Genomic DNA, 115,343 nt, shown 5'->3' with positions numbered 1-115,343 from the left:
GGAATTTTCATCGTGGCCGCAAGCCTTTCCTGCTGGTCGACGTATATAAAGACTTCTACTTCGTCTCTGTCCTCGATATCCTCAGTCATTTCACTGTTATGTAAGAGAATCGTATCTTCCCCATCGGTTAAAAAGTAACCGAAGTCGGTTTGGTGATCTATACTCAAGGTTAATTGCTGCCCTGGTCTCATGCTATCGTCCTTCCTGTTCCGCTTATTCCTCTGCGGATTTTGTTAACATTTTTTCCAATCATCACAAATTGATTCTTTGTTCTGTTGGAAGTTTCTCTTTATTCTACTATAATCAACACATAAGTTAAATGTTATGGAGGTTTTCATATGGCTAAAGAAAGCTCATTTGATATTGTATCCAAGGTGGAATTGCCTGAAGTGCAAAACGCAATCCAAATTGCACTGAAGGAAATCAGTACCCGATATGACTTTAAAGGCAGCAAAAGCGACATTTCTTTAGATAAAGAGGAGCTCGTCCTCGTTTCCGATGACGAATTCAAATTAAGCCAGCTGAAAGATGTGCTGGTCAGCAAATTGATTAAACGAAACGTACCGACAAAAAACATTGAGTACGGCAAGGTTGAAAACGCGTCAGGCGGAACGGTACGCCAGCGTGCAAAGCTTGTTCAAGGCATTGACAAGGACAACGCAAAAAAAATCAATACGATCATCAAAAACTCCGGACTGAAAGTAAAGTCTCAGGTGCAGGATGATCAAGTGCGTGTCACCGGAAAAAACAAAGATGACCTGCAGCAGATTATCTCAGCTGTGCGGGGAGCAGATCTGCCAATTGACGTTCAATTTATAAATTTCAGATAAATTTTCTGATTCCTATTGATTATTGTCTTTATTTTCGGTAAATTTGGAGAAAGGGAAAAACGCCAGGTATCTTTTGGCACTTCCTGACACGAAAATTTCATATCCGTTCTTATCAAGAGAAGCAGAGGGACTGGCCCGACGAAGCTTCAGCAACCGGTGTAATGGCGATCAGCCATGACCAAGGTGCTAAATCCAGCAAGCTCGAACAGCTTGGAAGATAAGAAGAGACAAAATCACTGACAAAGTCTTCTTCTTAAGAGGACTTTTTTTATTTCTCTTTTTTCCTTGCTGATGTGAATAAAGGAGGCAGACAATGGGACTTTTAGAAGATTTGCAAAGACAGGTGTTAATCGGTGACGGCGCCATGGGGACGCTCCTCTACTCCTATGGCATTGACAGGTGTTTTGAGGAGCTCAATATTTCAAAGCCGGAGGAAATTCAGCGCATACATAAAGCGTACGTTGAAGCGGGAGCCAACATTATTCAAACGAATACGTACGGGGCCAACTATATTAAATTATCCAGACACGGGCTTGAGGATGACATCAAAAAAATGAATCAGGAGGCCGTAAAGATCGCGCGGGCTTCAGCAGGCGATGCATACGTGCTTGGAACGATGGGCGGCATACGCACATTTAATAAAAACGCATACAGTCTTGACGAAATTAAGCGCAGCTTCCGCGAGCAGCTGTATCTGCTGCTGCATGAAGAGCCGGATGGCTTGCTGTTAGAAACATATTATGATTTGGAAGAAGCCCGTGAAGTGCTGAAAATCGCGCGCAAAGAGACTGATCTTCCGATTATGCTCAATGTCTCCATGCACGAGCAAGGCGTATTGCAGGACGGAACGCCGCTTTCTGACGCATTGCGCTCGATTGCGGATCTCGGAGCTGATATTGTCGGCATTAACTGCCGCCTCGGCCCTTATCACATGATTGAAGCGCTAAGCGAAGTGCCGATTTTTGATGACGTATTCTTATCCGTTTATCCGAACAGCAGTCTTCCTTCGCTTGAAGAGGGACGGCTCGTCTATGAAACAGACGACACGTATTTTCAAAACAGCGCGTCAGAATTCCGTAAGCAAGGTGCGCGGATTATCGGCGGCTGCTGCGGCACAACGCCGAATCACATCAGGGCGATGGCGGAAGCGGTTGGCGGGCTGGCTCCGATTACGGAAAAAGAAGTCAAAACCCGGGCGAAAGAATTCATTTCTGTTCATCACGAGCGAACCGAGCCCGGCCTGGATGAGATCGCAGCGAAAAAACGCTCTATTATCGTAGAGCTGGACCCGCCGAAAAAACTAAGCTTTGACAAATTTCTGTCCGCTGCTGCTGAATTAAAAGAAGCGGGAATCGATGCCCTGACACTCGCCGACAATTCTTTGGCGACCCCGCGGATCAGCAATGTTGCCTGCGGCGCCCTTGTCAAGCAGCAGCTCGATATGCGTTCCCTTGTCCATATTACGTGCCGTGACCGTAACATTATCGGCTTACAGTCACATTTAATGGGCCTTGATACGTTAGGGCTGAATGACGTGCTTGCTATTACAGGTGACCCTTCTAAAATCGGGGATTTTCCTGGTGCGACGTCTGTATATGATTTAACATCTTTTGATTTAATCAGGCTGATCAAACAATTCAATGAAGGTCTGTCTCTGTCTGGAAAACCGCTCGGCAAGAAAACGAATTTCTCAGTTGCCGCCGCATTTAATCCTAACGTCCGCCATCTGGATAAAGCGGTAAAACGGCTTGAGAAAAAAATAGATTGCGGCGCAGATTATTTTGTTTCTCAGCCTGTCTATTCCGAGCAGCAGCTTGTCGATATCCATAACGAAACAAAACATCTGAAGACGCCGATCTATATCGGCATCATGCCGCTGACAAGCAGCCGGAATGCCGAATTCATCCATAATGAAATTCCCGGCATTAAGCTGTCTGATACGATTCGCGAAAAAATGGCCCATGCCGGTGAAGATAAAGAAAAGCAAAAGGCGGAAGGCCTTGCAATTGCACGCTCCCTGCTGGATACGGCATGCGAGCTGTTTAACGGCATCTACTTGATAACGCCTTTCCTCAGATCTGACTTAACCGCTGAGCTCACTTCATATATTCAGCAAAAAGATGAGCAGCGCCAAAATATCTTTTTGCATTAATCCCTTAAAAGACTGTCTGATCCAATCGGGCGGTCTTTTTCAACGGGATTCGTGTTACGATATAGAAAAACAGTCATGAGGAGGAACATTATGCTCGAAGTCAAAACCATTTCCGCGGAAGATACATATGAAATTCGGCACCGCATTCTGCGTCCCCATCAATCCATTGAACAATGCAAATATGAAGAGGATCATGCAAAAGGCTCCTTTCATCTCGGCGCGTTTTTTGAAGGAAAGCTGATCAGCATCGCTTCTTTTTCCCCGCAAATTCAGCCATTAATAACAGAATCCCCAGCATATCGGCTGAGAGGCATGGCAACGCTTGAAGGATATCGTGATCAAAAAGGCGGGAGCACGCTGATCAAACACGCGGAGCAGAAACTGGCAAAGAACGGCGTTCAGGCAGTCTGGTGCAATGCCAGAAGCCATGTGAAAGGCTACTATTCAAAGCTTGGCTGGGAAGAACTCGGTGAACCGTTTGAGATTCCCGGCATAGGCACACATATCATCATGTATAAAAAACTCGAAACAAGCAGGTGATCTGTATGAGGGTAATCGATGAGCTGATTAAGCTTCATGAAGAACATATCCCTAGTCTATTGCGGCTTTGCAGGCAAGCCGGGTGGCCGGATTACGGCGAACAAGAGCTGGCACTGCTTGTCCAGCAAGGACGCTTTTTCGGCTATCAAAATGTCAGCGGTGAGATTATTTCCTGCATCGGCTTGTTTTTGTTTGGCCGTCTTGCTTCTATCGGCCTCGTGATCGTGGACAAAGAATATCAACGGCTCGGTCTCGGCCGGCATATGGTAAACGCCTGTATCCCCCAAGCGGGTGAAAACACCGCCATCAGGCTTTGCGCCACAAAAGAAGGTTTGCCGCTTTATGAAAAAGCAGGTTTTCATACGGCAGGTTCAGTGCGAAAGTACAGCTGTCACAGTTTTCAACCTTATACAAAAAAGCTTGATGCTGAACTGACATCCTTTAGAGAACAAGACTTTCACGACTTAACCGCGGCGGATCTGGCTGCCTTTGGCGGAGATCGATCAAACCTTTTGCAGCAGCTTATTTCTGCTTCATGCGAATGTATCATCGCCCGAAATCAGGACGGACAGCTAATTGGCTACGGACTTTCTGTACAGACACCGGCCAATTTGAAATTCGGCCCTATCATCGCTCCATCATCAGATGTTGCAGCACAAATAATTAACAGGCTGGCGGCCGGCAAACAAGGGCCGATGCGAATCGATATACCGAGTGAACATACGTCTCTGCATAACAGCCTGATAGAAATGGGATTTCTTAAAGATGATGAACCTCCGCTTTTGTTCTATCAGAAAAAAGCGCCTATTCAAAATGGACACATATATGCTTTGATTTCACAGGCTCTCGGTTAACCCTCTTTTTTCCCGAACAGGTATCTTCTGTTCGGTTTTTTGCTGTCTGATCGCTGAATAAACGAAGCCATCAGGGACATTCTAAGCAGAAGAAAAGGAGTGTGCTCTGAGATGGAATCATCAAAACAAAATAACGGAATGACGATTGTAGCGATCGGTTCAATCCCTTTAATATTAACCCTAGGAAACTCGATGCTTATTCCGATTTTGCCAAAAATGAAATCTGAACTTCATTTATCACAATTTCAAGTCAGTCTCGTGATCACAGTATTTTCCTTGATTGCAGCATTTGCGATTCCGATTGTCGGTTATCTCGCAGACCGATTCTCAAGGAAAGTCATCATTATTCCCTGCTTAATTTTGTATGGTGCCGGCGGTTTGTTAGCCGGGTTTGCGGCAGGTTTTTTTGACAATGCCTATCCTTGGGTCATGGCAGGACGAGCGTTACAGGGAATCGGGGCAGCCGGAACCGGCCCAATTGCCATGGCACTGACGGGAGATCTGTTTAAAGGCGCCCAGGAGAGCAAGGTGCTCGGCCTTGTTGAAGCTTCAAACGGCATGGGGAAAGTGCTGTCGCCGATCATTGGCTCGCTGATCGCCCTGCTTGTCTGGTATGGTGCGTTTTTTGCCTTTCCTGTGTTTTGTATCATTTCGATCGTACTGACTTGGATTTTTATTAAAGAAAAGAAAAAGGAAAAAGAACCGCCACCAATCGGAAAATATGCAAAAGGGCTGTTAAGTGTCTTTAAACATGAAGGCAGATGGCTGTTTACCGCTTATTTAGCCGGTGCGACCTGTTTGTTTACTTTATTCGGCATCCTGTTTTATCTCTCAGATGTTCTTGAAAAAACATACGACACTGACGGCGTGAAAAAAGGCTTAATTTTAGCGATCCCGCTTTTGGTTATGTGTGTGACGTCCTATACAACAGGAAGCAAAATCGGGCAAAAGCAATCGTTAATGAAAAAGCTGATTGTACTTGGATTGGCGTTCATGACCGTATCCTACGCGGCACTGTCATTCATTGAAAATCTTGTCCTTTTTATCAGTGTTCTTGTACTGAGCAGTATAGGCTCAGGTCTTGTCCTTCCTTGTGTGAACAGTTTCATTACCGGGGCTGTCGGTAAAGAAAGACGGGGATTTGTCACCTCGCTGTACGGCTCTGTACGTTTCTTAGGGGTAGCGATCGGTCCTCCGATTTTCGGCCGCCTGATGCAATGGTCCAGACCCGGCATGTTTTTAAGCATCGCGGGATTGACTCTCGTTGTCGGGATTCTTGTGATGATGCTCATCCATGTGAAGCAAAACAATGAAGAAACAAAAGAAAAAGAAGACCCTAAAATGGCTGGCAATCGGCTCCAGCCCGCTGAGGAAAGGTAGCACCCAGTGTGAAAATTGTACGGATTGAAACCTTTCCGCTATTGCACCGATTAGAAAAGCCATACGGAGACGCCAACGGGTTTAAACGATATCGGACTTGTTATCTCATCAGGATTATCACCGAAAGCGGGATAGACGGCTGGGGAGAATGCGTTGATTGGCTCCCTGCTCTCCATGTCGGTTTTACGAAGCGGATCATCCCATTTCTATTAGGAAAACAGGCTGGCAGCCGCCTGTCATTAGTGCGCACGATTCAAAAATGGCACCAGCGGGCGGCCTCCGCTGTAAGCATGGCGCTGACAGAGATTGCAGCCAAAGCTGCGGATTGTTCGGTTTGCGAATTATGGGGCGGGCGATACAGAGAGGAGATTCCTGTGTACGCGTCTTTTCAATCGTACTCAGACTCCCCGCAATGGATCAGCCGCTCAGTCTCCAATGTTGAAGCCCAGTTGAAAAAAGGGTTTGAGCAAATCAAAGTCAAAATTGGCGGGACTTCATTCAAGGAGGATGTCCGGCACATCAATGCGCTGCAGCATACAGCAGGCAGCTCCATTACGATGATTCTGGACGCAAACCAAAGCTACGATGCCGCTGCGGCTTTTAAATGGGAGCGCTATTTCTCCGAATGGACGAACATTGGCTGGCTTGAGGAGCCTTTGCCCTTTGATCAGCCGCAGGATTACGCTATGATTCGAAGCCGTTTGTCTGTTCCTGTTGCCGGCGGAGAAAACATGAAAGGCCCGGCGCAATATGTGCCTCTCCTTTCACAGCGCTGTTTGGATATCATTCAGCCCGATGTCATGCATGTCAACGGAATTGATGAGTTTCGGGACTGCCTCCAGCTCGCGCGTTATTTCGGCGTCAGAGCATCCGCCCATGCATATGACGGATCGCTCTCACGGCTCTATGCTTTATTTGCACAAGCCTGTCTGCCCCCATGGTCTAAAATGAAGAACGATCACATTGAACCGATCGAGTGGGACGTCATGGAGAATCCTTTTACAGATCTCGTCAGCCTGCAGCCTTCAAAAGGAATGGCCCACATCCCGAAAGGAAAAGGCATTGGAACAGAGATCAATATGGAGATCGTCAATCGCTACAAGTGGGATGGCTCAGCATATTAAGCTGGGCCATTTCTTTATTTTGAGACATAAATCATGGACAGCCTCATAAAATGAAAACAGCGGACAAGTCTTTTCATAAAGGAGCAAATGACTTAATGGCTGAACTGCTGATGAAAGCAAAACTTACGTTTATGATTGTCGTAGGCGGCGTACTACAGGGACTCGGCATGTCCTTGTTTTTATTTCCGCATGATATTCCAACAGGCGGTGCAGCAGGTATTGCGGTGCTATTGCATTATCTGTTTCAAATCCCCCACGGATTTTCAGTGTGGGCTGTGAATGTATCAATGCTTTTTACCGCTTTAAAATGGCTGGAGATGAGAACATTCACCGGCACCCTCGCTTCTATCACCGTCACCTCTGTCTCGGTATTGATCTTTGATGCGGTTTTTCCGGATATCACATCTAATCTGTGGCTTGATCTGGCAAGCGGCGCAGTGTTATTGGGACTCGGCATCGGACTTTTATACAAATATAAAATTTCGAACGGAGGATTCGGAGCCCTTGCTCTGATGATTTCTATCTACCGCGGCGGGAATCCTGGAACGATCCTGCTCATCATGAATTGCATCATTTTTATGGTCACCGCGTCTATTATTGACTGGGGCATCGTCATTCAAGCCCTCATATGCCAGGTGATATCGACAAGAGTCATCGACTTCATCTACAACATCCGCCTGACCTCTCTTCCCTATCTCACGCCTATGTACCGCCATAAAAAATAATAGGCAGAGGCTCTCTTCACGACGAGAGCCCCGCAGCCGCTGTTTTACAGAAAAAAGGTATCGGATCTTAGCCCTAAACGCAGCGTTTCCAACGCGATGGCATCATGAAATGGAATATTGGCCAGATTCACATTCGGCCCGATTTTTTGAATAAACCCTTGCTGAAGCATTTTGTTAGGCGCTTCAAAAATCAGCCTGTTGATATCAATATCCGAGGAAATGATGTCGTCAACAATTTGAAACCTGACATCGCCGCTGCTGGAACAGATCCCTCCCGTTCCGCTTTCTCTGGCTTCTGTAATCACTTTTTCCGCGCCCGCTTCCATATCCTCAACGATATATTCAAGCCATTCCTCAGAGCTTTGCCGGCTTGCTAATTCCGCATCCTTGCTGCCCACCTCACTGAGCACAAGAAATTCATCAGAAAAATCAGCAATGTAAGCCGCTTTCTCTTTATTTGTCATCGGGAGCGTACCGTTTGAAATCTCAATATATTCACAGCCGAAATAGGTGCAGTACCGATGAAATTCATTCACTTTTTTCTGGCTTACGTACTTCTCAAACAGTGTGCCGCCAAAGAAAAATGTAATGTCATGTTCTTTCAGTGTGCTGATTTTTTCTTCAAGATCTTTCGTAAGTAATGAGGTGCCCCAGCCGAATTTCACAAAATCAATATAGTCGGACGCTCCAGCTATGACATCTTTGAAAAATTGCAAGGGATAGCCGTTATCAATTAAAATGGACTGCCCGGTTTCTCTCGGCTTGTTTGTTCTCACTGGCAATTCTAGTGAAAAATCATTCATATTATGACCCTCTCTATCGTTGGAACTTCTCCATCTTGTTTCACTTTCATCACAAAATCGCCCGTCAGTTCTTTTGTACAGTAAACGATGTCTTCCGAATCAAACAATGGCTGGCGGCTGTCAAAAAACTTCTCCGCAACAGAAGAGCCTTTTATTCTTTGAATCGCCTCCGCAGCCGTTACCGCATTTGTCCCTTCAATGATGCCTTTGATATACTCCGCACATGCCATATCGTCATCACCGGATGGATGGGAAGCCACTATGTTTATGACACAATCGTTTGCGGCGAGCTTTTTCACATGCTGTGCCGTTGTTTTGGCATTGGAAAATCCAGTTACGAACAGATGCTTTGCGTTCAGCGCCCCCAATGCTGCTGTGACGCCGTTTGTTGTTTTCTGGATCAGGCTTTTATCCGTCATATTCTGCCCAGCCATACGTTTTGGAGAATTATCTAAATCAAATCCGCTGATACCGACCCCCTTTTCCTCTCCCGTCAAAACATAATCCGGATAGGTGTCTTTCAGCGCAAAGGCTTCATCAGCTGTCCGGACCAACAAAATCTCTTTCGCCCCGCCGATAAACGCATAATGGGCGACCGTAAAGGCTCTGATGACATCAATGACGATGTTAATGTCCGCCGGGGCAAGCGAATGATGATGCCCCTGATAAATGGCAATCGGCATACTACCTCTCCTTGGGCATAAAACCATTTTGCTAAAAAGCATATTCAGCCGGGCTCTTAATGGTTCCGCACCTCATTTTAGGCGGGCGCGGCACCTAAAACCTGAACCTTTATGCAAAAAATGAATAGTCTGCCTATAACTCGATCAATAGATAAAAAAAGCAGATGCAAACGGGGGGAAAACATTGAACGAAACCATCACATATGACACTTGGAACGACATGCTGTCCAAACGGATAACGGATCAATTGATCGATGAGCTCGATGTGTTGAAATGGGCTTACCGAACGTACGGAGAAAAGATTGTGTACGCCTGCAGCTTTGGCGCAGAAGGAATGGTGCTTCTCGACTTAATATCAAAAATCAACAAAAATGCACACATCATCTTTTTGGATACCGGGCTTCATTTTCAGGAAACATATGAGCTGATCGAGACCGTCAAAGAGCGATATCCGGGATTTGCAATCCAGATGCTCGAACCCGAGCTGAGCTTAACAGAACAGGGGACGAAGTACGGCGGAGAGCTGTGGAAGCATAACCCGAACCTCTGCTGCCAATTGCGGAAAATCGAACCGCTCAAAAAGCACCTGTCCGGCATGACAGCTTGGATTTCAGGACTGCGCCGGGAGCAGTCACCAACGAGAAAGCATATTCAATACGTAAACCTGGACCAGAAGTTTGAGCTCATCAAAATTTGCCCGCTTATCCACTGGACATGGGATGACGTTTGGACGTACATCCGCCTGCACAATTTGCCTTATAACAAACTGCACGATCAACATTATCCGAGCATAGGCTGTGAAATGTGTACACTGCCTTCCCCGGACCCGAACGATGAGAGGGCTGGAAGATGGGCCGGACGGGAGAAAACAGAATGCGGCCTGCATCAAGAATAGCGGATGGCAGGTTCTTGATGTGAGAATCGAAATGATGTTAAGGCGCTGATGTCAAACTTTCATTAAGTGCAGAAAAGAAAACAAGGAAACGTATAAATGGAGGTTGAACACGTTGAATGGAAACGAACCCCACGGAGGGGTATTAATCAACCGCTGTGATCCCGCATGCCATTTTGAAGGGTGCGCGTGCCAAGCAGAGCTGGATCAGCTTGCACTGAGTGATCTGGAGCTTATTGCGATCGGCGGCTACAGCCCGTTAACAGGTTTTTTGGGAGAAAAAGATTATCATTCCGTTGTGAAAGAGATGAGGCTGGCAAACGGCTTGCCGTGGAGCCTGCCGATTACGCTGCCTGTCGGAGAAAAAACAGCAAGACAGCTGTCTGCCGGAGATCACGTCAAGCTTGTGAAAGACGGTGTTACCTACGGCATGATCACAGTCACCGATATATACCAGCCTGATAAAACACAAGAAGCACTGTCTGTTTTTAAAACAAACGATCCTGCCCACCCAGGCGTAAAAAAATTGCTGGCGCGCCCGGATTACTATATCGGAGGGCCTATCACGGTCAGCCGCCTGCCTGACAAATCTTTCAAACAGTTTTATGCAACGCCCGCAGAAACAAGAGCGGCCTTTCAAAAACTCGGCTGGAAAACGATTGTCGGCTTTCAAACCAGGAACCCTGTTCACAGAGCGCATGAATACATTCAAAAAACAGCGTTAGAAACGGTCGACGGTCTGCTGCTTCACCCACTTGTCGGAGAAACAAAGTCAGACGATATCCCCAGCGATATCAGAATGGAGAGCTACCAGGCTTTGCTTAATCACTATTATCCAAAGGATCGTGTCATGTTATCGGTTTTCCCTGCCGCCATGCGTTATGCAGGTCCGCGGGAAGCGATTTTCCATGCGCTCGTCCGAAAAAATTACGGCTGCACCCATTTTATTGTAGGCCGTGATCACGCGGGTGTCGGCAGCTACTATGGAACATACGACGCCCAAAATATTTTTCAATCATTCACAGAGGAAGAGCTGGGCATCAAGCCGCTGTTTTTTGAGCACAGCTTTTATTGCCGAAAATGCGGAAACATGGGCACCTCCAAAACATGTCCGCACAGCCCGAGAGACCACATCCACTTATCAGGCACAAAAGTGAGAGAGCTTCTCCGCCAAGGCAAAAAGCCGCCTAAAGAATTCAGCCGGCCTGAGGTCGCAGCCGTGCTGATCAAGGGACTTCACCAACAGCCTGTTGCCATCAAGCAAAACAGCGGGGAATTGCAATGACAAACAATCCGAACATCATTTGGCATCCCGCTGCCATCTCAAAGTCTGACAGACAGTCCTTAAACGGACACAAAAGCTGCGTCCTCTGGTTTACAGGTTTGTCCGGCTCCGGAAAATCGGTGCTGGCCAATGCAGTCGATGAAAAGCTTTACCGCAAGGGCATTCAGAGCTACGTGCTTGACGGTGATAATATCCGCCACGGCTTAAACAAAGATCTTGGATTTCAGACTGGTGACAGGATTGAAAACATCCGCCGGATCGGGGAAGTGGCGAAGCTGTTTGTCGACAGCGGGCAAATGATTTTAACGGCTTTTATTTCTCCATTCAGAGAGGATCGGGACATGGTTAGAGCGCTCTTTCCTAAAGGTGAGTTCTTCGAAATTTATGTGAAGTGCCCGCTGCATGTTTGTGAACAGCGCGATCCAAAAGGGCTTTATAAAAAAGCGCGAAACGGAGAGATCAAACATTTCACCGGGATCGATTCTCCGTATGAAGCGCCGCTTTCACCCGATTTCATCATTGAGTCTGACCAGACCTCTATTTCCGATGGAGCTGATTTCATCATTAACGCACTGCAAAACAGAGGAATTATATAAAAAACCCGATCAATGTCGGGTTTTTTCTTATGAGTTGGAGAACTGCGCAATCAAACTGTTGATCTTCTCTTTTTCCTCATAAAATGCTCCGTGCCCGCTGTTTGCAAACGGAACCAATTCCGACTGTTTGATGCCGCGCTTCAATTCTTTCGCAAAATCAAACGGCGCAATTCTATCCTTTCTCCCGTGCAGAATCAGCGTCGGCACCTTGATTGCAGCAAGTTCCTTTCTGAGATCTTCGTCTCTTAATGCGATGCCCGAGTGGATCGTCCCGTAGGAGGAGGCCTCCAGCATCAGATTGAGAAACCACTGTCTAAGCTCTGGAGACACTTTTTTCTCAAAAAACTGTTTCCCTAAATCAGCCAGTGTTTTGGGCCGATCAGCTTTGAACAATTCAATCATATCGTCAATATCCTGCTTCCTCATCCCGTACGGATAACCCGGGCGTTTTGTAAACGCGGGGGCCGCCGCAGACAGTAAAATCAGCTTATCAACATCGGCTCCTTCATGCCTTGCCATATAACGGATTGCAATGGCGCCGCCCATTGAAAAACCGGCAAGAATCGCATTCTCAAGCTGCAGCGTATAAATGACTGCTTTCACATCATCGGCCATCGTGTCATAATCGTAGCCTTCCCAAGGGCGGTCAGATTGCCCATATCCCCGTAAATCAACGCCGATAAAACGAAATCCCCTTTTCGGAAGCTCATTCATTTGATATTCAAACATCTTATGATTCAACGGCCACCCGTGCAAAAAGATGATCGGCCTTCCATGTCCGATATCCTCTACAAACAGTGTCACATGCTCCTCGGTTTTGATGTAATGCCCCATTCCGCATTCCTCCTGTTCCCTTTGGCTTTCCCGGCCTGTAAACGCCTTGACGTATAGGAAGCTTTCCATTTATGCTTACAAAACAAGCGGGCTGCTGTACCAAGAAAAGGCTCTTCACGATTTACTATATGTATCAATTTCCTTAACGATCTATTAAATTGAACCCGGAAGCCTCTGTTTTTCGGGCAGCAAAGGATGTCATCACATGAATAAAATCGCAATTCAAAAACCGAACATACCGGAAAACCTGCAAACCGCAGATTTTCATGATGCCGTGACGCAGGATGATGTAATCAGCATGCATTTGTTTGAAGATTGTACAATCTGCGGCGAAGATATCGAAAGACTCTGTGTGGAAAAAACGGTATTCAGAAATGTCGTCTTTATCGATGTGTCTTTTCGGCATATTGAACTGACCGATGTGATCTTTGAAAAATGTGATTTATCAAACGCCGATTTCAGCGGGGCTGTCATTCACAGAACTTCAGTTAAGCAGTCAAAAATGGTTGGAATGAATGTGGCGGAAGCAACGCTGCGAAATGTTTCATTCGAGGAATGCCACGGACATTTCAGCTCATTTTCGTACTCAAATATGAAACAAGTTCGATTTGACCACTGTGCTCTTATGCAAAGTGAATGCAGCAATACAATGCTCCAGCAGACACACTTTGACGGATGCGAATTGGAAGGCGCCAGCTTTACCGGCACGTCCCTTCAAAACATGGACATCAGCACGTGCCGTTTTGAACAGCTTCATGTCTCCCTCGACAAATTGAAAGGCTGCAAAATCGCACCTGAGCATGCGATTGCCTTCGCCAGGGCACTGGGAGCTGTCATCGTATAACCAAAGCCTAGGACATCATCAGGCGGCGTGCTGTTTCAGCTGCCGCTTTAATGCCAGTTTCCAAATCTCCAAGAGATGCATAGGAATATGACAGCCTGATGCTGTTTCGGTCTTCACCGTCATAAATGTAGCCGGGATTCACAAGCACCTGCCGTTTCAGCAATCCATAAAAGAAACGGCTGACAGGCAGGTTTTTGTGAAATGTCACCCAAATATAAAAGCCGCCTGCGGGAATCCGCCACGTGGCAATGTCCCCGGCATACCGCTCGAGAAAATGAACGGCGGCGTCTCTCCTTTCTTTAAGCTTCCTGCGTACCCAAGTCAGATGCTCTTCATAATACCCCTGTGACAGCCACTCGGCAGCCGCCCACTGGGACAGGCCGCTTGATCCGTAGTCTGTCTGCATTTTAATGTCCGCCAGCCTTTCAATAACCGGCTCCGGACCGGCAAGCCAGCCGATTCGCAGACCGGGGCTAACCGTTTTTGAAAACGTGCCCAGATACAGAATATTGCCCTCATGATCCATTGCTTTCAACGGCTGCGGAGGTTTTTCTTCAAACCATAAATCACCGTACGCATCATCCTCAATGATGGGCAGCTGCTCTTTTTTTGACAGGCTGATGATCTCTTTCCTTCGCTGCTCTGACATGACTGTGCCTGTCGGATTATGAAACGACGGAATCGTGTAAAGCAGCTGTCCTCCATATTGTTTTCGATTAGAAGAAACAAGCCCCGCTTTGACCCCTTCATCATCCATCGGCAAGCCGCGAAGCCGCATCCCCGCTGATTGAAACACATGCAAGGATTGAAGGTAGGACGGCTTCTCCGTCAAAATGACAGAATCTCGTTTTAAAAGTCCAATTGAGATGAGCTGAAGTGCCTGAAGTGCACCGGACACAATTAAAATTGCAGACGGTGACACATGAATCTTCTTTCCTTTTAAATGGTCGGCCACTGCCTCCCTCAGCTGACGGTTTCCTTTCGGCTGCTCGTATCCTAAAGACAGGGCACGCGAATTGATTTGCTGAAACATCCGGCCCATTGTGTCAACAGGCAGCAGATCCGGTGAAAGTTCTCCTGTGCCTAATCTGATGATATCCGCTCTTGGTTCGTTCTGATTAATAGCCTGAATGATGGCAGAGTTAGGGCGATGAATGCCCGAACGGACGTAATCGCTCCAATCAAGCGGAGGCTCAGCCGCCAGCACGCTCCAAGTACTGTTTACAACCTTTGTACCGCCGCCTCTTCTTCCCTCTAACAAGCCTTGAGACGTGAGTTCATCTATGGCTGCTGTGACTGTGCTGCGGTTGACCTGAAACATGCCGGCCAGCGTTCTCTGTGAAGGGATTTTCGTCCCTACAGCCCACTCTCCGTGAAGAATCTTGTCTTTCATATATTGTTCGATCTGCCGATGCAGCGGAACATCTGACTTTCGGCTTGGCTTCCATTGCGACAAGGTCATGCCCCCCTTTTTTCACATTATACATTTGGCTGGCTCCATACCCAACCAAATGGCTGGAGACTTTGGTAAACTTCTCTTTTATGATTGAAAAAAAGATGTGAAAGGAGCTTTTTTCAGCATGAATGCAATCATTCACGGAATTGTGCTCGCGTTTGGCTTAATTTTGCCGCTGGGTGTGCAGAATGTGTTTATTTTTCAGCAAGGCGCGTGGCAAAAGCAAGTTTGGCGAGCACTCCCCGCCGTCATCAGTGCTTCAGTCTGCGACACCCTGCTCATTGTATTAGCCATTGCAGGCGTATCTGTCATTGTGCAGCAGCTGCCCATGTTTAAGGCAGCAATGATGGCTGGCGGATTTTTATTTTTGCTTTATATGGGATGGGTGACTTGGAACAGCCGTCCAAAGACAAGCCAAGATGAGAAACATGCGTTTACAGCAAAAAAGCAAGCCGTGTTTGCGGCCGCTGTTTCTCTTTTAAACCCGCATGCCATTCTGGACACGATCGGCGTCATTGGCACGAGCTCTCTTCAATATTCGGGGCTTGAGAAATGGCTCTTTATGGCCGCCTGCATCGCTGTGTCTTGGATTTGGTTTATCAGCCTTGCGATAGCGGGCCGGCTGTTTCAGACGATAGATACGAGCGGCAGGCTAATGGTGATCGTAAACAAATGCTCTGCAGCGGTAATGTGGGCAGCGGCAGGATATTTTGGGGTGTCACTCTTTTGCAATTGAAGGAGAAACAAATGAAAAAAACGAATTTCTTAGAAAAGGGGGCATACTGATGACTGATGCAAAACAGTTTTATGACTATCATTCTTGGGCAAACAAGAAAATATTTACCCATATCGAAAACCTGCCGGAGGAAACTGCCTATCAAGAAGTAAAGAGCGTATTTCCTTCTGTCAGCGACGTGCTGCTTCATATGTGCAGGGCTGACTACATTTGGCTGAATGTTCTTTCGGGAGTGGCCTACCAAGAGATTATAGACAGCGCAGGCAAATTAGAGTCCGCGCAAGGTAATATGGCAGCGATTAAACAGCACGCTGCCGAGCTGGAGTCACAGTATCATGATTTCTTCAGCCGCCAGACGGACTTAGAACAGACCTTCACAATGCAGCATCCGAAACTAGGTACACTGGAATCAACCTATGCAGACACCATCCTGCATGTCGTCAATCACGGCACTTACCACAGAGGAAACGTAACCGCCATGCTGAGACAGCTGGGCCATTCTGGCGCACCTACTGATTATATGTACTATTTATATGAGAAAAGAGAAAGCAAGGGCTAAAAATGTCCTTGCTTTTTTTTGCGGAAAGCCTAAAATGCAACATATTAGCTTTTACATACCTGTATAAGCGCGCTTCACATCTAGCTGTACCGGCCTGCCGCTTCGAAAGGAATTGGTTGCGGCGATACCCACTTCTAAATTGATCGTCGCATCAATATCTGTCACAATCGGTGTTTTTCCATTCCGGACACACTCGGCGAAATGCTGAAGCTCCAAGCAGTAGGCTTCATGAAAACGAGTTTGAAAGTCTGGAATGATATCAAAACTGCTCCCTTTAGCCGATAGGATGGTCACATGTTGATGTCTCAATGTCCCTATGAAAATACTGCCCTCTGTCCCGATAACCTCCGCCCGGATGTCATGTCCGTATGGAGAGGTTCTGCTTGCCTCGACGTCCCCCGCTGCGCCGGAGTCAAATTCAATATACGTCAGCGCCTGATCCACATCGCCATACTGCTCCATAAACGGATTGTTCAGAATCCTGCCGTGTCCTGAAACAGAAGTGATTTCCGCCCCTAGCAAATAACGGGCAATATCATAGTCATGGATGGAACAGTCGATAAAAATCCCACCGCTGTGTTTGATAAACTCTGCGGGAGGTGCGCCTTGGTCACGCGTAAAGCCTTTATAATAGATAGGTTTGCCGATTTCACCCGCGTCAATCCGCCGTTTGGCATCTGCGTATGCTGGATCGAACCGTCTCATAAAGCCGACTTGGCAGATGACACCTGTCTCTTTCACTTTTTCAGAAACTGCTCTTGATTCCTCAAGGCTTAATGTCAGCGGTTTTTCAACGAAGATCTGTTTGCCGTTCTCGGCTGCTTTGATGATCATATCACCATGTGTGCTTGTCGGCGTTACGATAATGACAGCGTCAATGCCGGGATCTTCTAACACTTCATACGGGTCCTCTGACCATTTTTCGATACCGAGTTCTCTGGCAACCTGCTCCGCTCTCCCTTTTAACGGATCACCGACACAAACCAGCTTTGCCCCCGGCACACTGGTGACGAGATTTTTCGCATGATAATAACCGAGCCTTCCTAATCCCAATACTGCACATCTTACTTGATGTTCCACGTCCCATCCTCTCCTTTATCTCATTTCAGGCTCGCTTTGAGAAAGCGCTTTCTCTTAACAGTTAAAAAAACAGCGGTTCTATCCGCTCTGCCATTTTGCGCAAGCGCTTTCTCAAAAGATGGTTTCATTTTACACCGCCTTTGGTTTACACGCAATATGTTTTTTTGGCTTCAACTGTCATAATGAAAAAACCCGCTCATTAGCGGGCTCATGTGTTGAGCGGTGATGTAGAATGTCTGACTACAAGCTCAGGCGGGAGCACTATTTTTTGTTTCGCCTTTCGTTTTCCCTCTATTGCTTCTGCCAGCAGTTCGATGACGCTCCGCCCCATCTCTTTTATCGGCTGGGCTACGGTTGTCAGGGGCGGAGCCGCCATTTCTGCGAGTATCGTATTATCAAAACCAATGATAGAAAGATCATCCGGCACTTTTATGCCTCTTATTCTCGCAGCTTGTATGGCGGCACAAGCCAATACGTCGTTGAAGGCAAAAATAGCAGTCGGAGCGTTTCTGTCGAGCAATTTTCCCGCTTCTTCCTTGCCGCTTTCCAAGGAAAACCGCGTCTGGATGATAAGTGATTCATCAATGGGCACGCCCGCTTCCTCCATCGCCTGACGGAAGCCTTTGATTCTATTTTTTTCGCCTGTCGTTGACCCGTCTCCGATAATGCAGGCGATGTTCGTGTGGCCGAGTGACAGAAGATGCTTGGCAGCCTCATATCCGCCACGAACGTCGTCTATCACAACAATATCCATCGGAAGAAGCAGCTTATCCTGAGAAATCATGGCAATCGGAATTTGTTCACTGGCGATTTCCTCCAAAGCAGACATACTGTCATGGCTTTCAATCCCTGTTGCAAAAATAATGCCATCCACCTTTTTCTGTTTCAGCACAGAAAAATACTTTGTTTCTTTTTTCGGATCGTAATCGGTGCTGCAAATCAACATTTGAAAACCGAGCTCATCCGCTCTTTCCTCAATGCTTTTGGCCAGTTCTCCGTAAAACGGATTTGAAATATCAGGCGCCACGAGAGCAATCATATTCGTTCGTTTTCCCGTTAACGCCGCGGCGTGGACATTGGGCGTGTATGCCATTTCATTCATGACATTCATGACCTTCTGCCGTGTTTTATCGCTGATTCTCCCCGTATTGTTTATCACACGGGACACAGTTGTGATCGAGACACCCGCCGCCTTTGCCACATCGTAAATTGTTGTTTTCATGTTCATCCCTCGTCTGGTTATTGAACTTTCCGGCTGACAATTTTCCGGTATTCAATTGGTGAAATGCCTTCTATCTGCTTAAAGAGTTTTGAAAAGTATGTCGGATCTTCCATTCCGACCGTTTCCGCAATAACGCCCATTTTATCATTTGTAGAGGATAAAAGACGCTTCGCTTCCGTCATTCTCACCCGGTTCGTGTATTGTGCCGGAGTTACGCCGAGCACCTGCTGCATGCAGCGGCTCACATAATCCTGATGATAGTGAAGGGCGAGCGACAGATCCTTGATTGTCGTCTTTTCCTTATAGTGCTCCTGTAAGTACCGGGCCGCCTCCCAGGCTACTCGCTCTTTCGCAGACGGTATTTGGAACGCTTCTTTTTGAAGATGCAGCATCAGCTCCTCAAATAAGATTTGCTTTCTGAGCGGCAAATCAGAGTTTTCCGCGGAGTAATCGATCAGCTTTTCAAACTGCTGCGCCATAAACTGCGGGCGCTGCACCTTGCCTTTTCTCGGCAAGGCCAATCCGTAGCGGGCCGGCTCTTCGAAGCTCCCTTTTTCCTGCTGAAGCTCAGACCAGTTGCTGCCTCCCTTTGCCGTAAATTCATATCGATGTTCATCGAAGTGAAGCCAATAGTAGGAGGTTGCTTCATCACTGCCCTTCGTCCCGTAGTGTTCAAGACCGGGAGAAAGCAAGATGTACTCGCCGCCTTCAACAGAAAACGATGTTTCATTTTCCGTTATATATAACGTTCCCTGTTTGACATATATCAGATCAAACACGGAGAATACACGTTTCACATGGGTTTCTCCTTTTTTAAAAACCCCTTCCCCAGCTGCAATAAATACCGGAAAAGGCGGGACTGTAAACAGGATGCGAGGCATTTGAATCATCCTCCTTTTTAAGTCGGATTTTTACAAGAAGTATCGTTTCTATCCCTTTTTATTATAAGGAAATGGAGGTACACTTTAAAACGTTGATTTTATTTACGAAAGGGGTTAGACACTATGAAACAAGCTGTCTTCAAATCAACTGCTTTGAAAAAACCCGCTGACAAAACGTTCTCATTATTTTCGCTTACTTGGCCGATCTTCATTGAGGTCTCATTATATATGTTTATGGGTAATGCCGATACACTGATGCTCAGCCAATACTCGGATAACAGCGTGGCAGCAGTCGGCGTCAGCAACCAGATTTTAAATTTAATTATCGTGATGTTCAGCTTTATCGCAACAGGAACGACCGTTATCATTTCGCAATTTCTAGGCTCACGGCAAAAGAAAGAAGCCATGGAAGTCGCTTATGTGTCAATCGGCGCCAACTTCTTCATCAGCCTGGCCATCAGCGCCGTCGTCTTTTTCGCGGCTGTCCCTCTGCTTCATATGATGGGATTATCAAACGCACTGATGCCTGATGCGAAAGTCTTTTTACAAGTTGTCGGAGGTCTGTCCTTTATTCAGGCTTTAATCATGACATTCAGCGCGATCTTAAAAAGCTACGGCTACACAAAAGATACAATGTTTGTCACTATCGGCATGAACATTTTAAACATTGCCGGAAACTTTGTTGTGATTTTTGGTTTGTTCGGCTTTCCTGTTCTCGGCGTTGCCGGTGTGGCGATGTCTACATCTATCGCCCGCGTCATCGGATTAATCGCGATGATTGTGATTGTCAACAAACGCATTCAGCTGAAGATGTCGCTGAAAAAAGTCTTTCATATGCATAAAGAGCATTTGTGCAAGCTGCTGAAAATCGGCATACCTTCTGCGGGAGAGCAGCTTTCATACAACCTTTCGCAAATGATTGTCACGTATTTTATCGCCATCATGGGCGCGCAGGCGTTGACAACAAAAGTGTATACGCAAAATATTACGATGTTTATTTTGCTGTTCGGCACTGCGATCAGCCAGGGTACACAAATCTTAATCGGCCGTTATATCGGCGGCAAACAGTTTGATGCCGCTTATGAGCGCTGCATGAAGAGCTTATATTGGGCACTCGGAATTGCTGCGGCTACCTCTGTTTTGATGACGATCTTTTCAAAAGACCTGATCGGACTCTTCACACAAAGCCCTGACATTATAGCAACTGCAAGCCTATTGATTGCCATGACCATTATTCTTGAACCAGGCCGCTCGTTTAATGTCATTATCATTAACTCTCTGCGGGCTGCGGGGGATGCGAAATTCCCGGTTTACATGGCAATGATTTCAATGTGGGGCATCGGCCTCCCGCTTGCTTATCTTTTCGGCATCCACCTCGGTTTCGGTCTTGCCGGCATTTGGATTTCTTTTATCGCGGATGAATGGGTCCGGGGAATCTTAATGTACAGAAGATGGCGCTCACGTATCTGGATTCAAAAAGGTATGGCGTAACACCCGGCTCAATCAAGGCCGGGTGTTTTTTAGATATCAGACAGAATCTGCTTCACTTCGGTCTCTGTGAGAGCGAAGTGATATTGAAATACATCGTGCTGCTTCGCCCGGATTTTTTCTAAAACAGCCCGGTGCAAATGAAGAGCGGCTTTCACCGTTTTTTGAGAATACTGCGGAAATAGCGGCAAGGCATCCTGACACTCTTCAAGGTAGGCTTCTGCTTCAAAAGCGATATACTCCCACGTCATTGTGAACGCTTTATTTACGGTGCCTTTTTGGAGATCAGCCTCTGTATAGCCGAATTGCTGCATTACCTGACGGGGAATGCGGTTTTTTTGCTGATCTGTGCCAAGATCACTTAAGAAGCGAACCAGCTGTATGGCCAAGCCGAGAGAGACGGCTGCTTGTTTGAGCTGATCTTGTTTTCGGCGTGTCAGTATCGGCAGCAGCATCAATCCGGCAGCACCGCCCGTCCGATATGCGTACATGAGCAGTTCATCAAGGTCATCATACGGCTTGGCGTCTTCTTTTTGTGCGGCAATAAACTCCCGAAAAGGTTCGCTTTCCAATGTAAAGGTCCGATACGCATGATCAAAAGCCTTCCATAGATGTTGTTTACCGTTATTTGTCCTTTGGTAAACATGATCAGCTTTAGCTTCAAATGCGGGCAATACCTTTTCGTCTGCACTGGCCGCCGTGTGGCAAAACGACAATACTGCCCAAGAGGCTTGTCTTTGCTTTAGCGGGAGATATGATAATGCTTTGAAACAGGCTGGCGCGTATTCGCCAACAATCTGTCCGCATTGCTGGTAAGCTTCTTTTATCTCTTTCATTTTCTCACTCCTATGTATCACTGCTTCTTCAAGTCTAGTATGTTTTTTCCTAATTGTATATGAAGAAAATGCCGATTCTTACTTTGTAAAAGTAACAAGACGCACAGCATCATCGACGAGATATGCATTATTATTTTTAATGCCATACAACAGGTAGAATGTAAACATTTCTCAATCATCACTTCAATAATAGAGGAATCACGGAAAAAAGGGCTAATTGTTATGATACATGATAGTATTGGAGTGAGTTCAGTGATAAAATTTTTTGAATATAACTGGCAGGTTAGAGATCAATGGTTTACTTGGTGTCATCAACTAACCACTGAAGAATTACTTAAAAACCGTCTTGGCGGAGTAGAGAATATTTTATATACCCTTTTTCATATTATTGATGTGGAATATAGTTGGATTCGTGCTATCCAAGGAAAAGAAGATATCGCTGTTCAGTTCGCTGATTATCAAACACTCAATAAAGTGAAATCTCTCTCAAATACATTCCGAACTGAAATAATTGATGTTTTACAAACACATTCAGATCAAATAAAAGATGAACTTGTAAGCGTTCCTTGGGAGACAAGTGTTTTATATACGCGAGATGAAATATTACACCATATCATCGCTCACGAAATTCACCATATTGGTCAACTTTCTGTATGGGCTAGGGAATTAAAGTTAAGCCCGGTATCAGCTAGTTTTATCGGCAGAACATTAAAACCTATTCATTCTTATTGAAGGAATGCGGGGGCAATTCGATAGTGCTGTTGTACAAAAAAGGATAGATAGAGCATATATTTCCCTGCTCATCTATCCTTCTTATTTAAATCTATACATCTCTGGCTTTTAATCACATTTGCATTGAACCTACCTCTCGTCAATATCAATGCGATACGCTTCAAACCATGTATGAATTTGAGCAAGATGGGCGATCAGCTGAGGCCCCTTCATGAGCTGCCCGAACCACGGCACCTTGAAGGAGGAGCCTTCCGTTTCTAAAAGCTGATCTAATTGTTTTCTGTCCAGCAAGGTATGGAGCACGGAGTCCTTTTGGCTTCTGATCGTTTTCAGCCATTCGCTGACGCCTTTTGTATATTCCGGATGATGTGTTTTCGGATACGGGCTTTTTTTGCGATACAGAATGTCATCAGGCAAAATACCTTCAAGCGCTTTGCGTAAAATGCCTTTTTCCCGATTATCATGCATTTTCATTTCCCACGGAATATTCCAAACATATTCCACAAGCCGGTGATCGGCGAACGGCACCCGCACTTCCAGGCTCGCCCCCATGCTCATGCGATCCTTCCGATCCAAAAGGTTCGTCATAAACCAAAGCATATTTAAATAGAACAGCTGTCTTCTTGCTTTATCCACACCCGTTTCTCCGTCTAATAATGGCGTTTCTGCCAAGGTTTCTTCATATTTGGCATTTACGTATTCTTTCAGATTCAATTTTTTCTGCCATGAGTCAGAAAGCAGCTTGATCCGCTCCTCCGTTGATCTCATCCATGGAAAGCCAGACTCAACATCTGCCGTATGGAACCACGGGTACCCGCCGAAAATCTCATCCGCGCACTCTCCCGATAGGCTGACGACAAAGTCCTTTTTGATTTCCCGGCAAAACCACAGCAGGGATGAGTCGACATCCGCCATTCCCGGCAAATCTTTGACCAGAACAGCTTCCTCCAAATGATCAACGAGATCTTTTTGGCTGATGACGCATTTGTGGTGCGTTGTGCCGAAAGCCTCTGTCATTTTTTCAATCCATGGTCCGTCATCATTCGGCTGAAAAGCGCTTGCTTGAAAAAATTTATCGTTCTCTTCGTAATCAATCGAATAAGTATGAAGCGGTGCTTTTCCTTCCTTTTCAAAATGGCCCGCCGCAATCGCTGTAATTGCGCTTGAGTCCAGACCGCCTGATAGGAATGTGCAAACAGGCACATCCGACACAAGCTGCCGCGTCACCGCGTCCTGAAATAACGATCTGACATTGGCAACCGTGTCATCAAAACTGTCCGTATGTTTTTCGCTTTCAACATTCCAATAACGCCAAATATTAAGTCCGTCTTTGGAAAATGTCAGCGCATGAGCCGGGCGGATTTCTTTTATACCTTTAAATATGCCAGTGCCCGGGGTTCTGGACGGTCCAAGACCGAAAATTTCAGAAAGTCCCGTTCTGTCCACTCGCGCTTTTATATCAGGGTGCGCGAGGATTGCTTTGATTTCCGACCCGAAGAGAAATGAAGAGCCTTCCTTCGTGTAAAAAAACGGCTTTACACCGAGACGGTCTCTCGCGGCAAACAGCAGATTACGCTTTTCATCCCACACAGCGAAAGCGAATATGCCATTGAGATGGTCGACACAGTCTTCCTGCCACTCGATGTAGCTGTGCAGAAGCACCTCGGTATCTGACGTACGCTCGAATTGATGGCCCCGCGCCCGCAATTCTTTGCGTAAATCTTCCGTGTTATACAGCTCGCCATTGTAAATAATGGTGTACGTATCCCCTTTATAGGTACACGCCATCGGCTGGCGTCCTCCTTCAATATCAACAACTGCAAGTCTTTTATGTCCGAATAAAACATGGTGCTCCCCCCAAACGTTTGAATCATCAGGCCCTCGTTTGGAAAGAGTGTCTGTCATTCTGTCCATCGTTTGTTTTTCCTGGACGAGCTGCTTTTTAAAATCGACCCAACCCGTAATTCCACACATGTGACATCAGCTCCAATCCCGTTTCTTTCGTAACAATTTCGTTTCTTTCAGCACCTTAGTAAGTTTATGCATCTATAGGCAGATAGTTGATTTGTCCATAAAAGAGTTGTATGGGACAGGCTTGAATTGGAAAGAAAAGAGAGGAATGAAGAAAAAGGAGACAGCATGGATGAAACGGAAACAATTGTTATATACAGAGGAACGAAAGTGGGAATACGGCACCATCCTCATTGAAGACGGCATCTGCTTAATCGAAAACGGTGAAGGCGATATACTGCTGGCGGACAGTCTCCAACACAGCCCAATCTGGATACATCATAAAGGAAAGTGGGAGCAAGCCGGCTTTCAGGACAAGTTGGTTTTGGCATGCGGTGCAGAAAACATCTCCCTTTCCGGCGGAGAACGCATCCGCTATGAGAAATCAGTCAAGCGGCCTCTCATGGCGCTTTTGGATTCGCTTGACGACGAAACCTTTCTCGCATTTCTGCAGCACTTGCACAGCTTCGGCTTATCGGTATTCGATTGCGTCTTTTCTTATAATAAAGGAGTCTTTTCGAATTCTTCGGCGGAGCAGGGTGTGTCCTTTTATCACTTTTCAAATGACACCGCCCAATGCGCGATGCAGCATCACTACAGCAGCGAAGGGACAGGAGACCGTTTTGAATGGACGGCTTCAAACGGAAAGCGATCCATTATGTATTCAGCAGTCCAACGGGGGGGCAAATAAAAAAGCGGTGCATCGAGCACCGCTTTTTGGTTACTTTTCAACAACCACTTTTGCTTCCTTGCTTTCTTTTTTATCTGTATCCGCAGCCGTGACGTACAGCACCGTTCCGGCTTTTTGTTTTTTGATTTTCACCGAAAACGTTCCTTTTGCGTCAGCTTTGGCAGAAGCAATGACTTTCTTTGATTTGTTTTTCACTCTGATCATCGCTTTGCTGTTTGCCTTCCCTTTTACTGCCGTATCCTTCGTTTTCACCGCGTTTACTTTCGGTGTGCCGGAAGGTTTTCCTTTGACGACAACAACTTTATACGATGTTTTCGCATCGCCTTTTGTTGCTTTCACATACAGTACTTGATCCTGTTTTTGAGTCGCGATATTAACCTTGAACGCATTGTCTTTTCCGGCTTTGGCGCTGCCGAGTTTCTTTTTGCCGTTCATCACCTCGATAAGTGTGCCTTCCTTCGCGCTTCCTCTGACAGCTGTTTGAGTGCTTTCCAGCTTGTTGACCTTAAGCTGTAAATCAGCTGCGCTGACAGCCTTCATGACATTCAGCCGCCCGTAGCCTGAATGCCAGTCTACACCAGGTGTCTTCGGAATTTCAATCGGATCGCCATAATCGTCATACAACTCTTCTTCTCCGCCATCGACACTTTCAAAGGAAATATCATCTGCCGTCTTTTTCAACATATCCTCAACTTCTGTTCTTTTCAGCTTAGGATTTTGAGCAAACAGCAATCCTGCAGCAGCGGCAGCATACGGCGTCGCCATAGACGTTCCGCTCATGTACGTGACGTTTCCGTTCGGCACTAAGCTCGGGATATCAGACCCTGGAGCAGATATGTCCAGACCTTTTCCATAGTTAGAGAAATCAGCGGTCATATCCATGCGGTTCGTTGCGCCGACTGACATCACATATTTAGAAGATGCAGGATAAGATAAGGCATTTTCTCCATCATTCCCGCTGGCTGCGGCAATCAAGACATTTTTGTCAGCTGCGTACTTCAAAGCAAATTCAAGCACGCGGCTGTAGCCTCCGCCTAAACTTAAATTAATCACCTTTGCTCCTTTGTCAGCAGCATATTTGATGCCGAGAGCAATTTGTTCAGTATCTCCGGAACCTGCGGAATCAAGCACTTTGACAGGGATGATTTTTGCTTTGGCATTCAATCCAGTCATTGAATAGCCGTTATCGCTTTGGGCCGCAATAATGCCTGCGACATGCGTCCCATGCCCCTGATCATCCATTGCATTGTTATTCCGTCCGACAAAGTTGTGTCCGAGATCTGTTCTTACTTTTCCTTTTAAATCAGCAAGCGTGCTGTCTACGCCTGTGTCTACTACTGCAATGAGTGTATCGTTAAGCTTGCGTTTGGACAGCAATGTGTTGGCAGGCTCATATTTCACATCCGCATTTTTGACACCGCCGTTTTCACCGTTGTTTTTAAGCGGCCATTGATAAGGGTACTGAATATCGTTTGCCAGGCTTTTGTATTCCTGTACGGGTTCCGCAAACTCTACATTGGACATCTTGGATAGTGTCGCAGCAGCGCTTTTGACCCTTTTGGCGCTTGCCGTATATGCGCCGTTCTGTTTCTCGTCTTTCGGAAGTTCAAATGAATACAGATTGTCAAACAGTTTCTTTGCCTTTTTCACATTGGATATGTCTTTTTTCGATTGCGCGCTTGCAGAAAAGCCCTTCATTTCATTATGTACGGATGAGAGGCTTTTATTGTCCTTCACCTTGAAAATAACCTTTGTTGTCTGAACTTCACTTTTTGCTGCAATATTGTTTTCTGTTAAAATGGCTCCGGCTGTTTTGCCTTGCAGCTGCTTCATATTTAGTCGGTCCGCTTGTTTCTTTATCTCCTCTTTAAGGAATGACGGGACTGATTGTAAAGCTTTATCATATAGCCGGTTGATCGCTTTTTGATCCTTTTCAGTGATCTTATACGAAGATGATGCTCCGTTTTCTGACACATCGTCAAATAACGGCTTTAATGTCACAAGATCCTGATAGATTTCATTTCTTGCTGTTTTATTGAGTGCGAGCTTTGCAACGATAAACGGTGCTGCTTTGTAATAAAGGCTTGTCAGTTCTTTGCCTTCTGCTGTTTGGCTCAGCTGCTCATCACGAATCGCTCTCAGCTTATCCAGGATGCCTTTTCCTGATTTCTTCTGATCGACACTCATTTCAACCGGACAAGCTTCTTCCTCTTCTAAATCTGACGGCTGTTTTTTGGTGCCTTTATACCCAATCGTATACTTGGCTTCTGCAGCTGCTTCTGTTGTTCCGCCGTCCTCTGGTTCTTCTTCTCCGAGGTATTCAACTTTTACATAGTAAGGGCCGCTCCACGCGTATGGAAAAATGACTTCGCTTTTTCCATCCTCCGCTGTGAAAGAACGGTACATCTCAAACGTCTCATCTTTAAGCGCTTTTTCCTTACTTGGATATACAGATACATTCAGTACTGAATCACTCTTTACGGTCAGTGCCATATGTGAGTTTTTCTGAATATCCGTTGCTCCCGGGGTCACTTTGTACCATTTCACCTGTTCCGGCTCCTTCATGGCGCCTGTCTGCTCTTTGCCGTTTTCCAGAGCAGCCGCCTGATCGATCGCGCCGGCCGCTGCAGCTTTGGTTCCCGGAGAAAAAAGGCTGAAAATCAGTGCAAAAATAAGCACTGCCGCCACAACCGAGCTGAATTTTCTGCGTTTCATGTTATCCCTCCTGCAAAATAATGAATCTCCTTGAAGGTATCATAATTTCATAGGACGAGATACCGCTTACAGGGAATTTTAAGGTTATTTTAAATGATTTGGAATATGAGGGGATAAATATAAAAAAACCCAACTCTATCAAAGAGCCGGGTTCATAGGTTTTTCTATTAAAACAATTGAAAACCAATTGGCAAATGCAGACCGAGCAGCACTGTCAGCAAAAGGACAATGACGAAGCCGACCCACAGGCCTCCTGTTGATTTTTCTTTTTTCTTGCGGATGAGGAGCATTTCCATCAGGCCGATGGTGATAATGCCCAGAATCATTTTGCCAGCGTATTCTCCGTTCCAGTTGGCGAAACGGACAAACAGCTCAGCTCCTGTCAAAATAATAAGGATATAGAATAACCGCAGAATCATATGAGTGATTTTTGCGCCCTTTGCACTTCCTGACGAATACAGCGAGTAGCTGACGAAAAGCAGAATCAGCGCTACCACCCATGTCGTAATATGTAGGTGTGTCATATATGTTCCCCCTATCAGATAAATTACCCCACTTATAGTACCATGAACTTGTCCTCTGCCACAAAGATGATTATCAGAAAAAACGGGCGGGTCCGGGTCCGCCCTCCAGTTTTATTCAGCCAATTTGGTTTGACAGCGTTCCGATCGGGTCAATTGTAATATCAATTTTGTCACCTGACCGCAAGAATTTTGGAGGCGTAAACCCCTTGCCGACACCAGACGGCGTACCGGTGGCAATGATGTCGCCCGCTTCAAGCGTCATCCCCTTTGAGAGGGTTTCAATTATTTCCGGAATGGAAAAGATCATCTCGCTTGCTGAACCGGATTGGCGCAGCTCGCCGTTGACTCTTGTTTCAACCTTGAGGCGCTCTGGCTCCTGAATCGATGATTTATGTACAAGCACGGGCCCCATCGGACATGTCGTATCCAAGCTTTTTCCAATAAAAAACTGCTTATGCCTTTTTTGCAGATCACGCGCCGTGATATCATTCACAATCGTATATCCGAAAACATGGTCATATGCATCTTCTTTTGAAATGCGGGTCCCGCTTTTTCCGATCACGACAGCAAGTTCTCCCTCATAATCAAGCTGAGAGGTAACCTCTTCATGGCTCTTTACGATATCACCATGCCCCGTAACCGTTACCGGCGATTTTGTAAATACCATCGGATGCTCCGGAATATCAGCCTCGCTTCCCATTTCAATCGCGTGATCCCGGTAGTTTTTGCCGATGCAGATGATATTTTTTGATGGCTTCGGAATGGGTGCATGAAGCTTCACCTCAGATAATGAATACATAAATGATCCCAGCTCATCATTCGGTTTCTTTGCCCACTCGGCCAGCTGCCTTGCATGCGCAACGAATTTATCCCCTTCTGCGATACATTCAATCAGCGATCCCGGAATCGTCTCAAGTTCAAACAGTTTTTTTTCAGCCTTTTGCAAATCCATAATTTTCTCATCGTCAATGATCAGGCCGACAAACATTCGGTTGTAAAGTTCCCCTGTCGCAAATTTCATGTTATTCCTCCATCATCTTTTAAATCAGAATGCTCCTTCATGTATTCTCTGTCGAATGCTGAAATCCCTTTTTCTCAATTCCGTTTTCATTTCGTTTCAGGACGGGCTTGCTCTACATATCATACAAATGTCGTTTTGAGAAGGAGGAAAGAATATGGAGCGCGTGCATTTATTTTTTCATCGGGAGCAGCTGAAAAGGAAAGGTACAGCCAAGGGGCTTTTCGTAACAGATCGATCTGTTTCTCCCATTCTTCTCACACAGCGTGACAGAGCGGAAAAGGCATCCTATGAAATCAGCTGGGAAAAGTCTCTGCTTGGTGAAAGGACACTTTTTTTGAATGCAGAACAGGATGATCCATCCCTGATGCGGCGCAGACTCGCCTATTGTTTTTTTGACCAGATCGGCGTACCTGCTCCCGTTGCCTCGTACAGCTTTCTGACCATCAATGGCCAGCCTGAAGGCATTTATTTGAACATCAAGAACCATCAGCCAGCCGGTAAAAGGAGTTACGGAGTGAAGACGGCCGATCCAAGGGTTCCGTTGTCCCTTTTTAACAGTGATTCCTCGGCATTCTTACATGAATTTTTCATACTGATCCGCACAGCCGGAGATGACGAATTGGCTGAAAGGATTAAATTGTATCTGGATGTCAAGCTGTTTTTTTTGTGGCTGATCGGCAACGCCTGCACCAATCAAGGCTTTTACTACACATTTTGTTTAAACGAATCCGGCCGGCTTTACGTTTCCCCGATAGAGACAAGATCGCTTGCCGTACAAGAATGGTATGACGAAGACCCGCTTCTGACAAAAGGAAAGACGCTTTCGTCAAGGCTTCTATCCATTCCCGCCTTCCGGTCGCAATATCACACATTAATGAAAAACGTGCTGAAGCGGTCGTTTACTATTGAACGATTATCTCCTCTCATCAACGAATGGCACCTTGACATTTGTCAAAGTGCTGCTGATGATCCTTTTATCAAAAAAAGCCCCTTTCAGATCGAAAAGGAGCAGACAAACATACTTAGAGAAATTGAGGAACGGCAGGACTTTTTGCAAGCACACTTAGCAAGACTTTAGTCCTTTCTCCATTAAAAAGGCTGCAGCAAAAATTGTCGCTTTTTTAGTCAAATTGACGAAAGGCAACCTTTTGAGCCAAAATAGGTTATACTAACGATATCCTGTATTTATATCAAAATAAAATCTAGAATTGGAGATAGCGTAATGAACAGTAAAATTGAAGAAATGAGGATCACACTAATTGAAACCGCACAAAAATACGGCATGAATTCAAAAGAAACGATTCAATGCAGCCAAGAGCTGGATATCCTGCTGAATACCCGGATTAAAGAAGAAATGATTTTTGGGAGATATCTTGAAAACTCCCGTATGTAAATCATTTTCTATAACAATTAGAATACACCACATGTAACTCCGCTTTTTGCTCAGCACTTCTGGGATATACCTCAGGGCGAGAATGTGCCCGCCCAAAAATCGAATACCGCAGCACGACATACTCCAAAAAGCATTCTACACGCAAAAACATCAAAGAAATAAACAAAAATCACCATAGGCGGATAGCGGCATCCTTCGCCGCATTTCCGCTCAATTTATACCCAACATCCTCTTTTTCCATGTTTAAACATAACGGCCCGAAAAAATAAAACGCTTTCATCAAGAGCCGATATGTCCCCTTTAAATTTCTCTCACACATATGTGCGTTTGTCATAAGCTATCGTGAATAGCCCAATTGAAATCAGAATTGTCATTTCACTTTACCTGTCTTTTTTTAATTTTTCAACAAAGGATGTGCTCGTATGCCGGCCATTGTCGGAGCGTTTAAAATTAATGCGATTGGTACGAGCGGAGTCGTTCACATCGGGGACTGCATTACGATTTCTCCTCAGGCTCAGGTCAGAACGTTTGCCGGTGCTGGCAGCTTTAATACCGGCGACAGCCTCAAGGTGATGAATTATCAAAACGCGACGAATGTGTATGACAATGATGCGGTTGATCAGCCGATCGTGGCCAATGCGTAAAAGGAGTGAGGCTCATGAACTTCTATATTAATCAAACCATTCAAATCAACTATCTCCGGCTGGAATCAATCAGCAACTCCTCCATTCTGCAAATCGGGAGCGCCGGATCAATCAAGTCACTGTCAAATTTGTATAATACAGGAAGCTATGTAGAACCGGCACCAGAAGTTTCTGGCTCAGGGCAACCGCTCCAGCTGCAGGAGCCCGACACAGGTTCATTGGTCCCGCTCCAGCCTCCTGGCCGTTAATCATATGAAAGAGGTGAAGAACATGTATGATCAATCTGTTTCCTCTTACCTGCAAAACTTGAATTCCTTCGTTCAGCAGCAGGCGATTCACATTCAGCAGCTCGAACGTCAGCTGAAAGAGATTCAAACTGAAATGAATACGATGAAACAGCGGCCGGCCACTACCATTGAGCGTGTGGAGTATAAATTTGATCAGCTGAAAATCGAAAGGCTCGACGGGACTTTGAACATCGGTTTAAATCCGACTGACCCGAACAGCGTCCAAAACTTTGACGTCAGCCAGTCGACACCGCAAATCGGGATGATGCAGCAGGAAGAGAGCGCTCAGCTCATGCAGCAGATCCGCCAGAATGTCGACATGTACTTAACCGAGGAAATCCCAGATATTTTGGAACAGCTTGAAAACCAATATGACAGCAGACTTGACGATACAAACAGACATCATGTTATTGAAGACATCAGAAAACAAATGGACAGCCGAATCCATTATTATATGTCCCATATCAAAAAAGAAGAACATACACCGCCTGCACAATATGCAGAACATATCGCTGAGCATGTGAAGCGTGATGTCATCCGCGCTGTAGAACACTTTCTGGAGCATATTCCATCAGAAATGAAAGGAGATGAGCAAGCATGATCTTTACAGTCATCAACCGCAGCTTGGAAGTCGGGGACATCCGGATGAACGGTGTGTCCAGTTCCTCCGTTTTCCACATCGGAGACACTGAATCCATCTACCTGTCTTCTATTTTTGATACACCGCCTGAATCTCTTATTATTGGGCCGTTTGCTCCGCTTGCGCCAGAATAATGCTTAAACGCATATCACGCATCAGACTAGTTAAGTTTAATTCCCTCGGGATCGCAAGTGTGTTTCAAGTTGGCGACACAAATGAAATCGATATGAGTGTAAAAGTATTTGCTGTGCAGCGTTCTCTGTCCACGTTTTACCATAATGAAGGCTCATTTAACAAAAAGGAGTATCAGATCTTTCAGCAGCAGGCCGTGAAGCCGCTCCCCGAAACAGGTGTACAAAGCGCTTTTTGCCACGAGGTGCCGGCTATTTATGTTCGCAGCATCAAAATTCAAGGGGTCTCAGCCTCTTCTGTTTTACATGCCGGATCAGCTTCGCTTATTCGCGGTGATGCGAGACTCAAACATATCAGACAGATTCAGTCTCCGCGCTCACAATCGCCCGCCAAGAACATATAATAAACAGAGACTTCGATAAAGGGTGTCGTTTATGCCAGCAATTGTCGGGCCTATAGCTATCAATTCCATATCGGGCGGAGTCGTAAACTTTGGTGATTCCTTTTACCTTTCTCCGAAAAGCTCTTCAAAATCTGCGCTCGGTTCGGGAGCAGGAAACACGGGAGATTTCCTTCTATTAAATAACGCAGTCAACGCGACAAATTATATAGACCCCGATGTCAACGATCAGGATATGGTTGGAAACGGATAAAAGCAGCCGCTCTGCAAAGAGAGGGCTGCTTTTTAGTCATTTTTTCTTTTTTCGTTCATTTGATTTCTTTGTTTTGATCAGCTTCTCAGGCGGCTGTTTTCTGATCCATTTGACAAACCGGGCAAGCTCTGGATCGCTTCTGAGTTCAGCCATTCCGTTTAAACGTACGGCGAGCTCTTGATTGGTATATAAGGCATGAATCTGTTTATGGCAAGGAATACAGAGCATCGCTGTCGGCAAAAACGTTCCGCCTTCCTCTTTCGGTGTGAGATGATGCTCTGTCAGCTGGACATTGCTCCGGCCACACAGCTCACATATTCCGGCAGTCTGCTTTGCCATATCCGCTCCTCCCTTACATCAACTCAAGTGATACCCGCGTACCGCGGCCGCTCGGTTCAGCCGGATGGACGATCAGCTTTTTCGGAAGCCGTGCACGCAGTTCCTGCACATGGCTGATGACACCGACAGCCAGATTGTCTGACTGAAGTTTTTCCAAGGCCGTTACAACCGTATCAAGCAGATCTTGATCCAGTGTGCCGAAGCCTTCATCTAAGAAAAAGAACTGAAGCGGGTATTCCCCGCGAAGCTGAATCTGCGCAGACAGCGCAAGAGCAAGTGAAAGCGAGGTGAGGAAGGTCTCTCCTCCAGACAAACTGGAAACCGGGCGTCTTACGCCTCCATTCGCATCATCCCGCATCACGAAGCCGCCTTCTGAATCTACTTCGATGGCATAGCGCTGTCTTGTCAGCATACTGAGTCTTGCTGAAGCGTCCCTCGCAACGCTTTCAAGCTGCTCCTCAGCTAAAAATTCGACGAAGGTATTGCCTTTAAACACAGCTTGCAGCTTGTCCAGCCTGTCGATATGCGTCTGCCATTTTTTCAGTTCAGCTTCAATTTCATTAAACCGTTTATGATGGTCGCGAATGACAGCCAGTGCTTTTGCTGCCGCGCCTTTTTCCTCTATAGCAGCGCCAAATGCGTCCTCAGCTTTTTGTAATGCTGCAACGGTTTCGGTCCATTCGCTCTCTGATAATGCTCTGCCGGCAAGTATCTCTGCTACTCGTTTTAAGTTTGCAGCATTTTGCTTCAGTTTATCCATAAACTGGTCTATGCCGGTTTTCATCTTTTCAAGTTCATCAGCTGGGATGAGACTTTGTTCAACCTCCTCAGTCCGGGTAATGGAGGTGTTTTTTGTATGCTCAAGCCAAGCAGCTTTTGCTTTTTCCAATCTGCCCTTCGCCTCTTGAAGAGTGAGCTCGCTTGCCGAAGCGCGGCTTTTCGCCTGGTTGAGCTTCATTTGGGCGCTTTGCAGTTCTTCATATAAAGATTGTTCTTTTTCCTTTAACAGCTTTAGATCCTGCTGGACAGAGCGGAGTTTGATTTGAATCGAATCTCCTTTTGCATAATCTCCGAGTTCGTGCTCATAATCAGCTATCACGCTCTTGATGCGTTCAGCCGCATAATGAAGCTCCAGCTTTTCCCGCTCAAGCCGGTGTCCCGATTCCCGCAGTTTTTCCTTTTGTGCTTCATGCTCAGCAAGAAACGTGATACTCTTCTCAATTCGTTTTTCACATTCTTCTGCAGCCCGGTCCTTTTCTTCAATGGCTTGCTGCCATTTTTCTGCTTCGTCCACAGATTGATTCTGAAATGCTTCTTTAAACATGTTCAGACTGCCGTCCATTGAGGATTGAAGCTCGCTGATGATGCTTTCAATACGGTCAGCTTCTCTTTTTTCAAAACCGATTTTTTCATTAAGCTGCTCGGCCTTTTTTAAAGATTCCTGATAGGCGCCGATCATTTGTGCCATTCGTGTCTTAACAGAAAGAATGTCCTGCTTGATTCGTTTCCATTCGAATTTGGCAGTTTCAAATGCTTCATACACCGGCTGATGTTCGAAGGAAGCTGCCGCTTCAAGGTTCTGTGCTTGAATTGTCTGCAAAAACGGACACTGTTCAATAAAGCGCGCGGACTGTTCTTCAAGCGTAATTTTGGCTGAAAGAATCTCCTGGCTGAGAGCTGCAGCTTCCGTCAATAACACATCTGTCCGTTTGATGTCCTCTTCAAGATGGCTGTCGGCTTCATACGTTTCATGTACTGAGGCAGATGGATCATGATCGGTTGAACCGCATACCGGGCAAGGCTTTCCGGCAGTCAGCTTTTGGGCTAACTCTTTTGTCAGCAGTGCCACCCTTGCTTTTTCACGCTGTAAGTGAAGCGTGTGTTGACTCTTTCTAGCCTCTTCCGTCATATGTGTTAATGAGCGTTCCGTTTCGCACACCAAATGGTACACAGTTTGTACAGCCTCATATGCCTGAATGATGTTGTTTTCTTCCGCTTCCGTCTTTTGAACGAGTGTATTCTTCTCTTCATTCATCTTCTGCAGCACGAGGTTCAATTCTTCACTTCGTTTTTTCTCTTTTTTGATTTGCTCCTCGGTTTGTCTGATGCGCAATGCCATTTCTGCAGCCTGATGGCAGCTTTTTCGCTCATTGGATGTCACCTGCAGGGATTTGAGCTGCTGTTTCAATTCTGTCTGTCTGTTTTGCCCTCGTGTCAGGCGGTCTGTTACGGTCTCCAATTCATTCATGACAGATTGAAGAGCCTCTTCTTTCTGCCGGAGGTCAGCCTTTTTGCGCTCTTCCTCTTGCTTGGCCTCACTCAGTTTGATTTCGATTTCCTGCAAGCGTGAAAGCTGTTCCTGTTTGGCTAAAAGCTCAGGCTCTTTCTCGCTTTTATGCTGGCGCCACGCTTCATACTCTTCATGTTTTTGCTGAAAGAAAGCTGTCCGGTCTGCTAAATCCTTTTGGGCTAGCGTTTGTTCCTTTTCAGCTTGCTCCTCATGCTGGATCGCTTCTGCGTACCGGTCCGCATAGGGCTTAAGGGCTGCTGCTGTTTCTGCTTCCAGCAGGCGTTTTTGCATGCTGTCTATATGCGACTGTTCTTCTGCGAGACGTTTTTCCTCTTCTTCATAAGCGGATTTTTCCTTTTGGACATTCCATATCTCCTGATGCTCTGTAAACCGCTCCTTCGCCTGATCACGGTTCTTCCTCATCGCTTCCAGCCGGGCTTCAGCTTGTTCGAGAGCCTTTTCAGCCTGCTCCACTGCCTCTGAGCTCGCCTCACCGAGACCGGACTGTTCAGCAAGCATTTCATTTTTTCTCGCATTGGCTTCCTGCGCCTGCCGTCTCAGCTTTTTCACAAGCCTGTCTCCATATTGCTCCAAATTAAATAAACGCTGAAGCATATGCCTGCGCTCTGCCCCTTTTAAAGACAGAAATTCAGCAAATTTCCCTTGGGGCAGCACCACCGCTCTCGTAAAATCGTCGATCGTCAGCCCTAAGAGCTCCTCAACTCTTTTATTCACTTCGCTGGCTTTATCAGCCAGCACCGTATGCTCGTCCTTGATTTCGATGAAGCGGCAAAGTGCCGTTTTTACCTTCATTTCATCCGTTCTCTTAAACACACGCTCGACTTTGTATGAGATTTGGTGATTCGTCTGAAGCGCAAAGGTAAAGGAAACAGACAGCGTATCTTCCGCCTGGTTTAAGATACCGTGCGTATTATTCGCCGCCCGTTCCACCTTTCCGTATAAAGCAAGCGTCATTGCGTCGAGAATAGAGGATTTACCGCTTCCTGTCGGGCCGAAAATGCCGAAAACACCGGCACCGGAAAGGCCTTCAAAATCTATCGTCTGCTCCTCTCTAAAGCTGTGGAGCCCCTTAATGCTTAAGGCGATCGGCTTCATTTCGCATCCTCCTCTTCAACGCCTGATGCAAGCTCTAAAAACAGCTTCACCATTTCTTCATCCGGCACCGCACCGCCAGTTTGTTTTTCATAAAATTTCTTAAAGCGGTCCTCGATTGAGACATGTTTAACCTCGATCCGTTTCCGGTCTTTGTTCTGTTCTTCAAAAACCGGCCTGATATGGATAAAGCCCGGGTGCGCCTTCCGCAGCCTGTGAATCTCTTCAAGTGACAGCTGGTCCGCGACACGGATTTCCAAGTCAATCCAAGCATTCTGATCTCTGCCTTCATCCAGCCAGCTGTACACCTCACTTAATCCATTTGCCGCTTTCCACTTCACAAGTGGCTTGCCGCTTGATAATAACACCTCTTGCCAACTGGCCTCTTCCCCAGGCTTTGCGTCCACAATCGTCACTGATTTAGCGTAGCCCGCTTCAGAAAAGCTGTAGGCGAGCGGAGATCCTGAATAACGCGCAAGCGTCCGCGCCCGCTTGATCGTTTGCGGGCGATGCAAATGGCCGAGCGCAACGTAAGCGGCATCTGCCGGCAGGCTTTCAGCAGCCACCGTGTATGCACCGCCGACTTCAATCGGCCGCTCTGAATCGGTTTGGTTTCCGCCTGCCACATAAATATGGCTGGCGGCAATCTTCACTGCATCGGTCCGGAACCGGCTTGTCATATGCTCAAACGCCTGCCTGATTTTCACATCATAGTGATCACGGAGCAGCTTTTCATCAAACGTATCGGATAGCACTTCATTTAACCGCGCTTCAGATGGGTACGCCAGTGCTCCAACCGCCAAAAGCTCTCCTGCTGAAGGCACTTCAATATGAATCGGCTCTGTTGTCGGATAACCGATTAAATGAATGCCGTTTTCATGTGTCAGCGGTGAAGCGGCGGACAAACGGTCAGGATTATCGTGGTTTCCGGCAATGACGACGATCGGGCGCTTTCCTCTGTCGCTAAGCGCAGACAGGCTTTCATAAAACAGCTGCTCGGCTAAAGCTGGCGGGTTTACGGTGTCAAATGCATCCCCCGCCATTACAATGGCATCGATCTGCTCATCCTTTACAATCGTATTCAATTCATCCAGCACATCGGCCTGCTCACTCAGCCTGCTTCTTCCTTCAAGCGTTTTTCCAAGATGCCAGTCAGCTGTATGTAAAATCCGCAAATGCTTTCACCTCTCTTTTATATAGAAAACGAGATCCGCTCCGCCACAAATCCCGGAGCTTATGGATCTCGCTATAATGTGAGAATGTGCCCCCCGTCAAAGAAATAAAGCGCACATCCCTTTACCTTTGTTTTTGCAATTTGCTCCACTGCCTTCGTGTACAGCTGAATTTGCGTTTCATATCGTTTCTTCAAGATCGGGGCCGCTCCTTCAAATCCATGCTGGAATTTGCCCTCAATCCGGTCCGACTTATAATCCAATAGATATAATCCGTCCTCAGTTTCATAGAGACAGTCAATGATACCCTGCACTAAAAGCGGCTCATCTGCCTCCTGTGCATCAGGATAGATCTCCTTGGCCGGAAGCGCTAAGCTGAATGGTATTTCCCGGTCCTTCCACTTTGCGCCGATCAGCTGTCCGCCGATTTCTGTATGGAAAAATTGCACGATTTCTTCTATATCAATAGCGTCTTTTTGTTCTTCAGTGAGAAGCTCTTTTTCATAAAGCCTGTGAACCGTCTGCTCAGCTTCTTCTATCGACGGCACATGTGACAGCGGGATATGCTGCATAACCGTATGCATGGCAGTCCCTTTCTCTGCCGCTGTCAGGCCTTTTTTCATCATAAAAGCGGGACGTCTGTACAGAATGCTTCCATCAGCCGGCTTTACAGGGGCCCTGCCGCTGTATTCATCCTCGTACTCTCTTTTTCTTTTGATCTCAGAAACCGATTGCTTTGTCCGAATTTGCGTCACCTCGTGATGCGGGTATGTCCAGCTCAGCTGCTCGCGGGCTTTTTCATCAAACGCAAACGAGCCGGGAACTGGTTCACCTCGGCGGATCGCTTCTAGGCGCTCGCTTTTTTCTTCCATTCTTTCTTCCAGATCATCATCAAGCAAATCATAGGAATGGATCATTTGAACGGCAAAACGAGCCGGGTGATCTGAGATGTCAGCGTGTGCTGGCACACCACCCAAATCCTCCAAGTCTCTGTGCCTGGCAAGAGCCGGCCCGATGAAATCTAGATACGTTTTCGCCTGATAGCGGTCAAATTCTGGCAGAAGCCAATCAGTTTGGGACGCGGATGCCTGCCATTTTGCAAGCTGTTTCTGATGATCCTTACATGAGCCAATCAGAAACAGCTTTTCCTTCGCTCTCGTTAATGCAACATAAAGAACACGCAATTCCTCTGACAGCAGCTCCCTGCGCATTTTTTTCTTCATCGCAATGAGCGGAAGTGTCGGATAGCTGATGCGTAATTGCGGATGAATATACTTCGTGCCAAATCCGAGCTCCTTATCCAGCAGGTACGATTTGTTCAAATCCATCATGTTGAAATTCCGGCCGAGACCTGCTGCAAACACGACTGGAAATTCGAGCCCTTTGCTGCTGTGGATCGTCATTAAGCGGACAACATCCTCCTGCTCGCTGAGCGCTCTCGCCGTACCAAGATCATCGCCCCGCTCCTGCATGCGTTCGATAAACCGCAGGAAACGGAACAAGCCGCGAAATGCCGTTGATTCATATTGACGCGCCCTGTCATAAAGAACACGCAAATTGGCCTGGCGCTGTTTTCCGCCCGGCATGCCGCCGACATAATCCATATATTTGGTGTCGCGGTACACTTCCCAAATCAGCTCAGATACTGAGTGGTTTTTCGAAAACGCGCGCCATTTTTGCAGATGTCCGTAAAACGTATTTAGCTTTTGATAAAGCTCATCGTTCCGGTCACCAGCAGCCAGGTAGTCTTTCATCGCCTCATAGTACGGCGCTTTTTTATTTTCAAGCCGGATCAAAGACAGCTCGTTTTCATCTGCTCCGACAATCGGTGAGCGCAGCACAGAGGCAAGCGGTATATCCTGATACGGATTATCGATCACTTTCAGCACAGAAAGCGCGACGGCGACTTCGACCGCTTCAAAATAGCCTGACGTTAAATTGGCGTAAACCGGTATGCCCTGTGCTCTCAGCTCCTCCATGATTTGCGGAGCCCAAGGCATGGAGCGGAGCAAAATCACGATATCCCGGTATTGAATATTGCGATGTGTTTTCGTTTTTCCGTCATACACCTTAAATGGCGATGAAATCAGCTTGCGAATTTCCTTAGCGATGGCTTTGGCCTCGAACTGCACCGTTTCAAGCTCTTCTGCTTCCTCGCTTGCATCCGTATCTTCTGCGTTGTCGATCAGCAGCAGCTCTGTTTCCGTCTCGTCATTGTCCGGATACGCTGCACCAAGCTTCAGCTCGGCCTGCTCGTCATAATCGACCTCACCGATTTTGCCGCCCATCAGCTGTTTAAATAAAAAGTTTGTGCTGTCTAAAATATCAGCCCGGCTTCGGAAATTTTTATTTAAATCGATTTTCCGCCCCGTGCCTTCTCCGCTCTCTGTAAACCGTTTGTATTTAGAAAGGAAAAGAAGCGGCTCCGCAAGCCTGAATCGATAAATCGACTGTTTGACATCTCCTACCATAAACAGGTTGCCAGTCTCCTCCGGCCCGCTTGTGACGAGCTGCAGAATCGATTCCTGCACGAGGTTGGTATCCTGATATTCGTCAACGAGCACCTCATGAAACTGTTCCTGATAAAACCTTGCAGCCTCGCTCGGCTCACATTCACCTTTGTCATTCTCAGCTGTCAAAATCGCTAAACAGTAATGCTCCAAATCAGAAAAATCGATGATTGATTTTTCCTGTTTCGCAGCTTCGAATCGTTTTCCATAGCTGATGACAAGCTGTACGAGCGTTTCAATGACAGGCTTCATCTCGGCTAGGCTTTTCAAGTGCTGTTCAGGACTTCGCGTGAAGTAGTCGGTTTTGAGCTTTTCAAGCAGTTTTTTTGCGCCGTTTCTCAAATCTGTCGCCTCATCAAGGAGCGCTGGATCGAACTCATCCCCTTTTACTGCTTTGGCACGCTTAAAAGAGACGGCGGGCACCCGCTTATATAGTTCACTGAAATCGTCCTGATGCTGAATCAGTTCATCAATCTGCGCAAGATCATCAAGAAAATTGTCAGCACGCGGCGCCGGGCCGCCCGGCGCTTTCGTCAGCTCAAGCGCGCGCAAGAGCTTTTCCTTCGCCCCGTTAAGCACCATTGCAATATCTTCTTTGACATATTGATAAAACGGCAGCTCCTCGATGGCGCTCTTTTCTGATACATCATACAAATGAACAAAACTTTCCAGCCACGCCTCGGGGTTGGGATGGGATCGGGAATACTCGTACACCTGTTTAACGAGAAATTGCAGATCCAGATCATGCCGGTCTGTCGTATAGCGATCAACAAGCTCAAAAAACGCCTTTTCACCCTTTGCGTATTCGTCTTCAAACAGCTCGTCAAGCACTTCATCCCCGAGCAGCTCGCCTTCCGTCTGATCAGCTATCCGAAAGCCCGGATCAAGATCGATCAAGTAGTAATATTTCTTCAGCACTTGCAGGCAAAAGGAATGGAGCGTCGAAATGCTGGCCCGGTTTAAAAGAGACAGCTGGCGTCTAATATGCAGCGAGCCGGGGCGCTGTACAAGCTCTTTTTCCAAGGCTTCTGCGATTCGGTGCTTCATCTCTGCCGCTGAGGCGTTTGTAAATGTCACAACGAGAAGACGGTCTACATCTATTGGGTTTTCCTCCGCGGTGATTTTCCGAATCATTCGTTCAACGAGCACAGCGGTTTTACCAGAGCCCGCAGCCGCTGCCACAAGAATATCCTGGCCGGTTGAAACAATGGCATTCCATTGGTCATCTGTCCATGTGCTGTCTGCCGGTTTAGGAATGTTCATTGCCATCCGCCTCCTTTTTTATCCACTCAAGTATTGTCTTGTCCTTTTCAGCCTTTAATGGGCGATACTCGTTTTCTTCCAGTGATTCATCAAATTGGCATACTGATTTGAACGCACAGTATGTGCACGGCGTCTTGTTCTTCATTTTGTACGGCTCAATGGATACGCGCCCGTCGGTGATTTGTTCGCCCGCTTCCTGGAAGGTGCGGCGCACATGCTTTGTCAAAAGATCAAATTCCTTTTCACCGACTGCTGCCGAGTCTGATCTAAGAGATCCGTCTTTTTTCAAGCCGGCGTTTATGATATTTGACCGTCCCTCTTGAAGGGTTGTATCCATGAGGCGAACCACTTCCTGATCACCGAGGAGCAAGCCCTTCATTTTAAATTTCTTAAAGATCTCCTGTTCAATCTCGTCAAGCCCAAGCGGGAGATTAGATTGAATCATCGGGTCATGAATATGGAAATACAGCACTCCGGCAGGCGTCGCCCTCATCCCGAGCCAGTCAGCTGAATGTGTAATCGATAAATCAAGGTACGTCAGCATTTGCAGTGCCAATCCGTAATATACTTCCGCTAAGTCAAGGCCTTTGTCGCTTGATTTATAATCGACAACCCTGAGGAACAGGCCTTTTGAGCTTTCAGCCTTATCAACACGGTCAATTCGCCCGACGAGTTCCATCGTACAGCCGTTTTTCAGTTGAAAGGTCAGCGGCGGAAGCGGCCCTTTTCCTCCAAAGCCTAGTTCAAGCCCGATCGGTACGAATCCGCTCGCTTTCGCATGCTCGCTTAAAATGCCGGACACACGTGTCACAATTTTTTGCAGTTTTTCCTTCACATAATAATGCCGGTTTGAGCTGAGCAGAATTTCCTTTTGCAGTTTCGGTGCCAGCCGCTCTACCGCATCATAGGAAAACAGCTCGCACTGCTCCTTCGTTAAATCGCGCCAATCCAGCTTTTGCTCACGCAGCCTGTCAGAAATCAGCTTTAAGCTGGAATGAAACAGCTGGCCGATATCCGGTGCTTCAAGCTTGAAGAATTGCCGTTCCTTCAGATGCAGCCCGTGTGACGCAAAATGGGAAAACGGACACGCGTTAAAGGTTTCCATTCTCGATACACTGCCCTGAATGCGTTCACCATAGAGCTGTCTCGACACGCTGCGTTCAAGCTGCTTCACTTCATTCCGGAAAAACAGGCTTGAGAACAGCTTTTTCGATTGCAGCCTGTCCTGCTCACTCATCAGCACATTGTACGTGCTCCACCAGACGTCGCTGATGTCGTATTCCCGAGTCCATAACCTGAGCTGGCTCGCGGTAAAGGACTGTGCCACGCTTTTATTCACAACATACATCAGCTGTTCCTCATCGCTGACCTGTTCAGGTTCATTTGTTAACAGGCGCTCCATATGATGCGGAAACAGTTCTTCCAGCCGCTTAACGATCATCGACGGCAAAAGCGTTTTTCCTTCCGCATCAGCAATCGGATACGATACGTAAAGCCGGTCAGACGGACTTGAAAACGCCATGTAGATGAGGAAGTGCTCATCAAGCAAACGCTCCCGTCCGCCTGAGGATAGCTCAACCCCAATCGTTTTCAGCCATTCCCGGTCATCATCCGACAGGACCCCGTTTTCATCAGGGCGCGCAGGCAGAACGCCGTCATTTGCCCCCAGCACAAAGGTGCAAGAGGTGCCATATATTCTGGATAAATCCATATTGCCGACAAACACCTGGTCAAGCGCAGGCGGAATGAGAGAAAACGTAAGCGACTCCGCGCCGGCTTCTATCATTTGCTGAAACAAATCAAGAGAAATCTCATCATCTCCCATCATTTCAACAAACTCCTCAAGCAGCTGAATGACTGCGTCCCACGCCTGCTGATGCTGCTGCGCTTCAATGATTCTGCCGTCATCCTCAGCACGCTGCCTTTCCTGATCCAGCTTCAGCGGCACATCCGTCTCTTCTAAATAACGATAGAGCGCCTCCGCCTTCTCTTGAACCGTCTTCGCTTTTTTCATGCGTTTTTGAAGCTGAAAAAGCGGCGGAACAATCCAATCGCGGGTGTCATTCAACATGTTTTCCATTTCGATTTCCTGATCAGTCTGCGCAAAATCATCATCCAATGACACAAAACGCCTGTATTGGAACCGATCGCCCTTTGTCCAGCGGTCGCCTTTAATACCATAGGCGATACAGTAATTTTCGAGCTGATCGACCTGTTCTCTCACTTTGGCCTTCGGTTCATTGAGCGGGAATAGCAGTTCGGTTTTCACGCAACGAAACACCGCTTCATAACGCCAATTCCCTTTCAGAACATCAAGGCTTGACCGGATAAATTCAATTAACGGATGGTTCAGCATAGATGCTTTTCCGTCAATGAAATAAGGAATCTCGTAATCTGCGAAAACTTCCTTCACCATATCCTTGTAGTCTTCCGGCTGGCGCACAAGAATGGCTACATCCTTATAGCGATATCCCTTCTCTCTGACTAGGGCGTGAATTTCCCGGGCAATTCCTTCCAGCTCAGCTCGTCTGTTTGCGGCCTGCATCACAGTAAGGGCTTCTTGTTTTTCTACGTATGGAACGGCCGGACGCGCTTCATACTGTGTCTCTAGATGCGCCAATTCCGGCGTCTTTGTATGCCGCTCAGTCCCGCTCAGCTCTTTATACGTAATGTCCAAATTCAGTTCCTTCGCCTTCTGATGCAGGCGGTAATAGGTTTTCCCCGTCATTCTGAACAATTCCAGTTCATGCGGCTCCCGCTCATATGACGGCTTGTCCGCTGTGAGCGAAAACGTGATATGCTCCGCATGAACCATAAGCTGCTCCAACACCCTGAATTCCTGCGGGGTAAACTGATAAAAGCCATCCACATAGATATGGGCGCCTTTTATATCTTCCGCAAGCGGGATATGCTCTGCCAGCAATGTCAAATAATCCTCAGAGTGAAGATATTGATCTGCGAGGCTTTTTTCCATTTGCTGATACAGAATTGATAAGTCATGGAGCTTTTCAGATAAAACACGTTCTCCGCGATACTCGGAAGCCGTTCCGCTTTCCGCCATCCGGCGGATATCCTCCGGTTCCAGACAATAGCGCTTAAACTCTGTCAGCATCCGCTCAACCTGTGCGGTAAACCCGCTTTTGTCACTCGCTTTTTGATAGACTTTGAACTCCTGTTTATGCTCCTCTATGAGCTTCCGCAGGAGCATTTGTACGCCGGTGCTCGTCAGAAACGGCCTGCTCATTCCTCCCGTATGCTGGAGGATGCGCCAGGCCAATCGTGAAAAACTGAACACTTGAGCGCGTATCATCCCGCCCATATCTGGCGTTTTAGCAAGCTCGTATTCCATTAAAAACGTCATTTGATCCGGGACTAGAAAAATGATCGGCTTCCCGAATGGAGCCCGGCGCAATTCATCCTGAATGCTGTCGATGATCAGCTTCGTTTTTCCACTCCCGGACCTGCCTACTAAAAACTCTGCTCCCAAATTAGAAGACCCCTCTCTTTTTATCTCTATATATTTTATCGAATGTTGACGAAAATGACCAATCTGATCTATTGGTAAAAACGGCCTTTTCACATATAAAAAGCTGATTATCTCCGCACATCTCTCCCTGCCCAACATATACTTTTACAGAAGCCCAATTCCTAAGAATGGAGTTGAATCCCCTTGCATTACAGCTACTATCCCTATCCGGTGCCATACCGGGAAGATCCTGTTTTGATTCGGAATTTGCAGAAGGCCATCAACGGAGAATTCAGTGCAATTCAATGCTACCGCAAGCTTGCCGAACTCGCCCACAGCGATGAGGTCAGAAAACAGATTGAAGAAATCAGGCGTGACGAGATTCGCCACCTCCGTGAATTTTCCACACTGTATGGTTCAATTACCGGCAAACACATCATGCCGAAACAAACGGAAGAATGCCCGGACAATTTCACAAGAGGACTGGACGCCGCTTTTAAAGATGAACAAGAAACCGTCGACTTTTACTTGCGTGCGGCCGAGGAAACGTCAAACTTAAAAGCGAAAGGCGTCTTTACACGCGCAGCACGTGATGAACAAAATCACGCTGTCTGGTTCCTATACTATCTGATGGAACGTTAGATATACCCGTTCAGGGTATATGTACATATCACCTCAGCTAAAAACACACTCCCCTGTTTTTTTCAAATGCAGCCGGGAAACATAAAACCATATACTGTCATACAGGGGGAATCAACCATGGAGCAATATTCTGAAGCTTGTATTGAGGCTTGCATCGATTGTATGAAGGCTTGCAATCATTGTTTCACTAAATGCTTGGAAGAAAGCGTGCAGCATCATCTCAGCGGATGCATCCGGCTTGACAGGGAATGCGCGGATATTTGCGCGCTGGCGGTCAAAGCCATGCAAACGGACAGCCCGTTTATGAAAGAAATTTGTGCACTTTGCGCCGATATTTGTGAAGCATGCGGCACTGAATGCGGAAAGCACGATCATGATCATTGCCAAGCATGTGCGAAAGCCTGCTTCGCCTGTGCTGAACAATGCCGCAGCATGGCAGTTTAAAAAAGAGGGTTCAAAAAAGAACCCTCTTTTTATTTGGACAGCCATACGGAGTACAAATCAATCCATCCCTCTTCATCAAGCACCAGGCCTTTTACATTTTTACTTGATGTCACCTGGAGCACATTTTGATACAGCGGAATCGCATTCAGCTCCTGTATCATCTGCCGGTCAATGTCACGCAGGATGTTGATTCTTGAACAGCGGTCAGGCATGGAAAACATCTGCTCTGTCATTCCTGAGCATATCTGTGTCAGCTTTTCAGATAGATGCTGATACAAGAAACTGTTCTCCGACAGCAGCAAATGCAGAAAACCAAACTCGCTGTCTTGATAAAACGTCGCACTGTCATGAATGATATCCGCCATGCACGATTTCCGGCCGTCGCAGATCAGCAGCATCACAGAATTGAAGTGTAAGCCTGATACCGTGCTGGGCGCAAATATTTTGAATCCATTCGGCGTCCTCACGATGATCCGTTTCCGAAAAGGTATAAAGCACGATTGTTTCGCCCTCGTATCCGCTTTTCTTCAACAATTCAGATGGCGAAACGCCCTCCCACTCAAAAGGACTCGGATGCAAAAAGGACGTAACCGGGATTCTTCGGTGCCCTCCCGCTTCACGAACGAGCCGTTCAGAGGAAATCAGCAGCCGGAGCGCTTTTCTAAAGCTTCGGTGCTGCAGAGGCCCCTTCTTTTTCAGATTGAGCGACAAATACTGAACATGCCGCTCATCAAAAACAGTTTGCTGCTCAGGGCATGTTTGTTTTTCTTGAATGGTAAAACCGTTCATCTCTCCGGCTTGCTCAGAAAAAACAAACTCAACGCGATCCAAATAGGGGCGTCCCTTGAAGTAGCGCTCATTGGCTTCAAGCACAAGCATCCCGCTGTGTTGCTGATTCACCTGAAAAGGCCCTGTTCCATCTTTCCCGCCGCCCTGTTCTGCCGGAAGTATGGACAGCCGTTCATCACAAAGAGCATACGGCAAAAGCGCATTCGGCTTATCGAGTATGAGCTCCACACAATAAGGGCCCTTTTCTAAGACTTGTTTCACTCCGTGCAGAAGCCATTTATACGGGTTGTCACCCAGTTCCAAAAAGCGTTGAAACGTAAACGCAACGTCCCGCGATGTCAGCGGCTGTCCATTATGAAATGACACACCTTTTCGAAGAAAAAATCTCCATTTTTTTCCGACCTCTTCCCATCCATGAACCAAATGAGGCTTCGGCTCCTGTATATCCGAATCAAACGTCAAGAGTGTATCAAATATCTGTTTGACGAAATGGCCCTCAGACCGCAAAAATATTTGGCATGGATCCAAACTGCTGACAGATTCAGGCGCGATGAACAGCCGCAGAACATCCTTCGTCCCATTCTCGCCCGTCTCCGTCACAAATCCGAACACCTCTGAAAGCCACATGTTATATTCGTTTTGAAGCCCTGGAAACACGGACTGATACTGCTGAAGCAGCTCCTTTGCCTTTTTAAGCTTTCCTGACATGGTATATTCCTTTGCAGTTTGAAGAAGCAGTTCCTCAGGCATCCGAAGAAACGCGATTTTAGATTTGCGGCCGCGCCCCGCCCCGCTTTCCCGGATAATCCAATTGCTGTTCTCCAGCTTATGTAAAATGAGCTTTGCATTTCTTTCTGTACAAAATAAACAGTCGGCAATCTCAGTAAGCGTCATTTCGTTCATTTGCCCATACTCGGCGCAGCCTGTTTTTACAAGCGCCACGTAGTGCTCTATCAGCTTCAATCCCCGCACCTCCCGACAAAAGGGGAACTTTTATCTCTTCTTTTCTTCACTTTTTGGGCCGCCGCCCCTTCTATACACTACTACTATATCAAACAGCGAAAGGCGGCGATCACATGTTGACCAGTTTTCACTCTATAAAATCGAGATATACCGCTCCCGTTCGGCTCCGCTTTTTCGGCGAATTGCTGACAAGCCTGACAGGTGCAATGATGGGACCTTTTATGGTGCTGTATCTGCATGAACAATTAAACGGCAGTATCATGATACCAATGCTGATCATCAGCCTTCAGCCATTTGCTGATATTTTCCTGACGCTCGCTGCAGGAAAGGCGGCGGACCGGATTGGGCGGCGCACAGCGATTTTGACCGCATTGCTTCTTCAATCAGCGGCAATGACAGGGTTTGTATTTGCTGAGCATGCGTATGTTTTCGCTATTCTCTATGTCATGAATGGCATTGGAAGATCGTTGTACATTCCCGCTTCCCGCGCCCAAATCGCTGAAAGCACGCCGGAAAGCAGACGTTCGGAAGTGTTTGCGATCATCAATGCGATCTATTCGGCGGGTCTGACGGCAGGGCCGCTAGTGGGGATGCTTCTGTACAATCATAACCCCGTGTGGATATTCGCATTAGATGCTGCGGCATTGTTTATCTACTTTCTGATCGCTGCACTGAAACTGCCTGAGACAAAGCCGCTGCACCCAGCTGTTACCCCGAAAATATCCGCGAGCTTTATGATATACAGGCCTGTCCTGCTTCTTTTGCTGCTTTCTCTCCCCATCAGCATGTTATATGCACAAACAGAAACAACATACAGGCTGTTCAGCAAAAACATGTTTTCTGATTATCTGTCCATGCTGACCATCTATTCAGCAGCAAAAGCTTTATTCAGCTGTGTTCTCCAAGTACCTCTTGTCAAAGGGACCGAAAAGCTTTCAATGAAAACGATCCTCTTCATTACTTATATTTGCTACTCCCTTGCGGCAGCCGGCTTTGCATGCTCAACCTCTCTGACAATGCTTTTAGTGACGGCAGCGGTGATGACGGTTGGCGAAAGCATCGGGCTAACCCACATCCAGACCTTCATATCGAAATTGGCGCCGCCTCATTTGCTGGGCCGGTTTTATGCTGTCTATGGTCTGCATTGGGATATATCCCGCTCAATCGGACCGCTGGCAGGCGGGCTGATCCTGACATCATTTGGCGGAGAAGTGATTTTTTACGCTCTTGCCGTGTGTCTGCTGACAGCGGGTTTATCTCTGACTTACACAATAGAAAAGCTCGAACACAAGGTCATAAGAAAAGTGAATCGCTTATAGAAAATAATTCATAATTTCTTTATCAACAAAAATATACTATAGTAATAAATACATTCACTACGTGAACAATTGGAGTGTTACGTGAAAAAGGAAGAAGGGTTTTACATTGAAGAAAGACGAAAATCTCCTCAAAGATCTATGGTTTATCGCAATCAGTGCAGCCGGGGGGTTTATTCTTTCATTAACCGGAATATCAATTGGATGGATGATCGGAACACTGATTGTCGCCTGCTGCCTCGCCATGATACGGCCGGCATGGCTGATGATGGCACCAGACCAAAAAGGAATTAACCGACGATGGCTCGCCCTCGGGCAGATGATCCTCGGCATCGAATTGGGCCAAAAGCTGAATTTATCCGTTCTTTCTGTTCTCAAAGACCATTGGTTTTCAGTCGGCGTTATGCTGATATTGTCTATCCTGCTGGCCATGCTGTCAGGATATGTGCTTTGGCGTTTCAGCAAAACGGATATGATGACTAGCTTTGTCGGCACCGCTCCCGGCGGGCTTTCCGCCATGCCGAGCATCGCACAGGAAGTAGGCGCCAATACCGCTATAGTCAGCCTCGTTCAAATGATGCGTGTGCTGCTCGTGGTGCTTTCCATTCCGTTTTTAGTCATTCTGATCTATACAAAACAAGATCGTACCGCAAGTGCCGCAGCAGAGACAATTTCTTCTGCAACGACAGATTTTAGGCTCGCTCCCGTTTTGTGGACCGTCATTCTTATTCTCGCTGCCTGGGGAGCTTGCAAAGCTGCGAAATTTTTAAAATTTCCAGCTCCATGGCTGCTCGGCAGCATGCTCGGTGTAGCAATTGTACATGTTGGCGGAGCTGCGGTGACAGGGCACGACATGACGGCATGGTGGCCGTCACAAGCTAACCATGTATCACAAGTATTTCTCGGGGCAACGATCGGCTCTAAGATGTACAAAAGCATGTTTGCCGGCGTCACCCGTATTATCATCGTCGGGTTTGTCTCGTCCGTCGGTTTAATCGCAGCAATGTTTTTGAGCGCCGTGATCGTTTCCGAGCTCACAGGAATTTCGCTCATCACTTCTGTTCTGGCATTTGCGCCCGGCGGGATCGCAGAGATGGCGACGACGTCAGTTACCTTACATGCTGATTCCACCTTTGTCGTTGCGGTTCAGGTCATTCGCGTCATTCTGGTTATTGCCCTGCTGCCGCCGTTTTATCGCCTGCTTCACCATCTTCATGGTGAAAAAAAAGACAAAAAGAGCTCAATCAGCGGCAGTAATGCCTAGTTGAAAAAAGGGTTCAAGAACTTTTAATTCGCAAACCATCGAGATGGGGAAATATAAGCGGATATTTCGTTGTTAATGGATCAGATTTGAAGTGAGTGCTGCCAGAGGGTGAAATGAAAGAAATAATTGACGACTTACGATTGAAAAAGAGGTTAAAATGAATAACCTCTTTTTCTTATATAAAGATATAAAATGTTAAAGGGAAATCTATCGTTACGTTGATTCTCTTATAATAAGCTTTGTTGGCAGTTTAATAATTCTTCTGTTTAAAGAGGCATTACCCGAAATGGACTCGATGATTTTCAACACAGCCTGTTGGCCTAATTCTATTACGGGAATATCAATTGTTGTTATGGTCGGAGTAACGACTTGGCAAATCAATTGGTTGTCAAAACCAATTACAGCTAAGTCTTCTGGAACTTTAAAGCCATTTTTCATCGCCTGTTTAATAATACCTGCGGCGACTTGATCATTTCCTGTAAATATTGCTGAGGGTCTGTCCTTTAGATCCTTTATCTTATGAAAAACACGAAAGCCATCCTCGATATTAAACATTTCGCCGAATATCCATTCGCTTCTATGATGTAAATTGTAATCTTGTAAAGCTTTCAAGTAACCCTCTTTCCTCTGACATTGAGCTTCGCTATATGGAGTATCAAAACAAAACCCAATTTTTTCATGCCCTCTTTCAATTAAATGTACTACCCCCATGTATGTAGCTTCAAATTCATCATACCCAATTATCGTGATGTCCGCTGAGTGATGATATTCATTACATAATAAGATAGGACCATACTTTAAGAAAGGGGATATCTGATCCCATTCATTTTCTAAAGTTCCAAGAATAATACCATCCACTTCTTTATGTTTCAATAACTCTAATAATTCTAGCTCTGTCTGTTTGTCATAAAAGGTCTGAAATACAATTACCTTGTAATTCTTAAACAGTGCTTCATGTGAGACCCCTTTTATTAATTGAGCAAAAAATGGATGGTCGATACTCGGAACTGATAAAGCTATCGTTTGTGTCTTATTTCTCCTAAAATTCCGAGCTAAATAATTGGGAGTGTAGTCAAGTTCGTTAATAGCCTTTAAGATCATATCTCTTTTTTCTTTCGACACATAAGGATGATTATTCAATACTCTTGACACTGTGGTTTTAGACACATTGCATAATTTTGCTATTTCATCAATTGTAGGCATATTTTCCCTTCCTTAAAAAAGTTGTTGACATGTTACCGATTTCAGAAATTAGGATAAATTTGTAATAAATTTTTAGATTATAAAATCATTGGAGGTACTGTTCATGCAAAAACAGGTTAAGATTTCAGGTAAAAGCAAAGAAAACATGTCACTATTAAAACACTTAAAAGGTGACGTACAAGGAAAAGAACTTGTTATTGAAGACAGTATTGTAAACGAGCGGTGGAAACAAGTATTAAAGGAAAAGATAGATATTGAACATGATCTTTTCAACTATCAAAAAAATCGTGAAATCAGTAAAGTCCCTTTTTTGCCTGTAGACAGATTAATACCCAATGATGAAGTGGAAGATATCTTAAATACATTAACTGAAGTTTTGCCAACTGGAAAATTTACGAGTGGTCCCTATTTAGAGCAATTCGAAAACGTTTTATCTACATATTTACATAAAAGGTATGTAATTGCAACCAGCAGTGGAACCGATGCTATTATGATAGGTTTATTGGCTTTAGGGTTAAACCCAGGGGATGAAGTTATCATGCCGGCCAATAGCTTTTCAGCTACTGAAAATGCTGTGTTAGCTTTGGGAGGCGTTCCTATCTATGTAGATATTAACCCACAAACATTCTGCATCGATCCTGACAAAATTGAAGAAGCAATAACTCCTTATACAAAGTTTATTCTACCTGTGCATTTATACGGAAAACATTCAGACATGCAGCATATCCGTCAAATCGCAAATCGTTATGAATTAAAAGTAATTGAAGATGCCTGCCAAGGAATTGGACTGACAGACTTAGGAAAGTATGCAGACATCACTACATTAAGTTTTAATCCCTATAAGAATTTGGGTGTATGTGGCAAGGCTGGGGCAATAGCAACTGATAATGAAGAACTCGCTAAAAAATGCATTCAATTTAGTTATCACGGTTTTGAAGTAAATGTAAAAAATAAGAAAGTCATCAATTTTGGATTTAATTCAAAAATGGACAATTTACAGGCAGCAATTGGTTTAGAGAGAATGAAGTACCTTTCATTAAACAACTTCAAAAGACTGTTCTTGGCGGATAGATACATTACCCAATTAGCAGAGTTGCAGAATAAAGGCTATATTGAATTACCAGAATTAAGTGAAGATCATGTATGGCATCTGTTTCCTATTAAGGTAAGAACAGAAGATAGGGCAGATATCATGACTAAATTAAATGAAGATTTTGGTGTTCAAACAGATGTATATTATCCAATACTGTCTCATATGCAAAAAACTCCTTTAGTACAGGACAAGTATGCAGGACTCCAATTGGTTCATACGGAAAAGGCTCATAGTCAGGTACTGCATTTGCCTTTATATCCGTCATTTACTTTAGAAGAACAAGACAGAGTAATGGAGGGACTGTTTCATGTTATTAAGCAAGAAATCGGAGTATAAAACGTTATCCACGGTTGAACATCCTCAATATATTGTTTTTTGTGATTTTGATGAAACGTATTTTCCGCATACAATCGACGAACAAAAGCAACAAGACATCTATGAACTCGAAGACTATCTAGTACAAAAAAGTAAAGATGGGGAGCTAATAATCGGATGGGTTACTGGAAGCAGTATAGAATCTATTCTCGATAAAATGGGACGAGGAAAATTTAGATATTTTCCGCATTTTATAGCTAGTGATCTTGGAACTGAAATTACGTACTTTTCTGAGCATAACTTCGGACAGCAAGATAATAAGTGGAACAGTCGCATAAATGAAGGGTTTAGTAAAGAAAAGGTTGAAAAACTTGTGAAACAGCTGCATGAAAATCATAACATTCTTTTGAATCCTCAAACTCAATTAGGAAAGTCACGGTATAAGCATAACTTCTACTATCAGGAACAAGATGAAATAAACGACAAGAAAAACCTATTAGCAATTGAAAAAATCTGCGAGGAATACGGCGTTTCAGTAAATATAAATCGGTGTAATCCCTTAGCAGGCGATCCAGAAGACAGCTATGATGTAGATTTTATCCCCGTAGGGACAGGAAAGAATGAAATTGTAACGTTTATGTTAGAGAAATACAACCTAAATAACGAAAGAGCTATCGCATTTGGGGATAGTGGAAATGATGTTCGTATGTTACAGACAGTAGGGAATGGATATCTGCTAAAAAATGCAACACAAGAAGCCAAAAACTTGCACCACCTTATAACTGATAGTGAGTACTCAAAAGGAATTACTAATACCTTAAAAAAATTAATTGGATCATAAGGAGGAAATAAAAATGAAGAAGATAGGCATCATAGGTGCAGGTGGTATTGCAAGAGCGCATGCAACTGCTTTATCTACAATAAAAAATGCAGAGTTAGTAGGGGTATATGACATAAATCAACAAAATGCGGAAAGCTTTGTGAAAACTTTCGGCGGGAAGTCATTTGAAAACGTAGATGAACTAATTGATGCCTCAGAAGGTTTAATTGTAGCATCACCAAACTTTTGCCATAAAGAACATGCTTTGCAAGCATTAGGAAAACATAAGCATGTTTTGTGTGAAAAGCCTATGGCTATTTCTCTTGAAGAAGCAAGCATAATGAAAGATACTGCTGAAAGGTTGAGCGTAAGAGCCAGTATGGGATTTAATTATAGATATTTATCTTACGTAAATATCTTAAAAAGCTTAATTATCAATAATGAACTAGGTAACATACTGTCCATAAAAGTACACTTCAAGAAAAATAGTGCACTTAGACGTAAGAAATTTACTTGGAGAGATGACGCTAACAGTAAGAAGACGAGTGGATCATTGGGGGATCTGGGTATTCACCTTATTGACATGGTATGGTATTTGTTCGAGAGTGATTTCATCACAGAATCAGTAAGGGCAAAAATGAACACAAATGTAAAAACAAAAGAGGATAAACAGGTACTCGTAGATGACTATGCAGAAATTTATGGCCAGCTGAAGAACAAGGTATTTGTAAATATCATCACATCAAAATGTTCTGTACCTGAAGACTGTGGTTTTAGCATTGAGGTAGTTGGACACAAAAAAGAGTTTAAATACCACACAGGTAATCCTCACGTTTACAAGCTCATAGATGGCTTGAACGTGGTAGACTGCCCAGTACCGCAAAGCCTATTAAACGATCCGCCAAACGAGTTTTATGGATGGGCTGATTCTTTTAGAAGCGAGTTAATCAATTGGATTGCATCAACTCAGAATGATTGGGTTGAGATCCCTTCTTTTAGTGATGGTTTTAGATCTCAGGAAGTGTTAGAAATGTTCTTTGAGAAAGACAGCAACTCTCAACCAATGTCTGTTTCAGCAGTCAACTAGTATTTCGAAGAGAGAAGTTACTAAAAAAGCAGGAATTTATTTTCCTGCTTTTTCATATAGGGGTGTAATGAATGTTAAGAGGGACATATTTATTTGGATATGCTTTCTTTTTTACAGTAGGTATTATCCATATATCAACAGGGAGTTTGACACCATTTCTATTAGAGGCTTTTAACAAGACAACAGATGATATTTCAGTCATAATCTTTTTTCAGTTTACCGGATTTCTAAGCGGAGTATTAATCGCACCGTTAATGATTAAGAAATACAGTCATTTTAGAACACTTACTTTAGCTTTGACAATAATGCTTGTAGCGTTAAGTATCTTTTTTCTAACCAAGGATTGGTATTATATTATTGTAATGGCTTTTCTCTTAGGATATGGGGCAGGCACATTAGAAACGACAGTTGGTTCGTTTGTTATTGCTAATTTCGAAAGTAATGCAGAAAAAATGAGTAAGCTGGAAGTTCTCTTTGGATTAGGCGCTTTATCTTTCCCATTATTAATTAATTCCTTCATAGATATCAATAACTGGTTTTTACCGTATTACTGTATATTCACCTTTTTATTGGTCCTATTCGTAGGGTGGTTAATTTTCTTGTCCAAGAACCGAAAGTACGCTAAGAATGCTAACCAACAAGTGACCTTTCCAGATGGAGGAGCATTTCAATACTTTATAGGAGATAGAAAAAAATCAAAGCAATTAGGCTTTTTTGTATTTTTTGCTTTCCTATATGCTGGAATTGAAACAAATTTTGCCAACTTTTTACCTTCAATCATGATAAACCAAGACAATGAACAAATTAGTCTTATAAGTGTCTCCTTTTTCTGGGTAGGGATCATCATAGGAAGAATATTGATTGGTTTCGTAAGTAGAAGGCTTGATTTTTCTAAATACCTCCTTTTTAGCTGTAGTTGTTTAATTGTTTTGTTGATTGCTTTCTCTTATATAAGTAACCCAATACTTCAATTGGGCGGTACATTTTTGATTGGCCTAAGTATAGCGGGCATATTTCCCATTGCTTTAACACTAGCATCAATCATTATTCAGAAGTACGTTGACGAAGTTACAAGTTTATTTATTGCTTCGGCAAGTTTCGGAGGAGCGATCATCTCTTTCTTAATTGGATGGAGTTTAAACCAGGATACGATCTTATTAACCATGGGAATATTTACAACTATGGCGGTCATTCTAGTAGGTATTTCTGTAAAGATTAGGAGAACTAAAACAGAAGACCCTATTTCACTTGAAAACAAAGCATCAAAAACACAGTAAAAAACGTATAAAATAAAGATACTAATAGACATATCGTATAAGCAGTGCAAATTCCTGAACATCTTGAATTTCATTCTTCAAGAGGAAATCTGATTTACGTTACAGCCTTGAAAAAGATAGAAAAAAAGCGAAAAACACGCACCGCAGTGCGTGTTTTTTATTTAAAAATGCTCGGAAGACCCCCTTCAATTTCTTCTGACGACGGATACCATTTTGTCACCAGATCCCGAAACAGCCGTTCCGCAAAAAGAATCTCTTCCTCAGTGTAGCGGTCAAAAAATGACAGAAAACGCTGTTCAGCCTTCTGATGATAATATTTGTGCAAACTGTGCAGCTTTTTTCCAGCAGGCGTCAATCGGAAGTAGACCTCCTTTTTATTATCGCTGAGCTGTGTTCTGTGAAGGAAGCCTGCGCCGAGCAATTTTGTGCTGATGCGTGATACAGTCGCTTTTGTCGTATTCATTTTTTCTGCTATCGACGTGACATTAATTGGTTCATTGTCCCCGACACAGGATAGAACATGAATTTCTGTCATCGTCAATTGAGATTTACTCCCGTGCTCTACATCCAGCTTCCTCAATTCGTCAGATAAAAAGGCTTTAATAAGCCCCTCCCATTTCTCCTGCTGATGTATGAGCTCCGCATACAATTCAAAAAGATTGCGTTTCGTATGATCTGTGTTCATCGAGTCTTCCATCCTTTTTCATTCGATTGTTTCTTCTATCATACCGTTTTGTTACAGATGAAACAATCGAATTGAATTATACTCGGCTGGTGACGGAAAACCAGCGGCTGATCCCTTTTTGAATCACCTCGGCACAATCGGGCGCTGCTGATGCATCCACCGCCCAGGCTACATGTCCATCGGGACGAATCAATATGGTATGCACATCCCGCAACTTTTCATTCGGTTCTGCAAGCGAGGCGGTTACCGAACGTAAGCCATTCACTTCGATATGATCATCAGCTTCCTGCCTCAATGACAGCAAAACGAATGTCCCGTTTTGGAGAAAACTGTACAGCCATTCCGAACTGCCGTCGGAAAGAATCAGCTCCATGTCAGGGAGCCTTGCCCCGTTCAAACGATTCGGCGGCATGGTACGATCAGCTTCATATCTGACATCGAGTGCAGAAATTTGCCCTGCTACATATCGATTCACATCAGGGAAGGCCAGCAGCTCCGACATCATGCTTCGCAAATGGAGACCTGCTTGAGTGAAATCGATCAGCTTTGTCTGCGCCTCCGTGTTTCTGAGGAGCCCTTCCGCTGCCGGATGCCGCTCGTCATGGTAGCTGTCCAAAAGCCACGAAGGCGCAGAGCCTTTGATGGCCGCCGCCAGTTTCCACCCGAGGTTCATTGCATCCTGAAGGCCGACATTCAGTCCTTGCCCGCCCGCTGGAAAATGAATATGCGCGGCATCACCCGCAAGAAAGATTCTGCCGTCCCGATACCGTTTCGCTTGGCGCGCGGCATTCCCGAACCGCGACATCCACGAAGGGTCGGTTAAACCAAAGTCAGTTCCGCAAATTCGCAGGAGATCAGCTCTCAGCTCTTCCTCAGTCACAGGCACATCTTTCGGCATTTGTGTGCGATAAGGACTGATCACAACGACACGGTATCGGTCTGAAGATAACGGAACAATCATAACACCGCCCTCTTTTGTGCAAAGGGACAGCACGCCTGACGGCGGCGGAGAAAGGAGCGCCACATCCCCAAGCGCAGCGGTGACAGTGCTGTCTGTTCCCGGAAACTCAATTTTTGCCTGTTTCCGGACGGTACTCCCGGCGCCATCTGCCCCAACGGCAAACTTGCTTGTGATCGTCCGTACACTGCCATCCCGATCCTTAAAAATCGTTTGGACCGCTTCCCCGTTTTGCGTAACCGCCAGCGCCTCTGCACCCCGAAACACCTCTGTTCCCAGGCTTCGTGCATGATCTTCAAGCAGCTTTTCTGTTTTTGACTGCGGGAGCAAAAGCGTGTAAGGACAGCTCGTATCCAAGCCTGAAAAATCCAGACGGGTATCCAGCATTGAAAAATGTCCGGAAGGTATCTTGCTTCCCTTGGATACAAACCGCTCTAAAATCCCTCTCATCTCAAGGAGCTCCAGCGTTCGGGGATGCAGCGTCAACGCCTTGGAATGCGGAACAGGTTTTTCAAGCCGTTCAATCACACATGTTCCCACTCCGGCCATCGCAAGCTCAGAAGCCAGCATAAATCCAACCGGTCCTCCTCCTATAATCACTGCTTCGTATTTCATCATCATTCACCACTCCTTTTGTTTCATGAAAAACGAACAAAAACCAATAAAAACGGCCCTCCAATCAAAAAATATATAAATTTTGTTACTCAGGTAACAATATTGATTATAGCTCCTTACAAATTTTTCTTCAACACATTTTTCCAAACGGCATACAAAAAGACGCCTCTTCCATTAGCGTCTTTTTATTCGGCATCAGAAATCACACCGACAATATTTTTTTCTCTTATCGGACCAAAATGCCGGCTATCGAAGCTGTATATGCGATTATCTCCAACGACAAAATATTTTCCTTTCGGCACCTTGCTTGTTCCCGTCACATCTTTCAAAGAAAAATCACCCGTTACATGGCTGCCGGCAGAAACAGATTTCAAATGCTTCAAAAATGGCTCAGCAACCTGCTTTCCGTTCACATACAGCTGATCATCTTTATATTTGATCGTTTCACCGGGCAAGCCGATTACCCGTTTAATCAGCACTTTATGATCAGGGCCTTTAAAAAGGACGATGTCAAAACGATGGATGGTTTTAAATCGATGCGAAAATTTATTGACCAACAATTCGTTTCCTTCCTGGAAGGTCGGGTTCATACTGACGCCTTCTACCTTGTAATCAATAAAGACAGCATTTTTAACCTGAATGGCGAGAACAACGGACACTACACCGGCAAGAAACCAAAACCGTTTTTTCATGTTACTGTCTCCCTCCATCATGCTCACGCTGACTGGCTCTTACATGCAGATACCGCTCCACCTTTTTGCCGACATACCATAAGACAGTGATCACCAATACGGCGATGACCGTTCGAATCGGCTGTGTAATCAGCGCGTGCAGATCATATCCGATGAAGCTGATCATAAAAATCATGACAAGCTTCCCCGAGGCTGCCGCCAAAATAAACGGCCGCGTTCCGATTCTTGACAAACCGGCAACAACATTCACCGCGGCTGACGGTGTAAATGGAAAACAAAGCAGAAGAAACATGGGACCGAAGCCATGTCTTTCCACCCATAACATCAGCTTTCTGACAGACGGATGACTGCGGATAAATCCAAGCAATTTTCTCTGTCCGTATTGACGGACAATCAAAAATACGAGAATGGAACCAGCAGTTGATCCCGCCCAGGACAGGATGAATCCTTCCCACAAGCCAAACGAGTTCGTATTCGCCACCACAAACACGATCAGCGGCAAAAACGGGAGAAATGCTTCAATTAAAGGCAGCAGCACAGCAATGAGCGGACCGAAAGCCCTATAGCTTTGAAATAATTCAGTTAAATGTTCTTGTGTCAAATAGGATAAAAAATGCTCCAACATTTATACTCCTTACCGGGTTTGTCTATCCTTATTCTACACATTATCAGCAGAAAACTAAAAAGTTTTGGTGATTTTTTCTGTCTTGAAACATTTCACCAGCCGATATAGAATACAAATAGAACAAACGTTCCCTTAGAAAGAAGGAGTCAACATGCCAAATCTGCAGGAGGAAATATACGATTTAATTGAACGGGCTCTCTTTTTGCCCATGGCCATTACGATTTTTAACCGTGATCTCGCCGGAATTGAAGAAAGCACATTAAAATTGAAGCATCCTTATAAACAGCTTATCAGCGAATCATTAAAAATAGCACAAAAGGATTTGATGGAGGTCAGAAAAGAACTGAGGAAAAGAAAAATTGCAATCCGCGAGACGGAACGCGATGAGGCCTTTACACTCTATACATTTGTCATCGACGGTTATGAAGAAAACCACCGCTATTTTAATCCGCGAATCCGTGAGCAGGTCAGCGAATTATTAACATACTATCTATTTGCCCCAAACAGACTCTGAGCCTTTTGAATCATACTGCCCGTTCCCTCTTCGGGCGATTCAGAGCATTAATTTCAGACAATTCACACTATACAAACAAAATAAATTTATTTATAATTCGAACCACAGCCTTTCACCCTAAAAAGTGACATGTTCTGCCATATCTGCGACATCATTTTCATTACGCTTGGGCTTGTACACCCCAATCCTAAATAGAAGGAGGATTCTATGAAACTGATTCACGTTCTTGCCGCTTTGCCCTTTATCGGAATCTTACTCGGCATCCCTTTTGCAAATAAGGTGACCCCCTATGTGCTCGGCATGCCGTTTATTCTTGCCTATATTGTGATGTGGGCTCTTTTGACCTCTGCGCTGATGGCGATTGTGTATGTCCTCGACAAGGAAAATAAAAAGGAGGAAGCAGAATGAACACAGCTCTCATCATCATTTTCGGTGTCCTGCTCTTGAGTATTTTTCTCGGTATACGCGCCCAAAAAGGAAAAGACATGAACCTGGAGCAGTGGACGGTCGGAGGGCGCGGCTTCGGAACTGTTTTCGTCTTCCTTTTGATGGCAGGCGAAATTTATACTACTTTTACGTTTCTCGGCGGCAGCGGCTGGGCCTACGGAAAAGGCGGTCCAGCCTTTTATATCATCGCCTACGGATGTCTGGCCTACATCCTTTCTTACTGGCTTCTTCCAGCAGTTTGGACGTACGCGAAACAGCATAAACTGATGTCGCAGTCTGATTTTTTCACAAAAAAATACAACAGTCCGCTGCTTGGCATTCTCGTTTCACTGGTCGGCATCGCCGCACTCATTCCCTATCTTGTACTGCAGCTGAAAGGCCTCGGGCTGATTGTATCGGAAACCTCGTACGGCAAAATCACCCCGACCGCCGCCATCTGGATCGGCGCCGTTTCCATCACGGTTTATGTTATGGTTTCAGGCATTCACGGGTCTGCCTGGATATCGGTTGTGAAGGACATCATGATTCTGGTAGTCGTTCTGTTTTTAGGTGTGTATTTGCCAATTCATTACTACGGCGGATTTCAAGACATGTTTCAGCAGATTGAAACGGCAAAGCCTGGCTTTCTTACGCTCCCCGAATCGGGACAAAGTGTGGCCTGGTTCAGTTCAACCGTACTCTTGACAGCGCTCGGGTTTTACATGTGGCCTCACACGTTTTCCGCTTCGTATTCAGCCGAAAACCCAAAAGTGTTTCGTAAAAACGCCATCATCATGCCTTTGTACCAGCTGGTCCTGCTCTTCGTCCTTTTCGTTGGCTTTGCGGCTATCCTGCAAGTTCCAGATCTGAATGGCGCAGACGGGGATTTGTCGCTTTTGAGACTGTCTCTGCAAGCATTTGACCCTTGGTTTGTCGGAATTATCGGTGCTGCCGGACTGCTGACAGCACTTGTGCCAGGGTCTATGATCTTAATGTCCGCCTCCACGCTGTTTGCAAAAAATGTGTACAAGGTAATCGCGCCCCGCACGACAGAACAACAGGTATCGGCTCTTGCTAAGTTTTTAGTGCCGGTGATTGCGCTGATTTCGGTGTATTTTACCTTCAAAGGCGGGAATACCATCGTTACGCTGCTTTTGATGGGCTACAGCCTTGTCACACAGCTATTCCCCGCCCTTTTGTTCAGCCTGTTCAAGCATAATATGGTAACAAAGCAAGGAGCCTTCGCCGGCATTATTGCAGGTGTCGGAGCAGTTACTTATATTACAATGACGGAAACGACGATCGGCACTTTATTTCCGGCTCTGCCGCAAGCCGCAAAAGACTTGAATGTAGGAATCGTCGCCCTGCTTTTGAATATCACGGTCATGATGGCAGTCAGCCTTATGACAAGGAAGGCGAAAAGTGCTGCGGCCGATCAGGCGGCCTAAGCATAAAAAAAGCAATCTGGACACCAGATTGCTTTTTCTTATTTACCGTTCACAGGCGATAAGATCTTTATCGCGGTCTTTGTTTTTATTGGCATCATAAAGGTCCTTAGAGACGTAAGGCTTGTACTTTGTTTTTCCGCCTTTGTTTTTCGCCTTCGAAGTGCGGGCCACTCCGCCTTTGTATACTTTGTTTAACTCCTTGCAGTTCTTATAGACCTTCACCTTTGTTTTGGCTTCCGCCACATGATCAGCTCCGTATGAAAAACCGAAAACGAGACCGAGTGACAGCAAAACCGCCGCCGCTTTTTTCATGACGATTCACTCCCCCAACACCCAATATTTAGTTGATTTATAGCTCGAATTTATCATAATTCATATAGTCTTATTTGACAAGATAAATATGGAAGAAGGCTTTGTTTTTTCTTGTTTTCTTTTTCCTTCACTATTCAAACTGCCAAAACATGTTTTTCTGCTTATGCTCAGGGGTACACATACGAATGTACACCAAACAGAAAAGGAGCGTTGCTGATGTCTGATTCAAATCTTACGAATCCTATAAAAGCATTTTTTCATGATGAATTTCCCGAACAATATCAAGAACCGCCAGGCCTGCAAAAGAACATGAAGCCTGTCCCTGATTGCGGAGAAAAAAGCTACAAAGGATCAGGTAAACTAACGGGTCGAAAAGCGCTTGTCACGGGCGGCGATTCCGGTATCGGCCGCGCTGCCGCAATTGCTTACGCCAGAGAAGGTGCCGATGTGGCCATTAACTACTTGCCCGAGGAACAGCCAGATGCTGAAGAGGTAAAAGAACTAATTGAAGCAGAAGGCCGAAAAGCAGTGCTGATCCCCGGAGATTTGAGCGACGAATCCTTTTGCCAAGATCTAGTCAAACAGTCGCATCACAAACTCGGCGGACTTGATGTGCTAGCGCTCGTTGCAGGTAAACAGCAAGCGGTCGAAAACATCGAAGATCTGCCTACTGAACAAATCTATAAAACATTTGAAGTGAACGTCTTTTCCCTTTACTGGGTTGTAAAAGCGGCGCTTCCGTATTTGCCGGAGGGAGCTTCAATTATCACAACTACCTCAGTTGAAGGCTATAATCCAAGCCCGATGCTGTTAGATTACGCAGCAACGAAAAACGCCATTATCGGCTTTACCGTCGGACTGGGAAAACAGCTTGCTTCCAAAGGCATCAGAGTAAATTCAGTTGCGCCCGGACCAATTTGGACACCGCTGCAAATTTCCGGCGGACAGCCGACGGAAAACATCCCGAAATTCGGACAAGGCACGCCGCCAGCTCCATTAAATCGCGCTGGGCAGCCAGTGGAATTGGCCGATGTTTATGTATTTCTAGCTTCAGAGAATTCAAGCTATGTGACATCTCAGGTATATGGCATCACCGGAGGAATTCCGACGGCATAGCTTTATGAAAGGAGCTGCCCTGTTCGGTCAGCTCCTTCCTATTTTTCTAATACCGTTCCCCGAGCTCACGCAAAATAAAATCATAAATCATCTTCGTCCGCTCTTCTTTCGGGTACAGCATAAATTCCTGTCTTTTCGGCACGCGGTGGTCGATTCTGTCTTGGAATTTGGTTCTGAGCCACGCTGTTCGGTATACCTGGTTCTCGAACGAATTATAAGAGATCGGCAGCTCCATCGTTTTCCCATTGGAAAACGTCACTTCCGTATCGTCGAATTCAGTCGCTTTGAATTCTTTTACATGCACATGGGAAATCCAGCCGCATTGGGGTCTTGTCGAAGAAAGTGTAGGGAATAAAAAGATTTGGTTCGAAGGGTCCACCATGATCGGCGGCTTGTGTGAAATTTTTGTCACTTCATAAGTTCCTGCTTTTCTTCCCGCATAGCTTGATCCAAAAAATCGGCAGCTTCTGTCGACAATTTGCAGCGGCTTCATGTTGACATAAAACACGCAATCTTTTTCAATAATTTTGGAACAGATTTTGCCGTCTATTTCTTCTGGCAGCACGGCAATTGTTGCGCCGTTCACTTCATACGATTCTAAAGGTGCGTCTGTTTTCTGACTCATATTATGGCCTCCATCCTTTTTCTGCAAAATTTATACTAATAATCTATCATCTGTTTTTGTAAAACGACAGGTTTTTTTAACATTTAAGATAAAATCATCTTTTAATGATATTTAATGGTACTAAATGACTAGTAATAAACCGATTTTACTTTCATAAGACTTGCCGGTTTACGGCATTTTGCAGGATATGTCGATAGATTGCCAAGTATTAGTTGTCTAAAAATTATAAAAATTTATTGATTTTTTCGACCGTTATCCATATACTATAAAAAAGGCATTGGGGGGATTCTTTATGAAAGAGAAAAAATCGTACACTGAGCTCATGAAGTCCCGCAACACGCAAAAAACAAAAGAATTCGATGTCACAATGACGGATATTTACATTCAAATGGTGCTCGATGAATCCTTGTATAACCGTCGGCTTGCCATGCTGACGGACCAAATTAACAAAGCCTTGGACGAAAAAGATAAAGATGCGTTTCTTACGCTCTCTAAAGAATATGCAGCGCTCAAGCAGAGCGAATAAGCCAATCCTTCAAGGATTGGCTTTTTATTATCCGTTCACAATGGTTCCGCCATTGACGTGAATCGTCTGCCCTGTGACGTATGTGGAATCGTCGCTGGCAAGGTATAGATAGCTTGGCGCCACTTCGACCGGCTGCCCCGGGCGTTCCATCGGCACGTCTGAACCAAACACTTCCACGTCTTTTGCGGCAAAGCTGGCCGGGATAAGCGGTGTCCAAATGGGACCCGGTGCCACTGCATTGACCCGTATGCCCTGCTGAACAAGCGACTGGGAAAGGGACCTTGTAAACGTAACGATCGCGCCTTTTGTCGCTGAATAATCGATCAGCGTTTTATTGCCTTTATAGGCGGTAATTGAAGCGGTATTAATAATAGAGCTCCCTTTTTTTAAATGAGGCAGCACTGCCTTTGTTAAGTAAAACATGGAAAAAATGTTTGTTTGGAAGGTTCTGATCAGCTGGTGGCTGGTGATTTTTTCAATGCTGGGCTGGACATGCTGCTCAGCTGCATTGTTAACCAATATATCAATGGATGGAAACACTTGGCTTGCCTGCCCGACCACATCATTGCAAAACGCTTCATCCCCGACATCTCCTGCAATCAGCAGGCATTTTACCCCTTCCTTTTCTACATACTGCTTTGTTTCCTCGGCGTCCTGATGTTCATTCAAATACACAATGACCACATTAGCCCCTTCTTTTGCGAATAACACCGAGACAGCGCGTCCAATCCCGCTGTCTCCTCCAGTAATAATAGCGGTTTTGCCCTCTAATTTTTTCGCTTTCTTCGGCTTATCAAAAACCGGACGCGGGTCCATCAGATATTCAAAACCAGGCTGCTGGTTCTGGTGCTGAGGCGGTAATGTTTTCTTTTTTTGATTCGCCAATGAAATCACTCCTTTTCAACCTTATTATGTTATGAACAATGCCTGCTTCCTATGTATGAAAAGATAGAATATGGAAAAATTAAGAATAAATCTGATTGGAGGTATAACGGCTTGGCTAATCAACATTTTGCAAAGGAAGCACCTGAAACATACTGGAAAACATCAACTGACCTGCCTTCTTTTCCTGCGCTTCAAGAGGACACTGAATGTGACGTCACCATTATCGGAGGCGGGATTACGGGAATCACAACGGCATATGAACTTACGAAGAGAGGCTTCCGTGTCGTTTTGATTGAAGCAAATCAGGTTCTTAACGGAACCACTGCGCATACAACTGCTAAAGTTACCGCACAGCATGACATGATATACGACGAATTTATCCGCCATTTCGGATTAAACCATGCGAGGCTTTATTATGAAGCAAACCAAAACGCAATTGATTACATAAAAGGCATTGTGGATGAACATCAAATTGATTGTGAATGGATCGAGCAAGACGCATATCTTTATACGGCAAATGAAAACGCTGTTCAAAAAATCCGCACCGAGCATGAGGCATACACAAAGCTCGGAATTGAAAGAGACCTTATCAAGGATCTTCCAATTCCCTTAGGTTCTAAGCTGGCGCTTGTCATGAAGAATCAAGCTCAATTTCATCCGCTTCAATACTTAAAAGCGCTTCTGGAGCAAATTGTTCAAAAAGGCGGCCGAATTTATGAAGAGACCGTTGCGCTTGATATCAAAAAAGGCGAAAGGCCCGAAGTGGTAACAAAAAGCCGGCACGCCATTAAGAGCCGCTTTATCATATGCTGTTCCCACTTCCCTTTTTATGACGGAGGCGGATTATATGCTGCGAGAATGTACTCCGACAGATCTTATGTCCTTGCCATCAAGCCGAAGATCGAGTATCCCGAGGGCATGTATTTGAGTATCGATCAGCCGTCAGTGGCGCTCCGCTATACGGTTGTAAACGGTGAAAAGCTGATTCTCTTCAGCGGAGTAAGCCATAAAACAGGCCAGGGAAAAGCCATGTCTACATATTATGAAACACTGAGACAACTGGCCGAAAGCACAATCGGCATCGAAAGCATTCCATATTATTGGTCCACACAAGATCTAGTGACGATCGACAAAATCCCGTTTATCGGGCCGATGTCGGAAAATGAGGACAATATTCTAGTAGCGACCGGGTTCAAAAAATGGGGCATGACGTCCTCAGCAGTCGCAGCCACTCTATTGTCAGACCTTGTGGAGAAAAAAGACAATCCATACGAAAGCATTTTCACGCCGTCCCGTTTCCATCTGAATCCCGGGTTGCAGAAAGTGATTTCCTACAATGCCGATGTCGCCAAACATTTGATTAAAGGAAAGCTTGAAAAGCCTGATGTCCAATTTGAAGACATTTCGCCAGGAGAAGGGAAAGCCGTCACCATAAACGGCAGGCGAGCGGGAGCATTTCGTGATGAGACAGGCTGCCTCCATCTCGTTGATACGACTTGTACCCATTTAGGCTGCGAGGTCGAGTGGAACGACAGTGAGCATACGTGGGATTGTCCGTGCCACGGATCACGCTTTAAGCCATCTGGCGAAGTTGTAGAGGGTCCGGCCATTAAACCATTAAAACAAATAGATCTCGATTAAACCGTTCATTTTAATGAACGGTTTTTCAAATATTTTTCATCTGCAGCTTCATTCATGTTTCCCTTGGCCGATAAAAAAGAAAAAGGCTTAAAAAGCCAAAAAGTAAAAATTATATTTTTCCCAAGGGGGATCATTGTATTGTTATTTAAAAAAGACAGAAAACAAGAAACAGCTTACTTTTCAGATTCAAACGGACAGCAAAAAAACCGCATTCAGCTCACAAACAAACATGCAGATGTCAAAAAACAGCTCAAAATGGTCAGGTTGGGAGATGCTGAGCTTTACGTGTTAGAGCAGCTTCAGCCACTCATTCAAGAAAATATCGTAAATATCGTTGATGCGTTTTATAAAAACCTTGACCATGAAAGCTCATTGATGGATATCATTAATGATCACAGCTCAGTTGACCGCTTAAAACAAACGTTAAAACGGCATATTCAGGAAATGTTTGCAGGCGTTATCGATGATGAATTTATTGAAAAGCGTAACCGAATCGCCTCCATCCATTTAAGAATCGGCCTTTTGCCAAAATGGTATATGGGTGCGTTTCAAGAGCTTCTTTTGTCAATTATTGACATTTATGAAGCGTCAATTACAAATCAGCAAGAACTGCTAAAAGCCATTAAAGCAACAACAAAAATCTTGAACTTAGAACAGCAGCTTGTCCTTGAAGCGTTTCAAAGCGAGTACAACCAGACCCGTGATGAACAAGAAGAAAAGAAAAACCTTCTTCATCAGAAAATTCAAGAAACCTCTGGATCGATTGCCAATCTGTTTTCAGAAACAAGCAGATCAGTTCAAGAGCTTGTGGACAAATCTGAAGGCATTTCTCAAGCATCCAAAGCCGGCACTGTAACATCCAGCACTGTTGAAGAAAAGTCGATCGGCGGAAAAAAAGAGCTAGAAGTCCAGCAAAAACAGATGAACAAAATTGACACAAGCCTTGTCCAAATCGAAAAAGAAATGGTCAAGCTGGATGAAATCGCGCAGCAAATTGAAAAAATCTTCGGCATCGTCACAGGCATAGCTGAACAAACAAACCTTCTCTCGCTCAATGCATCTATTGAATCCGCCCGCGCCGGAGAACACGGCAAAGGCTTTGCTGTCGTGGCAAATGAAGTGCGGAAGCTTTCTGAGGACACGAAAAAAACCGTCTCTACTGTTTCTGAGCTTGTGAACAATACGAATACACAAATCAACATTGTATCCAAGCATATCAAAGACGTGAATGAGCTAGTCAGCGAAAGTAAAGAAAAAATGACGCAAATTAACCGCTTATTCGATGAAATCGTCCACAGCATGAAAATCAGCAAAGAGCAATCAGGCAAAATCGACGTCGATCTGCAAGCCTTTCTTGGAGGGCTTCAGGAAGTAAGCCGCGCCGTTTCCCATGTGGCCGCTTCCGTTGATTCGCTTGTCATCCTGACAGAAGAATAACCATCAAAAACCGGTCTGCCATACGGCCGGTTTTTTTGCGTTCATTATGTAAACTTAAATTAAAAATAAGTTGACATAATAATTGCCTGCATTTATTGTATAACCATATTTGATTACTGTTTGGAGGATTTCACATGCTGAAATTAATCGACATGATGCATATTGCGATTTTCACCGCACTGATGGCAGTGCTCGGCTTTATGCCCCCTCTCTTCTTATCCTTTACACCTGTTCCGATTACATTGCAAACGCTTGGTGTCATGTTGGCAGGCAGCATCCTCAGGCCAAAGTCTGCTTTCTTAAGCCAGCTTGTCTTTTTGCTGCTCGTCGCCTTCGGAGCGCCGCTGTTGCCCGGCGGACGCGGCGGTTTTGGTGTGTTTTTCGGACCGAGCGCAGGCTTTTTGATTGCTTATCCCCTCGCTTCATGGCTGATCAGTTTAGCCGCTAACAGGCTGCGGAAGGTGACAGTATTGCGTCTCTTTTTCACTCATATCGTATTCGGCATCATCTTTATTTATCTGCTCGGTATACCGGTACAAGCTTTTATCATGCATATTGATTTGTCACAGGCCGCCTTCATGAGCCTTGCATATGTGCCTGGTGATTTGATAAAAGCGGCTGTATCTGCATTTCTGGCGATAAAAATCACTCAAGCCTTGTCTCTTTCTGATACGATGTTTACAAAAGGAGGATGACACTACATGACAATTACTCATACCTATTCATCTACTGCCGAAACATCGCCCGGCCGTGTAGCGATCCAGACTGAATCGGAGCAAATCACGTACCATGATTGGGATCGGCTTGTCTCTCAAACCGCAAATTGGCTGCAGTCACAGCCGAGCATGCCGAATCGTGTGGCGATCCTGCTCCCAAATAGTCTGGCGTTTTTACAGCTGTTTGCCGGAGCCGCAGCGGCTGGATGCACAGCCATTCCCATCGACACACGCTGGAGCCCGGCTGAATGTAAGGAGCGGCTGTCCATAAGCAATGCGGATCTTGTGGTTACTTTAGCCTTTTTCAAAAACAAACTGACAGATAGCCAGACACCTGTTGTTTTGCTGGATAACTGTATGGCAGATATTTCTGAAGCAACCGCTGATCCCTTGCCTACCATTGATCCGGAGCACCCTTTTTATATGGGATTTACGTCGGGCTCAACAGGAAAACCGAAGGCCTTTACGCGATCTCACCGCTCATGGATAGAGAGCTTTACCTGTACAGAAACAGATTTTTCGATTTCATCAAATGACACGGTATTGATTCCCGGGACGTTAATGTCCTCTCACTTCTTATACGGGGCAGTCAGCACTTTGTTTCTTGGAGGAACCGTTTGTTTGCTGAAAAAGTTTTCTCCTGCCAAAGCGAAGGAATGGCTGTGCCGTGAATCCATCAGTGTTCTCTATACCGTACCGACGATGACAGACGCCCTCACAAGGATTGAGGGTTTTCCCGACAGTCCCGTCAAAATCATTTCATCCGGCGCAGACTGGCCGGCAGAATCCAAGGAGAAGCTTGCCGCTGCATGGCCTCATCTCAAGCTGTACGATTTTTACGGCACATCAGAGCTTAGTTTTGTGACGTTTTCTTCACCGGAAGACAGCAAACGGAAACCGCATTCAGCGGGCCGCCCTTTTCATAATGTCCGGATCGAAATCCGCAACGCTGAAGGAGAACGCTGTCAGCCAGGCGAAGTCGGAAAAATATTTGTCAACAGCCCGATGCGGTTTTCCGGCTATGTGAACGGCAGCACACCAGATGAATGGATGACAGTGGATGATATGGGCTATGTTGATGAAGAGGGCTTTCTATACATATCAGGAAGAGAAAACGGGATGATCGTGTACGGAGGATTAAATATTTTCCCAGAAGAAATTGAACGTGTGCTTCTCGCCTGCCCAGAGGTTGAAAGCGCGGCTGTCGTTGGCATTCCCGACGAGTATTGGGGAGAAATCGCTGTAGCTGTCATTCATGGAAACGCTAATGCCAGAACACTGAAAGCCTTGTGTAAACAGAAATTAGCCTCCTATAAAATTCCGAAAAAATGGGTGTTTGCAGACAGCTTGCCGGAAACGAGCAGCGGAAAAATTGCCCGTTCCAGCGTGAAAAAATGGCTGGAAGAGAGTATACAGTATAAATGAATGCGGTTATTGTTGATGCAAAACGAACGATCTTTGGAAATCAAAACGGACTGCTGAAGCCCTTCCTGCCGGAGGATTTGTCAGCTCCCATCATCCGCTGTCTCAGCCGAAAGCTAGAGGATCAAATTGACGAGGTCATTCTCGGAAACGCTACCGGCAGAGGCGGCAACCTCGCCAGACTGTCAGCCCTTCAAGCCGGACTGCCTTTATCGGTTCCCGGAATGACAATTGACAGACAGTGCGGCTCCGGCCTTGAAGCTGTGCGCTATGCCTGCAGCCTTATTCAAGCGGGAGCCGGCACGATGTATATCGCGGGCGGCTCAGAAAGCAGCAGCCAATCCCCTTTTTCAGAACGGGCCCGCTTTTCTCCAGATGCCATCGGCGATCCAGACATGGGCATTGCGGCAGAATATACGGCTGCACGCTATTCCATCAGCAGAAGCATGCAGGATGAGTACGCGCTTCTCAGCCATCAACGCAGCAGGAACGCGCATGATGAAGGATTTTACCGTGAAGAAATTGTTGCTCTCGGGGAATTGGAGACGGACGAAGCATTTTTGAAAACGCGGCCGATAGAAGCGATTATTCCCCGTGCAAAGCCGGTTTTCGACACCAACTCCGGAACAGTCACAGCAGCCAACAGCAGCGGCATAGCAGACGGAGCAGCCGCTCTTTTGGTAATGGAAGAAGAAAAAGCGGCAGCCCTCGGACTTAAGCCTGTGCTTCGGTTTATCGGCAGCGCTGTCAGCGGCATTCACCCCAACTATCCGCCCGCGGCACCGGTTGATGCGATCCGTAACCTCTTACATACACACGATGTAACACCTGAGGATATCGGTTTATTTGAAATCAATGAAGCCTTTGCCGTCAAAATTTGTGTCTGCTCGCAAGAACTCGGCATTCCCTTTTCAAAAATCAATGTGCGCGGCGGCGCCTTAGCTCTTGGCCATCCGTACGGTGCATCAGGTGCAGCTCTGGTAACCAGATTGTTTTATGAAGCGAAAAGACGGACAGACTGTCAATATGTGGTTGCAGCCATCGGAAGCGGCGGCGGAATTGGACTTGCTTTATTATTTGAAGTTCTTGCATAGGCTTTTTCATAGGACACACGCTTTCGATTTAGTATAATAGCGATATGAATAAAGTCAGGAAGGGGATTTTATGACAGCCGTTTGTTTAGTAAGACATGGAGAAACCGATTGGAACCTGCAGCAAAAATGCCAAGGCAAAACCGATATCCCGCTAAACGCAACAGGTGAACGCCAAGCAAGAGAAACCGGAGAATATGTAAAGGACTTTTCTTGGGATATTATTGTGACGAGCCCGCTGAAAAGAGCGAAAAGAACCGCGGAAATTATTAATGAATATCTGCATCTTCCGATAGTCGAGATGGATGATTTTAAGGAACGCGATTACGGCGATGCGGAGGGCATGCCGCTGGAGGAACGGACAAAGCGCTATCCAGATAACATCTATCCGAATATGGAAACGTTAGAAGAACTCACTGACAGGCTGATGGGCGGTTTGGCAAAAGTGAACCAGGCGTATCCAAACAAGAAGGTGCTGATCGTGGCGCACGGTGCGGCAATTCACGCCCTGCTGACGGAAATATCCGGCGGTGACCCGGAGCTTCAAAGCACCCGCCTCGTCAACGCCTGCCTCAGCAACATTGAATTTGCAGAAGAAAAATGGCGGATAAAAGACTATAATATCAACTGCCACTTATCCGGCTTTATCAAATAAGAAAAAGACAGGCGTTTGCCTGTCTTTTCTTTTATTTCTTAGCAGCCGTCATCTCTTTTTGAAGCTCGTCCAAAATGGCATTCGCCCCGTCTACACTGCGGCGCAGAGACCACACCGCACGATCCACGTGGTATACATGCCCGTTTTTCACTGCCTTCAGTTTTTTCCAAAGGACATTCTTTTCGATCGGGCGTTTACCGTCGGCGTCGAGGTCATCTGTTTTTCCTGTCATCAGGATGATCACATCCGGATCTGTTTTCAGCAGCTGCTCCAGTGTCATTTTCATATTCACAGAGTCGCCGCCATTGCTTGAATCGCTATTGCCTGACGTACTGATTGCATATCGATAGCCGACCTGTGTTAAAAGTCTCGATGTAAAGAAGTTTTCATCCCTGGCCATAATCGTATCATTTGTATTTCCGATCAAAAGCACGGACTGGCTGTTCGCGCTGATTTTCTGCTTTGTCTCGCTAAGCTTTTCTTCATGCGCCGTCAGCTTTTTCTCCATTTCCTTCTCCTTGCCGACTGCTTTTGCAATCGTAAGCGAAGCGTCAATTGTATCCTGATAATCAGCATTTAAATTATTAAGCGCAATCGTCGGCGCTATTTTTTTCAGCTGATCGTACACCTTCTTATGCCGGGTCGTGTCAGCAATAATTAAATCGGGTTTTAATGAAGCAATCTTTTCCATGCTTGGCTGTGAGCGAGTGCCGACAGATGTGTAGCCGTCAATTTTCTTCAGCACATCCTTGTTGATCAGCTGCTTCGCTTTGTTGTCATCGGCAACCCCGACAGGCGTAATGCCGAGATCAAGCAGTGTATCAATAAAACCAAGCTCAAGAACAACAACCCGCTTCGGATGCTCAGGCACATTTGTCTTCCCTAAATCATGTGTTACCGCCACTTTATGTTCTTTACTGTTTTGATTGCCGCTTGAAGACGAGCAAGCAGCCGTTAAGACAGAAAGAAGTAAAACTGTAAGAATAATCAGTGTTTTTTTCATATGTTCCAGTCTCTCCTGTTGGTAGTTTCTATGGTTAAGATGTCCAAGAGTAGTATAACACGGAATGAGAATCATTATCACCAATTATTTTTAAAATGAGAAGAGAAAGTTCGGCTTACAGGAAAATCTTGTTTCGCGACACAGCAGTTCAGCAGCTGATCATCCTGTCCACAAAAAAGCTTGCAGAAAAATAACATTCTCTGCAAGCTGATCCTGTTAAAGCTTCACAATCACTCTTCCTTGAATGCGATTTTGCAAAATATCTTTTAACGCACCCGGCGTTTCTTCCAATGATACTTCCCTGTCCACGATGGTCAGCAGCTGATCAGGCTTGAGATCAGAAGACATGCGCTCCCAAACAGCGGCTCTGACGTCCATCGGACAATATACTGAATCGATTCCGAGCAGGCTTACTCCGCGAAGAATAAAAGGATACACGGTTGCCGGAACTTCTCCTCCGCCGGTTAAGCCGCTCACTGCGACAGATCCGCCGTATTGAATTTTGCTTAAAAGCGAGGCAAGCTGTTTTCCGCCGACTGGATCAACCGCTCCCTGCCATTGCTGCTTGGACAGCGCCTTAAGCGTTCCGTCATAGACATCTTCCCTGCTGATTACTTCGCTTGCACCAAGCTGTTTCAAATAATCAGCCGCCTCCCGGTTTCCGGTACTTGCCACCACATCATAGCCCCGCTTGTTCAGCATCGATACCGCAATTCCGCCGACACCGCCAGTTGCTCCTGTGACTAGCACGCTGCCTTTTTCCGGAGACAGACCGTTCTGTTCAAGCCGATGCACTGATAACGCCGCAGTAAATCCCGCCGTTCCGTACACCATCGCTTCTTTTAACGAAAGATTCTGTGGCAAAGGCACCAGCCAGTCACCAGGCACCGAAGCGTATTCACTTAATCCGCCATCACGGGAGACACCGAGCTCATAGCTTGTCGCGATCACCTCATCCCCCTCCGCAAAACGCGGATCATTGGAAGAGACGACCGTACCCGCAGCATCAATGCCTAAAATAAGCGGATACTCTCTGACGATATTGCCTCCTGCTTTTCCGGCCAGACCATCTTTGTAATTGATGCCGGAATAAGCAACTTTAATCAGGACACCATCCTTCGGCAAATCCTCTGTTGATATGGTTTTCACATGGACTGAAACATCATAGGCATTTTTTTCTGCCTGCAATGCTTGAAATAACGTTGACATTCGGCACACTCCTTTTCATTTATATCGTAACCGAAGAACGTTCAAAAAACCAAATCATCAAGCCGCCATTTTCACTTCGCCGGCACATTGAGACGATAATGGACAAATCCGGTATCCTCTTCATAGCCGTTTTGCTCATACAAGCTTCTTGCCTTCCGGTTGTGGTGCTCAGTCTGAAGTGTTAAACATTTTGCCCCGTTTTCCTCTGCATAATCCTTTGCGGCAGAAAGAAGCCGGCCGCCGGCTCCCTTTGTACGCGCATGAGGAACGACAAATAAGTCATTTAATATGTAGATCCTTTTCATTGACACAGAAGAAAACGTTGGATAGAGCTGGGTAAAGCCTATGAATTCTCCATTTTCTTCTGCTATCAAAATAACAGACTCGTGATTTTCCAAACGAGCTTTCAAAAAAGCCTCTGCCCCTTGCAAATCGGATGCCTGTCTATAAAATTCCCGATATTGGTTAAACAGCGGCGCAATGGCGGCCGCATCTGATGTCTTTGCTTGGCGAATGTTCATCTTATTTCTTCCTCCCTCTCAATAATTTTTTCATTCTATCCCTTTTCTGTAAAGTTTATTTTTCAGAATACTTTTATCATCATGCTTTGAAAAAATATCACGATAATATCCATTGTTCTCACGGAAGCACACGCAGGTCATTTGAACGAATTTTTTCGACAGGAATTTGCCGGGACTCAGGAGCATTTAACCTAAAAAAGCATGACATTTCAGCATAATGAACATTTACTCATGTCTATTTTCGTTCTTTTCTGTATGAAAATAGTTATTTCGAGTCTCTACGGAAATAGCGAGAGATGATATACCTAAATAGAGATAAAATCATCTCAAAAAAATGGGTCTACTAAAATATTATTCCATCTATTACAATAAATTCACAGAATAGTCTTTTAAGTAAGTCTACTCTGAATTTTTTTAAAAGGAGAGGGTAAAGAGTGAGAAGCAAAAAATTGTGGATCAGCTTGTTGTTTGCGTTAACGTTAATCTTTACGATGGCGTTCAGCAACATGTCTGCGCAGGCTGCCGGAAAAAGCAGTACAGAAAAGAAATACATTGTCGGATTTAAACAGACAATGAGTGCCATGAGTTCCGCCAAGAAAAAGGATGTTATTTCTGAAAAAGGCGGAAAGGTTCAAAAGCAATTTAAGTATGTTAACGCGGCCGCAGCAACATTGGATGAAAAAGCTGTAAAAGAATTGAAAAAAGATCCGAGCGTTGCATATGTGGAAGAAGATCATATTGCACATGAATATGCGCAATCTGTTCCTTATGGCATTTCTCAAATTAAAGCGCCGGCTCTTCACTCTCAAGGCTACACAGGCTCTAACGTAAAAGTAGCTGTTATCGACAGCGGAATTGACTCTTCTCATCCTGACTTAAACGTCAGAGGCGGAGCAAGCTTCGTACCTTCTGAAACAAACCCATACCAGGACGGCAGTTCTCACGGTACGCATGTAGCCGGTACGATTGCCGCTCTTAATAACTCAATCGGTGTTCTGGGCGTAGCGCCAAGCGCATCATTATATGCAGTAAAAGTGCTTGATTCAACAGGAAGCGGCCAATATAGCTGGATTATTAACGGCATTGAATGGGCCATTTCCAACAATATGGATGTTATTAACATGAGCCTTGGCGGACCTTCTGGTTCTACAGCGCTGAAAACAGTCGTTGATAAAGCCGTTTCCAGCGGTATCGTCGTTGCTGCCGCTGCCGGAAACGAAGGTTCGTCCGGAAGCTCAAGCACAGTCGGCTACCCTGCAAAATATCCTTCTACTATTGCGGTAGGTGCGGTAAACAGCAGCAACCAAAGAGCTTCATTCTCAAGCGCAGGTTCTGAGCTTGATGTGATGGCTCCTGGCGTATCCATCCAAAGCACACTTCCTGGAGGCACTTACGGTGCTTACAACGGCACGTCCATGGCGACTCCTCACGTTGCCGGAGCAGCAGCGCTAATTCTTTCTAAGCACCCGACTTGGACAAACGCGCAAGTCCGTGATCGTTTAGAAAGCACTGCAACATATCTTGGAAACTCTTTCTACTATGGAAAAGGGTTAATCAACGTACAAGCAGCTGCACAATAATAGTAAAAAGAAGCAGGTTCCTCCATACCTGCTTCTTTTTATTTGTCAGCATCCTGATGTTCCGGCGCATTCTCTTCTTTCTCCGCATGTTGAATCCGTTCCATGATCGACGGATGGCTGCCTCTGAAAATCTTCACAAGCACCGGAGGATCAACCTGGCTCAGCCCCGTCACGGCCAAATCCTGAAACGTTTTAACAGCGGCTTCTCTGTTCTCTGTCAACTCGATCCCATACTGGTCAGCCTTATTCTCCTGATAACGCGAGACAGCATTAGAAAAAGGCGTCACCGCAAAGCTCAAAACAGAAAACAAAAGCAATAACAGCGGAAGTGCCGCAAGATCATGCCGCCCTTCTAAATGAAACATGCTGCGGGTTAGGCGAACCGTCCGCTTGTAAAGCTTATCAATGACATAAAATCCGGCGAGCGACACGAGCAAATAACCAGCCAGACCGATGTAAACGTGCTTCATGACATAATGGCCCATTTCATGGCCCATAATAAACAGGATTTCTGAATCGTCAAGTTTGTTCAGCGTCGTATCCCACAATACAATCCGTTTATTGGCCCCAATTCCTGTAACATAGGCATTCAGCGCATTTGTTTTTTCTGACATGTTCACTTCATATACATGGTCAGCCGGAATATTGGCTTCATCTGCCAGCTCTAAAATTTTGCTTTCAAGCTCTTTGTTTTTCAGCGGATAAAAATCATTGTATAAAGGATCGATAATGACCGGCTGAATAAAAAACAGAAACAGCGAAAACGGCACTGTTAACAGCCAGGCGTATAACCACCATTTTTTTTCATGCCTTTTGATCAGCCAATAAAAAACGAGAACGCAAAGCGTAAAGATTGGAAAGCTGATCCAAAAGCTGATAACCTGATCCTTAGCCCAGCTGGCCGTTGTCTGTGTGGAAATGTTATAGTCAAGCGATACTTGATAGCCTATCCAATCTAAAGGCAGCGTCACCAATGTTGTAATCAGCGAAAGCACAAACACAAAACCAACGGTCTGCAAAAACCGAAAAGGCACGGCCGCTTCGATCCATTTCTTGATTTTCTTTGAAACACCGCTGACAAGCAGAACAAAAAACAGAAACCAATCAAGTGGTACCCCGATAAAAAATAAAAAATTCTTGACATTCGAATACTGCTCGGCCACTGCCAACTCAGACGGCTTCATGAAAGAAGCCGGATCAGCCTGCGTCCCTTTCACGGCTTCCGGTATTGCGGAATCACCCGACAGGAAAAAATACCAATAAAAAAACAGCCCGTACAGCACGTAAGCAAGTCCTGCTGCCGCAATCCACTTGCGCATAACGCCTCACTCCTCACATCAACCCGTTACTTCTATTGTAATCATAAATTCAAATTCTTAGAACCAAGCTGTGTTCCGCACTTTTCCACCCTTTTAAGCATGGAAAGCCCGATCGCTGGGAAAACTAACAATGTTTGGAGTGATGCAAATGAAAAAAATAGTGGCAGCCATCGTGGTAATCGGTCTTGTGTTTATCGCATTTTTTTATCTTTACAGCCGATCAGGCGATGTGTATCAATCGGTAGACGCGGATTTGATCACACTGTCTTCAAGCGGCCAGGAAGATATCGAGATTGAAAAAAGACAGCACGTCAAAGATATGCTGGATATTATGAATCAGGGAAAACAGGTGAAGACAGAAAAAACATCAGCCCCTGATTACGAAGGGACAATCAAGTTTCATAAAGACCGGTATGACTCATTCAGACTATGGATTGACGGCAGCCAGCAAGCCGTTTTTTTGAAGGATGGCACATACTACAAATTAAGCAAAAATGATACAAAGGCGCTGCTAAATATTATTAAAAAAGAAGCAAAGGATTGAAAATGAAAAAGCGAAGCTAACCGCTTCGCTTTTTCATTTTATTGGGGCAAAATATCTCTCAGTGCCCGTCTGAGCATTTTCCCCGTCGCATTTTTCGGAATATCGTCAAGAAACGTAATGGCGGCAGGCCGCTTGTATTTTGCCAGATGCTTTTCACAGTGCTGCATGATGTCCTCCTCTGTTACCCCAGAGCGTTTCGGCACCACATATCCCTTTACCGCTTCCCCGCTTTGGGGGTCCGGCACGCCGATGACAACCGCCTCCTTGACGTCCGGATGGCTGTACAGCACCTCTTCCACCTCCCGCGGATACACATTGTATCCTCCTACAATGATCATGTCTTTTTTCCGGTCAACAATGTAAAAATAGCCGTCCTCATCCCGTCTTGCCAAGTCCCCCGTATAAAGCCACCCGTCTTTTAATGCATGCTCTGTTTCCATCGGCATTTTATAATAGCCCTTCATCACATTGGGGCCTTTCACGATCAATTCGCCGACCTGGTGAGCGGGCAGCTCGCGTCCGAGCGGATCTACGACCTTGTTTTCGACATGTAAGATACTTGTCCCGATGGAGCCCGGCTTCCTGCCCCTGTCAAACGGGTTAAAGCACGTAACGGGTGATGCTTCCGAGAGCCCGTAGCCTTCCAAAATGGTAACACCGAATTTTTCTTCAAACGCCGTCAGCAACGCGACTGGCATTGCCGCGCCTCCCGAAATACACAGCCGGATGGAAGAAAAATCATCTTTCTTTCCGTTTTCATGCTGAAACAAGTAATTATACATCGTAGGTACACCGGCAAAAATGGTCGCCTGCTGCTGCTTAACAATCTTAAAAACAGATGCCGGACTGAATTGAGGCTCAATCAAGACAGTTGCGCCGCTCATCAGCGGTGCATTCATGCAGACGGTTAAACAAAACACGTGAAACATGGGAAGAGCGCAGACCACATTGTCCCTCTCATCCATTCCCAAATAGCCTGCGACATCGTTGGCATTGCTGTACAAATTCTGATGAGTCAGCATCGCGCCTTTCGGTTTTCCAGTCGTTCCTGACGTATATAGAATAACCGCGGTATCATCAGGGACAAGTTCTTGGTTTTGTTTAGCGGCAGATGTCGGCCGCAATATTTTTGCAAACGTTGTCATTTTCATCCTGACCTCTGGGTCCGCAGCTTCCGGCTCGGCCTCCCCCGTCTGGCATAAAATGACGAGCTCAACCTTTGGCAGCGATTCATGCATGCTCTCATAAAGCGGCAAAAGCTGGCTAACGCCCACGATCGCCTTTACATCGCCATTTGTCAGCATATAACCAATTTCTGTCGGCGTGTACAACGGATTGATGGGAACAACCACGATCCCAGCTTTTAAAGCGCCAAAAAACGCGATGATAAAATCAGGCGAATTGCCAAGCAGCAAAGCTAGATGGTCCCCTTTCTCCATACCGGCTTCCTGAAGGCCGTCCGCAAATCGCTGAATATGTTCATTCAGCTCTTGATACGTGATCATGTGATCTTTAAACCTGCATGCGATGCTGTCGGGCTTCTCAGATGCTGTTTCTTCCAATTTTGAAACAAGATTCATTCTCCCACCCCTTAAAGTGAATGAATAGTCATTCATTATTGAAGCCAAGCTTTCTCCTCCATTATAGAGAAACAGAAAAAAACACTCAAGAGCAAAAAGCCCTGAGTGTCAGTACTGTCATAGTTTCTTCAATGCTTCGGCAATCGGCGTATCTCCTTCTGTCAGATCAAAGGCCCGATTTTCCGTATTCTTCTCATCTAAAGAGGCAATGACCGTTTTTGCAACGTCATCACGGGAAATAAATCCCCGCTCCAGATCCTTCGCTGCTGAAACAGTTCCCGTTCCAGGCTCATTGCGAAGGCCTCCCGGACGGATAATCGTATAGGTTAAACCGCTCGCTTCCAGAATTTTATCAGCATAATGCTTGGCCACATAATAAGGCTTGAGTGCCTCATTCCAATTTTCACGGTTATGGGCTTGCAGGGCGCTGACCATAATAAACCGTTTGATTCCGGCAATGTCCGCAGCTTCAATGGCTTTCGCCGCTCCATCGAGATCCACCAACAGTGTTTTATCATAGCCTGTGCTGCCACCGGAACCGGCTGTGAAAATGATCGCGTCACAGCCTTTTGCCGCAGCGGCGATTTCTTCCGGGCTGCCCTCCAGATTCGCAAGCACAGCTTCTGCACCGGCAGCTTCAAGAGACGCTTTCTGTTCTTCTTTTCTGACCATCGCTCTGATGGAATGATCAGGATTATCTTGGAATAAAGAGACGAGTCTTTGCCCGATTTGTCCGTTCGCTCCGATTAAAAACACTTTCATGTGAATCCCTCCTGCCTCCATTATTTCAAAAACACAACCGCTCTTTCAAACGATGTGTTTTGCCTTAATAAATCAGATCAAGGAAATCCTCTTTCGTAATGTTCCCAAAGTAATGCTTGAGATTCACACCTTCGAGCACATCAGCGATGACGCTGCGTTCGTATTGTTTTCCGACCAGCAGGTTTTCAATTTCAGATACATCACCGACACCGAAGAAATCTCCGAAGATTTTGCAGTCCTCGATTTTGCCTTTCTTGACCTCTAGGCGCAAATCGATCGATCCAACCGGATAACGTTTCGAATGATTAAGGTTAAATTTCGGCGAGCGGCCGTAGTTCCAATCCCAATTCTGATAGCGCTCTTTCGAAATTTGATGAATGGTCTCCCAATCTTTTTCCGTCAGCTTATACTCCGGCACGTTTCCAATGTCGTTTGTGTTAAAAATATGGCGAAGCAAATGGCTGCGGAATTCTTCGGTGGTCATTTTATCATCGAGAAACTCACTGATGTTTGCTACTCGGCTTCTGATCGATTTGATGCCTTTTGATTCAATTTTATCCTTTTTCACCTTTAATGCTGATACAACATGATCAATGGCTGAATCAAACATGAGGGTGCCGTGGCTGAAAATACGGCCTTTCGTTGCAAACTGAGCGTTTCCGGATATTTTCCGGCCATCCACTACAATGTCGTTCCGGCCGCTTAATTCGGCTTCAACTCCAAGCTGATGTAACGCCTGAATCACCGGCTCAGTGAATTTTTTAAAGTTATGAAAGCTGTCCCCGTCATCCTTGGTAATAAAGCTGAAGTTCAAGTTCCCCAGATCATGGTACACAGCGCCCCCGCCTGATAAACGGCGGACGACGATAATCCCGTTTTCCTCAACATATTTTGTATTGATTTCTTCTATTGTATTTTGGTTTTTCCCAATGATAATAGACGGTTGATTCACATAAAAGAGCAAATATTGCTGTTCAGGGTCTAAATGCTTGACACAGTACTCCTCGATAGCAAGATTGATCCGCGGATCATTGATATTTTGATTGTCTATAAATAACATGGTGCTCCTCCTTTATCCTTCCCACACAAAACCTGATTTCGCAATATTCACTTCTCCGTTAAAAACGGTTTTCGCTTCTTTGCGAAGATTGTCATGCACGCCAAAATGCGGCAAATGTGTCAGCAGCAGTTCTCCCGCTCCCGCTTCTTTTGCAATGCGCCCGGCTTCCAGGCTGTTCATATGGCCTGCACTTGTTCCGTCTTGATCGGCATAAAAATTGCATTCCGAGATCAATAAATCAGCATCTTTCGAAAACGGTATAAATGAATCCTGATAGCTGGAATCAGCAGTATAAACGACAGTGTGGCTGCCGTCAGTAATCCGCATGGCATAGCACGTCACCGGATGAATCGTTTTTAAAAAGGTGATCGTAAACGGACCGGCAGTCAGCGGCTGATCCGGCTGATAGGCGATCCCTTTTGTATGTGTTTTATATGTAAGCTTTTGAAACTGTTCTATATCAGCATCATGTCCGTAAATCGGAAGCGTATGCTCTCCTTTGCCGAGAAACGAACCGACTTGCTTGGCAAATTGCAGCGGCCCGATATCAGCGATATGGTCATGGTGATAATGAGACAGAACGACCGCATCCAGCTTTTCCGCCGGCACATATCCGAACAGCTTAGACAATACGGCACTGCCGCAATCAACAAGCAGAGAGTAATCACCTGACTGAAACAAATAGCCTGACGTCGCTTCATTTGCGGCCGGAAAACCGCCATAGCATCCGATAACTGTAACTTTCATAATGTCCTCCTATCTTTTCAAAAAAAATTGATCCTCCTTCAATATACCCATTTTTCTTGAAAAAAGCATGTTTTAAACATTGTATCAAAACAGTTATTGATTTTTGTGATCTGTTATATTACAATGAAATCACTACAAAGGGGAAAGAGGGATTGGTTATGCTGGGGAAAATCACAGAATTTTTTAGAAACCTGCCTTCGAAAAAGTGTGCGGAATGCGGAAAAAAGATAGAAGAGCAGCATGAGTGCTATGGTAATATCTGCAATGACTGTATAAAAGTAAACGATTTGTAATGAGCGAAAATCCCGCGCCTTACGCGTGGGATTTTCTTATTTTTTCACATATCTCTTAATTTTGAAATAATAGTCAGGTTAGGTCAAAGCTCACCTGTTTTTAGATAATTCTGGTGATTATCATAATGTCATTGAATATTCTTTATTTTCGAAATATAATTTACTATAGACGAATTGATTTCTTATCTATTATAATTTGATCTAATAGTGAGATTAAATATATGTCTATTCATGATATATGTTGATACTTTGTTTTTTGGGAGGTAATCTATGAAAAGAATTAAGTTTGGATTAGCCACACAAATATTCGTTGGACTTATTCTAGGTGTCATTGTTGGCGTCATTTGGTATGGCAACCCAGCATTGCCTACTTACCTGCAGCCAATCGGGGATCTCTTTTTACGCTTAATCAAAATGATAGTGATTCCTATTGTTGTCTCCAGCTTAATCATCGGTGTAGCCGGTGCAGGAAATGGAAAGCAAGTCGGTAAATTAGGCTTCAGAACGATTCTGTACTTCGAGATCATCACGACTTTTGCCATTATTCTCGGACTAGCCCTTGCAAACATCTTCCATCCGGGTACAGGAGTTAATATACACGAAGCTCAAAAATCGGACATCAGTCAATATGTTGAAACTGAAAAAGAACAAAGTAATAAATCAGTGGCGGAAACGTTCCTCCATATTGTGCCGACAAACTTCTTCCAGTCATTGGTCGAAGGGGATCTTCTAGCCATCATCTGCTTTACAGTACTATTTGCATTGGGTATTTCCGCGATCGGTGAAAGAGGCAAGCCTGTATTAGCCTTTTTTGAAGGTGTATCCCATGCCATGTTCCACGTTGTAAACCTTGTGATGAAAGTGGCGCCATTCGGCGTTTTCGCTCTTATCGGAGTGACTGTGTCTAAATTCGGACTCGGTTCTCTTATCTCTCTCGGAAAGCTCGTCGGATTGGTTTATGTCGCGCTTGCTTTCTTCTTAATTGTTATTTTCGGGATTGTCGCAAAAATTGCCGGCATCAGCATCTTCAAGTTCCTTGCTTACATGAAGGACGAAATCTTACTGGCGTTCAGTACGTCCAGCTCTGAAACGGTTCTTCCGCGCATCATGGAAAAAATGGAGAAAATCGGATGTCCGAAAGGCATTGTTTCATTTGTCATTCCGATCGGTTACACGTTTAACTTAGACGGTTCCGTTCTCTATCAATCTATTGCCGCACTCTTTTTAGCACAGGTATATGGCATTGATTTGACGATTTGGCACCAAATTACGCTTGTGCTCGTCTTAATGGTGACATCCAAAGGGATGGCTGCCGTGCCTGGTACTTCTTTTGTTGTCTTGCTTGCAACGCTTGGCACCATCGGCGTTCCGGCTGAAGGACTTGCCTTTATTGCCGGCGTAGACCGCATCATGGATATGGCACGTACAGTTGTCAACCTGACTGGTAACGCGCTTGCTGCCGTTGTGATGTCTAAATGGGAAGGCATGTTTAATCCTGCGAAAGCAGAAACTGTTATGTCCCAATCGAAAACAGAACAAAACGCAACCATTTCTGGTTAATGAAAAGCCTGCGGGGTTCTTGCCCCGCAGGCTTTTTTAATCTTTAACAAGCACAAACAGCTCTGTAATCAAAACAGTATCCTCATTCAGCTCCAGTTCACCGCTTTTGATCAGTTCCGCCCATGCCATCCGATGATCCTCTTGAAACTCCTCAATTCGGTCTCCATTGCCCTCTCCTTTGACTAACCTCATATCAGGCGCACCAAAGGTGGTTTCAAAGACATCTGTTACTTTTATATTGCATCTTGGATTGTCATGTTTATCATAAACGGTAACAAGCTGACCCGCTGTTTGATAAACGTCCCTCAATTCATCTTTTGAATACAATGATTTCGGCGCGCACGTGGCGGTTTTTTCTCCGGCAAGGATCTGCTGAATCAGCTGTTCTCCCAACCCGTCATCACCTTCCCAGCCGAATGTGCTTTTCAGCTTATAAATCTTCATTGGTCCTCCCCCTTATACCATTGGTGACTGTACATAGTAATACAGAAGCTTAGCGGTATGGCGAAGAGATGATTTATGGGTGCGTTCAAATGCATGGGAAGCGTCAATTCCCGGCCCTATGAGGCCATGCACAATATCATGCCCGGATTTGATCGCTGCTGACGCATCAGACCCGTAGTACGGATATATATCAAGCTTATAGTCAATATGATGCTTCTCGGCTAATTGAACTAAATGCTTTCTGAGCTGATAATGATACGGCCCGCTCGCATCCTTCACACAGATTGATACTGAATATTCATCTGTCGCCTGCCCGTCACCGATAGCGCCCATATCAACCGCCAAATATTCAACTGTTTCAGGAGGAATATTCGAATTCCCGCCGTAACCGATTTCTTCATTATTGGAAATAAGAAAATGGGTTGTATACGGCAGCTCAATGTCTTCTGTTTGAATTTCATGAATTAAGCGGAGCAATAAGGCGACGCTTGCTTTGTCATCCAAATGGCGCGATTTAATAAATCCGCTTGATGTGATCTCGACACGTGGATCAAACGACACAAAATCTCCGACACCAATGCCAAGCTCCTCCGTATCTTTCCGGCAGTGAACAGGTTCATCTAGGCGGATCTCCATATTCTCTTGATTCCGCTCAGCCTTTCCCGCGTCTTTGTATACGTGCACAGACGTTTGATGCATTAAAATGGTGCCTGTGTACGTTTTTCCCGAGGCGGTTTCAATTTGGCAATACTCTCCCTCAATCGAGTTGTAGCGAAACCCGCCGATTAAGTCGATTTTCAGCCGGCCGTCCGCTTTAATCTCCTTCACCATAGCGCCGAGGGTGTCAACGTGCGCTGTCAGCATGCGATGCCGGGATGTGTCGCGTCCTGGAAGCGTTGCAATTAAGCCGCCCTTGTGGTTCCGAACCGTTTCTACCTTCCATTCTTTTAAAAGGCTTTCAATATAATTGATCACCTCATATGTATTTCCGGTCGGGCTTGGGATCGATACAAGTTCTTTAATGAGCTCCATCGTTTTACGTACGGACGTCATAGGGCATTCCTCCTTTTATATTCTACTTAAAATATACTCTTTTCCCGAGGGACCCGTCCAATCTTTTCCTATCAATCTCTCATATGCTGTAGAGAGCATGGGAAGAGGAGGGATTTCTATGTGCTGTCGTCATTCACATGAACAGAAATGTCGTTGTCACGATTGGTTCGATGATTTTTGGTTCTTTGACGAGTGGTTCGATAAAGATTTCCACGACCATTGCAAGAAAAAGAAAGAATGCCATGACCCTTGCGAGAAGAAGAAAAAGAAACACCATTGTTTCTCTTGTAAAAAACACAGACATTCTTGCTGTCATTGTAAAGACTGAATCAGAAATATTCTGATGACCCATGCTTAATGAATATTTCCATTCACATTTTTTCCAAGCGGGCATTGCTGCTGCTTGGACCTTTTATTGAAACACCCTTTTTGCTTTTACAATCCAATAAACTGATAAAGCCGCTATAAGAGCAATAATGATTTCAACAGCTGCAGCATGCTCTATGATTCCTCTCTGATATAAAACCGCCGGTACATTAAACAGTGCATGTAAAAGAATAGAATACAACAAAAACAGCGGCCGGCGGCTTTTAACCGCGTACAAAACAAGCAGAGACAGACCAATCTGGACGGCAATGGCACTGATTCTTTCTATTCCGCCCAGCATCCATTCATACGAAGGAGTATGCAGCAGCTGCTCCTGTATCGGCAAAAGCGCCTGTTTGACGTCGCCATTGACCAAAAGCTGTTCAAACGTCCCGCTATTGATTGCAAATGCGTATACAATAAGTGAGATAGAGGACAAGCCTGTAATCAGGATGGCTTCAAGCCCGCCATGGCCTGCCCCGAAAGCCAGACCATCCGCCCAGGTATGATGGCGCTTCATAAAAAATCGCATCATCATATACCTTCCGCACTCCTCAAAAATTCCGGCCATCAAGCAGCCGTAAATGCCATACCATAATGGATGTTGCATCGCTTCTTTCGTCATTTCATTCACTTGCAGTACATAAACATGAACGCCGCCTTCCAGCAGCTGAGCGAAGACAAAAAACGTGAGAGCGCCAATAAAAAACACTTTAAGCGAGGCGCCATACTTTCGCTTAAACCATACAATCAGCCCGATTGGCAACAGAAACGCAATAGCCCCGGATAATGCCAAAAAGACTACTGCTTCTTGACTGACCATTTTTCAGCCTCCTTTTTCTTTTTCATAGATTCCCTATTCTACACTTCTCTTTTTTTGTAAAAAAACCTCCTTTTTAGTACCAGATACTAATATCTAGTGTTATAATCTGACCATAAGGAGTGATTCATATGTCAAAAGCAAAAATTACAGCTATCGGCACCTATGCGCCGAGCAGACGTTTAACCAATGCAGATTTAGAAAAGATCGTTGATACCTCTGATGAATGGATCGTTCAGCGCACAGGAATGAGAGAACGCCGGATTGCAGATGAACATCAATTTACCTCTGATTTATGCATAGAAGCGGTGAAGAATCTCAAGAGCCGTTATAAAGGAACACTTGATGATGTCGATATGATCCTCGTTGCCACAACCACATCCGATTACGCCTTTCCGAGTACGGCATGCCGCGTACAGGAATATTTCGGCTGGGAAAGCACCGGCGCGCTGGATATTAATGCGACATGCGCCGGGCTGACTTACGGCCTCCATTTGGCAAATGGATTGATCACATCTGGCCTTCATCAAAAAATTCTCGTCATCGCCGGAGAGACGTTATCAAAGGTAACGGATTATACCGATCGAACGACATGCGTTCTGTTCGGCGATGCCGCGGGTGCGCTGTTAGTGGAACGAGATGAAGAGACGCCGGGATTTCTTGCATCTGTACAAGGAACAAGCGGGAACGGCGGCGATATTTTGTATCGTGCCGGACTGCGAAATGAAATAAACGGTGTGCAGCTTGTCGGTTCTGGAAAAATGGTGCAAAACGGACGCGAGGTATATAAATGGGCCGCAAGAACCGTCCCTGGCGAATTTGAACGGCTTTTACATAAAGCAGGACTCAGCTCTGATGATCTCGATTGGTTTGTTCCTCACAGCGCCAACTTGCGCATGATCGAGTCAATTTGTGAAAAAACACCGTTCCCGATTGAAAAAACGCTCACTAGTGTTGAGCATTATGGAAACACGTCCTCGGTTTCAATTGTTTTGGCGCTCGATCTCGCAGTGAAAGCCGGGAAGCTGAAAAAAGATCAAATCGTTTTGCTTTTCGGGTTTGGCGGCGGATTAACCTATACAGGATTGCTTATTAAATGGGGAATGTAACAAAAAAAGAACTTGTTTCCAAGGAAACAAGTTCTTTTTCTTTATGAAGCCGGCTGTTCTTCTGATGTTTCTTCCTTCCGGCTTAACATTGTAAAGTAAGTAATGCTTAGTGCAATCATGACGAGGGCGATGCCGATTAAGACGCCGGCCATCTGCCACATGTAGCCAAAGTCACCGTTTGAAATGACTGCTCTGAATCCGTTAATGCTGTAGGTCATCGGCAATGCGCCGTGGATGACCTGATAGAAATTCGGAAGCAATTCAAGCGGGAAGGTTCCTCCGCTCGCTCCCAGCTGCAGCACTAAAATAATGACTGCGATAAAACGTCCAGGGTTGCCCATCGTGGTAGCCAAAAATTGAATCATCGCCAGGAAAGCGAGACTCGTAATGATCGTAAACACGTAAAATCTCCACGTGCTCTCTACCTCGAGACCAATTCCCAATAGAAGAACCGTCGCCACAATCAATGATTGAATGATTCCTACAAGCATCATGACATTGAATTTGCTGAAGAACCACTCAAAACCGTTTCTCGGACGTCCTGACGCTTCCTTCAGCGGGAAGACAACCGTCAGCATGATGCCGCCGACATATAAGCCCATTGACAGGATATAAGGTGTCAGCCCTGTACCGTAGTTAGGAACGGAATGAATGGCATCATCTTTGGTTTTAACCGGATCCGCAAACATGCCATATGTTTGATCATTAGCATCGATATCTCCTGTTTGGTCTGCCGCATCCTTCAGCTTACTAGACAGCTCTCCTGTGCCGTCCAATAGCTTGCCTAAACCTGTATCAAGTGATGCAGATCCGTCTGCAAGTTTTGATGATCCGCTTTGGACCTGTTTAGACCCGTCTAACAGCTTAAACAATCCGCCGGATACTTGGCTGCTTCCTGTCACCAATTGCTCTGAGCCCGCTTTTGCTTTTGCGAACTGCTTATTATATTCACCGATACCCGCTGTCAGTTTAGTTTGGCCATCTGTCAGCTTCTGTGAACCATTGTATATCTTATCAGCTCCCTCAGTTAATCTGTCAATTGCATCTTGGATTGTTTTTGCGCCGTTATAAAGCTTAGATGTAGCTTCCGGCATGGCTTTCACCTGCGCCACCTGCGCTTTCACGTCTTCAAGAGAGCTTTTTATCGTTGCGATGTCAGGCAACTGATCAGCTGCAGGAAGTCCACTTAAAATTTCATCAAAATCAGGCGCATCAACTTTCGGAAGCTGCTTTTCAACAGAGCTGATCAACTGGCTTTTTTGCTCCGCTGTTAAGAAATCACTCGAATTGATGAGATTTTTGAATGCCTGATCACGGTTTTTTAAGCTGTTTTCAAAGTCAGACAGCTGTTTTTTAAATTCCTTCATCGCAGTTTCTGATTTTTCCAGATTGTTTACAGCAGTTTCAAGCTTCGTTAAATCGAGCGCATTTATGAGTTTTTCCGCTTTTGCTGCTTTTTCCGACTCTTCTTGCGCTTTACTGTTGAGCTGATCCAGCCCGTTTGTCAGATTAGGCAAGCCCTGCTGCACCTTTTGAAGGCCGGCATTCAGTTCATTCAGCTTGCCCGTTATCTTGCCTGATCCTGCTGCAAGCTGGCCAGATTTATCATAAATCTGGTTGCTGCTGTCCTGGAATTTACCGAGCGAGCTGTCAAGCGATTGGATGCCGCTCGTCACCTGAGCCGCTCCATCTGCAAGCTGCGCTGTTTTGTCACTGATGGTAGCGGTGCTTTCCTTCAGCTTCGCCAGATTTTCTTTCAGCTGGGCGCTTCCGTTTTTCGCATCCTTTGTGCCGTCATCAATTTTTTTCGCGCCGCTGCTCGCGTCGCTCAAACCTTTTGCGATATCTTTAAAGTTATCAAAAATAACTTTCGTATATTGCTCGGTCACTTCTTTTGAAACAGAGGCTTTCAGTTTATCAATCGCTTTTTCGCCGATCGTTGCCCCTACATAGTTAGAACCTGCATTTGTATGGTATTTCAGATCCAATTTTTTCGGATTTTTGTCTAATACAGTGCTGGCATTCTTAGAAAAATCCTCAGGAATCTCGACAACTAAATAATATTTTTGATTCAATAAGTCCTTTAACGATTGGTCGAGATCATTGGAAAAATGCCAATCAAAGTTGTTATTATCCTTTAATTCTTTGACCAGATCATCACCGATTTGAAGTTTTTCTCCTTCATACGTTGCTCCCTTGTCTTGGTTGACGACAACGACAGGCAGCTGGTCAACTGTGCCGTACGGGTCCCAATAAGCCTTTAAGAATACGCCGCTGTAAATAAGCGGGACAAACAAAATGGCGATGATGGGAATCAATAATTTTTTACTTGTTACGATGTCTTTCCACTGACTTCGTATTGTGTTCATCCTGATGCCTCCATTCTAAAACTGACTCATCATGAAAAATGGTCATTTTCTTGCAAAGAGAAAGGATTATCTAGTTCGCTGACAATCCTTTGACAACATACAATTCAAGCAGTCCCGCAATTGTCTCTTTATCAAGCGGGGGGTGTTGTTTTTCCCAGTCAAAAATGAGCGCGATATAAAGCTTCAGCATCACAAAGGCTGTCAGTTCAGGGTCGCACGGCTTGATTGCGCCGCTTTTGATCCCGTCTTCAATCTTACTTTTGATATAAGACAGTATGGCTCGCTCCATTTTCTGGATCACTTCCTGAACTGCCATTGTACCAATCTCGGCATTCTCTTGGAAAATTTTAATCGTCAGCTGATGTGTTTTCCTGAACTCCAGAATGGCAAACAGCGCTCTGTGCACATTTTCATGGAACGGAAGGTTCGGCTCCATCGCTTCATCCGCTTTTTGCTTCATTTCCTTTAATAAAGTAGTGAAAATCTCGTCAAACAGCTCTTCTTTGTTTTTGAAAAAAGTATAAATGGTTCCCTTCCCCACGTTCGCAAGTTTTGCGACAAGATCCATTGTCGTCGCTTTATACCCGAACTGCGTGAAAGACTTTGTAGCCGCCTCCAAAATGAGCTTTTTTCGATCTATTGACATTGTATTCACCTCGAAACTGACCGTTTGAACATTTTAGTCATTAAGTACATATGCAAATGTATCATAACCTGCTGTTCAATTCAATCATTTTTTTACACAATATTGCCATTGAACATCAAAAAAAACCTCCGCGATAAAGCGGAGGTTTTAGCTGAATAAATAGGTAAGCGCGTCAGACACGGCAGCTTTTCCTTGATCAATGCAGTCGGGAATGCCGACACCTTCAAAAGAAGCGCCTGTCATATAAACACCCGGATACGCAGATGCAAGTGCTTCACGCAGCTCCTTGATACGCTGCTTATGGCCGACATGGTACTGCGGCATGCTTTCATGCCATCGGGTTACACATGTCATTTCCGGCTCGCCGTTTATGTTCATGACTTTCTTTAAGTCTTCTAACACAATGTTGATAATGTCATTATCTGATAGATCGACAATGGATTCGTCTCCGGCTTTTCCGACATATGCCCGAAGCAGCGTTTTGCCTTCCGGCGCTGCGTGCGGCCATTTTTTATTCGTCCACGTACAGGCTGTGATCGCAAAGTCACTGTTTCTTGAAATGACAAAACCCGTGCCCTCATGCTCCATTTGGACGGAGCCTTCAGGGAAACCTAAAGCGACGTTTGCCACGGATGTGGAGTGCATATTTTTCAAATGAGAAATGGCAGGAAGCTCAGAAAGCATTCCCGCAGCCGCTTTATGCGGAGCAGTCACAATTACTGAATCAGCATCAAGTGTGACGCCGTTATCCAGTTCGAGCGAATAGCAAGAGCCGCTATGGCTGAGTTTGGTCACTTTTGTGCCTTTATACACCTTCGTCAGCTTTAACTGCTTTTCGATCTCTTCTACAAGGGTCTGCAAACCGGTTGACAGAGTTTGGAACTGCCCTTGTTTTTTTGCCATCAGCTGCTGGCCTGAGCCTTGAGGCCTTGTTTTTTTCATGCCGAGAATCAGGCTTCTATGCTTTTGTTCCGTCTGATAAAATTGCGGAAATGTCGACATCAGGCTGAGCTTGTCAATGTCGCCTGCATAGATCCCTGATAGTAGCGGCTCGATTAAGTTCTCGACCACTTCATCTCCGACACGTCTGCGGAAGAATTCTCCCAATGACTGATCATCCTTTGTTTTGCTTGCAGGCAGGATGAAATCCATAGCAGCTCTCGCCTTCCCGGACAAGGAAAACAGACCCGTAGAAACAAACGGCGCAATTTTTGTCGGTATCCCCATTACAGCGCCCTTCGGCATTGGATGCAGGGTGCGGTTTACAAGCACATAGGATTGCCCGGTCGCATTGTTGACAAGCAAATGCTCAAGACCTAAGTCTTTAACAAGCTGCGGGGCGCTTTTCTTTCGTTCCAGAAATGAGTCTGGCCCTCTTTCGATGATATAGCCGTCTTTCTTGACAGTCTGGATTTTCCCGCCGACTCTCGGACTTGCCTCAACAAGTGTCAGCTCAAGCGGCAGATTCTTTTCTTTGATTTCTTTTTCCATATAGAAGGCGGCGGCTAAACCGGTAATGCCGCCGCCGATGATGACTACATGTTTTTTGTCGTCACTCATGTTCATCGCCTTCTTTAACGTCCTAATTTTTTTAATACGACTGTTGCCAAAGCATCAATAAATTCAGGCTTGGCATTTGGCATTTCCGGCCGGTAATAGCTTGCGCCGATATCGTCAGTAACCACTTTGCATTCATAATCATTATCATAAAGCACTTCTAAGTGATCCGCGACAAATCCAACAGGAACATATACAAATGCTTGATAGCCTTTTTGTTCGAATAAATCACGTGTTAAATCCTGAACATCGGGTCCGAGCCAAGGATCAGGCGTGTTCCCTTCACTTTGCCAGCCGACAGCATATTCGGAAACGCCTGCGCCTTCAGCAATCAATTTCGCCGATTCATGCAGCTGGTCCGGATACGGGTCTCCAAATTCTTTGATTTTTTCCGGCAGGCTGTGTGCGGATACGATGAGCATCGCGTTTTCTCTTTCATCCTCAGGCATTGACGCATATGTTTCCTTCACTCGGTCAACCCAATATGTCACGAACTTCGGTTCATCGTACCAGCTTTCAACTGACGTAATCGTTAAGCCGCCGAGTTTTTCAGCCTCTTCTTTGGCGCGTTTGTTGTAGGACTGAACGCTGAACGTGGAGAAATGCGGCGCCAGCACGATGCTGACTGCTTCTGTAATGCCATCCTTATGCATCTCTGCTACGGCGTCTTCAATAAACGGCTCGATATGCTTCAGTCCGATATACGCTTTAAACGTAATCTCATCCTGAATTTCATTCAAGTGCTGTTCCAGATTATGCGCCTGCTCTTCTGTGATTTTGGCAAGCGGTGAAATGCCGCCAATCGCTTCGTATCTGTCTTTCAAATCTTGAAGCATTTCAGGTTCAGGCTTTCTGCCTCTTCTGATATGTGTATAATAACGTTCAATATCTTCTTCCTTATAAGGCGTGCCGTACGCCATCACGAGAAGCCCCATTTTCTTTCTACTCACTGTTTACACCCTCTTTAATGATCTGATACAAACATTTTGACAGGATATCATTAAGATACCAAAAGATATGCTTAGGAATATTGACCCATTTTTTTGTTTTGTGAATATTCATGGACAAATGCTGTCAGTTTTTTCAAAACCTCGGGACTGACATCAGGAAATACCCCATGGCCAAGATTGAAAATGAAGCCGTCTGACTCCATACCCTGATCAAGTATTTCCTTCGTTTTCTGCTCAATGACTTCCCATGGCGCAAGCAAAATGGACGGGTCCAGGTTGCCCTGCACTGTTTTAGTAATTCCTTTTGATCTGGCTTCATCAATGCCGAGTCTCCAGTCAAGCCCGACAACATCAAGAGGAAGGTCATGCCAATCACCTGCAAGATGGCTTGCGCCAACGCCAAACATGATCAGTGGCACATTCTCCTTTGCGAGCTCTGAAAAGATCCGGTTCATCACGGGTTTGATGTATGTTCTGTAATCTGCCTGATTCAATGCGCCGACCCACGAATCAAAGATTTGAATCGCTTTTGCGCCTGCCTCAATCTGCGCTTTCACGTACACGATGATCATGTCGGCAAGCTTGGACATCAGCAGATTCCATGCATCTGGCATGCTGTACATGAAGGCTTTTGTTTTATTGTAGTTTTTCGACGGGCCGCCTTCGATCATATAGCTTGCAAGCGTAAAAGGCGCACCTGAGAAACCGATGAGCGGGACGTTCAGCTGCTCATTGACAAGCAGTTTAATCGTCTCAAGCACGTACGGCACGTCCTGTTCCGGATCAATCTGGCCGAGTTTTTCAATGTCCGCCAGAGACCGGATTGGCTGATCAATCACAGGACCGATCCCGTTTTTGATTTCAACATCCACACCGATTGACGGCAGCGGCGTCATGATATCTTTATAAAGGATTGCAGCATCGACTCCGTATTGCTCAACCGGCAGTCTTGTGACATACGCACAAAGTTCTGGCTGATGTGTGATCTCAAACAATCCGTACTTTTCCTTCAGCTTGCGGTATTCCGGCTGCGAGCGCCCTGCTTGCCTCATATACCACACAGGCGTGTGATCCGCTTTTTCTCCCCGCGCAGCTTTTAAAAACGTCTCGTTAAACGTTTCTCGTTTACTCATCTGATTTCCACCTTTCATACGGCAACCATACGTTCGTATTTCTTGACTTATTACACTATACCTTGTTTTAGGCAAATGGTATAGAAATGTAGCTCAAAGTTCAAAAAATCGCCGAATTCCATTAAGAGGAAAACAATTTTGGCTGAACGTAATCGGTTCCTTCCCCTTCTCTTTTTGTCTGTGTATTATAAGGCACAATTTTATAAGACGCGCCCGAAAATAAGTTGGCATAAGGAATTTCATAGCTTCCCTTCCCTTCAACCGAATCAAGAAGCGTCTCCTCGCCGTCCTTGTTTACATAAATTCTGTATACGGCCCGATCATCCTCTTGAGCGTCCCACTTTAATTCAATAGTAAAGAGCCCCGCTGCTTTAAATGTGTAATCGGCTGTGAGTGTTTTGACCGGCTTCAGCTCAATCGGGCTTTCCAGATCTTTAACGTTTTTAGGCTTTGTGAACACATGACCGGTTTCTCCTGCCTGTGTCAAAATATCCTTAAACAGCCGCGTCGGGTATGAGCTCCCGGCTTTCAAATAATGGTTTTGATCCGTTTTGTCATAGCCCATCCAGACTGCCCCGGTTATTTTCGGCGTATAGCCTGCAAACCAGGCGTCCTTTGTCGCGCCGGAGACGCCTGTATAAGATGTAGAACCTGTTTTTCCCGCCAGGTCGCCGTGATAGGTGCCGGACGTGGCCGTTCCCTTTTTGACTACCTGCTGCAGCATTCTCGTCATATTCCAAGACGTCTGCTTGTTGAAAACCCGCTTTCCTTCTTCTTTATGATCGGCTATTGTTTCTCCGTCTTCATCTATTATGCTCGAGATAAAGAAGGGTTCAGTATACATTCCATTCGCGGCAAATGTATGAAACGCGCCGGCAAGCTGGAGCGGCGAAACGCCTTTTTCCAAGCCTCCTAGAGCGAGAGCAAGGCCTTCATCAGGGATATCAATGCCGTTTGCTTTCAAATAAGATTTTCCTGTTTCAACGCCGATCTCATTCAGCGTCCAGACAGCCGGCGCGTTTTTGCTGTACGTAATGGCGTCAGACATAGTGACTTCGCCCTCATACCGGCTGTCGTAGTTTTTCGGCGTATAATCTCCGTAGGACTGCAACTCATCCTTCAATAGAGAATATGGCTTAAATTTCTTTTCCTGCATCGCCGGTCCGTATACAGCAAGCGGCTTAAATGTGGAACCCGGCTGGCGGACAGCTGTGACACGGTTATATCCTTTGGATGTGTAATCCCTTCCGCCGATGGCCGCTTCTACACCGCCTGTCTTGTTATTAATAAAGACCGCGCTTCCCTCGGCATTCTGATCTGTTCCGGGATAATAGCTTCCCTCTTTCATCACCTGGTAAGCCGTCTTCTGCAGCTTCGAATCGAGCGGCACCTTGATCGTGTATCCGCCTTGAAGAAGCTGCTCTCCGGAAATGGAATACTTGTCTTCCGCCTCTTTGATCACAAGGTCAATGTAGCTGTCAAACCAAGGTGTTTCCGACTGTTTCTTCACATGCAGTCCAAGCGTCCGGCCCTGCGCGGTGACAGCCTCTTTCGCACTAATATAGCCTTGGTCATTCATCATGCCTAGAATTGTATCACGCCGCTCCTTATTTTTATCAGGGTGCAAAATCGGAGAGTACGTAGAAGGCGCCTTCGGAATAGCGGCCAAAACAGCGCCTTCAGATACAGTCAAATCTTTTACTTCTTTATTAAAATAATAGTGGGACGCCGCTTGTATGCCGTAGACCCCGTGTCCGAAGTAAAGCTGGTTTAAATACATTTCAAGCAGCTTGTCCTTGCTGTAATCCCGTTCAAGATTAATCGCAATGATCACTTCTTTTGTTTTTCTTAGAAACGTTTTGTCATGTGTCAGAAAAATATTTTTGGCAAGCTGCTGGGTGATTGTGCTTCCGCCTTCCACCTTACCACCTGCTAATATATCGCGGTACACTGCCCTTCCGACAGATTTTGCATCAATGCCGTGATGCTCATAGAATCTTTTATCCTCAACAGCGATAAACGCTTCTCTGACCTGCTTTGGAATCTCATTGATCGAGACCGGTTCGCGATTTTCTGTATACAGGCTTGCAACCTCATCTCCGTTTTGATCAACAATTTTTGAAGAAGCATGAAGAATAAGCTTTTTTTCATCTATGACATAATGGCCGAGAAAAATAATTGAAATATATCCTATTAAAGCGAGAAAAGCAGTTAACACTAAAATAATGATAGGTATAAAAAGTTTCTTTTTCTTTATCTTAAACATGAACTCACCTCGCCTTTCTAAAGGTAGTATGGGAAAAATTGTTTGGAATTATGTTCGAAGCACTCGCCAATAGAAACTTATACCATTGTTTTGATATACTAGCAAGCAGGAGGTGGCTGATATGAAGGTTTATATTACATATGGGACAGCCGATTTTTTAAAAACGATCGTAGAGAAGCATCCCTCAGAAAATATCCTTTTGATGCAGGGGCAGGAAAACGCCATTTTAATTCATGAAACAAACGGAGATACCGTTTTCCAGGCACCACACGCTTATGAAGTCATTGACCAAGTCGGAGAGATCAAACATCCCGGTTTTGCAGTATTGAACAATATTGCCGTCACTCAGGAAGGGCGTCCGCTGTTTGAAAACAGATTTAAAAACAGAGCGGGAAAAGTCGAAAACGAGCCTGGCTTTGAAGCAATTCGAGTGCTCCGTCCGCTTGACAGTGACACCTATGTCATTCTGACCTTGTGGGAAACGGAAAGCGCCTTTCAAGACTGGCAGCAGTCCGGTTCTTACAAAGAAGCCCACAAAAAACGCGATACATCTGCTGGAATTGACACAACGTCGATCTTCTCCCGGCCTTCCTATGTCACCACATATTTCGCTGTCGAATAGCTGCCGGCATGTCCGGCAGCTTATTTTTATTGGGAGGAAAGCAAAATGAAGCATACTTGCCCAGTCTGCGGGTTTAAGAGATTGGCTGAACCGCCATATGATCATGAAGGCAATCATTCTCATGATGCCCGTGCTGCGGTTTTCAGTTCGGATTTGATGATTACGAGATGCAGCACGAGGATGATTCATATTTAGAGCCATCGGAAAGCATCATCGCCTATAGAAAAAACTGGCTTGCTGAAGGGTGCGTCATTTTTTCTCCTGAATGCTTCCCAAAACATCTGCAAAAAGCGAATAGAGTATTAAGGCATCATCTGATTGAGCAGCTGAAACAGATCAATGTTCATCTTCCATCATAACCCTCCCCTCTGTCCCGGCACCTTCCGCCCGCCTATGAATAATCTGTAAGCGGAAGGAGTGATCGATGATGGAAGTCGGGATTTTATCTGTCCATGTTCTGTATGTGTTTTTTATCGGTGCAATTATCCTATTTATGCTGCTGAGAAAAGACACGACATTTATTTCTCTATTCGGCATTTTTATCATATCGCTATGGGCCAGCCATTCACTTTCAGCTTCTGTCAGCAGTTTATTCCACAGCTTTATCTATGCTGCCGGCGAACTGCTGCCCACGATTTTCATCATTTGCTTTATCGTTTCAATGAGTGATTTGTTAACAAAAACAGGGATAAATGAAGCGATGATTTCTCCCTTTGCAAGCCTTGTGAGAGGGCCTGTGACTGCCTATTGGCTGATTGGAGGCCTGATGTTCGCCATTTCTCTCTTCTTCTGGCCTTCTCCGGGTGTCGCTTTGATCGGCGCCGTCCTGCTCCCCGCAGCCGCACGTGCCGATTTGACGCCTCTTGCCGCGGCCATGGCCATGAACTTATTCGGACACGGTTTTGCCCTGTCAGGAGACTTTGTCATTCAGGCGGCTCCAAAGCTGACTGCGGATGCAGCAGGCATTCCAGTCGGTGATGTCGTCTCGGCCAGTATTCCGCTTGTGCTGATTATGGGTGTGACAACAACAACTGCTGCCTTTATCATGATTCAGCGCGAACGCAAAAAACAGGAGCATCCCGCTTCTTTTTCCCCCGTTCTTTCCGGCGAACAAGACAACTCGCTGTACTTGCCAAAACGCCTGCGGTCCATACTGGCTTTTTTGATTCCGCTTGCCTTTCTTGCAGATATTTCCTGCATGCTCTTGTTTAACCTACAAGGAAATGATGCAACCGCGTTAATTGGCGGGTCTGCAATTTGTATCCTCTTTACCGTTCATTTTTTCGTGTATAAGCATAAAGGGCTTGAAAAAATCACCGGCTATTTTATTGACGGATTTAAGTTCGGTTTTAAGGTTTTCGGCCCCGTCATCCCGATTGCCGCTTTCTTTTATCTTGGCGACTCAGGCTATGAAAGCATACTGGGCACTTCACTCCCTAAAGGTTCCCACGGCATTGTCAACGATCTTGGCATTGCTTTATCCCATATGATGCCTATGTCAAAGGAGCTTGCCGCCGCTGCATTAACTGCCGCTGGAGCCATAACAGGCCTTGATGGCTCAGGATTTTCTGGCATTTCTCTCGCCGGCTCCATCGCAAAGCTCTTTTCGTCAGCTCTCCATGCCGATCCCGCCGTTCTGACCGCGCTCGGACAAATCTCTGCCATCTGGGTGGGCGGAGGAACACTGGTCCCATGGGCGTTGATTCCCGCCGCGGCCATTTGCAAAGTTGATCCTTTTGAGCTTGCCAGAAAAAACTTCATTCCCGTCGCGATTGGCCTTTTGGTGACAACTCTCGCAGCAGTGATGATGCTTTAAAACAGCATGAGTTGAAATATTCAGACTTTTTCTATACAATCATGGAAAAGCATAGAAAAGGGGGAAGCGGCTTTGTCCATATCCACACTGCAGAAAGAGATAAACAAACAGCTCGACGGCTGTTTTGAAGAAATGGTTGAGATCAGGCGCCATTTTCATATGTATCCTGAGCTTTCATTTCAAGAAGAAAAAACCGCCGCATTTATTGCTTCCTATTATGAATCGTTAGGAATCCCAATCCGCACAAACGTCGGCGGCAGAGGGGTTTTAGCATATATAGAAGGAAGCGACCCCGGCCCTACAGTCGCTTTGAGGGCCGACTTTGACGCTCTCCCCATTCAAGATGAAAAAGATGTCCCTTACGCCTCCAAAGTGCCTGGTGTCATGCATGCATGCGGCCACGACGGCCACACCGCAGCTCTTCTCGCAGTGGCCAAGGTCCTTCACCAAAACAGACATGAACTGAAGGGAACATTTGTGATGATCCACCAGCATGCAGAAGAATATTATCCTGGAGGCGCAAAGCCAATGATTGATGACGGATGTCTCGAAAACACGGATGTGATATTCGGCACTCATCTTTGGGCAACTGAGCCGCTCGGAACTATTCTCTGCCGCCCCGGCGCCGTAATGGCGGCGGCGGACCGATTTACGATTAAAGTTTTCGGAAAGGGCGGCCACGGCGCTCATCCGCATGATACAAAAGACGCCGTCCTGATCGGTTCGCAAATCGTTTCCTCTTTGCAGCACATTGTCAGCCGCAAAGTCAATCCGATTCAATCCGCCGTCATTTCGACAGGCTCCTTCATCGCAGACAATCCGTTTAATGTCATCGCAGACCAAGCAGTACTCATCGGCACAGCGCGTTCTTTTGATGAAAATGTCCGGGACATTCTGGAGAAAGAAATTGAAGCGGTTGTAAAAGGAATATGCAGCATGCACGGCGCGTCCTATGAGTACACCTATGAACAGGGTTATCCGGCGGTTGTGAACCATCCTGCCGAAACGAGCCACTTGGTGAGCACCGCAAAGAATACCGAGGGCGTTCAGCAGGTCATTGAAGGTGAACCGCAAATGGGCGGCGAGGATTTTGCTTATTACTTACAAAACGTGAAAGGCACTTTTTTCTTTACAGGTGCCGCTCCCGAACAGCCAGATCGAGTCTTTTCCCACCACCATCCAAAATTTGATATCAACGAAAAAGCAATGCTGACAGCGGCCAAGGTCCTTGCCGGCGCTGCGGTCACCTATCATCAGCTATAAAAAAAAGCCGGAGTGTTTATTCTCCGGCTTTTTCCTTTAATATCCTCAGATGAAAAACATGTCTTGCCGTTTCTCCAAGCTGAGCAAGCAGCTTATAATTGGCAATTCCGCCGACTGCCGCTCCTACGCCCGGCAAAAGCTGAAAAAGCTTCACGACGTCGATATAATCGCGATATTCCTGCTGGAACACTCTCCAGTCGATGCTCTTTTTCTCCGTCTCCCAATTTTCGATGACAGAAAAAAGCGATTTACGGCCATCATCACTCGAAAACGCAAGCTGAAACACGAGGAGCAAAAACATCCTTTCTTGTGCATCCTTGACATCAAAGCCGTAAATGGAAGACAAGGTAAATAAACACTTCATCTTAATTGAAAGCAGCAGCGGAAAATCAGCAATGCCTAAAAAAATGCCGCCCGCTCCGGTGCCGACTCCCTCAGCAGCTGCCACTTTCTGATAAGAAACAATCGTTTTTTTCGCCAATTCGTTTTTTTCACTGAGCGACAGTGCACTTGTATCCTTTTTATAAGTGATGATATTGGAGCCGGCCATTGTCGCTTCTACCATTTTTCTTACACTCTCGGTGACGACCGTATGGATTTTTTCAGGAATCCGTTCATTCACCTTCGTCTGCACACGCTTCGAAAAGCGTTCAAACATGGAATCCTTTCGCAAAAAATGCATTTTCCATTCCAAAGCATCCTGCATCAGCAGCTGATTATCTGTCATTTGATTACCTCTTTTCAGTTCACAGCTTTCCGTGCTTTTTCAGCCTGGTTGCCATATAAGCAGGCATAACAACAAAAATCAGAACGGCAGAACCGATCAGCGCGTACAGAAAACCGGTCAAGCCGGCTGCATAGGCAGATGCAACAGACATCAGAAGCGCTTGAATACTAAGTGCAGTTTTTAATAGAGAGAAATAGCTTTTCAGCTTTGTTTCTTTTTTCACAGGGTACAGCTCTTGAAGCGCCAGATGGTCAAAGTGGCCGAAGAGCGGCAGAAGCTGAATGCCCGTAATGAAAATGGCAAACACAGTCAAAACCGCTGTAATCAACGGGCTAGCTGAGACATACATAATGATCAGCGCGAAAACGATCGTTAATCTGACAAGAATGCCCAAATAATCACTCGAACGCAAAAAGGCGCGGGTGAACATATAGGCAAATGTTTTGCGCTGTTCAAACGGCACAAGCCGCAGCAAAAAGTCGAGATAAGCTCTGCGTTTGGCTTGCTTTCGCAAATGCGGCACATCAGTAAACAGGTTGGCAATCCGATAGAAACGCTGCTTTCGTCTCAATTCGGACTCAATATGGCTTTCCCATTTAAATGTTTTCCGTTTTGCTGCGGAAGACATATACAGATAAAGAACAGCCATAATGACATAGACGAGAAGCGCATACATATAAACAGATTGGAAAACAAAATAAAGAACGAGTGTATTCGCCGCAAAGCGAATGATGACGTCCATCCGTTTCATGCTGCGGTCGTTTTGGAAAGTCGTTCGCCATTCCATTACCTGATTCCACGCTTTCAGCAGCAACAGTTGGACAAAGACCGCGGCATACGATACGAGCGAAGCCCCCGGTGTGACTGCGAAATAAAGCGGCATCGCAACGATGCTCAGCGCAATAAGCGGAAACAGCTGAGACACATAGCTGTAGACAAACGCCTGCTTCAAGTAAGGCTCCATTTTTGCTTCAAGAGGCAATAAGAAAACAAGGTCAGCCTCCTTCAAAAGCGTTCGCACATAAGAGCTTGTCAACACGAGCGAAAACAGCACGGCCATCACCCAAAAGGATGGAAAGTGAGCGGGAATGTCCCGTATCCATTTGCTGTACCAGCTTGCAGCGCCCGCTAGAAAAAAAATCAAAACAATGACGAGGTGATCATTGAGCATATATTTCATGTATGTTCTTGTTTCTTTGATATGCTCCTGCAGCCGCGACTGCCAAATATCAAGCATATTATTCATGGCCAGCGTCTTCCTTTGTAAGCTCAAGATACAAATCGTCCAGCGCCGCGTCCTTCATTCCAAACTGCTCTCTGAGCTCTGACAGCGTGCCGCGCGCCCGCACCTCGCCGTTATGTAAAATAATAAACGAATCGCAATAGCGTTCTGCCGTTGCCAAAATGTGTGTTGACATCAGCACGCTCGCCCCGCCTTTTTTCGCTTCATTCATCCGTTCAAGCAGCGCGTTAATGGCAAGCGGATCAAGCCCTAGAAAAGGCTCATCAATAATGTAGAGCGCAGGCTCTGCCAAAAAGGCGCACATAATCATAACCTTCTGCTTCATTCCTTTAGAAAAATGGGCCGGGAACCACTTCAGCCTCTTTTCCATTCGGAATTCCTTTAAAAGCGGAGGCAGCCTTTTCTCCATCGTTTCTTTTGACAGTCCATATGCCATGGCTGTTAGTTCAAGATGCTCCATCAGCGTCAATTCTTCGTATAAAACAGGTGTTTCAGGTATATAGGTAAATTGTGAACGGTAGCCTTCCGGATCCTCAGCAAACGTTTTACCGTTTAATTCGATTGAACCTTTATGCGGGTCCATCAGCCCGATGATATGTCTGATTGTTGTACTTTTACCAGCACCATTCAGCCCGATTAAGCCGACAATTTGATTCGGTTCAAGGGTGAATGATACGTTTTTTAAAACCGGATTCCTTGTATATCCGCCGGTTAAGTCTTTTACCGATAGCAGAGACATAGTTTCTCCCCTTATAGTGTTTTTCTTCATAGTACCAAAAACAAGGCCTGATTTGAAACAATTCCCTTTTAACAAATGATGAATTTGCTGTCATAAAGAGACAGGTTCTGGACATCATAATAGTTGTAGAGGAAAAGCATATCAACTGAAAAATGAGGTGTTTGTCAAAGACGTCTTAGAAACAGTTGGATAGAAAATAAACATGTCCAATGCTCAAACCATTTCTCTTCACTGAATTGATGAATTCTTCATGTATGAAGCAAATTGTCAAATGAGGTGTTTATCGCAGGAATCGTTAGGCATTAAACAAGTCTTCATTTTATTGACAAATGAGGTGCTTACCAAAGGCATAACACATTTTCTTCATATAAGCTCTTCCTCTGCATTCAGGGTGAACGCTCGCCGTTCATCCTGTTTTCTATTTTCTGCATTTCTGTGGTACGATGAGTGTATACATACTAAACAATTTCATAAGGAGGAACCCTCATGCATTGTGCAGAGAATTGTATCTTTTGTAAAATTATCGCCGGCGACATTCCATCCGCGAAGGTGTATGAAGATGAACATGTACTTGCCTTTCTTGATATCAGCCAAGTGACAAAAGGCCATACGCTTGTCATTCCGAAAACACATATTGAGAATGTATATGAATTTACAGATGAATTAGCAAAACAATATTTCCATGCTGTTCCAAAAATCGCCCGCGCTATCCGGGATGAATTTGAACCGATCGGCTTAAATACGCTGAACAATAACGGCGAAAAAGCTGGACAATCTGTGTTCCACTACCATATGCATATTATCCCTCGCTACGGAAAAGGAGATGGATTCGGAGCGGTTTGGAAAACGCATGCTGATGATTATAAACCGGAGGATCTGCAGAACATCTCTTCCTCTATCGCAAAACGCCTGGCCTCATCATAAGATGAGGTTATTTTATTTTGTGAACATTTCGCAAACATCCGTCAATTTCTTTTGATAATTCTAATTTTTTATCAAAAAACTGAATTTTTGTGATAGGATAATTGTATTATTTTATACATTAACGTGAAAAACAGGGAGAGATCATAATGGAACGTACAACGAATTTTAACGCAGGTCCTGCAGCGCTGCCACTGGAAGTTCTGCAAAAAGCACAGAAAGAATTTATTGATTTTAACGAATCCGGCATGTCTGTTATGGAGCTTTCCCACCGCAGCAAAGTGTATGAAGCGGTGCACCAAAAAGCGAAAAGCCTCTTAATCGAACTGATGGGCATTCCGGAAGATTACGATATCTTGTTTCTTCAAGGCGGGGCAAGCCTTCAATTCTCAATGCTTCCGATGAACTTTTTAACACCTGAAAAAACCGCACATTTTGTGATGACAGGCGCTTGGTCTGAAAAAGCACTGGCAGAAACGAAATTGTTCGGGAACACGTCTATCACCGCTACTAGTGAAACAGACAATTACAGCTATATTCCAGAGGTTGACCTTACGGATGTAAAAGACGGCGCATATTTACATATCACATCCAACAATACAATTTTCGGCACTCAGTGGCAGGAGTTTCCGAATTCTCCTATTCCGCTCGTAGCCGACATGTCCAGCGATATTTTAAGCAGAAAAATCGATGTGTCCAAATTTGATGTGATCTACGGAGGCGCCCAAAAGAACCTCGGCCCTTCCGGCGTGACTGTAGTCATTATGAAAAAAAGCTGGCTGAAAAATGAAAATGCGAACGTCCCAAAAATCCTGAAATATTCCACGCATGTCAAAGCGGATTCACTCTACAACACTCCGCCGACATTTGCGATTTATATGCTGAGCCTCGTTCTGGAATGGCTCAAGGAAAACGGCGGTGTGGAAGCTGTTGAACAGCGCAATGAACAAAAAGCGCAGGTTCTCTACAGCTGTATTGATGAAAGCAACGGCTTCTATAAAGGTCATGCCAGAAAGGACAGCCGCTCACGCATGAATGTCACCTTCACGCTTCGGGATGACGAATTAACGAAAACATTCGTCCAGAAAGCAAAAGATGCGAAGATGATCGGCCTTGGCGGACACCGTTCGGTGGGAGGCTGCCGCGCTTCTATTTATAACGCGGTCTCTCTCGAAGACTGTGAAAAATTAGCTGCGTTCATGAAGAAATTCCAGCAGGAAAATGAGTAAAAAGTCTGGCTATGCAAACCGTCCGTTTGGTATACTGTTTGCATAACACATTCTGTAAAGCCTTCGCAATAAATGATGAGCATATTATTGGAGGGCAAAAAGCTTAGCAGAGGAGAGCATAGTTATGAAAACAAAAGAGTTAGTCATTATGGCTCTGTTTGCCGCAATCGGCGCAGCGCTTCATTCCATTATTCCGCCCTTTTTAGGCGGCATGAAACCAGATATGATGCTGATCATGATGTTCATGGGCATTCTGCTGTTCCCGCGGGTGCAAAATGTACTCGTCATCGGGATCGTGACCGGAATCATTTCCGCGCTTACAACCGCGTTTCCAGCCGGACAGATCCCCAACATCATTGATAAACCCGTATCAGCGTTTCTGTTCTTCTCCCTGTTTCTCTTGTTCAGAAAGAGCCGAAAAACAGGTGCAGCCGCTGTGCTGACAGTGATCGGGACCATCTTATCAGGTATTGTGTTTCTATCGTCAGCTTTATTGATCGTCGGTTTACCGGGCGGTTTCGCCGCATTGTTCGCTGCTGTTGTTCTGCCGGCCGCTGTGCTGAATACAATCTCAATGATCATTATTTATCCGATTGTGCAAACCATTTTAAGGCGTTCAAGCTTTATGGAAGCTGCTAAATAATTGTCACACAAAACCTCTTCCGCTACGGGAGAGGTTTTTTGAACAGAGCGTCCGCAGCATGTCAGCATGTTTTAAGCGAGGAGTTTTGTGAAAAAGATAAGACATAGTGTAAAGGCGGTTCCGGTTGAACAAACAAGCGCTTTCTGCCGGATAACCCTCTTGGGCGGATAAGAAGCAGCCTGGCTGAGAAGTTTGATATAGTAAACAGCGCCTGAAGCGAAGGCAAGGGTGATGCAGGATAATACAATCAAAAAGACAGACAACCTTCTCCCTCCTTTTCACTTAAAAAATATGCTAAAATAAAGCAAGCTATGTATAGAAGTTCAGGCTTTCAACAAAAATGAAAAATGCTGAATGAATCCTATTTTGAAGAAAAAGACGGGGTGATTGTAATGGCGAGCGGACGTTCTCTATTAACAGGACTATTCGTAGGCGGCATCATCGGAGGAGCAGCGGTTCTTCTTACTGCACCTTCCTCAGGAAAGCAGCTGCGTGAAAAAATGAAAACCAATTATGATTCTTTTGAAGAAACAATCAAACGCTTAAAGTCAGACGGGCTTGCATTAAAAGACCAGCTGATCAAAGCGGCAAAAGAAAGCACGGATGTTATTAAAGACGTGGGCGGCGAGCTCCAAACGTCAATTAAAAAATGGCAGGAAGAGATCAAGCCTCACCAGCAGGATCTGCAAAAAGAAATTGCCGATATCGAAGAGAAAATCAGACAGCTGGAGAAAACCTTACAAAACTAATATCCTATTCAAAAGAAAAAAATGCGGGCCAAAATTGGACCCGTATTTTTTTTTGGCCGAAAAACCCTTTCGTCGCAATGGTTTGTGAATTTATTAAAAAATTCTTACATTTTCATCTTTATTAATCTTTATTTTATTGGCATAATAGAGAAAAAGAAAAAGAGAAGCAGGTGACGTAATGAATCGAGTGGAACCGCCCTATGATGTGAAAGAAGCTCTGGTTTTCACCCAGAAAATGGCTCAGCTTAGCAAGGCTCTTTGGAAATCGATCGAGAAGGATTGGCAGCAATGGCTCAAACCGTATGACCTGAATATTAATGAGCATCATATTTTATGGATTGCGTATCAATTGAATGGAGCTTCCATTTCTGAAATCGCGAAATTCGGGGTCATGCACGTATCAACCGCATTCAACTTTTCAAAAAAGCTGGAAGAACGGGGATATTTAAGGTTCTCCAAACGGCTGAATGATAAACGGAACACATATGTCCAATTGACTGAGGAAGGTACCAAGGTATTCTGGAGCTTGCTTGAGGAATTTGATCCGACACGCAACGCTGTTTTTAAAGGTTCACAGCCTTTGTATCATTTATTCGGAAAATTTCCTGAAGTGGCAGAAATGATGTGTATGATACGCCATATCTACGGCGATGATTTTATGGAAATTTTCGAAACGTCACTCACCAATATTGACAATGACTTTGAAAGCGTAAACGGAAAACTGAAGAAAAAAGCAAAGGACAGTGCGGCGGATGAACCGGCTGAAGAGCTTGAACCTGTAAACAGTTAATCAAAATGCTTCATGATGTCGATAAAGACTTCCATCAGCTCTTGATAAAGCCCCTGCTCATACAGGGCAAAAATCGTTTCATGAACATCTAATTTTTCATTCAGCTGTCCGGCAAAAAGCGCAAGGAGCTTATCAAAGGTTACAAATCCTTGCGCTTTTTGTGTTGCCAGCTCTTCCGACAATTCATCGCATATCCTCATAACCGCTTCCCCTTCTTCCTTGCTCAGCCCTTTGTCAATGAGAAGCGCATAGAAGGGGTACCTGTCCATATCTACTGTTTTCACTAATAATTGTATGTAATATTCTAATCGCTCAATGCGATGATCCATCGAATCCATCCACACCACTTCTTTCTATCTTTAATCTTATTTTAGCTGATAATTCACTGAGAAGAAAGTTCTAACCCCATATTTCGCAGTTTGTTTGCTTGTTTCAAAAAAATACCTGCCGGATGATATTTTTTCTTAAAAAAGCATTGATTTTTTCTCTTGGGAGGAGTAAATTATTTTGAGATTCTATTCAAGATGTATGGAAGGATGACTTTGATGAATTGCTGGAAGACCATAAATCTCATGAAGGATTATGGCGCCGTTCGCATAATATTAACTGCTGTATGTTTTATGATTTTGGTTTTTATATCTACCTTTTTAGCTTTTGAGCTGCTGCGGCCTGGCACAAGCTTAAGCGATGAATATGTATCTTTATTCGGCGGTTTGCTCGTCGTTATTTTATTTGTACATAAAGTCATCCATGTCCTGCCAATCATCTGCAAAAAAAGAAAAATAGAAAAAAAGTTTTACATATTGCGCATGCGCACATGGAAACGTATACCAAAAAAAACAATGCTGATTTCACTCGTCAGCCCGTTCTTGCTGATTACACCGGTATTGTTTTACGCAGCACTGGCATTTCCGAATCACGCTCATTATTTTTGCATGATCTCGGGCATTCACGCCGGCTACTGTCTGCCTGATTTCCTGCTGGCTCTCAAGCTGATAAAAGCACCGAAAACCGCTTTTATTGATCAGGAAGCTGACGGCTTGGATATTCTTGTTGAAAAGTAGTCAAACCCTGGTGCTGGTGGCGATTTTTCAATTTGCATTCTATCTTTTTTAATAAATATTTGGTAATGTAATATGGGACAGTTCAGAGAGAGGGGGAATCTCCCATCATTTTATTCTATTTTATCGTGGCTGCCGTGTTTATTTTATATTTCATAAACAGGCTCACCAATACATTATGCCTTGTCAGAGAGATTCCTGAAGAGCGGCAAGATAAGGTATTCCGATTTATTAATGTATCTATATTAATTTTACTGATCTCTTCGTTTGTGGAGATCTCCTTTACAGTGTAAATACGAAAGAAAGCATAGCTGCTGATTAAGCAGCTATGCTTTTTTATGTTGATTAGTACAGCCAAGAAGCGCCGATGATAATCAATAAAATAAATAACACAACCAATAAAGCGAATCCGCCTGCAAATACTTCACCCATCTTAAAAAGCACCTCCTGTAATAAGCTTTATTTACCAATTACATGTTATGCAATTCATGTTTGAAACGATTAGGCGCTAGTGAAAATAAAGGATCGCTTATGTTGCAAGCGATCCTCGGGCTGCTTAGTAGATGTAAGCTGCACCTACGATGATAAGCAAAATGAACAGTACTACGAGCAACGCGAATCCGTTAGAGTATCCTCCGCTCATGTTACATACCTCCTTTTCTTGATCAATATATAAGTATGTCATCAGCAAAAGTTTGACTAGACGAATGCCCTTTATTTAAAATCTTTTTACAGAAAGCCACAATATGTTATGATACGCATAGGTAATTTAATTTGGAATGATTAGGAGTGTTTGAAAACAATGAAGAAAATCGCAATAGCAGCTATCACTGCTACAAGCATCCTCGCTCTCAGTGCTTGCAGCAGCGGCGACAAAGAAGTCATCGCAAAAACAGACGCAGGCGATGTCACAAAAGGCGAGCTTTACACAAACATGAAGAAAACAGCTGGCGCAAGCGTACTGACACAGCTAGTGCAAGAAAAAGTATTGGACAAGAAGTATAAAGTTTCGGATAAAGAAATTGACAACAAGCTGAAAGAATACAAAACGCAGCTTGGCGATCAATATACTGCCCTCGAAAAGCAATATGGCAAAGATTACCTGAAAGAACAAGTAAAATATGAATTGCTGACACAAAAAGCGGCTAAAGATAACATCAAAGTAACAGATGATGAAATTAAAGAATACTGGGAAGGCTTAAAAGGCCAGATTCGCGCAAGCCACATCCTTGTCGCTGACAAAAAGACAGCTGAGGAAATAGAGAAAAAGCTGAAAAAAGGCGAGAAATTTGATGCCCTTGCGAAGGAATACTCTACAGACACAGGCTCAGCTACAAACGGTGGCGAACTTGGCTGGATTTCAAAAGATAACGAACAACTGGATTCCACATTCAGAAAAGCTGCATTCAAGTTGAAAACAAACGAAGTCAGCGATCCTGTGAAAACACAATTTGGCTACCATATCATCAAAAAGACAGAAGAACGCGGCAAATACGATGATATGAAAAAAGAACTGAAATCTGAAGTGCTTGAACAAAAACTAAATGACAGCAATGCCGTTCAGGAAGCTGTTCAAAAAGTCATGAAGAAGGCTGACATCGAAGTAAAAGATAAGGATCTGAAAGACACATTTAATACATCTTCAACAAGCAACAGCACTTCTTCATCTTCAAGCAGTTCCAAATAATAAAAAAGCTGTGCAGGCTCATTGAGCCGCACAGCTTTTTTTATGCGATGGAATGGTTTTGATTTTCTTCTTCATGCTGCTGAGAACTGCGGCGTTCTCGTTCCTTTTCCATCCTCTCCATATAAATCTGTCCTTCTTTTTCAATAAAAGCCTGGTCTACTTTTTCTTCCTCTTTGGCTGCCGCCACAAGTTTATATGCGCTGAAAATGATGCCTACAATACAAAGATACACCCACCACGGAAAAAATAACACGGGCTCCTCCCCCTTTGCATAGATTCTTTATTCTTAAACATATGCGGGAATGAGACGAGTTATGTGCGGGAAAGACGCATCAAAAAGGACTGAGCTGAATATGTCAGCATCAGTCCTTTTTAAGTTATTTATGAAATGTCGGTTTATAAAAGGAACGGTTTTCCAGTGCAAATACACGTTCAGTATACTCGCCCGGCTTCACGCGCTCAAGCGCTCTGTCCATCATATTCATTTTTGCATCCAGATTGTCTATATAGTGAAGAATTTCCGCTTCTTTCACCATCGGCGGTTTCGGGCTGCCCCATTCTGCTTTGCCGTGGTGACTCAAAATCAAGTGCTGAAGAATTAACACCTCTTCAGAATCGATTTGAAGCTCCTCAGCCGCTTTTGAAAGCTCTGTCACCATGATGGAAATATGGCCGAGCAAATTGCCTTCAACCGTATATGAAGTGGAAACAGGGCCGGACAGCTCCTTCACTTTTCCAAGATCATGCAGGATAACACCGGCGTAAAGCAGATCACGATCAAGAGACGGATATAAATCTGCTATTGCTTTCGCCAGGTTCAGCATAGAGACAACATGATACGCCAAACCTGAGACAAACTCATGGTGGTTTTTCGTAGCCGCCGGATAATCCATAAACTCAGCTTCGTGTTTTTTAACCAAAAACCTTGTGATTCGCTGGATATTCGGATTTTTCATTTCAAATATATATTGAGTGATGGTATCCATCATTTCATTTTTCGGAATCGGCGCGGTTTCTAAAAAATCATCAATATTGACGTTTTCTTGCTCGCTTACCGGTCTGATATTTCTTAGCTTCAGCTGGGTGCGTCCGCGATAATGGTGAACATCGCCGACGACCTTGACAATCGTCTGCGGCGCATAGGTCACTTCATCACTTTGCTTGGCATCCCACAGCTTCGCTTCAATATCGCCTGACTGGTCTTGCAGCATCAGAGTCAAAAACGGTTTTCCATTGCTTGCAATCCCTTTCGTCGAGGATTTAATCAATAGATACTGGTCCACCTGTTCGCCAACCTCATGTAGCATAATCCCTTTAGCCATTCTATTAAAGCTCCCTCCGTATCTTACATAATACCAGTATATCACATACCGATTTTCAGCTATAGAACCTCTTTTATGACACCAAATGGATGATTTGGCTGCTATGAAATGCATCTTTTACATGCTCATGGCATGTAAAATACAAAATCTGCCTACCGCCTTCAGATAAATCATACAGAACATGTAATACACGTTTCAGCCTTTCCTGATCAAAATGAACAAAACTGTCGTCAAGCTGGAACGGAAGCATTGACCCATCCTGGCGCGTAACAGCCAAAGCAAATCGGATCGCTGTATACAGCTGTTCACATGTCCCTTGTGACAGCTCTTCCGCATGATAGACAGTTCCATCGCGATGCATAACCATGATCGAATCATCCGTTTCGGAAAAATAAATGGTTTGGTAGTTTCCGTCAGTCAGAGGGCGGAAAAATTCTCCTGCCGTCTCCAGAAGGCGCGGAAGCTCAACCTTTTTATGCCGCTCCAATTTGTTTTTGATCACCTGTTTGACCATTTGTATGGAGGCCCATTTTTTAGCCGTTTCTTTCACACGTTCTTTTTGCATTTCGGTTTGAAGCTTGAGGTCTGAGACCAATCCCGAAGCCTCTAATTGTTCCTGTTTGACTGAGAGCAGTGCGATTTGGCTGCGGAGCTGCTCGATCTCCTCAGTCAGCCGCTCTTTTCTTTCATTCTCAACAAATTGCTTATCTTTCAATTCAGAAAGCGTATTGGAATCCGCCAGTTCAAGTTCCTCCGGGTGCCCGCCTTGAAGCTGTGCGTTTACGTGATGAAGCTTGTTCTCCGTATCCTTCAATTGCCTGCTGATGTCGGCTATGGCAAAAAACGCATCTCTGTCTTTTGCAGCAGCCGCGGCAAATAACTGTTCAATCTGTGCGTGGAAATACTGTATTTCTTGCTCAAGTTCAAGCATCTGTTCCTTTGTATAATGAATATCTGTTTCAATTTCCTTTTTTTGCTTCTCAATTTCTTTTTCACGTTCAATGTTTTTCCGCAATGTGTGAAGGGCATCCGAAATGGAGATATCCTGACTCTGATTCACGGGACGAAGCATACTGACACGTTCTTCGAATGTTCTCCGGTGCTTTTTCAGCCTGCCTGCTTCAATGGTCAGCTCATGCTTTTTCTTCACTTCTTTTTTAACATCCTTCATTAAGCTGTATGCATCAAGCAAAAATGATGGATCTTCCTTAAATCCGAGCTCATTCATAAAACGCTCAACCTGTGTAAAGGACGGCGCCATTTCGGCTTCCCACTGTTCAAACTGCTGGATGACCCTTTCATACGCCGCCTCCTTTTGCTGGAGCGCTGCACGCTGTGTGAGAAGGTGCTGCTTATTGCGGTCATCCTCCCATAACGCTTCTCTAAGCATTTCAGCTTCTGCTGGTGAAATATCCGTCATGGGCTGTCTTGTCTCTCGGCTGTTTCGAGAAGACGATTTTCCTGATACAAGCCAATACACAATAAGTGCAGCGCCAAAACTTATGGCGGGAATCCATTGCTGCAGCAGAGAAAAGAGAACGATGAACAACATACCAGCTGCAATAACAGTCTTTTTCTGTTTAGCCTGCTGTCTTTCAAAAAACTTCAGCTGTTCTCTTAGCTTCGCTTGCTCTTGGTGCTGCCCCTGTGTTTCATCATATGCTCTAAGAGCTGCTTCTTTATCTTTTCTTTGGCTGTTTTCAAGAATCGCGGACGAAGCGGCATGAACGGCCTTTTCCGCGTCTTCAAGCTCTTGCCGGGCAAGTTCAAACGTCTCGTCAAGCTGCCGTTTTCTGTCTCTTGCCTGTACATATTGCTGCACCGCTTGCTGAAGCTGCCATTCATAATCATATGAGGTGTTCATATTCAGGAGCTCATTTTCATCCGTTTTATTGAGCTGTTCCAGCCCTGCCGCTGTCTGCGCAGACGTCTGGCGCAGCTGTGCCTGAATGGCGGCCAGCTGTTCTCCCCAGGATTGGTACATATGAAACGCTGCCGAAAGCTCTTGTATCAGCGTTTCTTTCGTCAATAGCTCTTTATCGGGGATAAGCTTTTGCCTCTGTTTGTCCAACTCCGCCATCTTCACCCGAAGCGCCTCAAGCTGTGCTGATTTCGGGTGAAGATGGGATTCATATTTTTCCAGCTGATGCAGTCCGTCAGCTGGAAATTGTCCTGCATGTTCCGGACATTCTGCAATCACCTGTTCGAGTGTCGCTTTTTCATTTAGTAATGGTTTTCGCTCAATCGCTCCCTCAATCATTCGGATATGTCCCGCCGTCTCTTTCAATTCGGTTTCCGCGGCTGCAAGGCGGGCTTCAAGCGTTCGTTTTTCCTCGAGAAGCTGATGATAGCCCGCTTCCTCTGCTTCAGCCTGTTTTAGCTTCACTGCCAGCTGCTTAAGCGTTTCCAGCTCCTGATTCAATTGAGGGTTTCGCCCATTTGGTTTATAGAGCCTTTCGCTTTCCTTCGTCAGCCTTGAATCAAGCTTTGATACGGCTTCAGCACCAAACAAGCTGGAAAAGAGCAAAAATTCCCCTATCTTGTCCCGATTAAAGGCGTGAATTTCCTGCAGCCCGAATACGTCGAACGAATATATGGCTTTGTACAACGACCTGTCTGTGCCCTGGAACAGCTGCTTTAAAA

Annotated in this window: 111 protein-coding genes, 5 pseudogenes and 1 riboswitch (2 of these 117 running past the window's edge); of the genes and pseudogenes, 61 read left to right on the top strand and 55 right to left on the bottom strand. The window is 45.2% G+C overall.

Features of this window, described 5'->3' with window-relative positions; all coding sequences use genetic code 11:
* Positions 1–240: pseudogene (locus tag MKY50_RS05995) on the bottom strand (CvfB family protein) (it extends 658 nt beyond the left edge of the window).
* A 98-nt stretch (positions 241–338) separates the two neighbouring features.
* On the opposite strand from MKY50_RS05995, the gene MKY50_RS05990 reads away from it, so the two are divergent.
* The 7 genes from MKY50_RS05990 to MKY50_RS05960 all read left to right on the top strand — a co-directional run bounded on the left by MKY50_RS05990 (position 339) and on the right by MKY50_RS05960 (position 7,605).
* Positions 339–830 (top strand): YajQ family cyclic di-GMP-binding protein, encoded by a 492-nt coding sequence (locus MKY50_RS05990; RefSeq protein WP_014479415.1) that lies wholly within the window; start codon positions 339–341, stop codon positions 828–830.
* A gap of 106 nt (positions 831–936) precedes the next feature.
* Positions 937–1,054, top strand: a riboswitch (SAM riboswitch).
* Positions 1,055–1,143: 89 nt separating this feature from the next.
* Complete coding sequence (locus tag MKY50_RS05985) at positions 1,144–2,982, top strand: bifunctional homocysteine S-methyltransferase/methylenetetrahydrofolate reductase (protein WP_003245847.1); 1,839 nt, start codon at positions 1,144–1,146, stop codon at positions 2,980–2,982.
* Positions 2,983–3,072: 90 nt separating this feature from the next.
* Complete coding sequence (locus MKY50_RS05980; RefSeq protein ID WP_033883611.1) at positions 3,073–3,522, top strand: GNAT family N-acetyltransferase; 450 nt, start codon at positions 3,073–3,075, stop codon at positions 3,520–3,522.
* A gap of 5 nt (positions 3,523–3,527) precedes the next feature.
* Positions 3,528–4,376, top strand: coding sequence for a GNAT family N-acetyltransferase (locus MKY50_RS05975; RefSeq protein WP_341116315.1), 849 nt, complete (start codon positions 3,528–3,530; stop codon positions 4,374–4,376).
* A gap of 111 nt (positions 4,377–4,487) precedes the next feature.
* Complete coding sequence (locus tag MKY50_RS05970; protein ID WP_003233041.1) at positions 4,488–5,756, top strand: MFS transporter; 1,269 nt, start codon at positions 4,488–4,490, stop codon at positions 5,754–5,756.
* Positions 5,757–5,764: 8 nt separating this feature from the next.
* Positions 5,765–6,880, top strand: coding sequence for a mandelate racemase/muconate lactonizing enzyme family protein (locus tag MKY50_RS05965; RefSeq protein ID WP_341116313.1), 1,116 nt, complete (start codon positions 5,765–5,767; stop codon positions 6,878–6,880).
* Between the two features lie 95 nt (positions 6,881–6,975).
* A complete protein-coding gene (locus MKY50_RS05960; protein ID WP_009966972.1) occupies positions 6,976–7,605 on the top strand; it encodes a YitT family protein in 630 nt (209 codons plus the stop codon).
* Between the two features lie 44 nt (positions 7,606–7,649).
* Here the strand turns inward: MKY50_RS05960 and MKY50_RS05955 are convergent, their stop codons facing one another.
* Together MKY50_RS05955 and MKY50_RS05950 are read right to left on the bottom strand one after the other, a co-directional pair.
* Positions 7,650–8,408: a phosphosulfolactate synthase gene (locus MKY50_RS05955; RefSeq protein ID WP_086343688.1), complete on the bottom strand. Its 759-nt coding sequence runs from the start codon at positions 8,406–8,408 to the stop codon at positions 7,650–7,652.
* Positions 8,405–9,091 carry a 2-phosphosulfolactate phosphatase gene (locus MKY50_RS05950; RefSeq protein ID WP_088325555.1) on the bottom strand — a complete coding sequence of 229 codons (687 nt, stop codon included), beginning with the start codon at positions 9,089–9,091 and terminating at the stop codon, positions 8,405–8,407. Before MKY50_RS05950 ends, MKY50_RS05955 begins: the two co-directional genes overlap by 4 nt.
* A 184-nt stretch (positions 9,092–9,275) precedes the next feature.
* On the opposite strand from MKY50_RS05950, the gene MKY50_RS05945 reads away from it, so the two are divergent.
* The 3 genes from MKY50_RS05945 (at position 9,276) to cysC (ending at position 11,864) form a co-directional block, all read left to right on the top strand.
* Positions 9,276–9,986 (top strand): phosphoadenylyl-sulfate reductase, encoded by a 711-nt coding sequence (locus MKY50_RS05945; RefSeq protein ID WP_015252390.1) that lies wholly within the window; start codon positions 9,276–9,278, stop codon positions 9,984–9,986.
* A gap of 112 nt (positions 9,987–10,098) precedes the next feature.
* Complete coding sequence (sat, locus tag MKY50_RS05940; protein ID WP_015252391.1) at positions 10,099–11,268, top strand: sulfate adenylyltransferase; 1,170 nt, start codon at positions 10,099–10,101, stop codon at positions 11,266–11,268.
* Positions 11,265–11,864 carry an adenylyl-sulfate kinase gene (gene cysC / locus MKY50_RS05935; RefSeq protein WP_341116312.1) on the top strand — a complete coding sequence of 200 codons (600 nt, stop codon included), beginning with the start codon at positions 11,265–11,267 and terminating at the stop codon, positions 11,862–11,864. Before sat ends, cysC begins: the two co-directional genes overlap by 4 nt.
* 27 nt (positions 11,865–11,891) lie before the next feature.
* On the opposite strand, the gene MKY50_RS05930 is transcribed toward cysC, so the two are convergent.
* Positions 11,892–12,698, bottom strand: coding sequence for an alpha/beta fold hydrolase (locus tag MKY50_RS05930; protein ID WP_003245141.1), 807 nt, complete (start codon positions 12,696–12,698; stop codon positions 11,892–11,894).
* A gap of 205 nt (positions 12,699–12,903) precedes the next feature.
* Between MKY50_RS05930 and MKY50_RS05925 the strand changes: the two genes are divergently transcribed.
* Entirely contained in the window at positions 12,904–13,542 is a 639-nt protein-coding gene (locus tag MKY50_RS05925; protein WP_326147452.1) for a pentapeptide repeat-containing protein, read from the top strand.
* Positions 13,543–13,549: 7 nt separating this feature from the next.
* Here MKY50_RS05925 and MKY50_RS05920 read toward each other — a convergent pair whose 3' ends face one another.
* Complete coding sequence (locus MKY50_RS05920; protein WP_341116310.1) at positions 13,550–15,004, bottom strand: aminotransferase-like domain-containing protein; 1,455 nt, start codon at positions 15,002–15,004, stop codon at positions 13,550–13,552.
* Between the two features lie 80 nt (positions 15,005–15,084).
* Between MKY50_RS05920 and MKY50_RS05915 the strand changes: the two are divergent.
* Positions 15,085–15,734, top strand: a pseudogene (locus tag MKY50_RS05915) (LysE family transporter).
* A 49-nt stretch (positions 15,735–15,783) separates the two neighbouring features.
* Entirely contained in the window at positions 15,784–16,293 is a 510-nt protein-coding gene (locus tag MKY50_RS05910; RefSeq protein WP_029317591.1) for a DinB family protein, read from the top strand.
* A 51-nt stretch (positions 16,294–16,344) separates the two neighbouring features.
* On the opposite strand, the gene iolX is transcribed toward MKY50_RS05910, so the two are convergent.
* From iolX to MKY50_RS05895, 3 genes are all read right to left on the bottom strand, one after another.
* Positions 16,345–17,373, bottom strand: coding sequence for a scyllo-inositol 2-dehydrogenase (iolX, locus tag MKY50_RS05905; protein WP_341116308.1), 1,029 nt, complete (start codon positions 17,371–17,373; stop codon positions 16,345–16,347).
* Between the two features lie 208 nt (positions 17,374–17,581).
* Entirely contained in the window at positions 17,582–18,595 is a 1,014-nt protein-coding gene (degA, locus tag MKY50_RS05900; protein ID WP_181216958.1) for a transcriptional regulator DegA, read from the bottom strand.
* Positions 18,596–18,612: 17 nt separating this feature from the next.
* On the bottom strand, positions 18,613–19,476 hold the full coding sequence (locus MKY50_RS05895; protein ID WP_003245539.1) for an AraC family transcriptional regulator: 864 nt from the start codon (positions 19,474–19,476) through the stop codon (positions 18,613–18,615).
* A 123-nt stretch (positions 19,477–19,599) separates the two neighbouring features.
* Here MKY50_RS05895 and MKY50_RS05890 point away from each other — a divergent pair, with 123 nt between their 5' ends.
* Positions 19,600–20,967, top strand: coding sequence for an MATE family efflux transporter (locus MKY50_RS05890; RefSeq protein ID WP_341116306.1), 1,368 nt, complete (start codon positions 19,600–19,602; stop codon positions 20,965–20,967).
* A 29-nt stretch (positions 20,968–20,996) separates the two neighbouring features.
* On the opposite strand, the gene farP is transcribed toward MKY50_RS05890, so the two are convergent.
* Positions 20,997–21,821 carry a farnesyl diphosphate phosphatase gene (gene farP, locus MKY50_RS05885; RefSeq protein ID WP_010886471.1) on the bottom strand — a complete coding sequence of 275 codons (825 nt, stop codon included), beginning with the start codon at positions 21,819–21,821 and terminating at the stop codon, positions 20,997–20,999.
* A 231-nt stretch (positions 21,822–22,052) separates the two neighbouring features.
* Between farP and MKY50_RS05880 the strand changes: the two genes are divergently transcribed.
* Positions 22,053–22,532 (top strand): DinB family protein, encoded by a 480-nt coding sequence (locus tag MKY50_RS05880; RefSeq protein WP_080479538.1) that lies wholly within the window; start codon positions 22,053–22,055, stop codon positions 22,530–22,532.
* A gap of 129 nt (positions 22,533–22,661) precedes the next feature.
* On the opposite strand, the gene asnB is transcribed toward MKY50_RS05880, so the two are convergent.
* Positions 22,662–24,506 (bottom strand): asparagine synthase (glutamine-hydrolyzing), encoded by a 1,845-nt coding sequence (gene asnB / locus MKY50_RS05875; RefSeq protein ID WP_029726288.1) that lies wholly within the window; start codon positions 24,504–24,506, stop codon positions 22,662–22,664.
* Positions 24,507–24,651: 145 nt separating this feature from the next.
* Here asnB and MKY50_RS05870 point away from each other — a divergent pair, with 145 nt between their 5' ends.
* Positions 24,652–25,233, top strand: a complete 582-nt coding sequence (locus MKY50_RS05870) for a DUF2777 domain-containing protein (RefSeq protein WP_341117289.1) — start codon at positions 24,652–24,654, stop codon at positions 25,231–25,233.
* Between the two features lie 30 nt (positions 25,234–25,263).
* Here the strand turns inward: MKY50_RS05870 and wprA are convergent, their stop codons facing one another.
* From wprA to MKY50_RS05855, 3 genes are all read right to left on the bottom strand, one after another.
* The gene (wprA, locus tag MKY50_RS05865; protein ID WP_144482591.1) at positions 25,264–27,948 is read right to left on the bottom strand and encodes a cell wall-associated protease WprA; all 2,685 of its coding nucleotides are present in this window, start codon (positions 27,946–27,948) and stop codon (positions 25,264–25,266) included.
* Between the two features lie 167 nt (positions 27,949–28,115).
* Complete coding sequence (locus tag MKY50_RS05860; RefSeq protein ID WP_003244937.1) at positions 28,116–28,472, bottom strand: YisL family protein; 357 nt, start codon at positions 28,470–28,472, stop codon at positions 28,116–28,118.
* Positions 28,473–28,587: 115 nt separating this feature from the next.
* The gene (locus MKY50_RS05855) at positions 28,588–29,493 is read right to left on the bottom strand and encodes a fumarylacetoacetate hydrolase family protein (RefSeq protein WP_285299942.1); all 906 of its coding nucleotides are present in this window, start codon (positions 29,491–29,493) and stop codon (positions 28,588–28,590) included.
* Between the two features lie 154 nt (positions 29,494–29,647).
* Between MKY50_RS05855 and MKY50_RS05850 the strand changes: the two genes are divergently transcribed.
* The 8 genes from MKY50_RS05850 to MKY50_RS05815 all read left to right on the top strand — a co-directional run bounded on the left by MKY50_RS05850 (position 29,648) and on the right by MKY50_RS05815 (position 33,242).
* The gene (locus tag MKY50_RS05850; protein WP_341116303.1) at positions 29,648–30,571 is read left to right on the top strand and encodes a CotH kinase family protein; all 924 of its coding nucleotides are present in this window, start codon (positions 29,648–29,650) and stop codon (positions 30,569–30,571) included.
* Between the two features lie 144 nt (positions 30,572–30,715).
* A complete protein-coding gene (yisI, locus tag MKY50_RS05845; RefSeq protein ID WP_003233086.1) occupies positions 30,716–30,886 on the top strand; it encodes an aspartyl-phosphate phosphatase YisI in 171 nt (56 codons plus the stop codon).
* Positions 30,887–31,308: 422 nt separating this feature from the next.
* Positions 31,309–31,530: a spore germination protein gene (locus tag MKY50_RS05840; protein ID WP_003233088.1), complete on the top strand. Its 222-nt coding sequence runs from the start codon at positions 31,309–31,311 to the stop codon at positions 31,528–31,530.
* A 14-nt stretch (positions 31,531–31,544) separates the two neighbouring features.
* Complete coding sequence (gerPB, locus tag MKY50_RS05835; protein WP_003233090.1) at positions 31,545–31,778, top strand: spore germination protein GerPB; 234 nt, start codon at positions 31,545–31,547, stop codon at positions 31,776–31,778.
* 22 nt (positions 31,779–31,800) lie between these two features.
* A complete protein-coding gene (locus MKY50_RS05830) occupies positions 31,801–32,418 on the top strand; it encodes a spore germination protein GerPC (protein WP_015252404.1) in 618 nt (205 codons plus the stop codon).
* Positions 32,415–32,591 (top strand): spore germination protein GerPD, encoded by a 177-nt coding sequence (gerPD, locus tag MKY50_RS05825; RefSeq protein WP_003233093.1) that lies wholly within the window; start codon positions 32,415–32,417, stop codon positions 32,589–32,591. The genes MKY50_RS05830 and gerPD overlap by 4 nt, the downstream gene beginning before the upstream one ends.
* On the top strand, positions 32,591–32,992 hold the full coding sequence (locus MKY50_RS05820) for a spore germination protein GerPE (protein WP_010886467.1): 402 nt from the start codon (positions 32,591–32,593) through the stop codon (positions 32,990–32,992). Before gerPD ends, MKY50_RS05820 begins: the two co-directional genes overlap by 1 nt.
* A gap of 31 nt (positions 32,993–33,023) precedes the next feature.
* Positions 33,024–33,242 carry a spore germination protein gene (locus MKY50_RS05815; RefSeq protein ID WP_003233096.1) on the top strand — a complete coding sequence of 73 codons (219 nt, stop codon included), beginning with the start codon at positions 33,024–33,026 and terminating at the stop codon, positions 33,240–33,242.
* Positions 33,243–33,278: 36 nt separating this feature from the next.
* Here MKY50_RS05815 and hlpB read toward each other — a convergent pair whose 3' ends face one another.
* The 5 genes from hlpB to addB form a co-directional block, all read right to left on the bottom strand.
* Positions 33,279–33,581, bottom strand: a complete 303-nt coding sequence (gene hlpB / locus MKY50_RS05810; protein WP_015252406.1) for an HNH nuclease-like protein HlpB — start codon at positions 33,579–33,581, stop codon at positions 33,279–33,281.
* Positions 33,582–33,594: 13 nt separating this feature from the next.
* On the bottom strand, positions 33,595–36,987 hold the full coding sequence (sbcC, locus tag MKY50_RS05805; RefSeq protein WP_341116302.1) for an exonuclease subunit SbcC: 3,393 nt from the start codon (positions 36,985–36,987) through the stop codon (positions 33,595–33,597).
* Positions 36,984–38,159 (bottom strand): exonuclease subunit SbcD, encoded by a 1,176-nt coding sequence (gene sbcD, locus MKY50_RS05800; RefSeq protein WP_167408037.1) that lies wholly within the window; start codon positions 38,157–38,159, stop codon positions 36,984–36,986. The genes sbcC and sbcD overlap by 4 nt, the downstream gene beginning before the upstream one ends.
* Before the next feature lie 71 nt (positions 38,160–38,230).
* Complete coding sequence (gene addA, locus MKY50_RS05795) at positions 38,231–41,929, bottom strand: helicase-exonuclease AddAB subunit AddA (RefSeq protein WP_341116300.1); 3,699 nt, start codon at positions 41,927–41,929, stop codon at positions 38,231–38,233.
* Positions 41,916–45,416, bottom strand: coding sequence for a helicase-exonuclease AddAB subunit AddB (gene addB, locus MKY50_RS05790; protein ID WP_341116298.1), 3,501 nt, complete (start codon positions 45,414–45,416; stop codon positions 41,916–41,918). The genes addA and addB overlap by 14 nt, the downstream gene beginning before the upstream one ends.
* 183 nt (positions 45,417–45,599) lie before the next feature.
* Between addB and MKY50_RS05785 the strand changes: the two genes are divergently transcribed.
* The gene (locus tag MKY50_RS05785; RefSeq protein WP_003245806.1) at positions 45,600–46,037 is read left to right on the top strand and encodes a ferritin family protein; all 438 of its coding nucleotides are present in this window, start codon (positions 45,600–45,602) and stop codon (positions 46,035–46,037) included.
* Between the two features lie 117 nt (positions 46,038–46,154).
* Entirely contained in the window at positions 46,155–46,481 is a 327-nt protein-coding gene (locus MKY50_RS05780; RefSeq protein ID WP_080529151.1) for a four-helix bundle copper-binding protein, read from the top strand.
* Between the two features lie 29 nt (positions 46,482–46,510).
* Here the strand turns inward: MKY50_RS05780 and MKY50_RS05775 are convergent.
* Positions 46,511–48,233, bottom strand: a pseudogene (locus tag MKY50_RS05775) (ABC transporter substrate-binding protein).
* A gap of 113 nt (positions 48,234–48,346) precedes the next feature.
* Between MKY50_RS05775 and MKY50_RS05770 the strand changes: the two are divergent.
* Both MKY50_RS05770 and MKY50_RS05765 read left to right on the top strand, forming a co-directional pair.
* Complete coding sequence (locus tag MKY50_RS05770) at positions 48,347–49,552, top strand: MDR family MFS transporter (RefSeq protein WP_341116297.1); 1,206 nt, start codon at positions 48,347–48,349, stop codon at positions 49,550–49,552.
* A 106-nt stretch (positions 49,553–49,658) separates the two neighbouring features.
* Positions 49,659–50,813: an AbrB family transcriptional regulator gene (locus MKY50_RS05765; RefSeq protein WP_015383286.1), complete on the top strand. Its 1,155-nt coding sequence runs from the start codon at positions 49,659–49,661 to the stop codon at positions 50,811–50,813.
* Positions 50,814–51,026: 213 nt separating this feature from the next.
* Here the strand turns inward: MKY50_RS05765 and ntdR are convergent, their stop codons facing one another.
* Positions 51,027–52,016 (bottom strand): NTD biosynthesis operon transcriptional regulator NtdR, encoded by a 990-nt coding sequence (gene ntdR / locus MKY50_RS05760; protein WP_163189287.1) that lies wholly within the window; start codon positions 52,014–52,016, stop codon positions 51,027–51,029.
* Positions 52,017–52,119: 103 nt separating this feature from the next.
* Here ntdR and ntdA point away from each other — a divergent pair, with 103 nt between their 5' ends.
* From ntdA to glcP, 4 genes are all read left to right on the top strand, one after another.
* Entirely contained in the window at positions 52,120–53,445 is a 1,326-nt protein-coding gene (gene ntdA, locus MKY50_RS05755; protein WP_341116296.1) for a 3-dehydro-glucose-6-phosphate--glutamate transaminase, read from the top strand.
* A complete protein-coding gene (gene ntdB, locus MKY50_RS05750; protein WP_106073787.1) occupies positions 53,417–54,265 on the top strand; it encodes a kanosamine-6-phosphate phosphatase in 849 nt (282 codons plus the stop codon). The genes ntdA and ntdB overlap by 29 nt, the downstream gene beginning before the upstream one ends.
* Positions 54,266–54,278: 13 nt before the next feature.
* A complete protein-coding gene (ntdC, locus tag MKY50_RS05745; RefSeq protein WP_003244701.1) occupies positions 54,279–55,331 on the top strand; it encodes a glucose-6-phosphate 3-dehydrogenase NdtC in 1,053 nt (350 codons plus the stop codon).
* 71 nt (positions 55,332–55,402) lie between these two features.
* The gene (gene glcP / locus MKY50_RS05740) at positions 55,403–56,608 is read left to right on the top strand and encodes a glucose/mannose transporter GlcP (RefSeq protein ID WP_080529148.1); all 1,206 of its coding nucleotides are present in this window, start codon (positions 55,403–55,405) and stop codon (positions 56,606–56,608) included.
* A 157-nt stretch (positions 56,609–56,765) separates the two neighbouring features.
* Here the strand turns inward: glcP and MKY50_RS05735 are convergent, their stop codons facing one another.
* From MKY50_RS05735 to MKY50_RS05720, 4 genes are all read right to left on the bottom strand, one after another.
* Positions 56,766–57,293 carry a MarR family transcriptional regulator gene (locus tag MKY50_RS05735; protein WP_003245853.1) on the bottom strand — a complete coding sequence of 176 codons (528 nt, stop codon included), beginning with the start codon at positions 57,291–57,293 and terminating at the stop codon, positions 56,766–56,768.
* A gap of 76 nt (positions 57,294–57,369) precedes the next feature.
* Positions 57,370–58,872 carry a monooxygenase gene (locus MKY50_RS05730; RefSeq protein ID WP_341116294.1) on the bottom strand — a complete coding sequence of 501 codons (1,503 nt, stop codon included), beginning with the start codon at positions 58,870–58,872 and terminating at the stop codon, positions 57,370–57,372.
* 179 nt (positions 58,873–59,051) lie between these two features.
* Positions 59,052–59,558: a signal peptidase I gene (lepB, locus tag MKY50_RS05725; protein WP_003233128.1), complete on the bottom strand. Its 507-nt coding sequence runs from the start codon at positions 59,556–59,558 to the stop codon at positions 59,052–59,054.
* 1 nt (position 59,559) lies between these two features.
* The gene (locus MKY50_RS05720; RefSeq protein ID WP_010886465.1) at positions 59,560–60,183 is read right to left on the bottom strand and encodes a TVP38/TMEM64 family protein; all 624 of its coding nucleotides are present in this window, start codon (positions 60,181–60,183) and stop codon (positions 59,560–59,562) included.
* A gap of 151 nt (positions 60,184–60,334) precedes the next feature.
* Between MKY50_RS05720 and MKY50_RS05715 the strand changes: the two genes are divergently transcribed.
* The 3 genes from MKY50_RS05715 (at position 60,335) to MKY50_RS05705 (ending at position 62,571) form a co-directional block, all read left to right on the top strand.
* Positions 60,335–60,697 (top strand): hypothetical protein, encoded by a 363-nt coding sequence (locus MKY50_RS05715; protein WP_024571727.1) that lies wholly within the window; start codon positions 60,335–60,337, stop codon positions 60,695–60,697.
* A gap of 207 nt (positions 60,698–60,904) precedes the next feature.
* The gene (locus tag MKY50_RS05710) at positions 60,905–61,105 is read left to right on the top strand and encodes a DUF3311 domain-containing protein (protein ID WP_024571728.1); all 201 of its coding nucleotides are present in this window, start codon (positions 60,905–60,907) and stop codon (positions 61,103–61,105) included.
* Positions 61,102–62,571 (top strand): sodium:solute symporter family protein, encoded by a 1,470-nt coding sequence (locus MKY50_RS05705; RefSeq protein ID WP_341116293.1) that lies wholly within the window; start codon positions 61,102–61,104, stop codon positions 62,569–62,571. Before MKY50_RS05710 ends, MKY50_RS05705 begins: the two co-directional genes overlap by 4 nt.
* Before the next feature lie 42 nt (positions 62,572–62,613).
* Here the strand turns inward: MKY50_RS05705 and MKY50_RS05700 are convergent, their stop codons facing one another.
* On the bottom strand, positions 62,614–62,883 hold the full coding sequence (locus MKY50_RS05700; RefSeq protein ID WP_072173850.1) for an excalibur calcium-binding domain-containing protein: 270 nt from the start codon (positions 62,881–62,883) through the stop codon (positions 62,614–62,616).
* A 216-nt stretch (positions 62,884–63,099) separates the two neighbouring features.
* On the opposite strand from MKY50_RS05700, the gene MKY50_RS05695 reads away from it, so the two are divergent.
* Positions 63,100–63,999 (top strand): SDR family oxidoreductase, encoded by a 900-nt coding sequence (locus MKY50_RS05695; RefSeq protein WP_041851019.1) that lies wholly within the window; start codon positions 63,100–63,102, stop codon positions 63,997–63,999.
* 46 nt (positions 64,000–64,045) lie between these two features.
* Here MKY50_RS05695 and comK read toward each other — a convergent pair whose 3' ends face one another.
* Positions 64,046–64,624: a competence transcription factor ComK gene (gene comK, locus MKY50_RS05690; RefSeq protein ID WP_003245329.1), complete on the bottom strand. Its 579-nt coding sequence runs from the start codon at positions 64,622–64,624 to the stop codon at positions 64,046–64,048.
* A gap of 292 nt (positions 64,625–64,916) precedes the next feature.
* Here comK and MKY50_RS05685 point away from each other — a divergent pair, with 292 nt between their 5' ends.
* Positions 64,917–65,150, top strand: a complete 234-nt coding sequence (locus MKY50_RS05685) for an IDEAL domain-containing protein (protein WP_003233142.1) — start codon at positions 64,917–64,919, stop codon at positions 65,148–65,150.
* A gap of 27 nt (positions 65,151–65,177) precedes the next feature.
* Here MKY50_RS05685 and MKY50_RS05680 read toward each other — a convergent pair whose 3' ends face one another.
* Positions 65,178–66,035, bottom strand: a complete 858-nt coding sequence (locus MKY50_RS05680; RefSeq protein WP_003245662.1) for an SDR family oxidoreductase — start codon at positions 66,033–66,035, stop codon at positions 65,178–65,180.
* Positions 66,036–66,146: 111 nt separating this feature from the next.
* Here MKY50_RS05680 and MKY50_RS05675 point away from each other — a divergent pair, with 111 nt between their 5' ends.
* From MKY50_RS05675 to phoE, 7 genes and pseudogenes are all read left to right on the top strand, one after another.
* The gene (locus MKY50_RS05675) at positions 66,147–67,676 is read left to right on the top strand and encodes an FAD-dependent oxidoreductase (RefSeq protein WP_341116292.1); all 1,530 of its coding nucleotides are present in this window, start codon (positions 66,147–66,149) and stop codon (positions 67,674–67,676) included.
* Between the two features lie 54 nt (positions 67,677–67,730).
* A pseudogene (locus MKY50_RS21725) lies at positions 67,731–68,357 on the top strand (protoglobin domain-containing protein); the annotation flags it as partial.
* A 240-nt stretch (positions 68,358–68,597) separates the two neighbouring features.
* On the top strand, positions 68,598–69,113 hold the full coding sequence (locus tag MKY50_RS21720; RefSeq protein ID WP_326255844.1) for a methyl-accepting chemotaxis protein: 516 nt from the start codon (positions 68,598–68,600) through the stop codon (positions 69,111–69,113).
* 134 nt (positions 69,114–69,247) lie between these two features.
* Entirely contained in the window at positions 69,248–69,808 is a 561-nt protein-coding gene (locus MKY50_RS05665) for a biotin transporter BioY (protein ID WP_003233151.1), read from the top strand.
* Positions 69,809–69,814: 6 nt separating this feature from the next.
* The gene (locus MKY50_RS05660; protein WP_341116291.1) at positions 69,815–71,254 is read left to right on the top strand and encodes an acyl-CoA synthetase; all 1,440 of its coding nucleotides are present in this window, start codon (positions 69,815–69,817) and stop codon (positions 71,252–71,254) included.
* On the top strand, positions 71,251–72,345 hold the full coding sequence (locus MKY50_RS05655; RefSeq protein WP_341116290.1) for an acetyl-CoA C-acyltransferase: 1,095 nt from the start codon (positions 71,251–71,253) through the stop codon (positions 72,343–72,345). The genes MKY50_RS05660 and MKY50_RS05655 overlap by 4 nt, the downstream gene beginning before the upstream one ends.
* A gap of 70 nt (positions 72,346–72,415) precedes the next feature.
* Entirely contained in the window at positions 72,416–72,997 is a 582-nt protein-coding gene (gene phoE, locus MKY50_RS05650) for a histidine phosphatase family protein (RefSeq protein ID WP_213376822.1), read from the top strand.
* A gap of 31 nt (positions 72,998–73,028) precedes the next feature.
* Here the strand turns inward: phoE and MKY50_RS05645 are convergent, their stop codons facing one another.
* From MKY50_RS05645 to MKY50_RS05635, 3 genes are all read right to left on the bottom strand, one after another.
* The gene (locus MKY50_RS05645) at positions 73,029–74,000 is read right to left on the bottom strand and encodes an ABC transporter substrate-binding protein (protein ID WP_032721272.1); all 972 of its coding nucleotides are present in this window, start codon (positions 73,998–74,000) and stop codon (positions 73,029–73,031) included.
* 216 nt (positions 74,001–74,216) lie between these two features.
* Positions 74,217–75,209: an NADPH:quinone oxidoreductase family protein gene (locus MKY50_RS05640; protein ID WP_019712915.1), complete on the bottom strand. Its 993-nt coding sequence runs from the start codon at positions 75,207–75,209 to the stop codon at positions 74,217–74,219.
* Positions 75,210–75,280: 71 nt separating this feature from the next.
* On the bottom strand, positions 75,281–75,730 hold the full coding sequence (locus tag MKY50_RS05635) for a GNAT family N-acetyltransferase (RefSeq protein WP_019712916.1): 450 nt from the start codon (positions 75,728–75,730) through the stop codon (positions 75,281–75,283).
* 434 nt (positions 75,731–76,164) lie between these two features.
* On the opposite strand from MKY50_RS05635, the gene aprE reads away from it, so the two are divergent.
* A complete protein-coding gene (gene aprE / locus MKY50_RS05630) occupies positions 76,165–77,310 on the top strand; it encodes a subtilisin AprE (protein ID WP_015715621.1) in 1,146 nt (381 codons plus the stop codon).
* A gap of 38 nt (positions 77,311–77,348) precedes the next feature.
* Here aprE and MKY50_RS05625 read toward each other — a convergent pair whose 3' ends face one another.
* Positions 77,349–78,629: a M48 family metallopeptidase gene (locus MKY50_RS05625; RefSeq protein ID WP_003233175.1), complete on the bottom strand. Its 1,281-nt coding sequence runs from the start codon at positions 78,627–78,629 to the stop codon at positions 77,349–77,351.
* Between the two features lie 148 nt (positions 78,630–78,777).
* Between MKY50_RS05625 and MKY50_RS05620 the strand changes: the two genes are divergently transcribed.
* Positions 78,778–79,173: a hypothetical protein gene (locus MKY50_RS05620; RefSeq protein ID WP_003245187.1), complete on the top strand. Its 396-nt coding sequence runs from the start codon at positions 78,778–78,780 to the stop codon at positions 79,171–79,173.
* Positions 79,174–79,211: 38 nt separating this feature from the next.
* Here the strand turns inward: MKY50_RS05620 and lcfB are convergent, their stop codons facing one another.
* From lcfB to MKY50_RS05600, 4 genes are all read right to left on the bottom strand, one after another.
* Positions 79,212–80,753 carry a long-chain-fatty-acid--CoA ligase LcfB gene (lcfB, locus tag MKY50_RS05615; protein ID WP_341116286.1) on the bottom strand — a complete coding sequence of 514 codons (1,542 nt, stop codon included), beginning with the start codon at positions 80,751–80,753 and terminating at the stop codon, positions 79,212–79,214.
* A 117-nt stretch (positions 80,754–80,870) separates the two neighbouring features.
* Complete coding sequence (locus MKY50_RS05610; protein ID WP_049140680.1) at positions 80,871–81,515, bottom strand: SDR family oxidoreductase; 645 nt, start codon at positions 81,513–81,515, stop codon at positions 80,871–80,873.
* Positions 81,516–81,579: 64 nt separating this feature from the next.
* Positions 81,580–82,575, bottom strand: coding sequence for a lipoate--protein ligase LplJ (gene lplJ, locus MKY50_RS05605; protein ID WP_014479356.1), 996 nt, complete (start codon positions 82,573–82,575; stop codon positions 81,580–81,582).
* 12 nt (positions 82,576–82,587) lie between these two features.
* Positions 82,588–83,322 (bottom strand): MBL fold metallo-hydrolase, encoded by a 735-nt coding sequence (locus MKY50_RS05600; RefSeq protein ID WP_003233185.1) that lies wholly within the window; start codon positions 83,320–83,322, stop codon positions 82,588–82,590.
* 158 nt (positions 83,323–83,480) lie between these two features.
* Between MKY50_RS05600 and yhfH the strand changes: the two genes are divergently transcribed.
* Positions 83,481–83,615, top strand: coding sequence for a protein YhfH (yhfH, locus tag MKY50_RS05595; protein WP_003244802.1), 135 nt, complete (start codon positions 83,481–83,483; stop codon positions 83,613–83,615).
* 270 nt (positions 83,616–83,885) lie between these two features.
* Entirely contained in the window at positions 83,886–85,175 is a 1,290-nt protein-coding gene (gene gltT / locus MKY50_RS05590; RefSeq protein WP_003245579.1) for a glutamate/proton symporter GltT, read from the top strand.
* A 36-nt stretch (positions 85,176–85,211) separates the two neighbouring features.
* On the opposite strand, the gene MKY50_RS05585 is transcribed toward gltT, so the two are convergent.
* The 4 genes from MKY50_RS05585 to MKY50_RS05570 all read right to left on the bottom strand — a co-directional run bounded on the left by MKY50_RS05585 (position 85,212) and on the right by MKY50_RS05570 (position 87,861).
* Positions 85,212–85,619: an ASCH domain-containing protein gene (locus MKY50_RS05585; protein WP_003233192.1), complete on the bottom strand. Its 408-nt coding sequence runs from the start codon at positions 85,617–85,619 to the stop codon at positions 85,212–85,214.
* A 12-nt stretch (positions 85,620–85,631) separates the two neighbouring features.
* The gene (locus MKY50_RS05580; protein ID WP_014479351.1) at positions 85,632–86,672 is read right to left on the bottom strand and encodes a M42 family metallopeptidase; all 1,041 of its coding nucleotides are present in this window, start codon (positions 86,670–86,672) and stop codon (positions 85,632–85,634) included.
* A 133-nt stretch (positions 86,673–86,805) separates the two neighbouring features.
* Positions 86,806–87,066: a hypothetical protein gene (locus tag MKY50_RS05575; RefSeq protein ID WP_341117365.1), complete on the bottom strand. Its 261-nt coding sequence runs from the start codon at positions 87,064–87,066 to the stop codon at positions 86,806–86,808.
* A gap of 18 nt (positions 87,067–87,084) precedes the next feature.
* Positions 87,085–87,861, bottom strand: a complete 777-nt coding sequence (locus tag MKY50_RS05570) for a YhfC family intramembrane metalloprotease (RefSeq protein ID WP_072173858.1) — start codon at positions 87,859–87,861, stop codon at positions 87,085–87,087.
* A gap of 128 nt (positions 87,862–87,989) precedes the next feature.
* Here MKY50_RS05570 and fabHB point away from each other — a divergent pair, with 128 nt between their 5' ends.
* The gene (gene fabHB, locus MKY50_RS05565) at positions 87,990–88,967 is read left to right on the top strand and encodes a beta-ketoacyl-ACP synthase III FabHB (RefSeq protein WP_003233200.1); all 978 of its coding nucleotides are present in this window, start codon (positions 87,990–87,992) and stop codon (positions 88,965–88,967) included.
* Between the two features lie 41 nt (positions 88,968–89,008).
* On the opposite strand, the gene MKY50_RS05560 is transcribed toward fabHB, so the two are convergent.
* The 6 genes from MKY50_RS05560 to MKY50_RS05535 all read right to left on the bottom strand — a co-directional run bounded on the left by MKY50_RS05560 (position 89,009) and on the right by MKY50_RS05535 (position 97,888).
* Positions 89,009–91,336 carry a YhgE/Pip domain-containing protein gene (locus MKY50_RS05560; RefSeq protein ID WP_341116284.1) on the bottom strand — a complete coding sequence of 776 codons (2,328 nt, stop codon included), beginning with the start codon at positions 91,334–91,336 and terminating at the stop codon, positions 89,009–89,011.
* Positions 91,337–91,406: 70 nt separating this feature from the next.
* The gene (locus MKY50_RS05555) at positions 91,407–91,982 is read right to left on the bottom strand and encodes a TetR/AcrR family transcriptional regulator (RefSeq protein ID WP_014479348.1); all 576 of its coding nucleotides are present in this window, start codon (positions 91,980–91,982) and stop codon (positions 91,407–91,409) included.
* 147 nt (positions 91,983–92,129) lie between these two features.
* Entirely contained in the window at positions 92,130–93,542 is a 1,413-nt protein-coding gene (gene hemY / locus MKY50_RS05550) for a protoporphyrinogen oxidase (protein ID WP_341116282.1), read from the bottom strand.
* 14 nt (positions 93,543–93,556) lie between these two features.
* Entirely contained in the window at positions 93,557–94,489 is a 933-nt protein-coding gene (gene hemH / locus MKY50_RS05545) for a ferrochelatase (protein ID WP_014663414.1), read from the bottom strand.
* 71 nt (positions 94,490–94,560) lie between these two features.
* Positions 94,561–95,622, bottom strand: coding sequence for a uroporphyrinogen decarboxylase (gene hemE / locus MKY50_RS05540; RefSeq protein ID WP_009966929.1), 1,062 nt, complete (start codon positions 95,620–95,622; stop codon positions 94,561–94,563).
* A 121-nt stretch (positions 95,623–95,743) separates the two neighbouring features.
* Positions 95,744–97,888, bottom strand: a complete 2,145-nt coding sequence (locus tag MKY50_RS05535) for a transglycosylase domain-containing protein (protein WP_116315421.1) — start codon at positions 97,886–97,888, stop codon at positions 95,744–95,746.
* Between the two features lie 121 nt (positions 97,889–98,009).
* Here MKY50_RS05535 and hmoB point away from each other — a divergent pair, with 121 nt between their 5' ends.
* The 4 genes and pseudogenes from hmoB to sndC all read left to right on the top strand — a co-directional run bounded on the left by hmoB (position 98,010) and on the right by sndC (position 101,589).
* Positions 98,010–98,510 carry a heme-degrading oxygenase HmoB gene (hmoB, locus tag MKY50_RS05530; protein WP_024572544.1) on the top strand — a complete coding sequence of 167 codons (501 nt, stop codon included), beginning with the start codon at positions 98,010–98,012 and terminating at the stop codon, positions 98,508–98,510.
* Between the two features lie 45 nt (positions 98,511–98,555).
* A pseudogene (locus tag MKY50_RS05525) lies at positions 98,556–98,869 on the top strand (hypothetical protein).
* Between the two features lie 65 nt (positions 98,870–98,934).
* Positions 98,935–100,326, top strand: coding sequence for a hypothetical protein (locus tag MKY50_RS05520; protein ID WP_341116280.1), 1,392 nt, complete (start codon positions 98,935–98,937; stop codon positions 100,324–100,326).
* A gap of 72 nt (positions 100,327–100,398) precedes the next feature.
* A complete protein-coding gene (sndC, locus tag MKY50_RS05515) occupies positions 100,399–101,589 on the top strand; it encodes an N-acetyl amino acid acetylase SndC (RefSeq protein ID WP_341116279.1) in 1,191 nt (396 codons plus the stop codon).
* A gap of 16 nt (positions 101,590–101,605) precedes the next feature.
* Here the strand turns inward: sndC and MKY50_RS05510 are convergent, their stop codons facing one another.
* The 3 genes from MKY50_RS05510 to ecsA are packed head-to-tail and all read right to left on the bottom strand — an operon-like array spanning position 101,606 to position 104,298.
* A complete protein-coding gene (locus tag MKY50_RS05510; protein WP_341116278.1) occupies positions 101,606–102,316 on the bottom strand; it encodes an EcsC family protein in 711 nt (236 codons plus the stop codon).
* Positions 102,317–102,335: 19 nt separating this feature from the next.
* Entirely contained in the window at positions 102,336–103,562 is a 1,227-nt protein-coding gene (gene ecsB, locus MKY50_RS05505; protein WP_341116277.1) for an ABC transporter permease EcsB, read from the bottom strand.
* The gene (ecsA, locus tag MKY50_RS05500; RefSeq protein ID WP_003233230.1) at positions 103,555–104,298 is read right to left on the bottom strand and encodes an ABC transporter ATP-binding protein EcsA; all 744 of its coding nucleotides are present in this window, start codon (positions 104,296–104,298) and stop codon (positions 103,555–103,557) included. Before ecsA ends, ecsB begins: the two co-directional genes overlap by 8 nt.
* Before the next feature lie 486 nt (positions 104,299–104,784).
* Here ecsA and MKY50_RS05495 point away from each other — a divergent pair, with 486 nt between their 5' ends.
* The 3 genes from MKY50_RS05495 (at position 104,785) to trpP (ending at position 107,091) form a co-directional block, all read left to right on the top strand.
* Positions 104,785–105,222 carry an HIT family protein gene (locus tag MKY50_RS05495; protein ID WP_003233231.1) on the top strand — a complete coding sequence of 146 codons (438 nt, stop codon included), beginning with the start codon at positions 104,785–104,787 and terminating at the stop codon, positions 105,220–105,222.
* 146 nt (positions 105,223–105,368) lie between these two features.
* Entirely contained in the window at positions 105,369–106,448 is a 1,080-nt protein-coding gene (gene serC / locus MKY50_RS05490; protein ID WP_341116276.1) for a 3-phosphoserine/phosphohydroxythreonine transaminase, read from the top strand.
* Positions 106,449–106,572: 124 nt separating this feature from the next.
* Positions 106,573–107,091, top strand: a complete 519-nt coding sequence (gene trpP, locus MKY50_RS05485; protein ID WP_003233236.1) for a tryptophan transporter TrpP — start codon at positions 106,573–106,575, stop codon at positions 107,089–107,091.
* A gap of 71 nt (positions 107,092–107,162) precedes the next feature.
* Here the strand turns inward: trpP and MKY50_RS05480 are convergent, their stop codons facing one another.
* Complete coding sequence (locus MKY50_RS05480; RefSeq protein ID WP_003233238.1) at positions 107,163–107,354, bottom strand: hypothetical protein; 192 nt, start codon at positions 107,352–107,354, stop codon at positions 107,163–107,165.
* A 129-nt stretch (positions 107,355–107,483) separates the two neighbouring features.
* On the opposite strand from MKY50_RS05480, the gene MKY50_RS05475 reads away from it, so the two are divergent.
* Together MKY50_RS05475 and MKY50_RS05470 are read left to right on the top strand one after the other, a co-directional pair.
* On the top strand, positions 107,484–107,840 hold the full coding sequence (locus MKY50_RS05475) for a YtxH domain-containing protein (RefSeq protein ID WP_003245875.1): 357 nt from the start codon (positions 107,484–107,486) through the stop codon (positions 107,838–107,840).
* Positions 107,841–108,018: 178 nt separating this feature from the next.
* On the top strand, positions 108,019–108,630 hold the full coding sequence (locus MKY50_RS05470) for an HTH-type transcriptional regulator Hpr (protein WP_341116275.1): 612 nt from the start codon (positions 108,019–108,021) through the stop codon (positions 108,628–108,630).
* Here MKY50_RS05470 and MKY50_RS05465 read toward each other — a convergent pair.
* A complete protein-coding gene (locus MKY50_RS05465) occupies positions 108,627–108,968 on the bottom strand; it encodes a YhaI family protein (RefSeq protein ID WP_009966921.1) in 342 nt (113 codons plus the stop codon). The genes MKY50_RS05470 and MKY50_RS05465 overlap by 4 nt on opposite strands.
* 207 nt (positions 108,969–109,175) lie before the next feature.
* On the opposite strand from MKY50_RS05465, the gene MKY50_RS05460 reads away from it, so the two are divergent.
* Positions 109,176–109,694 carry a DUF3267 domain-containing protein gene (locus tag MKY50_RS05460; protein ID WP_341116274.1) on the top strand — a complete coding sequence of 173 codons (519 nt, stop codon included), beginning with the start codon at positions 109,176–109,178 and terminating at the stop codon, positions 109,692–109,694.
* A 107-nt stretch (positions 109,695–109,801) separates the two neighbouring features.
* Positions 109,802–109,984, top strand: a complete 183-nt coding sequence (locus MKY50_RS05455; protein ID WP_024571667.1) for a hypothetical protein — start codon at positions 109,802–109,804, stop codon at positions 109,982–109,984.
* A gap of 52 nt (positions 109,985–110,036) precedes the next feature.
* On the opposite strand, the gene yhzE2 is transcribed toward MKY50_RS05455, so the two are convergent.
* Together yhzE2 and yhzE1 are read right to left on the bottom strand one after the other, a co-directional pair.
* Positions 110,037–110,123: a sporulation protein YhzE2 gene (gene yhzE2 / locus MKY50_RS05450; protein WP_003155248.1), complete on the bottom strand. Its 87-nt coding sequence runs from the start codon at positions 110,121–110,123 to the stop codon at positions 110,037–110,039.
* Positions 110,124–110,247: 124 nt separating this feature from the next.
* On the bottom strand, positions 110,248–110,334 hold the full coding sequence (yhzE1, locus tag MKY50_RS05445) for a sporulation protein YhzE1 (protein WP_003327753.1): 87 nt from the start codon (positions 110,332–110,334) through the stop codon (positions 110,248–110,250).
* Between the two features lie 159 nt (positions 110,335–110,493).
* Between yhzE1 and MKY50_RS05440 the strand changes: the two genes are divergently transcribed.
* Positions 110,494–111,378 carry a peptidylprolyl isomerase gene (locus tag MKY50_RS05440; protein WP_251232826.1) on the top strand — a complete coding sequence of 295 codons (885 nt, stop codon included), beginning with the start codon at positions 110,494–110,496 and terminating at the stop codon, positions 111,376–111,378.
* A 40-nt stretch (positions 111,379–111,418) separates the two neighbouring features.
* Here MKY50_RS05440 and yhaL read toward each other — a convergent pair whose 3' ends face one another.
* From yhaL to sbcE, 3 genes are all read right to left on the bottom strand, one after another.
* Entirely contained in the window at positions 111,419–111,631 is a 213-nt protein-coding gene (yhaL, locus tag MKY50_RS05435) for a sporulation protein YhaL (protein WP_003233252.1), read from the bottom strand.
* A gap of 124 nt (positions 111,632–111,755) precedes the next feature.
* Entirely contained in the window at positions 111,756–112,700 is a 945-nt protein-coding gene (gene yhaM, locus MKY50_RS05430; RefSeq protein ID WP_003245698.1) for a 3'-5' exoribonuclease YhaM, read from the bottom strand.
* Positions 112,701–112,773: 73 nt separating this feature from the next.
* On the bottom strand, positions 112,774–115,343 hold the 3' portion of the coding sequence (gene sbcE / locus MKY50_RS05425) for a DNA repair/recombination ATPase SbcE (RefSeq protein ID WP_341116273.1). The gene runs 322 nt beyond the window's last position; only the last 2,570 of its 2,892 coding nucleotides appear in the window; its start codon lies beyond the right edge, outside the window; it ends in the stop codon at positions 112,774–112,776.

Source organism: Bacillus sp. FSL R7-0685 (genome assembly GCF_038002425.1).
Lineage (GTDB): Bacteria > Bacillota > Bacilli > Bacillales > Bacillaceae > Bacillus > Bacillus subtilis.
This window is presented reverse-complemented; position numbering and strand designations above follow the sequence as displayed.

Coding starts and splice junctions, on each gene's coding strand:
- MKY50_RS05870 (WP_341117289.1), top strand. CDS start 24,652: ATGAAGAAAAAGGAGACAGCATGGATGAAACGGAAACAATTGTTATAT.
- asnB (WP_029726288.1), bottom strand. CDS start 24,506: ATGTGTGGAATTACGGGTTGGGTCGATTTTAAAAAGCAGCTCGTCCAG.
- glcP (WP_080529148.1), top strand. CDS start 55,403: ATGTTAAGAGGGACATATTTATTTGGATATGCTTTCTTTTTTACAGTA.
- gerPD (WP_003233093.1), top strand. CDS start 32,415: ATGATCTTTACAGTCATCAACCGCAGCTTGGAAGTCGGGGACATCCGG.
- ntdB (WP_106073787.1), top strand. CDS start 53,417: ATGTTATTAAGCAAGAAATCGGAGTATAAAACGTTATCCACGGTTGAA.
- MKY50_RS05580 (WP_014479351.1), bottom strand. CDS start 86,672: ATGACGTCCGTACGTAAAACGATGGAGCTCATTAAAGAACTTGTATCG.
- yisI (WP_003233086.1), top strand. CDS start 30,716: ATGAACAGTAAAATTGAAGAAATGAGGATCACACTAATTGAAACCGCA.
- lplJ (WP_014479356.1), bottom strand. CDS start 82,575: ATGTTATTTATAGACAATCAAAATATCAATGATCCGCGGATCAATCTT.
- MKY50_RS05715 (WP_024571727.1), top strand. CDS start 60,335: ATGCCAAATCTGCAGGAGGAAATATACGATTTAATTGAACGGGCTCTC.
- MKY50_RS05730 (WP_341116294.1), bottom strand. CDS start 58,872: ATGATGATGAAATACGAAGCAGTGATTATAGGAGGAGGACCGGTTGGA.
- MKY50_RS05665 (WP_003233151.1), top strand. CDS start 69,248: ATGCTGAAATTAATCGACATGATGCATATTGCGATTTTCACCGCACTG.
- MKY50_RS05920 (WP_341116310.1), bottom strand. CDS start 15,004: ATGACCTTGTCGCAATGGAAGCCAAGCCGAAAGTCAGATGTTCCGCTG.
- MKY50_RS05560 (WP_341116284.1), bottom strand. CDS start 91,336: ATGAACACAATACGAAGTCAGTGGAAAGACATCGTAACAAGTAAAAAA.
- gltT (WP_003245579.1), top strand. CDS start 83,886: ATGAAAAGAATTAAGTTTGGATTAGCCACACAAATATTCGTTGGACTT.
- MKY50_RS05735 (WP_003245853.1), bottom strand. CDS start 57,293: ATGAACACAGATCATACGAAACGCAATCTTTTTGAATTGTATGCGGAG.
- MKY50_RS05600 (WP_003233185.1), bottom strand. CDS start 83,322: ATGAAAGTTACAGTTATCGGATGCTATGGCGGTTTTCCGGCCGCAAAT.
- MKY50_RS05950 (WP_088325555.1), bottom strand. CDS start 9,091: ATGCCGATTGCCATTTATCAGGGGCATCATCATTCGCTTGCCCCGGCG.
- MKY50_RS05815 (WP_003233096.1), top strand. CDS start 33,024: ATGCCAGCAATTGTCGGGCCTATAGCTATCAATTCCATATCGGGCGGA.
- MKY50_RS05645 (WP_032721272.1), bottom strand. CDS start 74,000: ATGAAAAAAACACTGATTATTCTTACAGTTTTACTTCTTTCTGTCTTA.
- MKY50_RS05510 (WP_341116278.1), bottom strand. CDS start 102,316: ATGACAGATAATCAGCTGCTGATGCAGGATGCTTTGGAATGGAAAATG.
- MKY50_RS05955 (WP_086343688.1), bottom strand. CDS start 8,408: ATGAATGATTTTTCACTAGAATTGCCAGTGAGAACAAACAAGCCGAGA.
- MKY50_RS05660 (WP_341116291.1), top strand. CDS start 69,815: ATGACAATTACTCATACCTATTCATCTACTGCCGAAACATCGCCCGGC.
- fabHB (WP_003233200.1), top strand. CDS start 87,990: ATGTCAAAAGCAAAAATTACAGCTATCGGCACCTATGCGCCGAGCAGA.
- gerPB (WP_003233090.1), top strand. CDS start 31,545: ATGAACTTCTATATTAATCAAACCATTCAAATCAACTATCTCCGGCTG.
- MKY50_RS05465 (WP_009966921.1), bottom strand. CDS start 108,968: ATGGATTCGATGGATCATCGCATTGAGCGATTAGAATATTACATACAA.
- MKY50_RS05685 (WP_003233142.1), top strand. CDS start 64,917: ATGAAAGAGAAAAAATCGTACACTGAGCTCATGAAGTCCCGCAACACG.
- MKY50_RS21720 (WP_326255844.1), top strand. CDS start 68,598: ATGAACAAAATTGACACAAGCCTTGTCCAAATCGAAAAAGAAATGGTC.
- MKY50_RS05830 (WP_015252404.1), top strand. CDS start 31,801: ATGTATGATCAATCTGTTTCCTCTTACCTGCAAAACTTGAATTCCTTC.
- MKY50_RS05860 (WP_003244937.1), bottom strand. CDS start 28,472: ATGACACACCTACATATTACGACATGGGTGGTAGCGCTGATTCTGCTT.
- lepB (WP_003233128.1), bottom strand. CDS start 59,558: ATGAAAAAACGGTTTTGGTTTCTTGCCGGTGTAGTGTCCGTTGTTCTC.
- MKY50_RS05820 (WP_010886467.1), top strand. CDS start 32,591: ATGCTTAAACGCATATCACGCATCAGACTAGTTAAGTTTAATTCCCTC.
- MKY50_RS05585 (WP_003233192.1), bottom strand. CDS start 85,619: ATGAAGATTTATAAGCTGAAAAGCACATTCGGCTGGGAAGGTGATGAC.
- MKY50_RS05610 (WP_049140680.1), bottom strand. CDS start 81,515: ATGAAAGTGTTTTTAATCGGAGCGAACGGACAAATCGGGCAAAGACTC.
- lcfB (WP_341116286.1), bottom strand. CDS start 80,753: ATGAATCTTGTTTCAAAATTGGAAGAAACAGCATCTGAGAAGCCCGAC.
- MKY50_RS05840 (WP_003233088.1), top strand. CDS start 31,309: ATGCCGGCCATTGTCGGAGCGTTTAAAATTAATGCGATTGGTACGAGC.
- MKY50_RS05535 (WP_116315421.1), bottom strand. CDS start 97,888: ATGTTTAAGATAAAGAAAAAGAAACTTTTTATACCTATCATTATTTTA.
- MKY50_RS05720 (WP_010886465.1), bottom strand. CDS start 60,183: ATGTTGGAGCATTTTTTATCCTATTTGACACAAGAACATTTAACTGAA.
- MKY50_RS05850 (WP_341116303.1), top strand. CDS start 29,648: ATGGAGCGCGTGCATTTATTTTTTCATCGGGAGCAGCTGAAAAGGAAA.
- MKY50_RS05855 (WP_285299942.1), bottom strand. CDS start 29,493: ATGAAATTTGCGACAGGGGAACTTTACAACCGAATGTTTGTCGGCCTG.
- MKY50_RS05625 (WP_003233175.1), bottom strand. CDS start 78,629: ATGCGCAAGTGGATTGCGGCAGCAGGACTTGCTTACGTGCTGTACGGG.
- ntdR (WP_163189287.1), bottom strand. CDS start 52,016: ATGCCTACAATTGATGAAATAGCAAAATTATGCAATGTGTCTAAAACC.
- sbcC (WP_341116302.1), bottom strand. CDS start 36,987: ATGAAGCCGATCGCCTTAAGCATTAAGGGGCTCCACAGCTTTAGAGAG.
- MKY50_RS05710 (WP_024571728.1), top strand. CDS start 60,905: ATGAAACTGATTCACGTTCTTGCCGCTTTGCCCTTTATCGGAATCTTA.
- MKY50_RS05640 (WP_019712915.1), bottom strand. CDS start 75,209: ATGTCAACGTTATTTCAAGCATTGCAGGCAGAAAAAAATGCCTATGAT.
- MKY50_RS05930 (WP_003245141.1), bottom strand. CDS start 12,698: ATGGGGCATTACATCAAAACCGAGGAGCATGTGACACTGTTTGTAGAG.
- ecsA (WP_003233230.1), bottom strand. CDS start 104,298: ATGTCTCTGCTATCGGTAAAAGACTTAACCGGCGGATATACAAGGAAT.
- MKY50_RS05570 (WP_072173858.1), bottom strand. CDS start 87,861: ATGGTCAGTCAAGAAGCAGTAGTCTTTTTGGCATTATCCGGGGCTATT.
- comK (WP_003245329.1), bottom strand. CDS start 64,624: ATGAGTCAGAAAACAGACGCACCTTTAGAATCGTATGAAGTGAACGGC.
- MKY50_RS05620 (WP_003245187.1), top strand. CDS start 78,778: ATGAAAAAAATAGTGGCAGCCATCGTGGTAATCGGTCTTGTGTTTATC.
- MKY50_RS05635 (WP_019712916.1), bottom strand. CDS start 75,730: ATGAACATTCGCCAAGCAAAGACATCAGATGCGGCCGCCATTGCGCCG.
- addA (WP_341116300.1), bottom strand. CDS start 41,929: ATGAACATTCCTAAACCGGCAGACAGCACATGGACAGATGACCAATGG.
- MKY50_RS05470 (WP_341116275.1), top strand. CDS start 108,019: ATGAATCGAGTGGAACCGCCCTATGATGTGAAAGAAGCTCTGGTTTTC.
- yhzE1 (WP_003327753.1), bottom strand. CDS start 110,334: ATGAGCGGAGGATACTCTAACGGATTCGCGTTGCTCGTAGTACTGTTC.
- MKY50_RS05980 (WP_033883611.1), top strand. CDS start 3,073: ATGCTCGAAGTCAAAACCATTTCCGCGGAAGATACATATGAAATTCGG.
- yhaM (WP_003245698.1), bottom strand. CDS start 112,700: ATGGCTAAAGGGATTATGCTACATGAGGTTGGCGAACAGGTGGACCAG.
- MKY50_RS05990 (WP_014479415.1), top strand. CDS start 339: ATGGCTAAAGAAAGCTCATTTGATATTGTATCCAAGGTGGAATTGCCT.
- MKY50_RS05770 (WP_341116297.1), top strand. CDS start 48,347: ATGTTGACCAGTTTTCACTCTATAAAATCGAGATATACCGCTCCCGTT.
- wprA (WP_144482591.1), bottom strand. CDS start 27,948: ATGAAACGCAGAAAATTCAGCTCGGTTGTGGCGGCAGTGCTTATTTTT.
- MKY50_RS05895 (WP_003245539.1), bottom strand. CDS start 19,476: ATGCCTCGCATCCTGTTTACAGTCCCGCCTTTTCCGGTATTTATTGCA.
- hmoB (WP_024572544.1), top strand. CDS start 98,010: ATGAAGGTTTATATTACATATGGGACAGCCGATTTTTTAAAAACGATC.
- cysC (WP_341116312.1), top strand. CDS start 11,265: ATGACAAACAATCCGAACATCATTTGGCATCCCGCTGCCATCTCAAAG.
- MKY50_RS05700 (WP_072173850.1), bottom strand. CDS start 62,883: ATGAAAAAAGCGGCGGCGGTTTTGCTGTCACTCGGTCTCGTTTTCGGT.
- serC (WP_341116276.1), top strand. CDS start 105,369: ATGGAACGTACAACGAATTTTAACGCAGGTCCTGCAGCGCTGCCACTG.
- MKY50_RS05890 (WP_341116306.1), top strand. CDS start 19,600: ATGAAACAAGCTGTCTTCAAATCAACTGCTTTGAAAAAACCCGCTGAC.
- MKY50_RS05960 (WP_009966972.1), top strand. CDS start 6,976: ATGGCTGAACTGCTGATGAAAGCAAAACTTACGTTTATGATTGTCGTA.
- MKY50_RS05520 (WP_341116280.1), top strand. CDS start 98,935: ATGATGGAAGTCGGGATTTTATCTGTCCATGTTCTGTATGTGTTTTTT.
- trpP (WP_003233236.1), top strand. CDS start 106,573: ATGAAAACAAAAGAGTTAGTCATTATGGCTCTGTTTGCCGCAATCGGC.
- ntdA (WP_341116296.1), top strand. CDS start 52,120: ATGCAAAAACAGGTTAAGATTTCAGGTAAAAGCAAAGAAAACATGTCA.
- MKY50_RS05555 (WP_014479348.1), bottom strand. CDS start 91,982: ATGTCAATAGATCGAAAAAAGCTCATTTTGGAGGCGGCTACAAAGTCT.
- degA (WP_181216958.1), bottom strand. CDS start 18,595: ATGAAAACAACAATTTACGATGTGGCAAAGGCGGCGGGTGTCTCGATC.
- MKY50_RS05655 (WP_341116290.1), top strand. CDS start 71,251: ATGAATGCGGTTATTGTTGATGCAAAACGAACGATCTTTGGAAATCAA.
- MKY50_RS05475 (WP_003245875.1), top strand. CDS start 107,484: ATGGCGAGCGGACGTTCTCTATTAACAGGACTATTCGTAGGCGGCATC.
- MKY50_RS05975 (WP_341116315.1), top strand. CDS start 3,528: ATGAGGGTAATCGATGAGCTGATTAAGCTTCATGAAGAACATATCCCT.
- MKY50_RS05575 (WP_341117365.1), bottom strand. CDS start 87,066: ATGCCCGCTTGGAAAAAATGTGAATGGAAATATTCATTAAGCATGGGT.
- phoE (WP_213376822.1), top strand. CDS start 72,416: ATGACAGCCGTTTGTTTAGTAAGACATGGAGAAACCGATTGGAACCTG.
- MKY50_RS05440 (WP_251232826.1), top strand. CDS start 110,494: ATGAAGAAAATCGCAATAGCAGCTATCACTGCTACAAGCATCCTCGCT.
- ecsB (WP_341116277.1), bottom strand. CDS start 103,562: ATGAATAATATGCTTGATATTTGGCAGTCGCGGCTGCAGGAGCATATC.
- MKY50_RS05780 (WP_080529151.1), top strand. CDS start 46,155: ATGGAGCAATATTCTGAAGCTTGTATTGAGGCTTGCATCGATTGTATG.
- MKY50_RS05970 (WP_003233041.1), top strand. CDS start 4,488: ATGGAATCATCAAAACAAAATAACGGAATGACGATTGTAGCGATCGGT.
- MKY50_RS05910 (WP_029317591.1), top strand. CDS start 15,784: ATGACTGATGCAAAACAGTTTTATGACTATCATTCTTGGGCAAACAAG.
- hemY (WP_341116282.1), bottom strand. CDS start 93,542: ATGAGTGACGACAAAAAACATGTAGTCATCATCGGCGGCGGCATTACC.
- MKY50_RS05705 (WP_341116293.1), top strand. CDS start 61,102: ATGAACACAGCTCTCATCATCATTTTCGGTGTCCTGCTCTTGAGTATT.
- yhzE2 (WP_003155248.1), bottom strand. CDS start 110,123: ATGGGTGAAGTATTTGCAGGCGGATTCGCTTTATTGGTTGTGTTATTT.
- hlpB (WP_015252406.1), bottom strand. CDS start 33,581: ATGGCAAAGCAGACTGCCGGAATATGTGAGCTGTGTGGCCGGAGCAAT.
- hemE (WP_009966929.1), bottom strand. CDS start 95,622: ATGAGTAAACGAGAAACGTTTAACGAGACGTTTTTAAAAGCTGCGCGG.
- MKY50_RS05695 (WP_041851019.1), top strand. CDS start 63,100: ATGTCTGATTCAAATCTTACGAATCCTATAAAAGCATTTTTTCATGAT.
- yhfH (WP_003244802.1), top strand. CDS start 83,481: ATGCTGGGGAAAATCACAGAATTTTTTAGAAACCTGCCTTCGAAAAAG.
- MKY50_RS05495 (WP_003233231.1), top strand. CDS start 104,785: ATGCATTGTGCAGAGAATTGTATCTTTTGTAAAATTATCGCCGGCGAC.
- ntdC (WP_003244701.1), top strand. CDS start 54,279: ATGAAGAAGATAGGCATCATAGGTGCAGGTGGTATTGCAAGAGCGCAT.
- MKY50_RS05925 (WP_326147452.1), top strand. CDS start 12,904: ATGAATAAAATCGCAATTCAAAAACCGAACATACCGGAAAACCTGCAA.
- MKY50_RS05460 (WP_341116274.1), top strand. CDS start 109,176: ATGAATTGCTGGAAGACCATAAATCTCATGAAGGATTATGGCGCCGTT.
- MKY50_RS05985 (WP_003245847.1), top strand. CDS start 1,144: ATGGGACTTTTAGAAGATTTGCAAAGACAGGTGTTAATCGGTGACGGC.